Origin of the sequence: Verrucosispora sp. WMMD703, assembly GCF_049178935.1 — a bacterium.
Taxonomy (GTDB): Bacteria; Actinomycetota; Actinomycetes; order Mycobacteriales; family Micromonosporaceae; genus Micromonospora; species Micromonospora sediminimaris.
Genome location: NZ_JBMHMM010000004.1, coordinates 1,876,775 through 1,990,135, shown reverse-complemented (window position 1 = coordinate 1,990,135; position 113,361 = coordinate 1,876,775). Strand labels below are relative to the sequence as shown.

Below are 113,361 nucleotides of genomic sequence, written 5' to 3'. Positions count from 1 at the left end.
CCGCACCTCCCGTTGGTCAGAGCTGACTCCACAGCGCCGGCACGTTCGGCGGTTCCCAGCCGGCGATGGCGGTGTGCGCCTGCCGGCAGCGGTAGGTCCGGCCACCGTAGGTGACCTGGTCCCCGACGGAGTACGCCCGACCGGCTGTCCAGGTGCCGCCGGCCGGCGGGTTGGTGGTCGGGGCGACCGTCGGGGTGGGCGACGGGGCGGGCGGGTTGGTGGTGGGGCTGGGCGTCGGGTTGCCGCCGCCACCGCCGATCTGGAGGTCCACGCAGGAGTAGAAGGCGTTTGCGGTGTCGGAGATGTTCCACACCGCCAGCAGCTTCTGTCGGCCCTGGTAGCCGGCCAGGTTGACGGTGTGCGAGACGGTCGCGCCGGGCTGGCGTCCGCCGCCGGAGAAGACTGCGACCCGGGTGTTGCCGATGAAGTACTCCCAGTCGCGGGTGGCGTGCATGGCCGTGTTGACCCAGGTGAACGTCACAGTGGTGCCGACCGAGGTGGCCGGCCAGCCACGGTTGTCGTCGTTGAGGACGGCGAAGTGCGAGATGTTCGCGTGGCAGTTGCGTAGCCCCTTGGGGCCTTCGACGCTCTGTGGCTCCCACCTGATCTGCCCGCAGTCGGGCACCCGGTTCTGGGCGCAGAGTGCCTGGCGGCTTGGCGGCGACGAGACGTAGCCGTGGGCCTGAGCGGGGGTGGCGACGGCCAGGGTGGAGACCATGGCGCCCGTCGCGACGAGCGGAAGGGTGATTCTTCGGCGCATGGCGGCAGCTCCTTGTCGGCGTGATGCCTGGTGAGGTGCCACCAACATAATTTAAACCTTGTTAACAGTAAAGACCACTGTCGATAAAAGCAGAGCCGCCGGAGGTCATGCCGCAAGATGGGACAAAAGGTCTACTGATGGAGGTACGGGGCGTGGCTACCTGCGAGGTCTGCGGCAACGACTACTGGCTGGCGTTCGAGGTGCGTACGGTCAGCGGCGACGTACACACCTTCGACAGTTTCGAGTGCGCGATCCACCGGCTGGCGCCGATCTGCGAGCACTGCGGCATCAAGATCTCCGGCCACGGGGTCGAGGTCTCCGGCCGGTTCTTCTGCTGCGGTCACTGCGCTCGGGCGGTGGAGACGGAGCAGGGGGCCGAGATCCGCGACGCGGTGGGCGCGCGTCCCGCCTGACGGCCGTCGACCGATCATCCGCAGCGACCGAGCACCATGGGAAATCCCGCCCGAGAAACGAAGACGCCAAGGTAGACCTTGGACATTTTCCGTTCGCGAAGAACGGAAAATTTCCAAGATCCGTAATCCGGTTCCGCGCGCATGCCGGCAAACGCGTACGAAGCCAGGCGGCGCAACCTGCAGGGCAGGCTGAGCCAGGCCAGGGGCACCTCCACGCCGACGTCCGGTGACGACAGCACTAGCCTGGCGGGATGTCTGACACGCAGCTGCACAGTGCCAGTTTCGCCGAGTTGGACGCCCGCACCTTCCACGATCTGGTGCGGCTCCGCGTCGACGTCTTCGTGGTCGAGCAGGAGTGCGCATACCCGGAGATCGACGGGCGCGACGTCGAGCCCGGCACCCGGCATCTGTGGCTGGCACGCGACGGCGCTCCGGTGGCGTACCTGCGAATTCTGGCCGACCCCGGCGGGGTGGCCAGGATCGGGCGGGTGGTGGTGGCCCCTACGGCCCGGGGTGCCGGGCACGCGGGCCGGCTGATGACGGCGGCCCTCGCGGCGATCGGTGACCGGCCGTGCGTGTTGGACGCGCAGTCACATCTGGTCGACTTCTACACCCGGCACGGCTTCACGGTCAGCGGGCCGGAGTACGTCGAGGACGGCATCCCCCACACACCGATGCGCCGGAAGTGGTGAGCCACCCGAACCCGGTGGTGGAAGCGTTTCGACGACGCCTCGCACCCGGTGCTGGAAATCGCTTTCCTCATTGACGGGTGACGATCGATCGTGCCATCCTTCCGAGTCAGCGCACGAGGGCCACACTGACGGCACGGGAGAGGGCAACTCCCGAGCGTCCGGGCGATGTCGAGATCCGACGACTCCCCCTGGGGGCTCCATGTCCAATTCGCTCAGATCATCGCGGGCACTGTGGCTGCTGGCCGTCGCGGCCGTTGCCACGCTGCTGCTCTCCACGGCATTTGTGCAGTCCGCCTCCGCGCACGGCTCGGTGGCCAACCCCATCTCCCGCAACTACGGCTGCTGGCAACGCTGGGGTGGCGACTTCCAGAACCCGCGGATGGCCACCGAGGACCCGATGTGTTGGCAGGCCTGGCAGACCGACACCAACGCCATGTGGAACTGGAACGGCCTCTACCGCGAGGGCGTGGCCGGCAACCACCAGGCCGCCATCCCGGACGGCCAGCTCTGCTCCGGCGGGCGCACCGAGAACGGGCGCTACCGGGCGATGGACGTGCCGGGTGCCTGGCGGACCACCTCGGTCGGCAACAACTTCCGGCTGAAGTTCTACGACCAGGCCAGTCACGGCGCCGACTACATCCGGGTGTACGCCACCCGGCAGGGCTACGACGCGTTGAACACGCCGCTGGCCTGGTCGCACCTGGAACTGGTCGGTCAGATCGGCAACACGCCGGCCTCCCAGTGGCAGCAGGAGCCCGGTGGGGTCTCCATCGAGATCCCGGTCAACGCTCCGGGCCGCACCGGCCGGCACGTCATCTACACGATCTGGCAGGCCAGCCACTCCGACCAGTCGTACTACATCTGCAGCGACGTGCAGTTCGGTGGCGGCACCACCCCGCCGACCACGCCGCCGCCGACCACCCCACCGCCGACCACCCCACCGCCCACCACTGCCCCGCCGACCACGCCGCCGCCGACCACCAACCCGCCACCGGCGGGTGCCTGCTCGGCGACGTACCGGGTCACCTCGACCTGGTCCGGCGGCTTCCAGGGTGAGGTCCAGGTGACCGCCGGCAACGCGGCCATCCGCGGCTGGCGGGTGAGCTGGACCAACGGCAGCGGACAACAGGTCAACCAGGCCTGGAACGCCACCGTCACCTCCAGCGGCTCCACCGTCACCGCCACCAACGTCAGCTACAACGGCAACCTCGGCGCCGGCGCCAGCACCAGCTTCGGCTTCCTGGCCTCCGGCAGCAGCACGAACACACCGACGGTGACCTGCACGGCCACCGCCTGACCCCGGCCGGGGCCGCGCCACACTCCCTCTGGCGCGGCCCCGCCCGGCTCGGTGAGCGGCAGCCGGCACGTCAGGCAGCTGCACCCGGTAGCCCGGCGGGGTGCCGGCACCTGGCTGGTGGTGGTGCCGGAGGCCCGCTCCGGAGAGCGCTTCTCGCGTTGACGTACGCCGATACCCCGTGGCACGCTTCCCTCGGAGCCAACACCACAGGGGCAACGCAGATCGACCACGGGAGAGGCAACTCCCGAGTGTCCGGGCGCTTTCGCGAACTGACGATTCCCTTGGGGAGCTCCATGTCGAACGTACTCAGAACACCACGCGCTGCCTGGCTGCTGGCCGTCGCGGCCGTCGCCCTGTTGCTGCTCACCACCGCGCTGACAAACCCCGTCTCCGCGCACGGCGCCACGGTCAACCCGGGTTCCCGCGCCTACGGCTGCTGGGAACGCTGGGGCGGTGACCACATGAACCCGCGGATGGCCACCGAGGACCCGATGTGTTGGCAGGCCTGGCAGGCCAACCCGAGCGCCATGTGGAACTGGAACGGCCAACTCCGCGAGGGGGTCGGCGGCAACCACCAGGCGGCCGTGCCGAACGGCCAGCTCTGCTCGGGCGGGCGTGCCGAGGGCGGTCGCTACAACGCCCTCGACACCTTGGGTGCCTGGCGGACCACCCCGGTCCCCAACAGCTTCCAGTTGAAGTTCTTCGACCAGGCCAGCCACGGTGCCGACTACATCCGGGTGTACGCCACCCGGCAGGGTGTGGACACGCTCACCAAGCCACTGGCCTGGTCCGACCTGGAACTGGTCGGCCAGATCGGCAACACGCCGGCGTCGCAGTGGCAGCGGGAGGTCGACGGGGTGTCGATCCAGATTCCGGTGAACGCACCCGGCCGCACCGGCCGGCACATCATCTTCACCGTCTGGCAGGCCAGCCACTTCGACCAGTCGTACTACCACTGCAGCGACGTGCAGTTCGGTGGCGGCACCACCCCGCCGACCACCACGCCGCCCACGACCACGCCGCCGACCACCACGCCACCCACCACCACCCCGCCGACCACCAACCCACCGGTGACGGGTGCCTGCTCGGCGACGTACCGGGTCACCTCGACCTGGTCCGGCGGCTTCCAGGGTGAGGTGCAGGTGACCGCCGGCAACGCGGCCATCCGCGGCTGGCGGGTGAACTGGACCAACGGCAGCGGACAACAGGTCAACCAGGCCTGGAACGCCACCGTCACCTCCAGCGGCTCCACCGTCACCGCCACCAACGTCAGCTACAACGGCAACCTCGGCGCCGGCGCCAGCACCAGCTTCGGCTTCCTGGCCTCCGGCAGCAGCACGAACACACCGACGGTGACCTGCACGGCCACCGCCTGACCCCGGCCGGGGCCGCGCCACACTCCCTCTGGCGCGGCCCCGCCCGGCTCGGTGCACGAGCCGGGCGGACGGGCCGGCCCGCAAGCACCAGCCGGCGGGCGGGCTCAGGCCAGGGCGGAGACGATGTCGGCGATCGAGCGGCGGCGACCGGTGTAGAAGGGAACTTCCTCGCGTACGTGCAACCGGGCGCGAGAGGCACGCAGGTCACGCATCAGGTCGACGATCCGGTGCAGTTCGTCGGCCTCGAAGGCGAGCATCCACTCGTAGTCGCCGAGCGCGAAGGAGGCGACCGTGTTGGCCCGCACGTCGGGGTAGCCGCGGGCCATCTTGCCGTGCTCGGCCAGCAGTTCCCGCCGCTCGGCGTCGGGCAGCAGGTACCAGTCGTACGAGCGGACGAACGGGTAGACGCAGAGGTAGGCGCGGGCCTCCTCGCCGGCCAGGAACGCCGGGATGTGGCTCTTGTTGAACTCGGCCGGCCGGTGCAACGCCATCTGCGACCAGACCGGAGTCATCGCCCGACCCAGGGCGGTCCGCCGCAACCGCAGGTACGCGTCCTGGAGCGCGTCGCTTGACGATGAGTGCCACCAGACCATCAGGTCGGCGTCGGCCCGCAGCCCGGACACGTCGTAGGTGCCGCGTACCACCACGTCCTTGCCGGCCAGCTCCTCGATCAGCGACTCGACCTCGCCGGTGACGTTGTCGCGCAGCGACGGCAGTGGCGCGCTGGCCCGGAATACCGACCACATGGTGTAGCGGATGGTGGAGTTGAGTTCCTTCAGGCGGGCCGCGTTGCTCTGCTCGGTCATCTCCCCGATCCTTCCAGTGCCGTGATGATCTCCTCGGCCGCCGTCTCACCGGAGCGGACGCAGACCGGGATGCCGACCCCGTCGTAGCCGGCGCCGGCCAGCCGCAGCGTCGGATGCGTCGCCCGCAGGGTCGAGCGGGCGGCCACCACCCGGTCGAGATGACCGGGGGTGTACTGGGGCAGCGCGCCACCCCAGCGCTGCACGTGCCCGGCGACCGGGGCGGGCAGCGGCGTTCCCAGCACCGCCGACACCTCCCGGTGCACGGTGGCGGCGAGGTCCTCGTCGGTGCGCTGGAGCTGCTCCTCGTCGCCGTACCGGCCGACCGAGGCGCGCACCAGGGCCAGCCCGTCCGGCCGGCGCAGGTGCCCCCACTTGGTGGTGAAGAAGGTGGACGCCTTGACCAGCAGTCCTTCGGTGGCGGGCACCAGGAAGCCGGAGAGTTCCGGCAGCACCGGTTCGGGCAGCGCGAGGGTGACGAGCGCGACGCTGGCGTAGTCCAGCCCGCCGATCTCCTTCGCCGCTTCGGGGGCGACGTCGGCGAGCAGACGCGCCGCCGGCCGGGCCGGCACCGCCAGCACCACCGCGTCCACGTCGACGTGCTCGGGATCGCGGGTCGGGCCGACGGTCAGCCGCCAGCCGACGCCGGTCGGGGTGAGCTCACGCACCGCCGCGTGGCGGCGGATCGTCGCGCCGCTGGCCGTCACCGCCGCGTCGACCAGGCTGCTCAGCCCGCCGTCGAGGGTGCCGAAGACCGGCTCGCCGGGAGCACGGGGCGCGGCGGCCTGCGCCGCGCGTACGGCGGCGACAAGCGTGTGTTCCACCCGGGCGGCCCGGGCCAGCGCCGGCATGGTGGTGACCAGGGACAGGTCGTCGGCGCGGCCCGCGTACACCCCGCCGAGCATCGGGTCGACCAGCCGGTCGACCACCTCGTCACCGAACCTCGACCGGACCAGCGCGCCCACGGAGACGTCGGCCCCGGGGCCGAGCAGCGGCCCACCTCCGTCGCGGTCGGCCTCCGGAGTGGGCCGGGCCACCGCCGACACCTTGTCCAGATCACCGGGTACGCCGACAAGCGTGCCGCCGGGGATCGGGCGCAGTCCGCCGTCGACGGCCAGCGCCGCCTGCCCGACGGTGGGGTGGACGATCCGTCCCGCCAGGCCGAGCCGGCGGATCAGGGCGACGGCGGCGGACTCCCCGCCGGCCGGGTCACGCATCAGGAACGACTCGGCGCCGAACTCGACCGAGCCGCCGGCCAGCTCGCCGGTGCGCAGCTTGCCGCCGAGCGCGCCGGACTGCTCGTACACGGTGATGTCGACCTCGGCGGGGGCGCGGTCGCGTAACCGGACCGCGGCGGCCAGGCCGGCGATGCCGCCGCCGACCACCGCCACCCGCCGCCGCGTCGCCACGACGGTCAGCCCTGGTCGACCGGTCGGACGGACAGCTCGTGCACCAGGGCGACCACTCGGGTCAGCACCTCCGGGTCGGTCTCCGGCAGCACCCCGTGGCCGAGGTTGAACACGTGCCCCGGCGCGGCCCGGCCCTGCTCCAGGATCCGGCGCACCTCGGTCTCCACCACCGGCCACGGTGCCAACAGCAGGGTCGGATCGAGGTTGCCCTGCACGGCCCGCTCCGGTCCGATCCGGCGGGTCGCGACGTCCAGCGGGGTACGCCAGTCGACGCCGACCACGTCGGCGCCGGCCTCGCCCATCGCGCCGAGCAGTTCGGCGGTACCCACCCCGAAGTGGATCCGGGGTACCCCGGTGTCGGCGAGCCCGGACAGCACCTTCGTCGAGTGGGGCAGCACGAAGCGGCGGTAGTCGGCCTCGGAGAGCGCGCCGGCCCACGAGTCGAACAGCTGCACCGCCGACACGCCGGCCTCGATCTGCACCCGCAGGAACGCCAGGGTCACCTCGGCCAGCCGGCCGGCGAGGGTGTGCCACAGCTCGGGCTCGCCGTACATGAGCGCCTTGGTCTTGGCGTGGGTACGCGACGGGCCGCCCTCCACCAGGTAACTGGCAAGCGTGAACGGGGCACCGGCGAAGCCGATCAGCGGGGTGTCGCCCAACTCCTTGACCAGCAGCCGGACCGCCTCATCGACGTAGTCGACGTCATCGCGGCCGATCGGCCGGATCCGTTCGACGTCGGCGGCGGTACGCACCGGCTCGGCCACGACCGGCCCGGTGCCGGGCACGATGTCCAGGTCGACCCCGGCGGCGGCCACCGGCACCACGATGTCGCTGAACAGGATCGCCGCGTCCACCCCGTGCCGGCGTACCGGCTGAAGGGTGATCTCGGTGACCAGGTCCGGGCGGCGGCACGATTCCAGCATCGCCACGTTGGCCCGGATCTCGCGGTACTCCGGCAACGACCGGCCCGCCTGGCGCATGAACCAGACCGGGGTGTGCGGGACGGGCCGGCGGCGGCACGCCCGCACGAAGGGCGAATCGGCGGGCCCGCCGGGGCGGGGCTCATCGTCTCGGGCGGCGGTGCCCGTGGTGTCGGTGGTCATCGCGGCAATCGTGCCACGCGGCCGATCGCCGTCCCGCGCCCACCGCCACCTTTGTGACGTAGCGCGGTAACGGGCGGCGTGGTACGCGCCGGGTGATCGTCGGCGCGCCTCGCGGGCGGGAAACGGGCAGCGGAATAGGCTGCGGGCATGGGCCCCCCGATCGCGCTTCCCGACACGTTCGCTCGCGCGGTCGCGGGGCTCCGGTCGGCGACGCCCCGGCCGGAGATCCTGCTGGAAGAAGTGGGGGCGCCACAGCGGCTGGCCCCGTACTCCTTCGCGCTCTCGGCGTCGGTGCTGCGCGACGGTGACGAGGTGGCCAGCGGGCGGCTGATCCTGCTGCACGACCCGGCCGGGCACGAGGCGTGGCAGGGCACCCTGCGGCTGGTCACCTACGTGACCGCCGAGTTGGAGGTCGACCTGGCCGCCGATCCGCTGCTGCCCGGGGTGGGGTGGACCTGGCTCACCGACGCCCTCGACGCCCAGGACGCGGGGTACCGGGCCATCGGCGGCACGATCACGCAGACGATGTCGACCCGGTTCGGTGAGCTGGCCGGCCCACCCGCGGCCGGCGACGTGGAGATCCGCGCCTCCTGGACACCGACCGGCGGCGACCTCGCCGCGCACCTGGACGCCTGGTGCACCCTGCTCGCTTCCACCGCCGGCCTGCCGCCGCCCGGCGTCACCGCCCTGCCGGAGCGCCGCCCGGCCGCCACCGGCTGAGCCCGTCCGACTCCGGTGGCACCGCCACCGTTCCGATCCCGGTGCTCCCCGCCGCACTGTGCCCGGCCGCCACGGGCCCCGTCTTCCGGCCGCCACGGGCCCCGTCTCCCGGCGGCACGGCGTCGGCCGACACGCGGCGGGGCGGGTGGCGGCACTCGATCCACTCGCGCACTAGGGTTGTCAGGTGACCGACGAACCACCCCTGAGCCGTCGGGCCGCCGCAAGCCGTACGGGAAACGACACGCAGCACCCGCCATCGGCGAGGTCGGAGCCCTCGGACGCGGGGTCCGAGCCCACCGGCGGCCAGTCCGTGCCGCTGACCGCACCCCGCGAGGGCACCCCCGAGCCCGTCGCCGCCCCGGAGCAGCTCGCCGAGGTCGTGGCGCGGTTCGCCAGCGGTGCCGGGCCAGTGGCCCTGGACGCCGAACGTGCCTCCGGCTACCGGTACAGCCAACGCGCCTACCTCGTACAACTACGTCGCGCCGGTGCCGGCACCGTACTGATCGACCCACTGCCGCTGCCCGACCTCAGCGCCCTGGACGCCGTTATCGCCGAAACGGAGTGGGTGCTGCACGCGGCGAACCAGGATCTGCCCTGCCTGGCGGAGCTGGGGCTCCGTCCACGCCGGTTGTTCGACACCGAGTTGGCGGCGCGGCTGGCCGGCTTCGAGCGGGTGGGGCTCGCCGCGCTCACCGAGCAGCTACTCGGATTCAGCCTGGAGAAGCACCACTCCGCAGCGGACTGGTCGAGCCGGCCACTGCCCGAGTCCTGGCTGACCTATGCCGCCCTGGACGTCGAGCTGCTGACCGACCTGCGCGACGCACTCGACGCGGAGTTGGCCCGGCAGGGCAAATCCGAGTGGGCGGCGGAGGAGTTCGCCGCGCTCGTGCTGAACGGCAGCCGACCGCCCCGGGTCCGCGCCGAACCGTGGCGACGCACCTCCGGCATCCACCGGGTCCGGGGCGCGCGGGCACAGGCCCGGGTCCGCTCCCTGTGGTACGCCCGGGACCAGATCGCCGCCCGGCGGGACACGGCACCGGGCCGCGTACTGCCCGACTCGGCCATCGTCGCGGCGGCGGAGCTGGACCCGAGGGACGAGAAGACACTGCTCACCCTGCCCGGCTTCGGTGGTCGCTCGGTGCGGCGGTTGGCACGTACCTGGCTGGCGGCGCTCGACGACGCCCGGCAGTTGCCGGACGACGCCCTGCCGGTGACGCCGACGGTGGAGGGACCGCCCCCGCCGCATCGCTGGGCGGAACGGGATCCGGCTGCCGCCGCCCGGTTGAGCCGCTGCCGTGAGGTGGTGTTGCGGGTGGCCGGCGAGCACAACCTGCCCCCGGAGAACCTGATCTCGCCCGACACCATCCGTCGGGTCGCCTGGCAGCCGCCCGAGGAGATCACCGAAGCCACCGTCGCCGAGGCCCTGCGCGCCCACCACGCCCGCGAATGGCAGATCACCCTCCTCCTCCCCGACCTCGCCCAAGCCCTACCCCCCACCCCCTGACCCCCACCCCACCCGCGCCCACCCGCGCCCCCTGACCGCCCCCGCCCCCGCCCCGGTGATCAAGAAGTTTGGGTCGGCGACACGCCGGGCGGCTGACGCAAACTTCTTGATCACCGCAAGGTGCAGGGCGCGCGGGCGCGCGGCGCGTGGGCACGCGGCGCGCGGGCGGGAGCGGGGTGGGTGGGGTGTGGGGTGGGTTACAGGGGGAGGTGGCGCGGGGCTTATTACTGGCGAGTAGCATCGGGGAAACGCCAGTGCTGGCGACCTTCGTCCGGTCCGTCACGTCGGTTACCGCGCGGACGACCGGATCGTGGTCGAATAGGAGGCTCATCGTGCCCCGTGAAGTCCGGGATGTCGTCTTCGTCGACGGCGTCCGCACCCCCTTCGGCAAGGCGGGTGGCATGTACGCCAACACCCGCGCCGACGACCTGGTGATCCGCTGCATCCGCGAACTGCTGCGCCGTAACCCCCAACTGCCGCCGGAGCGGGTCGAGGAAGTCGCGATCGCCGCCACCACCCAGATCGGCGACCAGGGCCTGACCATCGGTCGCACCGCCGCGCTGCTGGCGGGGCTGCCCAAGACCGTGCCGGGTTTCGCCATCGACCGGATGTGTGCCGGGGCGATGACCGCCGTGACCACCGTCGCCGGCGGCATCGCCATGGGCGCCTACGACATCGCGATCGCCGGCGGTGTCGAGCACATGGGCCGCCACCCGATGGGTGAGGGCGTCGACCCGAACCCGCGCATCATCGCCGAGAAGCTGGTCGACCCGTCCGCGCTGGTGATGGGCGCCACCGCGGAGAACCTGCACGACCGGGTCCCGCACATCACCAAGCAGCGCACCGACGCCTTCGCCCTCGCCTCCCAGCAGAAGACCGCGAAGGCGTACGCCAACGGCAAGCTCCAGGACGACCTGGTGCCGGTGGCGATCCGCGACGAGGAGAACGGCTGGGGCCTGGCGACTGTGGACGAGGCGCCCCGGGACACCTCGATGGAGAAGCTCGCCACGCTCAAGACCCCGTTCCGTCCGCACGGCAAGGTCACCGCGGGCAACGCGGCCGGTCTCAACGACGGCGCCACCGCCAGCCTGCTCGCCGACGAGGCCACCGCCCGCGAGCTGGGCCTGCCGGTCGCGATGCGGCTGGTGTCGTACGGCTTCGTCGGCGTCGAGCCGGAGGTGATGGGTGTCGGCCCGATCCCGTCGACCGAGAAGGCGCTGCGCATCGCTGGCCTGACCATCGACGACATCGGCCTGTTCGAGCTGAACGAGGCGTTCGCCGTGCAGGTGCTGGCCTTCCTCGACCACTTCGGCATCGCCGACGACGACCCGCGGGTCAACCCGTGGGGCGGCGCGATCGCCATCGGTCACCCGCTGGCGTCCTCCGGCGTACGGCTGATGACTCAGCTCGCCCGGCAGTTCGCCGAGCACCCGGAGGTCCGCTACGGCATCACCGCCATGTGCATCGGCATCGGCATGGGCGGCACGGTCATCTGGGAGAACCCGCACTGGGAGGGAGACAAGTGAGCGCGCTCGCCGCACCGAACGAGGTCGTCACCAGGGCGCTGCTGCGGCAGGTGAACGTGCCGGGGCTGGACCGGCCGGCCGCCCTGATCACCCTCGACAACGGATTCGACCACACCAAGCCGAACACCTTCGGCCCCGGCGGCCTGACCAGCCTGGACGAGGCGATCAGCGCCGCGCTGGCGGCCGACCCGGCGTTCATCGCGGTCACCGGAAAGCCGTACATCTTTTGCGTCGGTGCGGACATCACCGGTCTGCCGCAGCTCGCGGACCGCGAGCAGGCGCTGGAGATCGGCCGACTGGGTCACCGGGTCTTCGCCCGGCTGAAGGACAGCTCCGTACCGACCTTCGCCTTCGTCAACGGCGCGGCGATGGGCGGCGGCCTTGAGCTGGCCCTGCACTGCCACTACCGGACCCTGTCCGGCGGCGCGACGGCCCTGGCGCTGCCGGAGGTCTCGCTCGGACTGATCCCGGGCTGGGGCGGTACCCAACTGCTGCCGAACCTGATCGGCATTCCCGCCGCCACTCAGGTGATCATCCAGAATCCGCTGATGCAGAACAAGATGCTCAAGCCGAAGCAGGCCGCCGAGCTGGGCATCGCGGACGTGCTGCTGGAGCCGGCAGACTTCCTGGAGCGGTCCCTGGAGTGGGCCGCGGGGGTCGTCCGGGGCGAGGTCAGCGTCACCCGGCCCGAGGTCGACAAGGACATGTGGGCCGGCGTGCTGTACTTCGCCCGGCAGACGCTGGACCAGCGGTTGCACGGCGCGGTCCCGGCCGCGTACAAGGCACTCGACCTGCTGGAGACGGCGAAGGACGCCGACTTCGCCGCCGGCACCGCCGCGGAGGACGAGGCCCTCGCCGACCTGGTCTTCTCCGAGGAACTGCGCAGCGGCCTGTACGCCTTCGACCTGGTGCAGCGGCGGGCCAAGCGGCCGGCCGGCGCGCCGGACAAGGGCCTGGCCCGTCCGGTGACCAAGGTCGGCATCGTCGGCGCCGGCCTGATGGCCAGTCAGTTGGCGCTGCTGTTCGCCCGCCGCCTCCAGGTGCCGGTCGTCCTGACGGACCTGGACCAGGCCCGGGTCGACAAGGGTGTGGGCTACGTGCACACCCAGATCGAGAAGGCGGTAAGCAAGGGCCGGATGGACAAGGGCACGGCCGCGAAGCTGTACGGCCTGGTGTCCGGCTCGGTCGACAAGTCCGTCTTCGCCGACGCCGACTTCGTCATCGAAGCGGTCTTCGAGGACCTGAACGTCAAGAAGCAGGTCTGGGCCGAACTGGAGAAGATCGTCAAGCCGGAGGCGGTGCTCGCCACAAACACCTCGTCGTTGTCGATCACTGAGATGGCCGCGGAGCTGGAGCACCCGGAGCGGGTGGTCGGCTTCCACTTCTTCAACCCGGTCGCGGTGCTGCCGCTGCTGGAGATCGTGCGGGGCGAGCGGACCGACGACGCCACCCTGGCCACCGCGTTCGCGGTCGGCAAGCAGCTGAAGAAGTCGAGTGTGCTGGTGAAGGACGCCCCGGCGTTCGTGGTGAACCGGCTGCTCACCCGTTTCCTGGGCACCGTGTTCGCCGCCGTCGACGCCGGCACCCCGCTGGAGGTGGCGAACCGGGCACTGGATCCGCTGGGTCTGCCGATGCGGCCCCTCGCGCTGCTCCAGCTGGTCGGGCCGGCCGTCGCGTACCACGTGGGCGGCACCCTGCACGCCGCGTTCCCGGACCGGTTCGGGGTGAGTGAGAACCTCAAGCGGATCGCCGACTCCGGTCAGCCGATCGTCGTCGACGACGAGATCAACACCGAGGTGGCGAAGCTGCTGGTGGTCGGCGACCAGCCACTCACCGAGGAGCAGGTACGCCAGAACGCGCTGGACGCGCTGGCGCAGGAGATCCGGCTGATGCTCGACGAGGGCGTCGTCGCCGAGGCGCAGGACATCGACCTGTGCATGATCCTTGGTGCCGGTTGGCCGTTCCACCTGGGTGGCGTCACGCCGTACCTGGACCGGACCGGCACCAGCGAGCGGGTCACCGGTAAGCGGTTCCTGCCACGCGGCGCGGCCAGCCTGGCCGGCTGAGCGGCGACGAACGACACCGGTCGCGGTGGTCACCCGACGAGGGTGGCCACCGCGAATCGCTTTTTCGTGGTGCTGCGGGTGCGGATGAACCACCTGGCTACGATGACCGGTCCACCCGAACCCAGGAGCTGACCGCATGTCCCACCCCTCGGATGAGCACCAGAACCCGCCGCCCGCCGGTCCGTACCCGCCCCCGGGTACGTACCCGAACCCGGTCCCGGGGGCGTACCCCCAGCCGGGCCAGACGTCGTACCCTCAGCCGGGCCAGGCGCCGTACCCATCGGCCGGCACTCAGCCGGCCCCGCCGCAGCAGCCCGGCGGCCAGCCGGCGACCGGAGCCTACCCCCCGCCCGCCTACCCACCACCCGGCCAGCCGTACCCAACCGGTTCAGGTTTCCCCGGCCCGGGGCCGGCCGGTCCGGGATTCGCTGCTCCGGGGCTCGCCGATGCAGGGCCGGTTGGTGCAGGGCCGGTCGGTCCGCCGAAGAAGAAGTTCCGGATCTGGATGATCGTGCTGATCGTCCTCGCGGTCCTGCTGGTGCTCTGCGGCGGTGGCGGCACTGCCGTCTGGTTCGCGGTCAAGGACGACGTCAGCGAGGCCGTGGACGCGACCCGGACCCGGATGGTGGCCCCGGCCACCCTGGCCGGGCGACCCAAGAACACGGACCCGGAGTTGCAGCAGGCGGCCGACGACATGGTTCGCGACATCCGCTCGACGGTGAGCAACGAGACCAGCGCGGTGGGCGCCTTCTACGGTGACCCGGCCGGCGAGGACCTCGTCATGATCGCAGGCGCGTCCGGCCTGATGTCCGACCCGAAGCAGGAACTCGACGCGGCGGTCCAAGGCCTCTCCGCCGACCTGGGCCTCAGCAACATGACCTCGGTCGATCCAGGTCCGCTCGGCGGTGAGGCCAGCTGCGGCGACGGCCTGACCGAGGACGTGCCGCTGGGCGTGTGCACCTGGGCCGACCGGGGCAGCGTGGGTCTGATCGTGATGTTCTTCTCGTCCCGTGCCGACGCCCAGGCCGAGTTCGTGACAATTCGCGGTCAGATCCAGCAGCGCGATTGATCACGACTGGGCGGCGGACACGAGCGCGTCATGAGGTGGCTGCGTCGTAGTCGTCGCGGTGCGCGAGAACCTCGCCCATGTGGGCCTGAGCCCAGTACCTGATCTCCCGTGTGGTGCGGTGGAGCGAGAGACCGAGGTCGGTCAGCTCGTAGGTGACGGTGACCGGGACGGTGGGCGTCACGGTACGGGTGAGCAGTCCGTCACGCTCCAGCGAACGCAGGGTCTGGGTCAGCATCTTCTGACTGACTCCGGCCAGCTGGCGGGCAAGCTCGGAGTAGCGCATCGCTCTCGGCGCACCCGGACCCTGCTGAGCCGCGTCACCGCCCAACGCGCACAGGATCAGCACGACCCACTTGTCCGAGATCCGGTCGAGCAACTGGCGGCTGGGGCAGGCTGCGAGGAACGCGTTGTATTCCGCTTTGGCCTGCGCCTGCCGCTGGGCTGCCCTCATCGTGGTCACTTACCGTCCCTCTCGCCGCTGGGGCGTTACGCACTTTGAAGTGCCTACTTCCCGATGGAAAGTGGCTCTCCAAGAATTATGCAGGCAAGCGAAACGCGCCCCCTCTCACCAGCGACGGAAGCGACACGATGAGCACTCCTCTTTCTCTTCCCGGCGGCACCTGGCCACTCGGCGATCGGACCGTCACCCGTTTCGGGTACGGAGCCATGCAACTCGCCGGCCCCTGGGTGATGGGGCCACCCGCCGACCGCGACGGCGCCCTGGCCGTGCTGCGCGAAGCCGTCGACCGGGGGATCACCCACATCGACACGAGCGACGCCTATGGGCCACACGTCACCAACGAGCTGATCCGCGAAGCACTGCACCCCTATCCCGAGTCGCTGCTCATCGCCACCAAGGTGGGGGCGACCCGCGACGCACAGGGCGGCTGGCCGACGGCCCGCCGACCCGAGGAGCTGCGCCGGCAGGTCCACGAGAACCTGCGCTCCCTCGGGGTCGACACCCTCGATCTGGTCAACATGCGGATGGGCGACGCGGAAGGTCCCCAGCCCGGCTCGATCACCGAGGCGTTCGAGACGCTCGCCGCGCTCCAGCAGGAGGGCCTGATCCGTCACCTCGGCGTCAGCAACGTCACCGCGGAGCAGGTCGCCGAGGCCCGGGCGGTCGCCCCAGTGGTGTGCGTGCAGAATCTGTACAACCTCGCCCACCGCCACGACGACGACCTCGTCGAGCAACTCGCCGCCGATGGCATCGCCTACGTGCCGTTCTTCCCGCTCGGTGGCTTCTCGCCGGTGCAGTCCGAGGCACTCTCGGCCGTCGCCGCCCGGCTGGGCTCGACACCGATGTCCGTCGCCCTCGCCTGGCTGTTGCAGCGCTCACCGAACATCCTGCTGATTCCCGGCACCTCGAAGGTGGCGCACCTGCGCGAGAACGTCGTCGGGGCGGGGCTCTCGCTGTCCGCCGAGGACGTCGCCGCGTTGGACGGCATCGGCCGCTGATCGGTAGGCAGGACTGACATCGGAGCGGCGGCACCCCGCCGCTCCGATGTCGCGGCGTCGCTCCGCTCAGCCGTCCGTCACAGAGCCCTCCGCCGCCTGCCGGGCTGCCGCTTTCTCGGCGGCGCTACGAAGTACGCAGAACTCGTTGCCCTCCGGATCGGCGAGCACCACCCAACCGGCGCCGGTCGGCCCGATGTGATCGGCGACGTGCCGGGCCCCGATGCCCAGCAGCCGCTCGACCTCCTCGTCCCGGGTCCGGTCGGTCGGTTCCAGGTCGAGGTGCAGCCGGTTCTTCACCGTCTTGCCCTCGGGTACCGCCAGGAAGAGCACCTCCGGACCACCCGGCGGCAGCAGCATGGCCTCCGGGTCGCCCGGGAAGTCGTCCGGCTGGCGGGGGCACTCGAAGACCTGGGCCCAGAAACCGGCCAGGGCGTACGTGTCGTGACAGTCGATTCCGATGTTGTGGATCCGTGCGCTCATGTCTCGTCCTCGTGGTCCAGCCACCGGCGTCGCAGCCCTGTCGGCTGCCGGCCGACTGACCGCCGCGACCGGCGAGCCTGCGAGAGGCACGACACGGCACGACGGGGTCGGAGGCGGCCCTGCGGGCACGGACGTCGGGGTAGTCAGAACTGGCGTGTCTGGTCCGCTGAGTTGCGGGACGACGATCCCGCTACCGGTGCCCCGCGAGGATGAGCGGTCAGCCGGCAAGGCGGGGCGCGGACAGCATCATGGTGAACATCGACGCACCCCCCTCCTTGATCGGGCTGACCCAGTGATCTTCGCACCGCCACGCCTCATGGAGCAACCCGCACCCCCGGACATTACCTTCCGTGTCTCTCCCGCCCACCCATGCGGTGCTGCTCCCACCCTTTGCTCTGCTTCAACCAACGCAACGATCACGAACTGTGTTCGGAGTCGGCTGATGGCTGAATCTCGGCACCGCATTACCGCTGCTCAGAGACGAGTGCGTGGGTTGAAGCAGAGCAAAGTGCGCGGAGTGGTAGTGCGGACCCTGGAGAGATGGTCACCCAGCGTAAGGAACACGGAGAGTCAGACCCGATGGGCTACGTTACGTCCATCTCCTGCACTCGTTGAGGCGCCGATGTCAGCGGGCGGCTTCCGCCGCCGGCAGGCTCACCGTCACCTCCAGGCCGCCACCGGGCTGCGCGACGGCGGTCACCGTGCCGCAGTGCGCGTCGCAGACCGCGCGCACGATGGACAGGCCGAGGCCCGACCCGCGTGCGCCGGTCCGTTCCCGGCCGCCCCGCCGGAAGGGCTCGAACAGCCCCGGCACATCGGCCGGGTCCACCTCGAAGCCGGTGTTGCCGACCACCAGCCAGGATCGCTGCCCGTCCGAGCCGGTACGCACCCAGAGCCGGCCATGCAGGTGGTTGTAGCGGACCGCGTTCTCGACGAGGTTGCCGGCCAGCCGGTCCAGCAGCCCGGGGTCACCCACCACCGGTGCCGGCTCCAGCGACGTCTGGACCGCCAGCTTGATCCGCTCCACCTCCCGGCGTACGGCGGAGAGGGCGTTGACGGTGCCGGCGGCCAGGTCGCACTCGCTGCGCCGGCCGAGCCGTTGACCGGTCTGCGCCTCGCTGCGGGCCAGCACCAGCAGCGCGTCGACCAGCCCGTTGGCGCGTTCGGAGGCGTCGCGGACCACTGTCGCCATCCGGCGGTACTCGGCCGTGTCCGCCTCGTCGTCGCTGAGCGTCACGTCGATCTCGGTACGCATCACCGCCAGCGGCGTACGCAGTTCGTGCGAGGCGTTGGCCACGAACCGCTTCTGCGCCTCGAACGCGGCGGCGATCCGGTCCAGCATGGCGTCGAACGTGTCAGCCAGCTCGGCCACCTCGTCGTCCGCCCCGGAGTAGCCGATCCGCTGGTCAAGCGTGGTTTCGCCGAGCCGGCGGGCGGTGGCGGTGACCTGGTGTAGCGGGCGCAGCGCACGCCCGGCGACCGCGTACGCCCCGACCACGCCGACCACGCCGATCGCCAGCAGCGCGGCCAGCCCCTTGGCCAGCAGTTCCCCGGAGGCCGCGTCGACGAGCCGCTGTTGCCATGCGGCGGCCTCCAGCGTGCTCCCGTCGGCAAGCACCACGGTGGTGCCGGGCAGCAGCTCGTCGGTGGGGCGCAACGCGTCCTGCACCAGCAGCCAGGCCAACAGCACCAGGATCGCGCCGGCACCGACCAGCAGCACGCCGTTGAGCAGGGTCAGCCGCAGCCGCAGCGTGGGACGTAGCCGCAGGGCGGGCCGCCGCAGCGCAGGCAGCCGGCGGCGCGCCGTGCCCGTCACTGCACCACCTCGGCCGTCCGGTAGCCGGCCCCGACCACGGTCTCGATCAACGGTGGATCACCAAGCTTGCGACGCAGCGTCATCACGGTGACCCGGACGATTGTGGTGAAGGGGTCGGTGTTGGCGTCCCAGACGCGTTCCAGCAGTTCCTCGCTGGAGACCACGGCACCCCGGGCCTTGAGCAGTTCGCAGAGCACACCGAATTCCTTGTTGGTCAGCTCCACCGGCACACCGCCCCGGGTGGCGGTACGGCGGGCCGGGTCGACCACCAGGTCGGCGATTTCCAGCACCGGCGGGGCCGCCGGGGTCGCCCGTCGGCCCAGCGCCTGCACCCGGGCGACCAGTTCGTCGAAGGCGAACGGCTTCGGCAGGTAGTCGTCGGCACCGAGTTGCAACCCCTCGACCCGGTCGGCGACCGTGCCGCTGGCGGTCAACATCAGCACCCGGGTCAGTTCGCCGGACGCGGCCAACTCCGCGCAGATCTGGTCGCCGTGCCGGCCGGGCAGGTCACGGTCGAGCACCACCACGTCGTACCGGGTCACGAAGGCCATCTCGTGGCCGCTGTCGCCGTCGTACGCGACATCCACCGCCATGCCCCGTTTGCGCAGCCCTCGCGCGATCGCGTCGGCGAGGTTGCGCTCGTCCTCGACCACCAGTACCCGCATGCCCGCCCCTTTTCCGCCCGCCGACCACCGACAACGTAACGCCGCCGACCAAGCCGCCCGTGACGGGTGCCGCCCTGACCGGAGTCAGTCGGGCAGTTGCCAGATGCCGTAGCCACCATCGAGCAGACGGCAGCCGACGAGGTCGTACCGGCTCTGGCAGTCACCGCCGGCACCGGGCAGCACATCGAGCCGGCGGGCCGGCGCCCCCGTGGGATCGAGCCGGGCCAGCACCAGCCCCACCTCGGCCACCGCACGCACCACGAGCACCTGCGGGGCGTACTCGTAGCGAGAGACCATGCTCCACGACCCGTGCTCGGCCAGCCTCTTACCGGTGCCCAGGGCGATCGTGACAATCTCGTTGGTGGTGTGGGCCACCGCGAGGACGTTGCGATCATCGGCCAGCACGATGTCGAGGATTTCCTTGCTGTCCCAGCGCAGCGCCCCGGTTGCTGGATCGAGGACCTGAAACCCGCCGCCGGCCAGCCCGGCGCAGAGCAGTGGCCCGCAGCCGGTGACGTAGGTCGCCGTCGGCACGGTCGCCTGCCAGCGCTGTGCCAGATCATCGACATCGAGCGCGGTGATGGTGCGGGAATTGCGCACCACCGTCACGAGATCGCCGGTCACCCACGCCTGCTGGTAGCTGCTCGAATGGTCGGCGGGCGGGGGAAGGCGGTGCCGTACCGCACCGGTCATCGGGTCGATCACCTGGACCTCGCCGTCGACCGTCGCCACCACGATGCTGTCGAGCGTTCCGTCTTCCCGCTGCCAGTGGTCGACACTGGCCGCCGACAAGGTCATGGACCACAGTTCGTGGGCGGTCGCCAGCTCGATCATCCGTAGTACGTTCGGCTCGCTGTCGCTGAAGGTGCGCAACAGCGCCCGGTCGGCCATCTCCATGATGGCGATCCCGGGCACCCGCCAATTCTCCGCGCCGGTGTGCGCGTCCAATCGCACCGTCTGGCTGCTGCCGGTGTCCTGGCGAGCCATGGCGACCAGCAGCCCGGCGTCGGCGACCGGCTGCACCCGGTAGACCCGGTTGCCCAGCGGCACGGGTACCCGCCACAACGGCGTCAACCGCTGCGGTGCGGCGGTGGGACGGTCGGGCCGTGGATAGGCGAGCAGTTCCTGGCTACCGTCGGTGACCCCGGGCGTCGGGGAGACCGTGAAGACCTGATCGGCTGCGATGAACAGGTCGCTGCCGAGGGCGGCGGGAACGATCGCGTGGATCCGCCCGGCCGGCGGTGTGCCGCCCGCCAAGGTCAGCAGCGCGATCAGTGCCACCACCACGACCGCCACCCGGCGGCCACCCGGCCCGGGGCGGCGGCGCTGTGCCGGCGGCGGATCGGTCAGCTCGGTCAGCTCACCGAGGTCGATCAACGTCACGCTCGTCCTCCCCTGACACACACCCTACGCGCGGCGGGCGGGCGGGGTTCCGCCTGTACGATGGCCCGTCGTGGCTGTGCCGGTGGTGAATCCCTCGCTGAAACCCGTCTCCGAGACCGTCGAGACGCGATCAACGACAACACGTACCCGGCGGCGGCCGACGCGCGTCGACGCGCTGGCCATCGGAGCCTACGTGCTGCTCGGCGTCGTCGTCTGCCTGAGCTACTGGGCCGACGTGAACAACCGGGTCTCCTCCCACCTGCCCACCGACCACAGCTGGTTCGAGTGGCTTTTCGCGCACGGCGCGTACTCGGTGCAGCACCTGGAGAATCCGCTCTTCACCGCCCGGCAGAACGCGCCGGACGGGGTGAACATGATGGCCAACACCTCGCTGCTCGGGGTGACCCTGCCGCTGGCGCCGCTGACCATGCTGCTCGGCCCCCAGGTGGTGTACGCGCTCTACCTGGGCGGGGCATTGGCCGCGACGGCGGGAACCTCGTACTGGATGCTGTCGCGGCACCTGGTGCGCTCCCGGGCGGCGGCCTTCGTCGGCGGCGCGTTCCTCGGTTTCGCCCCCGGCATCGTGCACCACGCCAACGGCCAGCCCAACTTCGTCTCCAACTTCCTGCTACCGCTGATCGTGGTGCGGGTGTTCCGGCTGGTCGAGCCGGGCCGCTGGCGGCGCAACGGGCTGGTGCTGGGGCTGCTGGTGGCGTACCAGATCTTCATCAACGAGGAGATGCTGCTGCTCACGGCGCTGGCCTGTTTGGTCGTCGTGATCGCGTACGCGGCGATGCGCCCCCGGGTGGCGTGGGCACGGGCCGGCACGTTCGCGGCCGGCCTGGGCCTCGGTGGTGCGGTGGCGCTGCTGCTGACCGCCTACCCGATCTGGTTCCAGTTCAACGGCCCGCAGTCCTACCGGGGACTTCAGGGCGGGGTGTTCCACAGCTGGGGCGAGGACATCGTCGCCTTCGTCACCTTTCCCCGCGACACCATCGCCGGTGACGAGGCGGTGGAGGCGACAATCGGCCTGACCGAACAGAACACCTGGTTCGGCTGGCCGCTGGTGCTGCTCTCGGTGGTGGCCCTGGCCCTGCTGGTCCGCCGCTCGCTGGTGGCCCGGATCCTGGCCGTACTGGTGGTGGTCTTCTCGGTTGCCGCGCTCGGCCCGGAGATCCGGTTCAACGGCGAGCTGACCGGCATCGCCGGCCCGTGGTCGTACATCCCGGCGGATCTGCCGCTCGTCGAGATGATGATGCCGACCCGGCTGACCCTGGTGACCACCGCCGCGCTCGGCGTACTGCTGGCACTGGCCTGGGACGCGGTGGCCGACAGCCACCGACCGACGGTGCCGGCGCCCCGCGCCCCGGAGGCCACGGCCACCGACCGGCGGCGACTGCGCTGGCAACACGTCGTCGGATACGCCGCGATCACCCTCGCCCTGCTGCCGCTGCTGCCCCGTCCGCTGCCGGCCGAGCCGGTCGATCCGCCGCCGACCTTCATCACCTCGGGCGCCTGGCGACCGTACGTGCCGGACGGCCGTACGCTGGTGCCGGTGCCCATCCCGAGCAACGTGCACGGGCTGTCCACGCTGCGCTGGAGCGCGCTGACCGGGCACGAGTTCCCGATCCCGGCCGGCTACTTCATCGGCCCGAACGAGAACGGCGAGGGCGTCTTCGGCGCCCCGAACCGGCCCACCAGCACCCTCATCTACCAGACCATGGACGCCGGTGAGCTACCCGAGATCAGCGACGAGAACCGCCGGCAGGCGGTGGAGGACCTGCGCTTCTGGCGGGCGTCGGTGGTGGTGCTGGGCAAGCATCCCCGCGAACCGGTGCTGCGGGAACTGCTGACCGCGCTGCTCGGGGATCCGCAGCGCGTCGACGACGTCTGGCTCTGGGACGTACGCGACCGGGTGTGACGTACCGTCATCCGACGTCGGGAGGCAACGGCTCGGAGACGTGGGCGGTGACGATCCGCCAGCCCTCCGGCAGGCGTACCCAGGTCTGGGTCTGTCGGCCGGTGGTGGCGGCGTCGCCGTACCCGAATCGGGTCGTGACGACCGCGAGGTCCGCGCCGAAGGCGGTGACCACCGTGTCGACGAGCCGACGACCGGGCGGCAGCGGTGGTTGCCCGGCCCGCCACTTGCGCTGCTCGTCGAGACCATACTGGTGGTCGGCGAGACCGAAACGCACAGTGGCCGCAGAGTCCCAGAAGTATCCGCAGATCCGGTCGACGTCGCCGGCCACGAGCGCCTGCTCGTAGCCGACGAAGGCCGCCGTCACCTCGCCGACCACGTCCGTCCGGTCGATCTCCATGCGGTGAGTCCTTTCTGGACGGACGCGGCGGGTTGCTTGGGTGTCGAGGAGTCGCCACCGTGCAGGCGGTCCAGTTCGGCCTCCTCCGGCTCGGGCACCCGGGGCGGGTACTTGCCGAGCGCGAAGATCGCGCAGATCACCGCCACGAAGAGGTAGCCGAGCGCCACCTGCCCGTTGGCGTTCCACTGGACCTCTTCGCCGTGGATCAAACCGATGAAGGCGAGCACCGCGCCCGAGGCGGCGAAGATCGCCGCCTGCACGAAGCGTTTGTCGATGATGAAGGCGACGATCGCGCCGAGCACCAGACCGGCGAGGATCGCGCCCTCGCCGAGGATGCGCAGGCCGTCGTAGACCACCCCGGCGCCGGCCAGCGCCTCGTCGCCGACCTCGGCGGCGGTGGTGCCGGCCGCCGCCAAAGCATTGTTCATCTGCCCGGTCGCCCACGCCGCGATGTTGGGGATCAGGGCCGCGACCACCGCCGCAGCATGTGCCCGGGGCGTCGCCTGGAACGCCTGGGCACCGATCAGCAACCCGATGTAGAGCAGGATCGGCACGATCGCCGCGGTCGGGAAGATCGCCCCGAGCAGGGAGAACATGCCGAGGAAGCAGAGCAGCGCGATGACGATCCCGGTCGCCATCGAGTAACCGGTACGCCCACCGGCGGCCTTCCAGCCCGGGTGGCCGACGTAGACCGCCGGTGGGAACGGCGAACCGAGGGCCGAGCCGATGACCGCGCCGGCACCGTCGGCGAGCAGCACACTGCGCAGGTTGTAGTTGTCCCCGGCGGTGGCCGCGCTCTCCACGTTCGTCATCGCCTCGGTGAAGTTGTAGACGCCCAGCGGGATCGCGGTCGCCAGCAGCGGCGCCATGTCGGAGAGCCCGCGCAGCAGCAGGTCGATCTGGAAAGTGGGGAAGGCGAACGCGATGTCCCGCGCCGCCGCCGTGACGTCCGGTACCGACATCGCCCCGCCGATCCAGCCGATCGCCGTACCGAGCAGCAGCGCGGCCAGCCCGATCGGGAAGTTGAACGGCAGCTTCACGTCGGTCAGCAGCCCGATCAACAGCAGCGCCAGCACCGGCAGCGCGATCCAGGCCAGCCGCCACATCTGGCCCGCCGGGTTCATCGAGATGAAGGTGATGGAGATGCCGGCGAGGGTGCCGAGCAGCGCCGCACGCGGCGTGTAGCGGCGGATGTACGGGCCGACGAACGCGCCGATCAGCACGATCACGCCGATGATGAAGGCCCAGGCCAGCCCCGCCTCCCAGGCGCGCACCGGGTCACCGGTGCTGAGGTAGATGGGCAGCATGATGACGAAGATGACGATGAACATGTGCGGCACGCTCGGCCCGTACGGCAGGGCTGTCACATCTGGGCGGCTCTCCCGCCGGGCCAGCCGTCGGGCCAGGTGCGTGTAGTAGATGTTGCCCGCGACCAGGGCGATACCGAGCGCCGGCAGGATCGTGCCGAACACCTCCCGCTCGGGCAGGTTCACCACGAAGAGGCAGAGCCCGGTCAGGGTGAGCACGTTGACCAGGACGTTGACGCCGAAACCGAAGAACGCGTTGGTGTCGCCGCGCACCCAGTACGGCAGCGGCACGACTGAGGGTCTGGTGGGGACCATGGCTGCTCCCGGTCAGGAGGAGGGTTGCAACACGGGGGTGGTGGGCAGCACGGCGAGCACGTCCGTCGAGTCGGCGACCCACCCGAAGATGCCGCCCTGGGCGGCGATCATGTCGAGCCCCACCCGGTGGAACTCCGGGAAGTACGACCCGACGCAGTCGGCGAGCACGAGGCACTCGTACCCGCGGTCGTTGGCCTCCCGGACCGTGGTGTGCACGCACACCTCGGTGGTCACCCCGGTTACCAGGAGACTGTGGATGTTCCGCTCGGCGAGCAGGGCGTCCAGGTCGGTGGCGTGGAAGGCGCCCTTGCCCGGCTTGTCGACGACCGGCTCGCCGGGCAACGGCGTCAACTCATCGACGATGTCGTGGCCGTACTCGCCCCGAACGAGGATCCGGCCCTTGGGACCGGGGTCGCCGATGCGCTTGCTCGGCAGGCCGCGGTTGAGCTTGGCCGGTGGGCAGTCGGAGAGGTCGGGCAGGTGCCCTTCCCGGGTGTGCACGACCGTCAGCCCGGCGGCGCGGGCACCGGCCAGCAGCGCCGTCAGGGGTGCGATGGTCCGCCGCAACTGGCCGACGTCGTTGCCGAGGCTCTCACCGAAACCGCCGGGCTCCAGGAAGTCGCGCTGCATGTCGATGACGAGCAGCGCGGTGGTCGCAGGGTCGAAGGTGTACGGGAAGGGCCGCGCCGCGGCAACTGTCAACATGGCTCACCTCACCTGGTCGTGGCGGCGATGACGGCGTCGGAGGTGGCGACGCAGCCGAAGACGCCGCCCTGCATGGTCACCATGTGCAGCGCGGCGTCGTGGTTGTCCTTGTCGGTGGCCCCGGTGCAGTCGGCGAGGATCAGGCACTCGTAGCCCCGGTCGTTCGCCTCGCGCATCGTGGTGTGCACGCAGACGTCGGTGGTGATGCCGGTGAGGATCAGGTGGGTGATGCCCCGGGTACGCAGCACCAGGTCGAGATTCGTGGCGTAGAAGGCACCCTTGCCGGGTTTGTCGACGATCACCTCGCCGGGTGCCGGGGCGACCTCGGGCACGATCTCCCAGCCGGGTTCGCCCTTGACCAGGATCCGCCCGCACGGGCCCGCCGCGCCGATCTCGGCACCGATCTGCGCGGACCGCCAGCGCTTGTTCGCCGGCAGGTCGGACAGGTCGGGGTCGTGGCCCTCGCGGGTGTGCACGACGAGCATGCCGAGCGACCGGGCGTGGTCCAGCAGTCGGGCGGTGGCCGGCAGGCCGGCCCGGGTGAGTCCGATGTCGTAGCCCATCGCGTCGACGTAGCCGCCCGGGCCGCAGAAGTCGGTCTGCCAGTCGATGCAGAGCAGCGCGGTACGCGCGGTGTCGGCCGTGCCGTCGTACGGCCACGGGTAGGGGTTCGCCGTTACCGGCCCGATCCTGCCCATCCTCTCCTCCTCCGTTGGTCAACTCCGGTGCGCTGCGGCCCGGCGGTAGGCCCGCCACCCACCTGCGGCGCTGATGTCCTCGGCCCGCGCATCGACGGCGTACGCCTCGCAGAGGAAGCCGAGCACGTCCCGCCCGTCGTGCAGCCGAACCCAGCCCAGCGACAGCGGCGCCGGCACCCCGACCAGCAGGTCGCCCACGACGGTCACCGGCAGTCGCCACAGCTCGACCTCGATCGGGTGTCCCTCCGGGTCGGTGTCGGCGACCCGGACCAGGCCGGGCAGCCCGTCACCGTCGGCCGTCTCCAGGCGGTAGAGCCGGTAGCGCGGCGCGGTGCGCGCGGCACCGGCGAGGGTGGCGCCCCGCTCGGTCAGCTCCGCGTTGCGGGACTCGCCGGCCAGGTGCCGGCCGACGACGGCGATGAGCGTCTGCGCCGGCCCGGTCACCGAGACGGTGGCGACAGCTTCGGGAGCGGCGCGGGTGGCGGCGGTGAAGGCGGCGGCGAGCTGGGCCAGGGTGGTGTCGCTGAACGCTGGGCCGAGCAGGGTCAGGCTCGCCGGCCGGCCCGCCGCGGTGAACCCGTTGGGCACGGTCACCGCCGCCAGGTCGAGCAGGTTGGCGAACTGGGTGTAGCGACCGAGCATCGTGTTGCGGCCGACCGGGTCCTCGGCGATCTCGTCGAGGGTGAAGGTCGTGCCCACGGTGGGCACCACCAGCACGTCGACCTCGTTCCACAGCTGGTCGACCCGGGTCCGCAACTCGCGCAACCGGTGCTGGCCCCGGAAGACGTCGACCGCGTCGTAGCGCCGGCCGGTCTCCAGCACGCTGCGGGTGACCGCCAGAACGGCCTCGGGATGTTCCCGCAGGAAGCCGTCCAGCCCGGCGAGCCGTTCGGCCACCCACGGTCCCTGGTAGAGCAGCTCTCCCGCCTCGAAGAGGCTCTGCAACGGCACCGACCCGACCTGGCCCACCAGACCCCGCAGCGCCTGCACGCCCGCAGCGAACCGGACCGCCTGTCCCGCGTCCCCGAAGAACTCCAGGTCTTCTGCCCGGGGTACGCCGAGGCGTAGCGTGCCCGGTATGCGGGCCATGACCCGCTCCGCCGGTAGCGGACGCCCCCACGGGTCGGCCGCCGAGATGCCGCGCGCGGTGTGCAGCACGTCCACCGCGTCCGCGACGTCGGCGGTGAAGACCGAGACGCAGTCGAGCGAACGGCAGGCCGGCACCACCCCGGCGGTGCTGAGCAGGCCCCGGGTGGGCTTGAGGCCGACGATCCCGTTCAGCGCCGCCGGCACCCGGCCGGAGCCGGCAGTGTCCGTACCCAGGGCGAAGCTGACCTGGCCGGCGGCGACCGCGACGGCCGACCCGGAGCTGGAACCGCCGGAGATCAGCCCACCGCCGAAGACGCTCTCGCAGCTGCCGTACGGGGACCGCGCCCCGGTCAGGCCGGTGGCGAACTGGTCGAGGTTGGTCTTCCCGACGAGCAGGGCACCGGCGTCGAGCAGCCGACGCACCACGGGCGCGTCCTCGCCGGCGGAGTACCCGAAGTCGGGGCAGCCAGCCGTGGTGATCATGCCGGCGACGTCGATGTTGTCCTTGACCGCGAATGGAATCCCGTACAGCGGCAGGGTCGCGGGGTCGGCGGTGGCGGTCAGCCGCTCGGCGCGGGCGAGAAGCGCCCGGGCCGGCACGGTGCTGATCCAGACCGGCCCACCGTCCGCTCCGGGCAGCCCGTCCAGGACCCGTTCCGCCAGTTCGGTGGGGGTCAGGTCGCCGTGGCGGTACGCCGACCGCAGCTCCGAGATCGATCCGATCCGCTCTGGCATACAGTCGATTGTCGACAGTTGTGTTTCGGCAAACCACGCGGTACGTAACGACGACATGACGGCCGCCCGGTGAAGTTACCCGAGATACGACCGCGCCCCGTGCTCGGACAGCACGGCGAGCACCAGCTCGGGGTCACCAGCCGCGACCGCCTCGAAGAGCCGCTCGTGCCGGTGGACGCCGTCGTGCGGCTGCGCCACCTCCGCCTCGCGGCGCAGGTTGATCGCCATGTAGAGCTGCAACTTCACCAGGATCGAGTCGTACACCGCGGATAGCTGCCGGTTGCCGGCCAGCGCCACCAGCGCGACGTGGAACGCCCGGTGCGACTCGGCGACCGCCAGCCGGTCACCGTTCCGGGTCGCCTCGCTCATCTGGTCCAGCGCCGCCCGCAGCCCGGCCAGATCGCTCTCCCGCGGCACCGGGATCGCCGACCGGACCGCGAATCGTTCCAGCACGTCGCGCAGTTCGTACAGCTCTCGCACGTCGCGATCCGACAGGGTGGCGACCCGGACTCCCCGGCGCGGGACGTGCTCGACCAACCCCCGCTGCGCCAGCAGCCGCAGCGCCTCACGCAGCGGCGCCCGGCTGATTCCGAGCCGCCGGGTCAGTTGCTCCTCCACCAACCGTTCACCGGGATCACTGCGGCCGCTGAGAATCTCCCGGGTCAGCCGGGAGACGGCGAGCTCCACCAGGCTGACACTCTCCAGCTCGCCCTCCGCCGGCGATGCGGCCACGTCACTCACCCCGACGAGTGTGCCACCTGCCGCCGCAGCCCCCGTCGGACGCGTCAACCCACCAGCGGCCGGACGTCCCAGACGAGTGCCCCGCCGATCTCCCGGGCCGGACCGAGCAGCGCCTCGACCGTCCGGCGCACCGGGTCGCCGTGGTGCAGTCCACCCTGCACCACCACGGCCGCCCGCCAGTGCCGCAGGTCGGCCACCGCCTGCCGGCGGTCGGTCTCGCTGATCGGCGGCACCTCGCCGGTGTCGGCCACCCGGCGCAACAGCAGCGAGGTGGGCCGGTCCGGAGCGCCCCAGCGGGCGGCCGGGTCGTCGGGGGAACGCGGACCGATGAAGAAGCCACCCGGGGCGGTGAAGGCCAACCCGGTCCGGGCGGACCAGAGCATCGCCGGGCTCTGACCCGCGTTGGTCACCGGCGGCACCGGCACCACCGTCCGCCCCGCCGGCACGTACGCCCGCCAGGTCCCCTCCGCCACGAACGCCGGGACCGGCCAGTTCGGCACGGCGCGGATCGGGGTCGGCGTCAACGGCAGCAGCGCGGCGGCCACCGCACCGGCCCAGAGCAGCCGCACCGGCACCGCGTCCGGTCCCGCACCAGCGGTGGCCGGCTGCCGCCGTACCCGGTCCACCGAGAGGGCCAGCAGGATGCCCAGCACCGGCACGCAGACCAACGCGAACCGGGCCGGCACCACATGGTCGAGCAGGGGCAGCTCGGCGATCAGCAGGTACGGGCCGGGCAACTCCGTCGACGATCCGTCGAGGCGTACCCGGGGGCCGAGGGAGAGCAGGGCGAACACCACCCCGCAGGCGGCGAGGGCCCGGACCAGCGGTCGACGCCACAACCACACCGTCACGACCAGGGCCAGCACCAGCAGACCCGGCCCGAAGAAGGAGTTCTCCTCGGTCGCGTTGGGGGCCAGCAGGGCGGGCAGACGGTGGTCGCCGAAGACGGTCTGCCGGGCCGTGGCGGTGAACGAGGCGGCGTCCAGCTGGAAGCCGTACGCGTGGAACGGCATCCCCCGGTAGTGGCCGGGGCCGAAGAACTGGAACCACAGCGGATAGGCGAGCAGGGCGGCCGCGACCACCGCACCGACCGCGATCCGGCCGGCCGTGACCGGGGCGAGCCGGCGTGCGGCGGCCCGGTCGGTCAGCGCGTAACCGATGACCAGGACACCGGCGGCGAGCGCCACCAGGAGCAGCACCTCCTCGCCGAGGAACGCCTGGTAGGTCACGACCAGACCGAGCAGCACACCGGGCCGCCACACCCGCGGCCAGGCGCCCGCCGGTGCCGCTGCCGTGTCGGCCGGCTCGGGCGCGAACACCAGTGCCAGGATCACCGGCACCAGGAACTGGGCGGCCATGTGCAGGTGCGATCCGGCCTGCGCGACCATGCCGGGGGCGAATCCGCAGACCAGCCCGCCGAGCGCGGCGGCCAGCCGGGACTCGACCAGACGGCGGCGCAGCAGCACGTACCAGGCGGTGGCCGTACCGGCCAGGCATCCGACCACCGCCACCGCGAACGCCACCTGCGAGCCGAACAGCAGGGTGACCGGCGCCAACGGGACGCCCAGGCCGAGCACCGAGGTGTTGGCCATCAGATTCACCCCGCCGGGCGCGTTCAGCGCGTCGCTCCACAGCGGATTGTCCAGGCCAGCCACCGCACGGGCGGCGTGGGCCAGCATCCACTCGAAGAGGATCTGGTCGCCGGCCTGGTGGAACAGCCGGTCCGGCCGGCCCCACTGCCGGCTGGTCAGCCAGGTGGCCAGCGCCAGGTAGCCCGCCACCACCGCCAGGTCAGGCGTACGCGGGCGGAGCCGCCAACGGCGACCGGTGGTGCGGGCCTGCACGTCCCGCTCGACGGTACCGAGCGACATCAGACCCGGGGGTCGGTGAGTGACCGTACGTCCCACACCCAGACGTCCAGTTCGAGCCGGGCCGGTCCGACCAGTTGCTCGACGGTCTGCCGCAGCGGCTCCGAGTGCGGCTGCCGGACCGGCAGCACGAGGATCGCCGCCCGCCAGTACCGCAACTCGTCCAGGGAACGACGCCGCTGGCGGTCGTCCAGTTGCGGCGTCCGGCCGGTGGTGGCGACCTCCTCCAGCAACTTTCCGATGCCGCTTGGCCGGCCTCCGAAGCGCCCCGGGTCGCCGGTGTTGCCGTTGCGTGGGGCGAGGAAGTAGCCCCCGGGGATCTTGAAGTCGAGGTTGGTGGCGGCGGCCCAGCGCATGCCGTGGGTGTTACCCATGCTCGGCACCGGGATCGGCACCAGGGTCTGCTCCGGCCCGACGTAGGCGCGCCACCGGTCGGAGGTGATGAAGTCCGGCACCGGCGGGCGGGAGGTCATCGGCAACGGCATGGGGGTGATCGGCAGCAACGCGAGCACCAGACCGGCGGCGGTGAGCGTACGCACGGTCCTCCGGTCCAGGGACAGGGTGCTGGTCCGCTCGATGGCCAGCGCCAGCAGGATCGCCACCACCACGCTGGTGATCATGCCGAACCGGGTCGGCACCACCGCGTCGAGCAGCGGCAGCCGGACCAGCCAGTTCCACGGCCCGACGACCAGTTCCCGGTCCCACCAGCTGATCCGCTCACCGAGGGAGAGGATGGTGTAGAAGCCGGCGGTCGCGGCGAGCGCCCGGACCAGCACCTCCCGCCGGAGCCAGAGCACGATGCCGACCGCGATCAGCGCCAGGCTCCACCCGAAGAAGGCGTTCTCCTCCGAGTAGTTCGGCGCGAGGTTGACGTTCGCCCGCTGGTTGCCGCCGATGGTGGGTGAACCGGGGGCGAAGTACGCGGCGATGTCGTTGCCGTAGTCACGGACGGCGTCGCTGAGCCCGTGATAGGCCATCGGGCCGGCGAACTGGATGTACAGCGGGTACGCCAACAGCGAGCCGGCGATCACCGTGCAGGTGGCCAGCGCCTTGACCAACGGCCGCCAGGCCGCCGACCAGATCCCGGGCTGCTGGACGACCACCGCGATCAGGAAGATCCCGCAACCCATAGCGGTGAAGAGCAGGATCTCCTCGTTGATGAACGCCTGCGCGGTGACCAGCAGGGCCAGCAGCGCGCCGTCCCGGTACGGCCGGGTCGATCGGGTGATCACCATGACCCGCCACACGATGAACGGCAGCAGGAACTGGCTGATGATATTCGGGTGCCAGCTGGCGTGCGACAACATCGCCGGTGAGAAGCCACAGAACCAGCCGCCCACCACCGCGGCGAGCGGGTTGCGCACCACGTGCCGGGACAGCACGAAGTACCAGGCCGATGCGGTCCCGGCGAGACCGAGCGTCACCAGCAGTACGAACGTCACCGCCGGCCCGAACAGCAGGGTCACCGGCACCATCGGGATACCCAGGGCGAGGATGGCCGTGTTGGCCATCAGGTTGACCCCGTCGGGGTAGTTGAACTGCTCGGTGAAGAAGGGGAACTCCCCGTGCAGCACCACCCGCACCGAGTGGGCGAGGAAGAACTGCACCTGCGCCGGGTCGCTGCTGTAGAGCGAGGCCACCCGACCGGCCGGGTCCATCCAGATCTGGCTGGTCACCCAGAGCGCGGTCAGCAGGAACCCGCCGAAGACCGCGAGGTCCCGTCGCCGGGGCGTCCACCGGAACCGGCGTCGGCGTTCCGGCGCGGCGTCGGCGGCATCGACGCCCCGCGTACCGTCGGCCGGCGCGGTCTCCGTCAACTGCCGGTCCGTCCCACCCCCGGTCTCGGGTGCCTCGGTGACCGGTGCCTCGGTGACCGGTGCCTCCGTCGCGGGTGCGGGGGCCTCGGTCGCGGGTGCCGCCCCGTCGATCGCTGCGGTCTCCGCCACGGCCGGCTCGGCGGCGGACGTGGTGCCCCCCGGCGCGGACCGCGCGCGGTCGTGCGCCTGATCACCGACGGTGACGACTTCGGAGGGAGAGTCGGCGACGTCGGCGGATCTCGGCAGCGCGGCAGCGCGGGTCTCGGCAGGCGTCACAGTCGGCGGAGTCTACCCGAGTGGGGAAAATGCCCCAAGTCAACGCGGTGTCCCCTGTGGCCGGTGTGGTCGCCGCGCGACGCAGCGTATGGCGACCCGAAGCGGCGGCGGGACGTCTCGTACTATTGCCCTCCGACACGACGACGCGATCCGATCGGGGGCGTGACAGGTGGCTCCAGCCCGTTGGCGCGGCTTGACCGCCACCGGCCTGTCCACCCTGCTGATCGCCGTCACCGCCTGCGGGCCGGTCGCCGAGCGTCAGGCACGGGACCTGCGGGTCGGTTACGACAGCATGGACGGTTCTCTGACGGTGTGGCCGCCGCGCGGCTCGCTCGCCGAGGACACCGCGGCGACCGCCGCCGTCACCGAGGCGGTACGCGACTGGCGTTCGCCCGTGGACGACCGGGTGCACGTACCCTCGTCCGGGATCCTCTTCTCCGGTGAGGTCGGCGGCCGACCACTGGCCCTGGTCGCCGCGTCGGTACCCGGTGAGGCCGCGTCCTGGCTGCTCCAGCTCACCGGGGACGGCGACCGGTACACGGTCGGTCACGCCACTGAGTACACCGACCCCGGCTACCTGGTCTACTCCGACGTGTTGCCGGTCCAGGCCGCCGACGGCCGGCGCTACCTGACCTCGGAACGGGTTCGGCGACTGGTCGGACCGAACGGTCGCATCCTGTCCGACCGCGACGGCCTGACCGACCCGGTAGAGGTGCCCCGGTGCCGCGCGGTGACGGTCACCGCCACCCTGCGCTCCACCGAGTCGCTGCCCCGGGGCCGGGCCACCGACCGGCTGCTCGACCTCGGCACCGGCATCACCGCCCCCCGCTACCCGCTGGTGCGCGACGAGAGCGGCTCCGGCCGGCGCGCCCTGACCGGCCTCGACACCTGCCTGCTGGCTGGCGAGGACGGCCCGTTCGGCAGCATCTTCCGGCGCGCCGGCGACCGGGACGTGCCGCAGTCGGTGCCGGCGTCCTGGCCGATGGCGAAACTCGCCGTACGTACGCTCGGCGAGCTGTCCCTCGACGGTGGCGAGCCGGCCGAGCTGGAGCAGCTCACCTGGGAGAGCGCCGAGGGCACGATGAGCGCGGTGGTCTACCGACCCGCCGACGATGGCCCGGTGGTGCTCTCCCCCGCCGACCGGACGAACCCGTTGCAGGTCTACGAACTGCCGATTCCGGATCAGCCGCTGGTCGTGCTGAGCTGGCGCGCCACCAAGGACACCACGCTGTCGGTGCCGCCGGACACGACCCGTCTGGTCGACCGCCCCGGGCTGGTGGTGGCCCCCCTGCCCGAGCGCCGCGAAACCTTCAGCCTCGCCGCCGACGAGAAGACCCACTACCGCTCCGCCGGCTCCCCCCGCCGCTGAACCCACCCCTCTACAGGTGTCGATCATGACGTTGTTGTCGCGCCACGCCGGACGCAGTGACAACAACTTCATGATCAATGCCGCGAGGCACCCGCGCGGGGTAGGGAGGCTTGGGGGGTGGGTGGGTTAGTTGGGGGAAGGGTTGGCGGTGAGGCGGGGTGGGTCGACCGGCTCGGTGTCGAGGCGGGAGATCCAGCCGGTGACGTCGCGGGCCACGCCCTGGGCGGTCAGGCCGAGGTCGGTCAGGAGCTGGTTGCGGGAACCGTGCGGGTACCACCCGGGCGGTACGCCCAGGTCCCGCAGCGGCACCCGGACATCGGCGTCACGCATGGCCTGGGCGAGCGCGTCGCCAACCCCGCCGGACCGTACCCCGTCCTCGACCGTGACCACCAGCCGGTGCTCGGTGGCCAGCTCGACCAGCTCCGCCGGGATCGGACGCACCCAGCGCGGGTCCACCACGGTGACTCCGTAGCCCTGCTCGGCGACCCGGGCGGCGACCTCCATGCCGAGCTGGCCGAAGGCGCCCACCGCGACCAGCAGCACGTCGGTACGCGCCGACTCCGCCAGCACATCGACCGGCCCGACCCGCCGCACGGCGGGCAGATCGGCGGCGACCGCGCCGGTCGGGAAGCGGACCACGGTGGGGCCGTCGTCGACGGCGACCGCCTCGCGCAGCTCCTCGCGCAGCGTGGCGGCATCCCGGGGCGCCGCGATCCGCAGGCCCGGCACCACCCCGAAGACCGACATGTCCCAGATGCCGTAGTGGCTCGGCCCGTCGGGGCCGGTGATCCCGGCCCGGTCCAGCACGAAGGTGACCGGCAGCCGGTGCATGGCCACGTCCAGCAGGACCTGGTCGAAGGCCCGGTTGAGGAAGGTCGCGTAGACCGCCACCACCGGGTGCAGCCCGCCGAGCGCCAGGCCCGCCGCCGAGGTGGCGGCGTGCTGCTCGGCGATGCCCACGTCGTAGGTGCGCTCCGGGTACTTGCGGGCCAGCTTCGCGATGCCGGTCGGCTCGGCCATCGCCGCGGTGATGCCCACCACGTCGGGCCGCTCGTCCGCGATCGCGACCAGCTCGTCGGCGAAGACGTGGGTCCACTTCACCGACGGTGCGGCGGTGGCCTTGCCGTCGGTGATGTCGAAGGCGCCGGGGCTGTGGAAGCAGTCCGCCTCGTCCTCCTCGGCGGGGCGGTAGCCGTAGCCCTTGCGGGTGACCGCGTGCACGATCACCGGGCCGCCGAAGTTCTTCGCCGCCCGCAGGGCCGTCTCGACGGCGGCCAGGTCATGCCCGTCGACCGGGCCGACGTACTTGATGCCGAGGTCCTCGAACATCGCCTGCGGCGCGACCGCGTCCTTGATGCCCTTCTTGACCGCGTGCAGCACCTCGTACATCGGCTTGCCGACCAGCGGGGTCGAGCCGAGGGCGTCCTTGACGGCGTCCAGGACCTTCTCGTAGCCGGGGTTGAGCCGCAGCGTCGACAGGTGGTGGGCGAGACCGCCGATCGTCGGCGCGTACGAGCGGCCGTTGTCGTTGACCACGATGACCAGCGGGTTGTCGGTGGCGGCGATGTTGTTCAGCGCCTCCCAGCACATGCCGCCGGTCAGGGCCCCGTCGCCCACCACGGCGACGACGCTTCGCGATTCGCCCCGCAGCGCGTACGCCTTGGCCAGCCCGTCGGCGTACGACAGGGCGGTCGAAGCGTGCGAGTTCTCGATGAGGTCGTGCTCGCTCTCGGCCTGGTTCGGGTAACCGGAGAGCCCGCCACGCTGGCGCAGCTGGTCGAACCCACCCTGCCGGCCGGTGACGATCTTGTGAACGTACGCCTGGTGGCCGGTGTCGAACAGCAGCCGGTCCCGGGGAGAGTCGAAGACCCGGTGCAGGGCCAGGGTGAGTTCCACCACGCCCAGGTTGGGCCCGATGTGCCCACCGGTACGCGACACCTTGGCGATCAGGAAGTCGCGGATCTCGGCGGCGAGGATGTCCAGTTCGGTGGCGGACATCCGCTTGACGTCCTGGGGACCGTGCACCGTGGCCAGCAGCCGGCCGTGGTTGGCCGTGTCCTCTTCAACACTCATGACCGCAGAGTCTATCGGCCCTCGCGCACCTTGCAGCGTGGGCGCAGCGACCACCGGTACTGAGCAACTGGTCAGGCCGGCACCAGCAGCCCGACCAGCTCCACGTGCCGGGTCATCGGAAACAGGTCGTACCCGCGCAACGCCGCCAGCCGCCAACCAAGCTCGGCGAAGACCCGCAGGTCCCGGGCGAACGCCGCCGGGTCACAGGCCACGTACGTCACCGCGCGCGGTCCGGCGGCCACCACGTCGCGTACCACCCGCGCGCCGGCCCCCGTCCGGGGCGGATCGAGCACCACCACGTCGACCGGACCGGTGATGCGGCGACGGGCCAGAGCGGTCTCCACCCGGGCCGCCACGACCTCGACGGCGGGCAGGTCGCGCAGGTTCTCCCGGGCTGCCGCGACGCCGTCACCAGCCGCCTCGACCAGGGTGACCCGCCCGGCCTGGCCCACCCGAGAAGCCAGCGCGGCAGCGAACAGGCCGGCGCCACCGTAGAGATCCCAGGCCCGCTCCCCCGGCCGGGGGTCGGTCAGCTCCAGCACCGCGTCGACCAGGGTGTCCGCAGCGGCGGGATGCACCTGCCAGAACGACGAGGCGGGCAGCACCCACTCCCGGCCGGCGGCCCGCTCCCGGATCCGTTCCGGTCCACTGACCCGGCGACTGGTCCCGGCCGCGACGGCGGTCACCGCCACGTCCCCGCCGGTGCTGGCGACGGTCTCCACCGACTCGGCGTCCGGCCAGCTCACCCCGGCGGCGGTGAGCACCGGCAGCTCCTGGATCGCCGGATGGGCGATCAGGCAGCGGTCGACCGGCACCACCTCGTGGGAGCGATGCTTGAGCAGCCCGGCACGACCCGCCGCGTCGACCGCGTAGCGGACCCGGGACCGCCAGCCGAGCGGACCACCCGGCAACGCCATCACCCGTAGGTCCAGCTCGTCACACCGGGCCTCGTCCAGTCCGCCGAGACGGATGAGCTGCTCGCGGACCGCCGCCGCCTTCCAGCGAAGTTGGGCGTCGGGGGCGACGTGTTGCAGGTCGCAGCCGCCGCAGCGGCCCGGTCGCGCGTACGGGCAGGGTGGGTCGACCCGCTCCGGTGCCGCCTCCAGGACGGTGACCGCGTCGGCCCGGACGAACCCCCGGTGCACCTCAGTCACCTCGGCCAGCACCCGCTCTCCCGGCAGTGCGTGCCGGACGAAGACCACCTGGCCGTCAACCCGGGCCACGCAGTGCCCTCCGGGGGCGACCGCCGCCACGGTCAGTTCGACCCGCTCGGCCTCCTCAAGCCCGCTCACTGGGCGTCCCCGTCCGACGATTCGCGCTCGACCGACGGGGGCAGGGTGGCACCGCGCGCCACCCGGGGACCACGGACCGGCCCACGGCCGAGCGTGGCGTCCATCCGGTCCAGGTCCTTGCCGGCGGTCGAGGCGAGTTGCCACGGCACGCTTGTCACCATCACCCCGGGCTCGAACAGCAGCCGGCCCTTGAGCCGCAGCGCGCTCTGGTTGTGCAACAGGTTCTCCCACCAGCGACCCACGACGTACTCGGGGATGAAGACCGTGACCACGTCGCGCGGCGACTCCCGGCGTACCCCGGCCACGTAGTTCAGAATCGGGCGGGTGATCTCCCGGTACGGCGAGTCGATCACGGTCAGCGGGATCGGCACTCCCCGCCGGTCCCAGTCGGCCTGCAACTGGCGGGTGTCTTGGTCGTCGACGTTGACGGTCACCGCGGTCAGGGTGTCCGGCCGGGTGGCCTGCGCGTACGCCACCGCCCGCAGGGTGGGCTGGTGCAACTTGCTGACCAGCACGATCGCGTGATTGCGGGCCGGCAGCACCGGCCGTCCGTCGTCGTCCGGGGCCAACTCGACTGCCACCCGGTTGTAGTGCCGGCGGATGGCCAGCATCAGCACGTAGATCAGGCCCATCGCGACGATGGCGATCCAGGCCCCGAGCAGGAACTTGGTGATCAATACGATCACCAGCACCGCGGCGGTCATCGTCATGCCGAAGGTGTTGATCGCCCGGGACCGGAGCATCCGGCTGCGCACCTGCGGGTCCCGCTCGTTGCGCAGCAGCCGGTTCCAGTGCCGGATCATTCCGGCCTGGGAGAGGGTGAACGAGACGAAGACGCCCACGATGTAGAGCTGGATGAGCTTGGTCACCTCGGCCTGGAAACCGATGATCAACAGGATCGCGAAGCCGGCCAGAAAGAGGATCCCGTTGGAGAAGGCGAGCCGGTCGCCCCGGGTGTGCAGTTGCCGGGGCAGGTAACGGTCCTGGGCGAGGATCGAGCCGAGTACCGGGAAACCGGTGAAGGCAGTGTTGGCGGCCACGAACAGGATCGTGGCGGTCACCCCGACGACCAGGAAAAGCAGCACCGAACCCGGCCCGAAGATCGTCTCACCGAGTTGCGCGGTGACCGTCTTCTGCACGTACCCCTCGGGGCCGGAGACGATCTGCAGGGCGGGGTTCTCGACGAACTGCAGCCCGGTGAGCCGGGCCAGCCAGACGATGCCGACAAGCATGGTCACCGCGACCAGACCCAGCATCAGCAGCGTGGTGGCGGCGTTGCGGCTCTTCGGCGCCTTGAACGCCGGCACGCCGTTGGAGATCGCTTCCACGCCGGTAAGCGCGGCGCAGCCGGAGGAGAAGCTGCGCAGCAGCAGGAACGCCATCGCCCAGCCGGTGGTGTCGTGCCACTCGGCGGCGATGACCAGGTCGGCGCTGGGGGCGCGCAGGTCCTCACCGAGTACCACGATCCGGACCAGTCCGGTGAGGATCATGCCGACAATAACGATCATGAAACCGTACGTGGGGATGGCGAACGCGCTGCCCGCCTCCTTGATTCCGCGCAGGTTGACCGCGGTCAACAGCACCACGGCGGTGACCGCGATGAGCACCTTGTGGGTCGCGACGAAGGGGATCACCGAGCCGAGGTTGGCCACCCCGGAGGAGACCGACACCGCCACGGTGAGCACGTAGTCGACAAGCAGCGCGCTGGCCACCCCCACGCCGGCACGCGGGCCGAGGTTCACGGTGGCCACCTCGTAATCGCCGCCGCCCGACGGGTAGGCGTGCACGTTCTGCCGGTAGCTGGCCACCACGGTCAGCATGACCACGACCACGCCGAGGGCGACCCACGGTGAGAACACGAACGCCGAGGCGCCCGCGACGGAGAGCATCAGCAGGATCTCGTCCGGCGCGTACGCCACGCTCGACAGCGCGTCCGAGGCGAAGACGGGCAGGGCGATGCGCTTCGGCAGGAGGGTGTGCTTGAGCCGGTCGGACCGGAACGGCCGGCCGACGAGCAGCCGCTTCAGCAGGGAGGTGGATCGGGCCACAACGGCCAAGCGTACGACCACCGACAACGGGCACGTGGGGTGGCCGGGTACCGGCGTATCCGGGGCGGGAGTACCGTCGGTCCCCGTCCGCGGCCCCGACGTGGCAGGCTCGCAGGCGACGAGGCGCAGCGGTACGCATCGTGGGAGGCAGCGTGCATGTCGTGATCATGGGTTGTGGCCGGGTCGGCTCGACCCTGGCTCACAACCTGGAGGCCCGGGGGCACTCGGTCGCGGTCATCGACCAGGACGCGGACGCCTTCCGCCGGCTGCGGCCCGACTTCGCCGGCGTCACGGTCACCGGGGCCGGCTTCGACGGCGACGTGCTGCGCCAGGCCGGCATCGAGCGGGCCGACGCCTTCGCCGCCGTCTCCAGCGGCGACAACTCCAACATCATCTCGGCCAGGCTGGCCCGCGAGACCTTCGGCGTGGTGCGGGTCGCTGCCCGCATCTACGATCAGCGCCGCGCACAGGTCTACGAACGGCTGGGCATCCCCACCGTGGCCACCGTCCGGTGGACGGCCGACCGGATGCTGCGACACCTGCTGCCCGAGGGCAACGTGGAGATCTTCCGCGATCCCACAAGCACCGTCTCGATCGTCGAGGTGCCGGTGCACAAGGACTGGATCGGCCGCCCGGTGCGGGCCCTGGAGCAGGCGAGCGGCGCCCGCGTGGCGTACCTGATCCGCTTCGGCATCGGCACGCTGCCTACCGCGTCCAGTGTCGTGCAGGAGGGCGACCAGGTCTTCATGCTGGTCACCGACGACATGGTGGCGGCGGTCACATCCGTGGCGGCGGCGCCGGAAGGGGGTCAGTGATCATGCGGGTCGCCATCGCCGGTGCCGGCAACGTGGGCCGCTCCATCGCCCAGGAGCTGATCGAGAACGGCCACCAGGTGATGCTCATCGAGCGGCAGCCTCGAATGCTGCGGCCGGCCCGGGTGCCGGACGCGGAGTGGGTGCTGGCCGACGCCTGCGAGCTGACCAGCCTGGAGGAGGCCGAGCTGGCCGGCTGCGACGTGGTGGTCGCGGCCACCGGCGACGACAAGGTCAACCTCGTGGTCTCGCTGCTGGCCAAGACCGAGTTCGCGGTGCCCCGGGTGGTCGCCCGGGTCAACCGGGCCGAGAACGAGTGGCTGTTCACCGAGCAGTGGGGCGTGGACGTGGCGGTCAGCAAGCCGCGGGTGATGGCCGCGCTGGTCGAGGAGGCGGTCACCGTGGGCGACCTGGTCCGCCTGATGACGTTCCGGCAGGGCGAGGCCAACCTGGTCGAGATCACCTTGCCGCCGACCGCGCCCTACGTCGGGCACCCGCTGCGCGAGGTGCCACTGCCCCGGGACTCCGCGCTGGTGGCGATCCTGCGCGGCAAGCGCGTCCTGGTGCCCAGCCCCGACGACCCGCTCGAGGCCGGCGACGAGCTGGTCTTCGTCTGCACCGCCGAGGTGGAGGACGCCGTACGGGCGGTGGTGCTCGGCCCGGACAGCGTCGAACGCACCCGCGAATCACGCTGACCACCGCGCCGGGCCGGGCATCGGCACCCCCGACCGCCGGGGCAGGCTCAGCTCGGCAGCGGCTCCGTCCGGTGCTCGCGGGTTACCCGCCGCACCGTCCAGACCGTGATCAGCAACAGCAGCACGTACGGCGGATAGCCCAGGGCCAACCGCGCCACCCCGAGGGCGGTCTCCATGTCGGCGGCGGCGGCCTCGTCGCCGAGCTGGTCGAACCGGCGGGCCGCCAGGTAGATGCCGGCCTGCACGCCGACCTTGGCCAGCCAGACCACTCCCCACAGCACGGTCAGCCGGGTGAAGGTGCGGACCAGCAGGGGATCGTCACGCCACTGCGAGCTGCCCTTGGCCACCAGCACCGACCAGATCCAGCCGACCAGCGGCTGGCGGATCACCGCCGACAGCAGCAGGGCCAGGCCGTAGCCGATGCCGTAGAGGATCCCCGGCAGGTAGAAGTCGCGCGCGTCGCCGGTACGCCAGGCGATGGCGGCGCCGATCCCGATGCCGAACAGTCCGTTCACCGCGTGCCGCACCGGTCGGCGCTGGGCCAGCCGCAGCCCGCCGATCAGCACCGCCACCGCCACCGAGGCGATCACGGCCGGCCGCAGGTCGGTGACGATGTTGGCGATCACGAAGACCACCACCGGGATGCTGGACTCGGCCAGCCCTCGCCAGCCGCCCAACTGGTCGGCCATCTGCTCGGCGACGGTGGGCAGCCGCTCCTCGTCCGCCGGCCCGGTCTCCGGCTGGGTCGCCGGGTGCTGTCCGGTCGTCATCGCCCGCTGTCCATCCGCAACGCCCGCAGGTTCACTTTGACGGCTCCAGCTCGTAGTACGGGTTGTAGATCACCTTGCGGTCGTCGCGCACCGCGACCCGCCCTCGGGCCGTCAGGTGCCGCCCCGGCTCGATGCCGACGATGTGCCGCCGCCCGAGCCAGACCAGGGTCACGACGTCACTGCCGTCGTAGAGATCCGCCTCCAACGCCGGCAGGTTGGTGCGAGGGGTGTAGACGACGGTACGCAGCCGGCCGCTTACCGAAACCACCTGCCCCCGCCCGCACTGCAACACCGGCACCGCGCCGCACCGGGCACTCTCCCGCTGCAACTGCTGCGCCTCGATCTCGGCCTCGCTCGCGGTCAGCCGTCGCAACATCCGCCGCAGCGAACCCCGACCCTCGTCGGTGGTCATGAGTTCCGCGTCACCCTCTCCACGCCGACCGGCTGGCACCGGAAGCCACCGCCGCCGGACAGCTGCCGCAACGGCACCCGCCAGCGTACGCCCGACCGGACCCTTCCGGCGCACCGGAAGCGCTCGCCCGCCGTGCCGGGCACGCTCGACGGGGCCCGGGTCCGCTGACGGTCGATCAGCGGTTGCCGGGCGCGGACGCCGCGTCGGTCTGTCGGGCTACCGGATCAGCCGCCGTGGCCTGCTCGCCCGCCTCGCGTGGCAACCGCAGCGGCAGCGGCTCGCGTACCGGCTTGGCCTCCACCCCCCGGTCGACGACCAGGCCGTCCAGACAGACGGCCAGCGGACCGGCCGCAGCCGGATCGGTGGCCGCGGCGCCCTGGTAGACCGCACGGACCATCCAGCGAGGTCCGTCGATGCCGACGAACCGCAGATCGGTCGGGCCGTCCTCGGTGCGTACCCGGGCGTGCAACTCCGTGCCGTACTCGCCGGTGGCCTCCTGCGCGGCGGCGCCGTCGCCGAGCAGCGACTGGCGGATCTCCTCGCGCACCTCGTCCCAGATCCCCTCGGAGCGGGGGGCGGCGAAGACACCGAGTTGCAGGGCGCTCTGGCCGTGCACCAGCACGACCTGCTGGACCACCCCCTGCTGGTCGGCCTGCACCCGCACCTCCACCTCGGGCACCGCCGGGATCTGCAGGCTGCCCAGGTCGAGCCGCTGCACCCCGTCCGGGGCCTCGGTGACGTCGTACGGCCCGCGCGCCGGCTCCACCGAGGTCGGCGGAACGTCCTCGGCGGTCTCGGGCACGTTGAGGGCCCGCTCGTCAAGGGCGTGCCGTCCTGCGGCCCGCTTTCGGGAGAAGATCACTGCGTCCAACCTCCGCTGTTCGCACTCACGGTGCCATCGTTTCCGTTCGCGCCGTCCATGGCCGGCGGCGGTACCAGCCCGGCGTGCCCGCCGGTGGAGCCGTGCCCACCGGTCCCGCGTCCGGACGCGGGCAGCTCGGCCACCGGCTGGAAGATCGCCCGTTCCACCCGCTGCACAACCAGCTGCGCGATCCGGTCGCCCCGGGAGATCTTCACCGACGCGGCCCGATCATGGTTGATCAGGTTGACCAGGATCTCGCCCCGGTAGCCGGCGTCGACCGTACCGGGCGCGTTGAGCACCGTCACGCCGAGTCGGGCGGCGAGCCCCGATCGGGGATGGACCAGGCCCACGTACCCCTCGGGCAGCGCGATCGCCACGCCGGTCGGCACCAACGCCCGACCGCCGGGGGGCAGCTCCACGTCGGCGGCCGCCACCAGGTCGGCACCGGCATCACCGGGATGGGCGTACGCCGGCATCGGCAGCTCGGGATCGAGCCGCCGGACCGGCACGGGCACCACGTCGGTCACGATGTCCCTCTTTCGTCCGTTCCGCTGGGGGTGACCCTGTCATCCTGCCCGGTACCCGTGGCCCGCCGCGCCGTACCCTGGCACGAGTGAGCCAGTCACCGTCGCCTTCGTCAGTCTCGGCGCCCCCGGCGTACGCCGAGCGTCTGCGGTTGCCCTGGTGGTTGTGGTTCGCCGGGATCGCGGCCGCCGGCCTGCTCGCAGTGGAGGTGTGGATGGGCGCGGGCGGTGCGCGCGCCTGGCTGCCCTTCGCGCTGCTGCTGCCGGCCGCCGTCGCCGGGCTGGCGTGGCTGGGCCGGATCCGGGTCGCGGTGGCCGACGGAGAGCTGCGGGTCGACGACGCCCGGCTGCCCGTCCGATTCGTCGCCGACGCCATCGCGCTGGATGCCGAGGGGCGGCGTGAGGTGCTCGGTGTCGGTGCCGATCCGCTGGCGTTCGTCGTCCAGCGCCCGTGGATCCCCGGTGCCGTCCAGGTGGTCCTGAACGATCCGGCCGACCCCACACCGTTCTGGGTGGTCAGTTCGCGGCACCCGGTCGAGCTGGCCGAAGCCCTGCTGGCCGCGCGGGACGCGGCACGCTGATCCGACCCGCCACCGGTCGAGCGCCGGTGCGGCTCTGACCGACGGCGCTCCCGCCGACCGATCCCCGGGTCGACGGTCAGGACGAGCCGGGCAGGGCTGGCGGCGCGGGCGGCTCGCCGGGCAGGCCACGGTGCTGCCGGCGCAGGTCGGCGCGGAGCTGGTCGGCCAACGTCCGGGTGGCCCGCCGGTTCAGGTAGCTCGCCACCGCGGCTCCGGTCAGGAAGGGGCCCAGCGTGGTGAGGTTGCGGCCGAACCGCTTGAGCATGGTGTCCCGTAGTTCGTTCCGGGCGGCCGTGCCGAGCACGGCACCCACGCCGACGCCGGGCATCATCGGGTTGACGCCGCGCTGGCTGGCCCAGGCCTGCACCAACGCGATGGTCCGTTCGGTGCCGCCGGCCGGCAGCGGTACGCCGTAGACCTCGTGCAGCTCGCCGGTCAACTTCAGTTCCACCGCCACCACCGCGACCGTCTCGGCGGCGAGCAGTACCGGGGCGGACAGCAGGGTCGGGGTCACCGTCCACTGCACCGCCGAGGCCCCGCCGCCGGCAGCGCCGACCCCTGCGGTCGCCCGGGACGCGTTGCGGACCAGTCGGTCGGCCAGTTCCTCGTCGGTCAGCCCGGGAAAGTGCCGACGCAGGGTGGCCAGATCCCGGATCGGCACGTGCGGGGCGATCTCCGCGACCGTGTCCACCATCCAGCGCAGCGCGGCCCTCGGCTTGAACAGGTCGCCGATTCCCCGGGCCCGGGCCTGCCCGACCAGGCGGGTGAGCAGTTGACGCCGTTTCGCCGGCTCGATCTCGTCGGCGGTCAGTGCCGCCACGGTCTTCCCCAGCTCGTCCGGATCCTCGGCACGCTCGGTGTGCTCGCTCATGATCGCACCACGGCGCCGAGCCGGCCGATTCGCTCGCTCATGGCTATCGAGTCAACCAGGTTGTGCGGCGTGGCGCTCGCCGAGCCGGGCGGCGGCGACTCCACTCGGGAGTCGCCGCCATGGTCGTGGTCGTCGCCCTGTGGTCAGACGCACTCTCGGCAGATCAGCTCTCCGTTGCGTTCCACCGCCAGTTGGCTGCGGTGGTGCACCAGGAAGCAACGGGCGCAGCGGAACTCGTCCTGCTGCATCGGTAGCACCTTGACCGTCAGTTCCTCGTCGGCAAGGTCGGCGCCGGGCAACTCGAAGCTCTCAGCCACTTCGGCCTCGTCGACGTCCACGGCGCCCGACTGTGAGTCGACGCGCCGGGCCTTGAGCTCTTCCAGGCTGTCCTCGCCGAGATCGACCTCGTCGCGGCGCGGGGCGTCGTAGTCGGTGGCCATCGGTTTCACTCTCCCATTTCGATGTTGTCGCTTCCGGTTGTAACGCCGGACGACGCTGTTTCGGTTCCGCTGGCCGGCCACCGCTTGTGTCGGCCACCTGACCCGACGACCGCTCGGACCAGACCGCCAGAGGATCTCCCGGCGAGCGCGGAACCCTACCCCCCCTTTGGGCGAGGCATGTATACCGCCCTCGTGGCTGAGATGTACGCCCCTGCACGGGAAGTTGTTCCCAATGTGACTCAGGCGACACGAAGATAGGGGTAGTACTACCCCGTTCTCCGGTGGCGCGCCGGCATGTCGGACTGTTTCCACGCGACGGTCGGACACCCGTTAACCTCAGCGGCGTACCCGACGGCCGACGGAACGGCCCGATCGCCGGCCGTTGCCACCCACCGATGCCCGGGAGTGCCCTGATGAGCTTTGCGCGAGTGCGAGCACTCGTTGTCGTCGGCATGCTGGCGGTGCTCGCCCTGCTCTTCGTGGTCGTGGCGCTGGTCAAGGACACCCAGAGTAACGCCGGCGCCGGCGAGGGCTGTCCGGACGACTGGCCACGCGCCGACGTCACCCTGCGCGATCACAAGGATGTCAAGATCAACGTGCTCAACGGCACGGATCGCCCCGGGCTGGCCGCCGACGTCGGAAACGACTTCCGCAACCGCGACTTCCAGGTGCAGAAGGAAGCGACCCAGAAGAAGAAGATCGACGACGTGGCGGTCCTGCGTTACGGCCCGAAGGGGGTCGGCTCGGCGCACCTGCTGCGGGCGTACTTCCTCGGCGACGCCGAGCTGGAATACAACGCCAAGCGCGAGGACGACATCGTCGACGTGGTGCTGGGCGGCAACTTCCAGCAGCTGGCCACCACCACGGAGGTCAATCAGTCGCTGGGCGACCTCGGCGCCCCGGTCGCACCGCCCGGTTCCTGCCCGATCGTAGTCGACAACTGACCGTCGGCCCGCTGTCGGCCGACGGCTCACCGGTGCGGTCCCGAACCAGCTGCTGACGGACGGCGTCCAGCCTCGCGCGTCCCGCTCCCGGTCGCCGAGCGGGCGCCAGGCCGCCTCAGGGACCGCCGGAGGCGTCCAACGCGGCCAGGTGCTCGTGCAACGCGTCGAACAGGGTCGGCGGCGCGGCAATGACCATCTCCGGCCCGGGAGCCAGCCCCTTGAGCCCGCCGACCCGCAGGCCGGCCTCGGTGGCCACCAGCGCGCCGGCGGCTTGGTCCCAGGCCGCCAGGCCCTTCTCGTAGAAGGCGTCGGCCCGCCCCTCGGCGACCAGGCAGAGATCGACGGCAGCGGCGCCGAGGCGGCGGATGTCGCGTACGTGCGGGATGAGTTCGGCCAGCACCCGGGCCTGGTGGACCCGGCGCGCGGCGTCGTAGCCGAAGCCGGTGACGACCAGCGCCTGACCGAGATCGGTCTCGGTGGAGCAGTGCAACCGCCGGCCCTCGCGCCAGGCTCCCCCGCCGACGGTCGCCGTCCACTCCTCGCCGGTGTGGACGTTCCGCACCACCCCCGCCACCACCTCGCCGTCCAGCTCAGCGGCGATCGACACGCCGCAGTGCGTCAAGCCGTACAGGTAGTTGACGGTCCCGTCGATCGGGTCGACGATCCACCGCACCCGGGGGCGGGGGCCGTCGCCATTCACCGCGGCGCCGTACTCCTCGCCCAGCACCGCGTCGTCCGGCCGCAGCCGGCGCAGCTCGTCGGTGATCTGTCGCTCCACGGCCCGGTCGGCAGCGGTCACCACGTCGGTGACGGTGCTCTTGGTCGCCGCCACCGAGACGCCCTCGGTACGCATCCGGTACGCGGTGGCCGCCGCGCCCCGGGCCACCTCGATCGCGATCTCCAGCAGCTGCGGTGGCGGTGGCGCCGAGCGCTCCATGTCCGTCCCCTTCCCGCACGGCCAGGTATTCGGCTTCCGCGCAGGTATCATCCTTACAAAGTCCAAAAGCGCACCGAATCGGCGGTCCCGGCCGCCGATCAGCCGTGCGGCGCAGGATGATCGCCGCAGACGGCGTTACAATTCACCCCTGCCCACGCGCCACGGGCCGCCCGACAACCGGCCGGCCCGGGACACGGGGGTTCCTCAACCACATCGCCCGGCGCGGTGCCCCACGCTGCGTCGGACGATCCCGGCCGTGCTCGCTCTTCGCCTCCGGAAGGTCATTCGTGACAGAACCCCGCCAGACCGGCGCCGACGTTCGCTCGCTCACCGACACCTTGATCGCCCACGCGCAGAGCGCTGGCGGCCAGCTCACGTCGGCCCAGCTCGCGCGCACCGTCGAGTCCGCCGAGGTGACTCCGGCCCAGGCCAAGAAGATCCTGCGGGCGCTCTCCGAGGCCGGGGTGACCGTCGTGGTCGACGGCTCGGCCAGCACCCGCCGACGGGTCGCCGCCGCCCGGTCCGCCACCCCCGCGTCCCGGGCCACCACCGCCAAGACCACCAAGAAGGCGGCCGCGCCCGCCCCGAAGCAGGCGCCCGCGGCCGAGGAGGCACCGGCACCGGCGCCACGGAAGGCGACCTCGCGCAAGGCCGCCGGCACCACCGCGGGAGTGGCCGCCAAGGCCGCCGCGCCGGCCAAGAAGTCCACCCGGGCCACCAAGGCCACCGTGGCCGCTGCGGCGGGCGCGGCGAAGCCGGCCAAGGGTGCCGAGGGCGAGGCCGCCGAGGGCGAGGTCAATCCCGAGGAACTCGCCGCCGAGATCGAGGACGTCGTGGTCGAGGAGCCGGCGGAGCTGGCCCAGGCCGCCGCGACCGACGCGGCGAACTCCGCCACCGACAACGACTTCGAGTGGGACGACGAGGAGTCCGAGGCGCTCAAGCAGGCGCGTCGGGACGCCGAGCTGACCGCTTCGGCGGACTCGGTCCGGGCGTACCTCAAGCAGATCGGTAAGGTTCCGCTGCTCAACGCCGAGCAGGAGGTGGAGCTGGCCAAGCGGATCGAGGCCGGGCTCTACGCCGCGGAACGTCTGCGGGCCGCCGACGAGGGCGAGGAGAAGCTCGTCCGGGACATGCAGCGCGACCTGCTGTGGATCTCCCGGGACGGCGAGCGGGCCAAGAACCACCTCCTGGAGGCGAACCTCCGCCTGGTCGTCTCGCTGGCCAAGCGGTACACGGGCCGGGGCATGGCCTTCCTCGACCTCATCCAGGAAGGCAACCTCGGCCTCATCCGCGCCGTCGAGAAGTTCGACTACACCAAGGGCTACAAGTTCTCCACCTACGCCACCTGGTGGATCCGACAGGCCATCACCCGCGCCATGGCCGACCAGGCCCGCACCATCCGCATCCCCGTCCACATGGTCGAGGTGATCAACAAGCTGGGTCGGATCCAGCGCGAGCTGCTCCAGGATCTCGGCCGTGAGCCCACTCCGGAGGAGTTGGCCAAGGAGATGGATATCACACCGGAGAAGGTGCTGGAGATCCAGCAGTACGCCCGGGAGCCCATCTCGCTCGACCAGACCATCGGCGACGAGGGCGACAGCCAGCTCGGTGACTTCATCGAGGACTCGGAGGCGGTGGTCGCCGTCGACGCGGTCTCGTTCTCCCTGCTTCAGGACCAACTCCAGCAGGTGCTGCAGACGTTGTCCGAGCGTGAGGCGGGTGTGGTACGTCTGCGGTTCGGGCTCACCGACGGCCAGCCGCGTACCCTGGACGAGATCGGCCAGGTCTACGGAGTGACCCGCGAGCGGATCCGGCAGATCGAGTCCAAGACGATGTCCAAGCTTCGGCATCCCTCCCGTTCCCAGGTGCTCCGCGACTACCTCGACTGATCAGCATCCGTCAACCGATCGTGCCGTTTTGATCACCTGGCGTACAACGTCGGATGGTGATCAGGTGGTTGCACGAATGTGATCGTTGACGTGGCACCCTGGGTGCACGGCACACTGTCCGTGCCAGGTGTGACCTCGGTCCCCCGCGGGCACACAGGGAAGGCGAGGCCCGACAAGGGTGTTGCACGATAGGTGACCAAGACCGAAGAGAGTGTTCATCGGTGACGACCAGAGGAGGAAGGCGATGACCCCGACCCTCACGCCGCCGCCCGAGACGGTGAGCCCCCCGGCCGCCGATGAACGGTGCGACCGCTGCAATGCCGCCGGCAAGCTCCGGATCACCCTGGCGGGTGGCAGTGAGCTGGTGTTCTGTGGGCACCACGCCAACAAGTACGCCGAGGATCTCGTCAAGATCACCGTACGGTACGCGACGGACCCGGAGTTCACCTGGCGCGGCGCTGACCTGATGGCCAACTGAGGGCTCAGCAAACCCGACATAAAGCCGGCCGGAGACATCCCCAGGATGTCTCCGGCCGGCTTCACCCATACCCGGACCCCACCCACCCCACCCCCACCCCACCCGACCACCCGCGTCGATCAAGAAGTTTGCGTCACGAAAACCGCGTGGCGGCGACCAAAACTTCTTGATCAACGCGCCAGTGGCATGGGTGGGCTGTTAGAGGGTTTGGACGGTGGCTATGCGTTCTTCTAGTTGCTCGATGGTGGCCTGGGCGCTCGGGGGACCGCCGCAGATGCGGCGCAGCTCAGCGTGGATCTTTCCGTGTGGCTGGCCGGTGCGGTGGTGCTGGGCGGCGACTAGGGCGTTGAGCTGGCGGCGTAGCGCCACCCGGCGCTGAGCGGCGCTCATCGGTGCCGGCGGAGCGGACGCCGGCGCTGCGGATTCCGTCCGCCGCTCGGTCGCCCGACGTCGCTGGGCGGCGAGCTGATCGGCCTGCCGCTTGGCGAGCAACGACGCCACCTGTTCCGAGGTGAGCAGCCCGGGCAGGCCCAGGTACTCCTCCTCCTCGGGGGTGCCGGCCTGGGCCGCCGTACCGAACGAGGCACCGTCGAAGATCACCTGGTCCAGCTCGGCGGTGGCGGACAGCGCGGCGAAACGCTTCTCCAGTTCGCCGCTGGCCTGCTCGTCGCGCTGGGCCCGGTCCAGCAACTCGTCGTCGAAGCCCTCGCGGTCCTTGGGCTTGCCGAGCACGTGGTCGCGCTCGGCCTCCATCTCGCTGGCCAGCCCGAGCAGGTGCGGCACGCTGGGCAGGAAGACCGACGCGGTCTCCCCCGGGCGCCGGGCCCGGACGAAACGCCCGATCGCCTGCGCGAAGTACAGCGGGGTGCTGGCACTTGTCGCGTACACACCAACGGCCAGCCGGGGGATGTCGACGCCTTCGGAGACCATTCGTACCGCAACCAGCCACCGTTGCTCGGACGCCGCGAACGTCGCGATCCGGGCCGAGGCACCCGCGTCGTCGGAGAGTACGACGGCCGCCCGCTCCCCCGTGACCTGCTCGATGAGTTTGGCGTACGAGCGGGCCGCCTGTTGGTCACTGGCGATGACGAGGCCGCCCGCGTCGGGCATGCCCGCCTCCCGCAGCACGGTCAGCCGGGCATCCGCCGCCCGCAGCACCTGCGGCATCCAGTCGCCGGCCGGGTCCAGGGCGGTACGCCACGCCTGGGCGATGAGATCCTGCGTCATCGGCTCGCCCAGGCGAGCCGCCAGTTCCTCCCCGGCGTTGGTCCGCCACCGGGTCTCCCCCGAGTACGCCAGGAACAGCACCGGCCGCACCACGCCGTCACGCAGCGCGTCGCTGTAGCCGTAGACCGAGTCGGCCCGGGAGCGCAACAGGCCGTCGCCGCCCCGTTCGTAGCTGACGAACGGGATCGGGTTGTCGTCGGACCGGAAGGGCGTACCGGTCAGCATCAGCCGGCGCACCGCGGGCTCGAAGGCCGCCTTCACCCCGTCACCCCAGGTGCGTGAGTCACCGGCGTGGTGGATCTCGTCGAGGATGACCAGGGTCCGTCGGGTCATGGTGCGCCGCCGGTGCACGTGTGGTGCCATCCCGACCTGTGCGTAGGTCACCACGGCACCGTGGAAGTCCGCCGAGGAGTGCAGGTCGGCGTTGCGGAACGCGGCGTCGAGTTGGATGCCCACCCGGGCCGCCGCCTCGGCCCACTGCGTCTTCAGGTGCTCGGTCGGCGCGACCACGGTGACCGCCTCGACGCTGCCGTCGGCGAGCAGTTCGGCGGCGATCCGCAGGGCGAATGTGGTCTTTCCGGCCCCCGGGGTGGCGACCGCGGTGAAGTCTTCAGCCCGACGGCGCAGGTACTCCACCAGAGCCTTGCGCTGCCAGGAGCGCAGGGGCGGGAACGTCTCAAGCGCCGGCGTCCGGACTGCCACGCGTTCGCTCCTCTCCGGCCACGGGATGTCCCGGCCGCAGGCCGGCGGACCCGGGCCGAGGGGCACGGCGGTCGCCCCACGAAAATGCCTCCGCGCAGCCGAGCCGCGAAGGCCGACTCAGCATAACCAGCGGCCGCCGGGCCGCCCACGCGACGCCACACCCGTCACCCGGGTGCCGTTCGCCACTGCGGGCTCAGCCCGGCGGCGGCCCCGGCAGGCCGGTGCGCGGCGGTCGCACCGTCGCCACCGGCGCCGACCAGCGCCGACGCAGGGCCACCAGGCGTACGCCGAAGACCAGCACCACGGCGGCGGTGAGCGGGATCGGCCCGGTGTGGCCGAGGCCGTACAGGAGCACCACCACGATCGAACCGACGAGCGACGCGACGGCGTAGATCTCCCGCCGCAGTACCACCGGGATCTCGCCGGTGAGCAGGTCGCGGACGAGTCCGCCACCGATCGCGGTGATCATGCCGATCAGGCAGGCGCCGACCGCCGGGACCTGGGCGTCGAGGGCCTTGAGGGTGCCGGCGACGGTGAACAGGCCGAGCCCGGCCGCATCCAGCACCAGGACGGTGGTGCGCAGCCGGGCGAACTGCGGATGCAGCCAGAAGATCGCCGCGGCGGTCACGGCGGCGGTGCCCGCGTAGCGCCAGTCGGCGAAGGCCAGCGGCGGGACCTCGTCGATGACCAGGTCCCGTACGATCCCGCCGCCGAGGGCGGCGACGAAGCCGACAAAGACCACGCCGAAGAGGTCGAGCCGTTTGGCCACCGCCGCGGAGGCTCCCGAGGCGGCGAAGACCGCGACCCCGGCCAGGTCAGCCAGGAGAAGGGCGGTGGAGGTGGTCACCGCCGAAGGTTACGCGGGCCGCCGGGCGGGCCGAGGGGGTCACTCGCGGTACGAGTCGTAGATCTCCTTGCACTTCGGGCAGACCGGCGAACCCGGTTTCGGCGTCTTCGTCACCGGGAACGTCTCCCCGCACAGCGCCACGACGAAGGTGCCCATGACGGCACTTTCGGCGATCTTTTCCTTCCGGACGTAGTGGAACATCTCCGGACCGGTGTCGGCGTCCTTCAGCTCGGGACGCTCGAGGATCTGTGTACTCACGTCTGCACCTCCAACCGACAAGTTTGGCAGGTCACCCTCACCCGGTCCACCTGAGGTGACCCGGGTGGCGGGCGTACGGTGAGCGATTGTGACCGACTTTCATCTTCGCTACGGCACCGAAGTGGCCCGGGCGCTGCGCGAGCAGGGGCCCGTGGTCGCTCTGGAGAGCACCATCGTCTCGCACGGCCTGCCCCGGCCGGACAATCTCCGGGTGGCCCGGCAGATCGAACAGGCCGTTCGGGACGCCGGTGCGGTGCCGGCCACCATCGGCATGGTCGCCGGTGAACTCGTGGTGGGGCTCGACGACGCCGAGCTGACCCGGCTGGCCACTGCCGACGGGGTGACCAAACTCTCCGTACGCGATCTCGCAGTGGCCGCCGCCACCGGCGCGGACGGTGCGACCACCGTGGCGGCGACCAGCGCCGTAGCGGCCGCGGCAGGCATCGGCGTGTTCGCCACCGGCGGGTTGGGCGGGGTGCACCGCGAGGCGGCGCAGACCTTCGACGAGTCCGCCGACCTGGTCACCCTGGCCCGTACGCCGATCGCGGTGGTCTGTGCCGGGGTGAAGTCGATCCTCGACGTCGGCGCCACCCTGGAACGGCTGGAGACCCTCGGGGTGGCTGTGGTGGGCTACCGGACCCGCCGGTTCCCGGGCTTCTTCATCACCGACGGCGGCTTCGACCTGGACTGGTCGGTCGAATCCCCCGAACTGGTCGCCGATGTGCTGGCCGCCCGCGAGCAGCACCGCGCACACCACGGTGGGCTGATCGTCGCCAACCCGCTGCCCACCGATGAGCAACTCGACCCGGACCTGCACGACCGTACGCTCACCGAGGGTCTCGCCCTGTTGGAGCGCGACGGGGTCACCGGCAAGGCCGTCACGCCGTACCTGCTGGCCCATTTCCACTCCGCGACGCAGGGTGCCAGCCTGGCGGTCAACGTCCGGATCATCCTGCGCAACGCCGACCTGGCCGCCCGGATCGCGGTCGCCGCCGCCCAGCGCCGGGCCGACCCCTCGGCGTGACCGGGGTGACCGAAAACGGCAGCGGGGTGGGCCGAGCCGAGACCGGCCGCGTCCTGGTCGTCGGTGACGTGGTCACGGACGTGGTGGCGGTGCTCGCCGGACCGTTGGCACCCGGATCCGACACCCCGGCGGCGATCAGGTCCACCGGAGGTGGGCAGGCGGCCAACACCGCGTCCTGGCTGGCGGCCGAGGAAGTAGCGGTGACCCTGGTGGGTGCGGTCGGTGACGATGACGCCGGCCGCGACCGGGTGACGGAGTTGATCAGCGCCGGGGTCGACTGCGCGGTACAGCGGATCGTCGGGGCCGCCACCGGCACGGTGATCGTGCTGGCGGCCGGCGACGAGCGCACCATGGTCACCGAGCGTGGGGCGAACGTACTGCTGCGTCCCGACCACGTGGACGCGGCGTTGGACGGTGCGCCGGACGCCACGCACCTGCACCTGTCCGGGTACACCCTGCTGGACCCGGACTCCCGACCGGCTGGCCTGCGGGCGCTGGCCGGCGCGCGCGAACGCGGCCTCACCACGAGTGTCGACGCGGCCTCCGCGGCACCGCTGCGGGCCGTCGGGAAGTCGGCCTTCCTGGGCTGGGTACGCGAGGTCGACCTGTTGCTGGTGAACGTCGACGAGGCCACCGTGCTGGCCGGAAGGCTGGAACCGGCGGCACAGGCCAGGGCTCTTGTCGCCGTGGCCCGCCGGGTGGTGGTCAAGCGCGGCGGTGCCGGTGCGGTCTGGGTCGACCGCGACGACGCGATCGTCACCTCGTCGGCGCACCGGGTGGCGGTGCGGGACGTGACCGGGGCGGGTGACGCCTTCGCGGCGGGCCTGCTGAGCGCCTGGCTGGCCGGGGCGAGGCCCGATGCCGCGCTGGCCCGGGCCGCCGATCTCGGTGCCGCGGCGGTGGCGCAGGTCGGTGCCCGACCGGCTCGTTGAGCGCGGGGCGGGTCAGGGCTCGGCGTCGATGATCTTGTATGGCCGCTCCTCGGCGGCGAGGCTCATCGGGGGCGGTGCCGCCTCGGTGGCCGAACGGGCCGAGAAGCGGTTGGCGAGGCGGTGGCGCTCCTTGGGCGGCCGGTCGTTGGCCAGCAGCACCGCAAGCCACGGGATGAGCACCATGCCCAGCGCGACCAGGGGCAGCCAGAGCCAGAGCAGTGGTGCCCCCACGCCGACCAGGATCGCGCCGACGATCACGCAGGCGACGCGGACACCCATCATCACGACGTAACGCCGCTGCCGGCTGGTCAGTTGATCATCCTGGCTGCGGGAGGCGTCGGTGATGAGAATCGGCTGGTAAGCCTGACGCTTCACCCGTGGTACCTCCTCCGGAGGGGTCGCACTCCATCTTGTCACTCTGACCGGGTGAGCGACGAGGTTCGTCACCCCCGAATTTCGTGTTACGCCCGTGGTACGCTCGCCACGTGGGCAGCAGGTTCAGCTTCACCGACGAGGCGCTGGCCAATCTGCGGGTCTACGACGTCACGCCGGGGGAAGTCTGGGAGGCGCTGCACAGCGGCCGGCGGGTGATCCGCCACCTCGGCGACGACGTGATGGTGGTCTACGCCCCCACCGCCCGCGGACGCCGGGTGGCGGTGCTGCTGGCCGAGACCGACGGCGCCGACAACGACTGGGACGTCCTCTCCGCCCGCGAGTTGAGCGACGTCGAGGCCAAACGCTACGACGAGGCCGTGCGGAATTCTCCGGAGACGAGGAGGCGGTGACGATGGACCGTCACGACGCGATCAAGCAGTTCCACGGCGGCGGCGACCGGATCGCCGATCTGATCGACGAGAGCCAGGCGGTGGGGCTGCCCGCCCCCGACACCGAGACCCCGATGATCAGCCGGTCGGTCCGGCTGCCACTGGAGACGTACGAACGGGTCCGAGCCGCCGCCGACGCCCGGGGCATCGGCGTGACGACGCTGATGCGGCAGTGGATCGAGGCGGGCCTGGCCGACCTGGACGACTCGCCGACCGTCTCGCTGGCCGACGTCCGGCGGGCCATCGCCTCCCTGGCCCATCCGAGCGCCGCCTGACGGAATCCGCAACCACCCCGGGCGCCCCGCGCCGAGCCCACCCGGCGGTCCGTGGGGCGCGGGTCAGGTCGGGAAGTTGGCCTCGCCCGGATCCGGGCGGTCCAGCGGGGAGGCTGACGGCTCCATCGGCTGGTCACGAGCCCGCAACCCGTCCACGACGGCCACCACGGCCAGCCCACCGGCGACCACGGACAGCGCCAGCATCGGCGTGCCGAGCAGGAGCAGTGGGGCGGACCCGACCAGCACGAGCATCATCAGCACCCGTCGGCGGGAGACCCGGGCGAAGATCTCGTACTCGAAACGGGTCCGACCCAGCAGAAACAGGACCGGCCCTCCGACGACGAAGATCAGCCAGGCCGGCTCGACCCGGTCGAACGGCTTCACGATGACCAACTCGTAACCCACTCCGGTGAGCAGCACGCCGAGCACCATGACCAGGTGCGTGGTCGAGGCGGAGGCACCGAGCCGACCGGGCGACCGGGCCATCCGCAGCGCCTCGACGAGCAGGTGCCCGGCCCGGTGGAAGTAGATCCGCCAGAGCAGCGCGGTGGTGAGGAAGGCGACCGTGAAGGCCGCCGCCGCCAACCAGCCGAATCCCTCGCCGCTGTAGGTGATCCCGATGACCAGGATCGTCTCGCCCAACGCGATGAGAAAGATCTGCTGGTAGCGCTCCGCCATGTGCTCGCCGGCGATCCGCCAGGCCGAGACCGGCGCCCGGCCGAGCCCGGGCACCGGCCAACCCAGCAGGTATCCGGCCAGGTCGATGGTGATGGCCAGCGCCCACAGCCCGAACCGCAGGTCGGTGGGGCCGAGCGCACCGGCCAGCCAGAACACCCCCGCCACCGCCGCCCAGGCGGCCAGTCGCCACGGCACGGTACGGCGCGGATGCCGCCCCAGCACGGCGGCGATCAGCAACGGGCGGCCGATCACCGTCACCAGGTAGGCCACGACGAACGCCAGCGCCCGCTCCTCGAACCCCCGGGGCAGGGTGACGGCCATCACCAGGCCGCCGAACATCGTCGCGACCACGACGAACTGGATCGTCAGGGCGTCCGGGTCGTACCGGCTGGTGACCCAGGTGATCAATGTCCAGACGTGCCACAGGGCGAGAAACAGGATCAGGGTCTCCAGGAAACCCAGCACGGTCAGCCCGTGCTCGACCTCGTCGATGTAGCGAACCGAGACCCGGGTCAGGGCGAAGACGAAGGCCAGGTCGAGAAAGAGTTCCAGGAAGGTGGCCCGCGACGCTCCGTTACCACCACGCAGCAGCGCGCCGCCCCGCTGCGCCATCGACCGCCCCCTGCCATCGTCGGAGGCAGCCCGGTCAGTCAGTCCGCCCGCGCGCCCGCCTTCGCCGCCGCCTTCACCTGCTGTTTGTACTCCCGAACGAGGCGCAGTGACTCGGCATCGGTCACATCGGCGACGGACCGATGGGCCTCCGGATCGCCGTAGTGGCCGGCCGCCTCCCGCCAGCCCGGTGGCTGCACCCCGAACCGCTTACCGAGCAGCGCGAGGAAGATCTGAGCCTTCTGCCGGCCGAATCCGGGCAGGGCGGTGAGTCGCCCAAGCAGCTCACGACCGTCGGCCGGACCCATCCAGAGCCGGGCGGCATCGCCGTCGTAGCGCTCGACCAACACCCGGCACACCTCCTGCACGCGGGCCGCCATCGCCTTGGGAAAGCGGTGCAGCGCGGGTGGCTGGGCGAAGATGGCCACCAGGGCCTCCGGATCGAAGTCGGCCAGCTCCCGGGCGTCCAGGTCGTGTCCGAGCCGCTGGGCCAGCACGTACGGCGAAGAGAATGCCTTCTCCATCGAGACCTGCTGGTCGAGCACCATGCCGACGAGTAGGGCCAGCGGGTCGCGGGCCAGCAGCTGGTTCGCCTCCGGGTCGATGGGCAGTACGAGCGTCATACCCTCATCCTGCCCGTACGCGAGGCCGCGACGTGCACTGACACCCAGCTCGACCCGAACCGGGTCCGGGCCGGCGCTGGCGGTGACCGCGGCCAGCGCGGCGAACCGGCCAGCGCACCGAGGACGCGACTCGGCCCGGCGGGTCGGTTCGCACCGTCCGCCGGGCCGGTCGATCAGCCGAGGATCAGTTCACCACGAACAGCAGACGGTTCGGGGAACCGCTGCCCGGGCTGGAAACCACGCCGGTGGTGGCGTTGTTGACCAGGTAGCTCTTGACCTGGGCCGGCGAGTAGGACGGGTTGGCGCCGAGCACGAGAGCGGCGGCACCGGCCACGTGCGGCGAGGCCATCGAGGTACCGCTGATGGTGTTGGTCGCGGTGTTGCTGGTGTGCCAGGCCGACGGGATGCTCGACCCCGGCGCGAAGATGTGCACGCACGAGCCGTAGTTGGAGAAGGAGGACCGGGAGTCGCTGCTGGTGGTCGAGCCGACGGTGATCGCGGTCGAGGTCCGGGCCGGCGAGTAGTTGCAGGCGTTGGCGCTGGAGTTGCCCGCCGCGACGGCGTAGCTGACGCCGGAGGCGATCGAGTTGCGCACCGCGTTGTCGATGGAGGTGCTCGCACCGCCGCCCAGGCTCATGTTCGCCACGGCCGGCTTCACGGCGTTGGCGGTCACCCAGTTCACCCCGTTGACCACGCTGGTGGTGGTGCCGCCGCCGGAGCAGTTGAGCACCTTCACCGCGATCAGGCGGACGCCCTTGGCCACGCCGTACGTCGACCCGCCGACCGTGCCGGCGACGTGGGTGCCGTGACCGTTGCAGTCGGTGTTGTTGCTGTCCACGGTGTTGGTGCCCCAGGTGGCCCGGCCACCGAACTGGCTGTGGCTCGTCCGGATGCCGGTGTCGATGATGTACGCCCGCACGTTCGAGGCGGTGTTCGGGTAGGTGAAGGTGCCGCTCAGCGGCCGGTTCCGCTGGTCGATGCGGTCCAGGCCCCAGGTCGGGTTGGTCTGGGTCGCCTGGATGGTCACCACCTGGTCCTGCTCCACGTAGGCCACCGCCGGGTTGGCGGCGAGGCGGGCCGCCTGGGTGGCGGTCATCTTGGCCGCGAAGCCGGTGAGCGCGGCGCTGTAGGTGTCGGAGACGCTGCCCCCGTACCGCCTGACCAGGGCGCTGGCCCGGTCCGGAACGGCGGACCGAGCCGTCGACGAACCGGCGGCGCCAACCGAGTCGGTGCGCAGGACGACCAGGTAGCTGCCACTGACCGCGTTCGACGCGCCGGCGCCACGGATCTCGCCGGTGGGTGCGGCGACCGCCGCGGTGGTGCCGGCCGCCGAGACGGCCGCCGCGGTGGCGACGACGGCGAGCGCCCGGATGAGCTGCCGTCGCGCGGTGGACCCTGAGGACATCGTGCCTCCCTTACCTGGGCGGCCGACCGGGCTTCTGGCCGGGCGGTCCGCACCCTGGACTGAGTTGGAGGAATGCTAGCCTTAGATCGACGGATATAACAGAGATGTGCATCGATTGATTTGCAATGTCACGGGCGGTGGTCTCCGGACCCGACCTCACCAGGCAGGATGACGGTGTGGACGGACACGACATGCTGCTCTCCCCCGCCGGCGTCGAAGCGCTGCGGGCCGCGTTGACCCGGGCTTCCTTCACCGCCAACGGCATCGCCACACGGCTCGGCCCGCAGGCGACCGGCGGCGTCGCCCGCAACGACTTCCGGGCCGCGCTGCGCGCCACCGCCGACCGTGATCCCCTCGCCACCCTGATCCGGGTGTTCATCTGCGAGCAGACCGAGCCCGAAGCCGCGGTCGCCGCCGCGCTGGCGCCGCTGCCGCTCGCCGACGCGCTCGACGCGGGACTTGTCGAACGGCACGGCGACGGGCTGCGGATGGGCATGGACCTGGAGCCGTACGGCGACGACTGGTGGGTTCTCGCGGACGTGCCGGCCAGCGCCCGCCCCGGCCGCCCGCTGCACGCCGAACACGTGCTCGGGATCGGCGGGGCGACGCAGACGATGATCGGCGCAGCCGTACGGCGACCGGTGGACAGCGCGCTGGACCTGGGTACCGGCTCGGGCGTGCAGGCGTTGCACCTGGGCACCCACGCCCGGCGGGTCACCGCCACCGACGTGTCCCGGCGGGCGCTGCGCTTCGCCGCCACCACCGCCGCCCTCAACGGCCAGGACTGGGAGTTGCTGCATGGCGACCTGGTCGCCCCGGTCGCCGGCCGGCAGTTCGACCTCGTGGTGAGCAACCCGCCCTTCGTGGTCGGGCCGGGCACCACCACCCACGTCTACCGCGACTCCGGTCGGGTCGGCGACGCGATCGGCGCCGAGCTGGCTGCCGCCGCCCCGGGCCTGCTCACCGAGGGTGGCACCATGCAGTACCTCGCCAACTGGGTGCACGTGGCCGGCGAGGACTGGGGTGAACGGGTCGCCGGCTGGTTCGCCGGCACCGGCCTGGACGCCTGGGTCATCCAGCGCGAGGTCGCCGACCCGATGGCGTACGTCAACCTGTGGCTTACCGATGTCGGGGAGGCCACCGACCCGCAACGGATGGCGGACTGGCTCGACTGGTTCGACGCGCACAAGGTGGAAGCGATCGGCTTCGGCATCGTCTCGCTGCGCCGCAGCGACCGTGACGACCCGGTGCTGCGGGTGGAGGATCTGCGCCAGCGGGTGCAACCACCGATGGGTGATCGGATCGCCGACTGGTTCGACCGGCAGGACTGGCTGCGCGTACGCGACACCGAGGGCCTGTTGGCCGCCCGCTACCGCGCCGCCGACGGGCTTCAGCTGCGTCAGGAGGCGACGATGGGCTCCGAGGGCTGGGCGGTGGACCGACAGGTCCTCGCCCTACCGAACGGGCTGCGGTGGACCGAGGAGATCGACCCGCTGGTGCTGGCCCTGGTGGGCGGGGCCGACGGGCGGATGCCGCTGCGTGACCAGCTCGCACTGCTCGCCGTCGCGCACGACGTGGCCGTCGACGAACTGGCCGAGGCGGCCGGGCCGATCGTGGCGCACCTGGTGGAGCGGGGCTTCATCGCGCCGGTGCAGCCGTGATGCGGCCGGTGCCGGCACGGTCGGTAAGCGCTCCCGCGCTGGTGGTCGACTGATGCGGGCAGTGGTGCAGACGGTCGGCCGGGCCAGCGTGACCGTCGATGGCGAGGTGGTCGGCGCGATCGACGACGGGCTGCTGGTGCTGCTCGGGGTGACCCACACCGACACCCCGGAGACCGCCCGGACGATGGCTCGCAAGGTGCACGAGTTACGCATCCTGGATGACGAGCGGTCGGCGGCGGATGCAGCCGCGCCGATCCTCGTGGTGAGCCAGTTCACCCTCTACGGCGACGCGCGCAAGGGCCGTCGGCCGACCTGGACTGCGGCCGCCCCGGCCGAGGTGGCGGAACCGCTCGTCGATGAGACGGTGCGGGCGCTGCGCCAGCGCGGCGCAACGGTCGAGACCGGCCGCTTCCGCGCGCACATGCTGGTGGAGAGCGTCAACGTCGGTCCACGCACCATCCTTCTGGATCTGTAACGCAACCAGTGGTTGCACATGTCGACCGCGGGCCCTAGAGTCAGACGCAACCACAGGTTGCATGTCTGGAGGAACTCATGGAGTACGGCAGCATCGAGCGGGAGATCCACATCGACGCCACACCAGAGGTGGTCTACGAGGTCGTCACGGCGCCCGAACATCTCCGGCAGTGGTGGCCGGACGACGCCGATCTCGATCCGGTCCCCGGCGCCACCGGGACCATCTCCTTCGGTGAGCCGCCCAACACCGAGGTCATGCCGCTGACCGTGGTGGCGGCCGACCCGCCGCGGCGCTTCTCGTTCCGATGGGTGTACGACGATATCGCCGTCGCGACGCCGACCAACTCGCTCCTGGTGACCTTCGACCTCGTCCCGTCGGGCAGGGGTACGCTGCTGCGTCTCACCGAGACCGGGTTCCGGGAGCGGGGCTGGGAGGCCGCCGTGCTCGAAGAGCACTACCGCGACCACGTCACCGGCTGGGACCACTTCCTGCCCCGCCTCGTCGACTACGTGGCCCGGCTGGTGTCGGCTCGATGAGTGTCGGTGTCGACGACGACCTCTGGTCCGCCGTCGGGGACCCGACCCGGCGGCGGATGCTCGACCTGCTACTGGCTGACGGCGGCGGTACGGCGACCACGCTGAGCGAGCAGCTGCCGGTCACCCGGCAGGCGGTCGCCAAACACCTCGGCGTACTCGGCCGGGTCGGACTCGTCCACGGCACGCCTGCCGGCCGGGAGCGCCGCTACGAGGTCGACGAGGCACAACTCGCCCGCGCTGTCGCGCAACTGTCGGCGGTCGGCGCGACCTGGGACGCACGGCTGCGACGGATCAAGCGGATCGCCGAGGCGATCCAGCGCGACCAGCAGAGCTGAACCACACCTGACGAATCGCCGCCATGCCCGTGGCGGCGCGATTCACCCTGCCCGTACTCGGGCCGCCCATCAAGGAGAAGAGGTACCAGAATGCTGGACATCCTGCACCGGGTCGGCGTCACGTCGGATCCCGAGGACGTGTACGCGGCCCTGACCACCGTCGACGGGCTCGCTAACTGGTGGACGACGGACACGGACGGCGACGGTGAGGTCGGCGGTGTGCTCCGGTTCCGGTTCATCCCGGGCGGCTTCGACATGAAGGTCCTGGAGAGCCGGCCCGCCGAGCTGGTGCTCTGGGAGGTCGTCGACGGCCCCGAGGAGTGGATCGGCACCCGGGTCCGCTTCGGGCTGAAGCGGGAGGACGACTTCACGATCGTGTTGTTCCGCCACGAGGGTTGGCGGGAGCCGGTGGAGTTCATGTACCACTGCAGCACCAAGTGGGCGATCTACCTGATGAGTCTCAAGCAACTGGTCGAGACCGGTAAGGGCGAGCCCGCGCCGCACGACGTGCAGATCAGCAACTGGCACTGAGGTACGGCGCGGGATCGCGGAGTTCAGCCGAAGAGGCCGCGGCGTTGCAGCGACTGACGCAGCCAGCCGTCGAGCTGGGCGGCATAGTCGGTGTTGGCCGCCGAGGCGTGCTCGACGGCGAAGCGACCGAAGACGTCGCGGCCCTCGGTGAACAACCCACCCCGCTTGTCCAGCTCCAACACCACCTGCACGTGCCGGGGGTCGGTGACGAACGTGACCTCCAGCTGCTTCATCGCGCCCGCGTACTGCGGCGGCGGGTAGAACTCGATCTCCTGGTAGAACGGCAACGTCTGGTGGACACCGTAGATGTGCCCGCGCTCCACGTCCGCTCGCGCGAACCGGAAACCGAGCCGCAGCAGCGCATCCAGCAGGCGCTCCTGGGCCGGCAACGGGTGCACCGCCACCGCGTCCAGGTCGCCCTTGTCGACGGCGCGCGCCACCTCCAGTTCGGTACGCAGACCCATCGTCATCCCGTGCAGGTGCTGCCCGTACAGCTCGGTGAGCGGGGTCTCCCACGGCACCTCGAACCGGAACGGGATGTCGTAGCGCTGCCCCGCTTCCAGCCGGAACGGGCCGGTGACCTGCTGCCGCTGGAACTCCTGGTTGGTGGCGTACTCATTGTCGCCGCTCTCCACCTCCACCCGGGTCAGCAGCCCCAGGGCCACGTAGGACACGTCGACTCCATGGTCACCGCCGGTGACCGCGATGCTGCCCTCCAGGTGGCCGCCCGGCCGGCAGTTCGGATTCGACAGCACCGTCTCCACCGACGGACCACCGACTCCCATCGCCTGCATGAGCCGTTTGAACACCACGATTGCCTCCGTCGCTCGATCGCCCGGCACCCGGGCAGGTAGGCCGGCCCGACAGCCGACCGCTGGCACGGTAACCGGCGCCAACAAGCCGAGCCGGCCGAACCGCCGGGCCACCGCGTCGCCGAGTGCCGACTCAACGACCGTCGGGCAACCCGGGCGATTTCCCGACGGTCGCTCACAGACTGTCGGTTCCCCGATCGCCTCACTCCCGTTTTACGCCCCGACGGCCAAGCTGTTTGTCACCGGCGCATCAGGCCGGCGGACACGGCACGGACGTGGACACGGGGAGACTGAGATGGCTCAGCAGATGACGGAGCACCGCACGCACGCCGGCACCGAGGCGGAGCACGGCGTGGACACCCTGACCGACCTGGACGCCACCGACGAGCGCGGCGTCTCCACCGACCTGGTCCGGGCATATCTCAACGGAATTGGTCGGACCAAGCTACTCACCGCCGTGCAGGAGGTGGACCTGGCGAAGCGGATCGAGGCCGGCCTGTTCGCCGAGGAGAAGCTCAGCACCTGCGTACCGGTCTCGGAGGAACTGCGCGCCGATCTGGAACTGGTCGCGCGGCAGGGCCGGGCCGCCAAGAACCACCTGCTGGAGGCGAACCTGCGCCTGGTGGTGAGCATCGCCAAGCGGTACACCGGTCGGGGCATGGCCTTCCTCGACCTCATCCAGGAAGGCAACCTCGGCCTCATCCGCGCCGTCGAGAAGTTCGACTACACCAAGGGCTACAAGTTCTCCACCTACGCCACCTGGTGGATCCGACAGGCCATCACCCGCGCCATGGCCGACCAGGCCCGCACCATCCGCATCCCCGTCCACATGGTCGAGCAGGTGAACCGGATGGTCCGCGCCCGGCGTGAGCTGACGGTGTCGCTGGGTCGGGAGCCCACGGTCGCCGAGGTGGCCCGCGCGCTCGACGTGCCGGAGTTCCAGGTGATCGAGCTGATCTCGTACGACCGGGAGCCGGTGAGTCTGGACCAGGCTGTCGGCGAGGACGGTGAGAGCGCCCTCGGTGACTTCGTCGCCGCCGTCGATCCGGCCGCGGGGCCCGGCGACGCCGCCGCCGCTGGCGAACTGCGCAACGAGGTGAGCATCGTGCTGGCCACGCTCTCGCAGCGGGAGCAGGCCGTGATCCGGTTGCGGTTCGGCCTCGACGACGGTCGGCAACGCACCCTGGACGAGGTGGGCCGGGAGTTCGGCCTCTCCCGGGAACGGATCCGGCAGATCGAGAAGGTGACCCTGCTCAAGCTGCGTGCCCCGGAGCGGGCGCAGCGGTTGGAGGCGTACGCCTGCTGAGCTGAGCGTTCGACCATCGGCCCCGGCGGTTCGCCGGGGCCGATGCGTGCGCGCCCCCTTGACGTGCGGACGCCAAGCCGATAGAAACCTTTTGGTTATCAAACCGGAAGGTTATATGAAGTGCTCACTGACTTGGACGCCACCTTCGCCGCTCTCGCCGACCCCACCCGGCGCGCCATACTCGCCCGGCTGGCGGCCGGCGAGGCAACCGTCACCGAACTCGCCGCACCCTTCGCGATGAGTCAACCGGCCGTCTCCAAACACCTGCGCGTGCTGGAACGTGCCGGACTGGTCAGCCGGGGACGAGACGCCCAACGACGTCCATGCCGCCTCGAAGCCGCGCCGCTGCGTGCGGCCACCGCCTGGCTCGCCGCCTACCGCGAGCACTGGGCCGAGCGTTACCAGCGCCTCGACACCCTGCTCGACGAGCTGCGCTCGGTCGAGGAAGGGCAACCCGGCACCGCAACGCCGGACGGTGGTGCGGCATCGTGATCGACGACCATCTGGTGGTCGACACGCCGGGCGATCGGGAGATCGTGCTGAGCCGGGTCTTCGAAGCACCGGCGCGGCTCGTGTTCGCCGCCTTCACCCGTCCTGACCTGATCGTCCGTTGGTACGGCGCACGCGGCTGGCAGCTGGTCGGCTGCGAGGTCGACCTGCGGGTCGGCGGGCGCTGGCGGTTCGAGTCGCAGGGCCCGGACGGGCAGCGGATGGTCCAACGCGGGGTCTATCGGGAGATCACCGCTCCGCACCGGCTCGTCTGCACCGAACGCTTCGACGACCAGTCGTACCCCGGCGACACCCTGGTCAGCCACACGTTCACCGAGCTCGCCGGGCGGACCACCGTCACCACCACGCTGCGCTACGCCACCCCCGAGGGACGCGACGTCGCCCTGCGGTACCCGATGGTCCGTGGGATCACCGAAAGCTTCACCCGCCTCGCCGGACTGCTGGCGACGAGAACAGGAGGACAGCAATGAACTGGACGCTGGAAGTCGTGGTCGTACCGGTCTCCGACGTGGACCGGGCCAAGGCCTTCTACGCCGACCAACTCGGTTTCGCCGTCGACCACGACACCGTGATCGGCGACGACGTACGCATCGTGCAGTTGACCCCACCCGGGTCGGGCTGCTCGATCGTCATCGGCAAGGGCGCCGTGCCGCAGATGCCACCGGGATCACTGAAGGGCCTGCAACTCGTCGTACCGGACCTCGCCAAGGCCCGCGCCGAACTACTCGAACGCGGCGTCGAGGTGAGCGAGATCCAGGTGCTCGGCGAGAATCCGCGTCCGGTGCCGGAGCCATTGGACAATGTCGGCTTCGTCTTCTTCACCGACCCCGACGGCAACGCCTGGGCGGTGCAGCAGATCTCCAGCCGAGCCTGACCGGCCGCCCACTCACAATCGACGGGGACCGGTGTCGGGGCGCGGCACGGCGGCGGAGCCGATCCGGACGTTCGCGTGCAGCACCGACAGACCATCGGGCCGGGCCAGCACCGGGTTCAACGTCAGCGCCCGGACCCGGGGCTGGTCGTCGGCGAGGCGACCGACCCGCAACAGCAGATCGGCCAGGGCGGCGCGATCGACCGGCGCGGCTCCCCGATGGCCACGAAGCAACGGTGCCGCCCGGGGCGCGTCGACCAGCTCGGCCGCGTCCCGGTCGGTCAACGGCACGGCTCGCCACGCCCGATCACCGAGCAGGTCCGTGGCGACCCCACCCAGCCCGAATCCAACCACCGGCCCGAACGCCGGATCCTCGACCAACTCCACGACACAGGCCACGCCGGGCGGCACCATCGGCTGCACCAGGACGTCCGAACCGAAGGCCGCCGACAGCTCCGCACAGGCGCGGCGCACGGTGGCGGCGTCCGGCAGGTCGAGGCGGACCGCACCGAGGTCGAGGCGGTGCCGCAATCCCGGGGCTGCGGCCTTGAGCGCCACCGGGAAGCCGAGCCGGGTGGCCACCTCGACCGCCTCGTCGACCGACGAGACCGGCACCGACTCGACCACGTCGATGCCGTACGCGGCCAACAACGCCGCCACGTCGGTGTCGTCAGCCCGCAGCGCCGCCTGCGCCGCCGCCGGGTCGACGCCGGGCAGTTCCGGCAGGGTTCCGGTCGGCCGACGCAGCCATTGCGCGTACGCGGTGACCCGGGCCAGCGCCCGGACCGCCTCCTCCACGCTCGGGTAGGAGGGCATCCCGGCCGGGGCACGGCCGACCAGGAAGGTGGCCACCGCCGGCTTGCCACCGGAGAGCGCCGCCGGCAGGGCAGCGGTGAAATCGGCCTCGGTGCCGGTGAACTGGCCGGGCAGCGGCGGGGCGAAGAGCGCCACCAGCGCGTCGACCGCATCGTCGGCGGCGGCTCCGGCCAACGCCTCGGCGAACTCGGCCGCGCTGGCCCTCGGACCGACATCCCGCGGGTAGCCGTCGGCGACGGTGAGCCCCTGGGTTGCGCAGGCGGTGGCCGCGAGACCGGTCAGCGCCGAGGAGTTACCGACCACGCCGACCCGGTCACCGGCCGGCAGCGGCTGGTTGGCCAGCAGCACCCCGATGTCGAGCAGCTCACCGACGGTGTCCACCCGGATCACCCCGGACTGGGCGAACAGCGCGCTGACCGCCGTGGCGTCCGGGCCGGCGACGTCACCGACACCCGGCGGGCGGGCCGGCGAGGCCAAGGCCACCACCGGCTTGTCCCGGCCGATACGCCGGGCCAGCCTGGCGAACTTGCGCGGGTTACCGAAGGTCTCCAGGTACAGCATGATCACGTCGGTGCCGGGGTCGTCCTGCCAGTACTGCAACAGGTCGTTACCGGAGACATCGGCCCGGTTCCCGGCCGAGACGAAGCTGGACAGACCGAGCCCCCGCCGGTCCGCCTCCGCCAGCAGCGCCACACCGAACGCACCGGACTGGCTGAAGATGCCGACCCGGCCCGGCACCGGCAGGCGCGGGGCGAGGGTGGCGTTGAGGCGTACGCCCGGGTCGGTGTTGGCCACCCCCAGACAGTTCGGGCCGATCACCCGCATGCCCGCGGCGTGGGCCGCGCGGACCAGGGCACGCTGCGCGGCGGCGCCCTCGACGCCAGCCTCGGCGAAGCCGGCAGAGATCACGACCAGGCCGTGCGCCCCGGCCGCCGCGGCGTCGGCGACCACCGACGCGGCGGCCTCCGGGGGCACCGCCACCACCGCCAGGTCGACCGGTAGCCCGGCGTCGGCCGCCGACGGGTACGCGGGCAGCCCGGCCACCCGCGCGGCGCTCGGGTGCACCGGCACCACCGACCCGGTGAACCCGCCGTCGCGCAGGTGCCCGAGCACCGCGGCCCCCACACCCTGACCGGTGGCACTGGCACCGTAGACGGCAACGCCACGTGGGGCGAGCAGCCGGGCGACGGACCGCGCCTCGGTGCGATGCTCCCGCCCGCGCTGCACCTCCAGGGTCGTTTCGGTGGGCGCGATCGGAAAACTGAGGTGCACCACCCCGTCGGCGAACTGGCGCTGGATCTGGTACCCGAAGTCGGCGAAGACCCGCAGCATCTGCCCGTTGGCCGGGAGCACCTCGGCCACGAAGTTGACGATCCCGGCCCGGCGGGCGGCGTCGGCGAGATGCTCCATCAGCACCGATCCGATGCCCCGCCCCTGGTAGGCGTCCTCGACCACGAAGGCCACCTCGGCGTCGGGCGAGGCCGGGCCGAGCCGTTCGTAGCGGCCCACGGCGACGATCCGGTCGCCGGCCAGGACCACGAACGCCTCCCGATCACGGTGGTCGACGTTGACGAAGCGGCGCAGATCCCGCTCCGGGATCCGCGGGTACGGCGAGAAGTAGCGCAGGTAGCGGGTGCGTTCGGAGAACCGGGAGTGCATCGCCACGATCTCGGGCGCGTCGGACGGCGCGATCGGTCGCAACTGGACCGTGCTGCCGTCGCTGAGCAGCACGTCCACGGTGTGTTCGGCTGTGGTCACCTCGGACGGCCCTCCCCGGCCGGCTCAGTCAGTCACGCGGATCGTGCGGGTCGAGGCCGAGCAGCGGGAAGACCGCCTTCCGGGTCGCCGCGATCGCCCGGTCCACCGGGCTCGGCTCCCCGGTGGGCTGCCACGGCTCGTAGCCCGGGTCGACGTCGTCGGTCATCCGCAGCGGTACGTCGAGGCCGGGCCGGCGGGCCGTGGCCAGTTCCCGCCAGGCCGGCGGGGTCAGCGTTGCCGGATCCAACGGCGCGCCGGTGGCCACCGCCAGCAGATGCGTCCAGGCCCGGGGCACCACCTCGACCAGGGCGTACCCGCCACCGCCGGTGGCCACCCAGCGTCCGTCGCACAACTCGTCGGCGAGCGCCCGCAACGCCAGGTAGGTGGCGCGCTGCCCGTCGACGGACAGGTGCAGGTCGGCCAGGGGGTCGACGCGATGGGCGTCCGCCCCGCACTGGGTGAACAGAAGTTGTGGGCGGAACGCCCGGAGGACCGACGGCACGACCGCGTGGAAGGCACGCTGCCAACCGGCGTCCTGAACCCCGGGCGGCAACGGGATGTTGACTGCGGTGCCGGCGGCGTTCGGGCCACCGGTCTCGTCGGGGAAGCCGGTGCCGGGGAAGAGGGCGAGCGGAGTCTCGTGCAGGCTGACCGTCAGCACCCGGGGGTCGTCCCAGAAGATCTGCTGCACCCCGTCGCCGTGGTGCACGTCGATGTCGACGTACGCGATGCGCTCGGCCCCCAGGTCGAGCAGCCGGGCGATGGCCACCGCCGGGTCGTTGTAGACACAGAACCCGGCGGCGCGGGCCGGCATCGCGTGGTGCAGGCCACCGGCGACGTTGACCGCCCGGCGGGCCGTACCCCGCCACACCGCCTCGGCCGCGATCACGCTCGCCCCGGCGACAAGCGCGCTGGACTCGTGCATCCCGTCGAAGACGGGATTGTCCGAAGTGCCCAGACCGAACCCGGCGAAGAGCGGGTCGCGCGGCGCGATCCGGACCGCGTCGAGGTAGCGCGGGTCGTGCACCCGGGTGAGCAGGTCGTCGTCGGCGGGCACCGGCGGCACCAGCCGCACCCCGGCCCGTTCCAGGATGCCCAGTTCCCGAGCGAGGGCGATGGTCAACTCCACCCGCACCGGATCGAGTGGGTGGTCACCGAGGTCGTAGGCGAGCAGCGACTCGTCCCACACCACCACCGTGTCGTCGGACATCTGCCCATGGTCGCACGAGGGCCGGTCGGCGGTCCGGCAGCCGGGCCGCCAACCGGTCACACGTTGCCCTCGGTCCGCGCCCGCCGGTCGCCGACGCGGTCGGTCAGGCGTCGCACCGGTCAGGCGGCGGTTCGGTGGCCACCGGTCGGTCCGGGTCGGCGACCCAGTTGCTCCACGAGCCGACGTAGAGCGCGGCGTCCGGGCGGCCGGCCAGATGCAACGCGAACACGGCCTGGGCCGCGGTCACCCCGGATCCGCAGTACGCCCCGACCGGCGCCTCGGCGGCCACGCCGGCAGCGACGAAACGGTCCCGCAGCGCCTCGGCAGCCGGGAAGCGTCCCTCGGCGACATACTCGAGGGCGGGCAGGTTCACCGCGCCGGGGATGTGGCCGGCGACCGGATCGATGGGCTCGTGCTCGCCCCGGTAGCGGGGCGCGGCCCGCACGTCGATCAGGACACCGTCGCCGGCCGCCAGACGAGCGGCTGCCGCGGCGTCCAGCACCGGCAGGGCTCCCGGGCGGACGGTCACGTCACCCGGCCGCGGAGCGGGTTGGTCGGTGCTCACCGGCAGGCCGGCCGCCGTCCAGGCCGGGTAGCCGCCGTGCAGCAGCCGGACCGGTCGATGCCCCGCCCAGCGCAGCGTCCACCAGGCTCGGGCCGCCGACATGCCGTCGCCACCGTCGTACACCACCACGGGATGACCGGTCCGCACGCCGGCCGCCCGCAACGCCGCCTCCAGCGCGACCGGTTCGGGCAGCGGATGCCGCCCGGCCGGGCCGGGAGCGCCGCACAACGCGGTGTCCAGGTCGACGAAGACGGCACCCGGCAGGTGTCCCGCCAGGTAGTCGTCCCGTCCGGGTGCCCCGGCCAGACGCCAGCGGACATCGAGCAGGGTCGGCGGGTCGGTTCCTTCGAGTTCGGCGGCGAGCCGCTCGGCCTCGACCAGAAGATCCTCAGTAGCGGACATGACCCACAGTCAACACCATGAGTGACATTCCCTACGGTTCGGCGACAGACGTCCGGGGCGCGGGAGGGTACCATCAAGGCTGGAGGGCCGCTGAAACCATGAAGTCTCACGACCTGGTCGATACGACCGAAATGTACTTGCGTACGATCCTCGAACTCGAGGAGGAGGGCGTGCCTCCGTTGCGCGCCCGGATCGCCGAACGCCTGCGCCAGAGCGGCCCCACGGTCAGTCAGACCGTCGCCCGGATGGAACGCGACGGCCTGCTCACCGTCGAAGGTGACCGGCACCTCAGCCTCACCGAGCAGGGACGCAGCGCCGCCGTCTCGGTGATGCGCAAACACCGGCTCGCCGAGCTGCTGCTGGTCAACGTGATCGGGATGCCCTACGAGGAGGCCCACGAAGAGGCCTGCCGCTGGGAGCACGTGATGAGCGACGCGGTCGAGAAGCGGGTCTACGACCTGCTCAACCGGCCGACCCGGTCGCCGTACGGCAACCCGATCCCGGGTCTGGACGAGTTGGGCTCGCCGGGCCAGGCCGAGCCCGAACCGATCGACGGCGAGCGAAACCTGGCCTTCCCCGGCCTGACCGGCACTGTCGTCGTACGCCGAATCTGCGAGAGCGTACAGACCGACGCCGAGGTGCTCCGTCAACTGCACGCGGCCGGCGTCGACCCGGGTGCCACGGTGACGGTCGCGCAGGAGCGCGATTCCGTGTCGATCGACCGCTCCGGCGAGAGCGTCCGGTTGCCCCGGGAGATCGCCTCCCGGGTCTTCGTCGCCGCCGCCTGACCCGAAGCCGGTCTCTCAGCTCACGTACGGGCAGTGGCGACAGCCCCGGCCGCAGCAGGTGCCGCGCCGGGCCAGGAATCCGGCCGTGAGGACGAACAGGCCGGTGTCCGGGTCGAGGTAGCCGGCGTCGCCCGCGGCCAGGGCTTCAGCGTGCACGGTGAGGATGTGCTGCCGGCCGGGGTGATCGGGCGGCAACCGCGAAGGATGCGGCTCGGTCAGTGGCCGTGCCGCCAGGGGCCGTCGTTCTCCGCTCATCACCGGCAGTCTAGGTTTTCCCGAAGTCGATGAAGGAGACCTCATGGCCCAGTACGCAGTCGTGATCTACTCGCCGGCACCGGCCGATCCGATGGACCTCACCCCCGACTACGTCGCCCTGCTGGAGCGGTATCCCGCGCAGGTGGCCGAGCTGGGCGGGCAGATCGTGACGGGCTACGCCCTGCAACCGAGCACCACCGCCACCGCGGTACGCGGCGACCTCGTCACCGACGGCCCCTTCATCGAGGCCAAGGAGGTCGTCGCCGGGTTCTTCGTCCTGGAGGCGCCCGACCTGGACACCGCTGTGCAGATCGCCAAGTTGAACCCGGCCACCATTCACGGCGGGGTGGAGGTTCGGCCGCTGTTCGAGCCGCCCGCCGAGTGAGCGACGGCGAGCGGACCGTCGTGCCGGCCACGGCAGCCGAGGTCGAACGGGCCGTCGCGGACGCGCACCGCCGCGAGTGGACCTTCGTGCTCGCCGCCACGGCGCGCGTCGCCGGTGACTTCGACCTCGCCGAGGAGAGCGTCCAGGAGGCGTACGTGGCCGCGCTCGGCGCATGGGCCCGGGACGGCGTACCGGAGCGGCCCGGTGCCTGGCTCACCGCGACAGCGCGCCGGAAGGCAGTCGACGTACTACGCCGACGGCAGGTGCTCCGCGCGAAACTGCCGCTGCTTGTGGAGCCGGACGAGGCCGAACCGGACGTCCCGGACGAGGTGGCCGTGCCGGACGACCGGCTGCGCCTCGTCTTCACCTGCTGCCACCCGGCGCTCGCCCGGGAGGCGCAGGTCGCGCTCACCCTGCGCCTGGTCTGCGGCGTGAGCACCGCCGACATCGCCAGCGTCTTCCTGGTCCCCGAACCGACCATGGCGGCGCGCGTCACCCGCGCCAAGAAGAAGATCGCCGCCGCCCGGATCCCCTACCGGGTCCCCGAGGCCACCGAACTACCCGAACGGCTCGACCCGGTGCTCGCCGTCGTACACCTGCTCTACACCACCGGACACACCGCGCCCACCGGCGACGAGCTGCTCCGCGCCGACCTGGCCGACCGCGCGCTGCACCTGGCCCGGACGCTGGCGGCCCTGCTACCCGACGAGCCGGAGGTACGCGGGCTGCTCGCGCTGCTGCTGCTCACCGACGCACGCCGGGCCACCCGTACCGACGCCGAGGGCCGGCTGCTGCGGCTGGAGGATCAGGACCGTTCCGGTTGGGACCGGGACGCCATCGCTGAGGGGCGTCGCCTGGTGCTCGACACGTTCCGCACCGGACGCACCGGCCGGTACGCGCTGCAAGCCGCCATCGCCTCGCTGCACGCCCTCGCGCCCAGCTACGAGACGACCGACTGGGCACAGATCGTCAAGCTCTACGACATGCTGCTGGACCGCTGGCCCTCGCCGGTGGTGTCGTTGAACCGGGCGGTGGCGATGTCGATGGTGGACGGACCGGCCGTGGCGCTCACCGAGGTCGACGCTCTCGCCCAGGACCCGCGGCTGGCCGGCTATCACTACCTGCCGGCGATCCGGGCCGACCTGCTGCGCCGGCTCGGCCGCGACGCCGAGGCGGCGCAGGCGTACCGGATCGCCCTGGATCTGGTCGACAACGATGCCGAACGCGACTTCCTCAGCACCCGTCTCGGCGAGGTCACCGCCCCCACAGATACTGGGCACGGCTAGCCGAACCAGGTGATCTCCTGCCCGTGTCCGCGCGTCCAGGCCAGCGGCTGCCCGTCGAGCGCGAGCACGTTGAGGTGCGCGTCGCTCGGTGGCTGTGGCAGTGCGGCGTACGGCAGCACGCTCGGCCCCTCGTTGGCGATCCAGTGGCCGGGCAGCCGGCGTACCTCCTCGGCGAAGGCCGACCGGCGCGGCGTCGGCACCAGATAGAGCACGCTTGTGTGGAAGACCACCAGGGTGGCATCGGCCGGTGCCTGCGCGGCCAGCGCCCGCAGATCGTCGACCAGGTCACCACGAACCAGCAGCGGCGGGTCGGCGGCTGCGATGGCCGCCGCCGACCGCAGCCGGTTCCGGCGATGCTCGTGCTCCGGCCAGATCAGGGCGTCGAGCCAGGTCAGATCGGCCGGATCGGTCACGTCGAGCGGATTCAGGTCCAGGCCGGCTCGCCACACCACCTCCGGCCGATGGTCCGGCGGCGTCAGGTTGGTGGCCACGCAGTCGAGCACCGGCTCCTCCGTGCCGATCAGGTGGCCACCGGGCGAGCTGCCGGCGTAGCGGTACGCGTACCGGTCGGGGTAAAGGCAGAGACCGGCGGAGGCACCGACCTCCAGCAAGGCAAGCGGCTGCGGGAGCGCCGCGAGCAACGGCAGCAGTACGGCGCAGCGACCGGCCTCGTTGGTTTGCGTGACCCGGGTGCGGACCTCCGCCTCCACCGTCGACCAGTTGGCCACCAGGTAGTCATGGAACGCGGCCGGTTCGTCGACCGGCCCGCCGAGCAGGCGTACCACGCTGAACAGCAGGTTCGGCTGCTGCTTGGCCTCCGGCAGGGTGCCGAGCAGGCTGAGCAGTTCCTCGTCGCGGGACACCGCGTGGGCCAGCCGCTCGTACGAGGGAGAAACCCCGCGCGCCTCGCGCTCGGCGAACCAGACGTAGCGCTGAGCGATCCTCATGTGGTCGATCATCCCAACAACACGGTCACTGTGAACGGTGACCTCCATCGCCGCCGCTCGCCACGAATCTTGGTGCGAAACCGCCCTCCGAGGGGCGGTTTCGCACCAAGATCCCATGGTTGTCGCTCGATACGGTCGCGGGATGGACTGCCATGTGTGCCGCAGCGAGGAGCGATTCGACACACTGCCGCCCCGGGAACGCGTCGACGCAGACGAGCAGTGGCGGGTGGTGCACGCGTTCGACAGCCGGCTACCCGGCTGGCTGGTGCTCGTACCCCGCCGGCACGTCACGTCGATTGCCGAATTGACCGACACCGAGGCGGCGAGCCTCGGCACCTGGCAGGTCCGGCTCTCCCGGGCGCTGACCGCCGTCACCGGCTGTGTGAAGACCTACGTCATGCAGTACGCCGAACAAGCCGGCTTCGCGCACGTGCAGCCAATCTTGGTACGAAAGTGCCCCTGGAACGGCGGCTTCGGTCCAAGATCGCAAGAGACGAACGAGCCCCGGGCGATCCACCGCCCGGGGCTCGTTGCGTGCTTGGGTCAGCTGCAGCCGCTTGTGGAGCCGCAGCCCTCGCAGACGTAGCAGCTACCGGCCGGGCGCATCTTCGTACCGCAGGTGAAGCAGAGCGGCGCGTCGGCGGCCTTGCCGATCACGGCCTCCAGCAGCTCGGTGCTGGAACCGACCGGCGGTGCCGGCTTGACCGCGGCGACGTCGGCGAGTTCCTGGGCTGGCTGGGCGACCGTTCCGGCCTTCGGCTCCTCCGGCTTGGCCTCCACCGGGGCGGAGGCGGCCATCGCGGTCAGGTCCGCGCCGTTCGCCTCGGCCTCGGCCTCGGCGGCGAGCTGGGCGGCCCGCTCCTTGGCGGTGAAGATGCCCAGTTCGGCGCGGCGCTCGTAGGGCAGAAAGTCCAACGCCAGGCGACGGAAGATGTAGTCCATCACCGAGGCGGCCATCCGCACGTCCGGGTCGTCGGTCATACCGGCCGGCTCGAAACGCATGTTCGTGAACTTGCTGACGAACGTCTCCAGCGGCACGCCGTACTGCAGGCCGATGGAGATGGCCACCGAGAAGGCGTCCATCACCCCGGCCAGGGTGGAGCCCTGCTTCGACATCTTGAGGAAGACCTCGCCGAGGCCGTCGTCCGGGTACGACGAGGCGGTGAGGTAGCCCTCGGCCCCGCCCACGGAGAAGGAGATGGTCTCCGACGGGCGCTTCTTCGGCAGCCGCTTGCGCACCGGGCGGTACTCGACGACCTTCTCCACCACCGGCTCGACAGTGGTGGAGGTCGCCTCCGGCTCGGCGGCCTTCTTCTTCGCCGCCGACAGCGGCTGGCCGACCTTGCAGTTGTCCCGGTAGATCGCCAGCGCCTTGAGGCCGAGCTTCCAGCCCTCGAAGTAGATTTTTTCGACGTCCTCGACGGTGGCCTGCTCCGGCATGTTGACCGTCTTGGAGATGGCGCCGGAGATGAACGGCTGAACCGCCGCCATCATCCGCACGTGGCCCATCGGCGCGATGGAGCGCTCGCCCATCGCGCAGTCGAAGACCGGGTAGTGCTCCGGCTTGAGGCCGGGGGCGTCCACCACGTGGCCCTGGTCGGCGATGTGCTCGACGATCGCCTCGACCTGCTCCTCCGGGTACCCGAGCGAGCGCAGGGCACGCGGCACGGTCTGGTTGACGATCTGCATCGAGCCGCCGCCGACCAGCTTCTTGAACTTGACAAGCGCCAGGTCCGGCTCCACTCCGGTGGTGTCGCAGTCCATCATCAGGCCGATGGTGCCGGTCGGCGCGAGCACGCTGGCCTGGGAGTTGCGCCAGCCGTTCTTGTCACCGATCTTGTTGCCGAGCGTCCACTGCCTGGTGGCCTCGCGGACCAGTGCGGTGGCCACCGTGCCGGACGGCTTGATCTCGTCGTTGGCCGCGGCGTGCTTGCGCATCACCCGCTTGTGCGGCTCCGCGTTGCGGGCGTAGCCGTCGTACGCGCCGACGATGCCGGCCAGTTCGGCCGAGCGGCGGTACGCCGTGCCGGTCATCAGCGACGTGATCGCAGCGGAGAGCGAACGCCCCTGGTCCGAGTCGTACGGCAGGCCGGAGGCCATCAGCAGGGCGCCCAGGTTGGCGTAGCCGATGCCGAGCTGCCGGTACGCCCGGGTGGTCTCGCCGATCTTCTGGGTCGGGAAGTCGGCGAAGCAGATTGAGATGTCCATCGCGGTGATGACCAGCTCGACCGACCTGACGAACTTCTCCACCTCGAAGCCGCCGTCGGCGCGGAGGAACTTCATGAGGTTCAGCGAGGCCAGGTTGCACGAGGAGTTGTCCAGGTGCAGGTACTCCGAGCACGGGTTCGACGCGGTGATCCGGCCGGTCTCCGGGCAGGTGTGCCAGTCGTTGATGGTGTCGTCGTACTGGAGGCCCGGGTCGGCGCACTCCCAGGCGGCCTGGGAGATGGTGCGGAACAGGTTCTTGGCGTCGATGGTGTCGATCACCGCGCCGTCGAGCCGGCCGCGCAGGTCGAAGGTGCCGCTGTTCTCCACCGCCGACATGAACTCGTCGGAGACCCGGACCGAGTTGTTGGCGTTCTGGTACTGCACGCTGACGATGTCGGAGCCGCCGAGGTCCATGTCGAACCCGGCGTCACGCAGCGCCCGGATCTTGTCTTCCTCGCGCGCCTTGGTGACCACGAACTCCTCGATGTCGGGGTGGTCGACGTCAAGGATGACCATCTTGGCCGCGCGTCGGGTGGCGCCACCGGACTTGATGGTGCCGGCGCTGGCGTCGGCGCCGCGCATGAAGCTGACCGGACCGGAGGCGGTGCCGCCGGAGGAGAGCAGCTCCCGGGAGGAGCGGATCCGGGACAGGTTGACCCCGGAACCGGAGCCACCCTTGAAGATAAGCCCTTCCTCTTTGTACCAATCGAGGATGGAATCCATAGAATCATCCACAGATAGGATGAAACAGGCTGATACCTGCTGGGGTGAGGGGGTGCCGACGTTGAACCAGACCGGGGAGTTGAAGCTGAACACCTGGTGCAGCAGCATCCAGGTCAGCTCGTGCGCGAAGACCTCGGCGTCGGCCGGGGAGGCGAAGTAGCCGTACTCCTCACCTGCGGTGCGGTAGGTGGTCACCACCCGGTCGATCAACTGCTTGAGCGACCACTCGCGTTCCGGGGTCCCCACCGCGCCCCGGAAGTACTTGGTGGTCACGATGTTGGCGGCGTTGACGCTCCAACTCTCCGGGTACTCCACGCCCCGCTGCTCGAAGTTGATCGAGCCGTCCCGCCAGTTCGTCATCACGACATCGCGGCGCTCCCAGGTGACCTCGTCGTACGGGTGCACCCCGGGGGTCGTCCAGACCCGCTCGACCTTGAGCCCCGCGCCTGCCTTGCTTCGTGACCTGCTTGTTGTCACACCGTCCCCCGGCATCTCATCCGCCCCCTCGTCCGCACGGGTCCGCCGCGCGATCCGACTGTCACTGCTACTGCTGAAAAATCACTGCGCGCTGGCCGGCTCGGCGCCGGCAGCCTCTCGGGCACGCGCGGCGGCCCGTAGCGTCTCGATCTCCCGCTCGAAGTCGGCGAGCGAGTCGAACGACCGGTAGACGCTGGCGAACCGCAGGTAGGCGACCTCGTCCAGGTCCCGCAGCGGGCCCAGGATGGCCAGCCCCACGTCGTGGCTGGGGATCTCGGCTGCCCCCTTGGCCCGGACGGTCTCCTCGACCCGCTGCGCCAGCAGCGCGATCGAGTCCTCGTCGACCGGCCGGCCCTGACACGCCTTGCGCACCCCGCCGATGATCTTCGTCCGGCTGAACGGCTCGGTCACGCCGCTGCGCTTGACCACGGCGAGCACCGCCTCCTCGACGGTGGTGAACCGCTTGCCGCACTCGGGGCAGGATCGCCGCCGCCGGATCAGCTGGCCGTCGTCGGCCTCGCGCGAGTCGACCACCCGGGAGTCGGCGTGCCGGCAGTACGGACACCGCATCGCCCGACCTCCTCGATCGACCACGGGCCCGACCGCCCCGCCCTCCGGGCACGCCTCGGTAAGCCGGAGCCATCCCCGCAGGATGGTCGCCGGCTCGGCGGTACGGGAGTGCGGTCGGTAGTCGAACCCAACCTGTAGGCAACTTACGCCCATGTGACTACTACATCTAGGGGTCGACCGTATGCCGCCGACGATCCGGGGTCAAGTTGGTCGGCGTGTCCGGCGCGTCACCCGAAACCCCACCCGCACCACCCGCTCTCCGCAACCGGAGAACCCAACGCGGACTGGGCCACGCCGGTTACCGCCAGCCCTTCGCGAGCATCGACAATTCACACCCACTCGAACACCCGTACTATTTATCAGTACGGAGCCACGGCCGTGCTGATTTTCCGCATCGACACGCAGTGGAAGGTCGTACAGATGTTTGAAAAAGACCGATCTCACCTATACGGTCATGAACAACCGGAGGTGACCATGGTCGACCCACCGGTCATTAGATCACCGTGCGCACCACGAGCCGCCGAGGCACTCAGCGCCGACCAGGGAGGACGGACGTGACCGAGGACCGGGCCAACCGGCCACAGAGCCCGCAGCAGAGCGTCGAGGCGGGCCCCCCGGCCGCCCGACGCCGGAGTGTCGCCCGTGCCCGCTCCGGCCAGCCGGCCGTGCGTCCGGTGACGCCGGTGGTCAGCAGCTTTCCCGACCCGGCGACGGTCGACCTGACCGCCCGGCAGCGACGCATCCTGGATTTCATCCGCACCTGGGTGGAGCGTCACGGCTACCCGCCGAGCGTGCGCGAGATCGGTGAGGCGGTCGGGCTGGTCTCCCCGTCCAGCGTCGCCTACCAGCTCAAGGAGCTGGAGAAGAAGGGTTTCCTCCGCCGCGACCCCAACCGGCCCCGGGCGGTCGACGTCCGCTCCCCGAACGACGTCGACGACGAGCTGACCCGCTCCCAGCGGCCCACCCCGGCCTATGTTCCGATGCTCGGCCGCATCGCCGCCGGTGGGCCGATCCTCGCCGAGCAGTCGATGGAGGACGTATTCCCGCTGCCGCGCGAGCTGGTCGGCGAAGGTGAGGTCTTCATGCTCCAGGTCAAGGGCGACTCGATGCTCGACGCGGCGATCTGCGACGGCGACTGGGTGGTCGTCCGCCAGCAGCCGACCGCGGACTCCGGCGAGATCGTCGCCGCCATGCTGGACGGCGAGGCGACGGTGAAGACCTACCGCCGACGTGACGGTCACGTCTGGCTGATGCCGCAAAATCCGGCCTTCGACCCGATCCCCGGCGACGACGCCACCATCATGGGCCGGGTGGTCGCGGTGCTACGCCGCATCTGACTCGACGATCCACGACCGGTACCGGCCCGATGCCGGTACCGGTCAGGTCAGTACCGGTCGCCCCGGTAGCCGTAGTTGCCGCCGCGCACCTGCCCGTACGGCCCGTTGTCGTCCTCCCGGTAGCGCCCGGAGCGTCGTCCCCGGTAGTCCGGCTCAGCCGGGCCACCACGCCGGGGTGGTTCCGCGCGCCCTCCCCCGCCGGGCTGTCCGCCGCCGCGTGCGCCACCGCCTCCGTAGACACCGCCGCCGGGGCGTCCGCCACCGCCGGACGCTCGACCGCCTCCCGGCCTCCCGCCGTAGACCGGAGCACCTTCACCGCCGGGCCGGCCGCCGCCGTAGACGCCTCCGCCGCCCTGCCCCGGCCGAGCACCGTTGCCGGCGGCCGGTCGGCCACCGCCGCCGTAGACGCCGCCCGGGCGCGCGCCACCGCCGGGCCGCTCGCCAGCCGGCGAGCCCCCGTAGACGCCACCGGCCGCTGCCCCGCCGTACACTCCGCCACGGCCCCGGTCCTGGGCGGGGCCGAAACCGTCGCCCTTACGCTTCGCGGCGTCGTCGTCGCCGTCGCGGTTCCTGCCGGCCGGCGCCGGGCGCTTGCGGGCGCGCAGGATTCCGAAGATGCCCGCGCCGACCAGCAGGGCTCCGAGCACGCCGACCGCGGCGATCAGGTACATGATGTCGGTCGGGGTCAGCCCGTCGAGGAACGACTGCCCGGACTTCTGCGCCGCGTCGGGATCATCCGCCAGGGCCTTCGGCCCCTCTTTGGACGGGGTGTAGCTGAGGATGTTGACGGGGTCGTCCTCCTCCAGGTGGCCGGCGTCGGAGACGGTCAGGAAGGTCTTCCCGTCGGTCGAGTAGGCGATCGCCTCGCCGAAGGGGTCGGCGAGGGCGGTGACCCGGGGGGTGGCCGTGGTGAGGGCGGCGACAATGTCGCCGTTGGAGACGTCGTACTCGAAGGCGTCGGCGTAGGTGCGCAGGACCACCCGCGAGCCGTCCAGGGAGCGGGCCGCGCCGGTGATCGCGACTCGTCCGAAGGTGCTCAGCGGATTCTCGGTGTCCGTCCTCGGCAGTTCGATGTCGCCGAGCTTCTTCATCGGGACGGGCTGGGTGTCACCGGTCTTGAGCGGCCCATCCGGGGTGAAGATCTCGGCCTTGCCGGCGGTGACCTTGGTGATGATCAGGGGCAGCTTGTCGTCGCCGATCAGCAGCGCCTCGGCATCGCGCGGCTTGCCGTCCGGGTACGACAGCCGATGCAGCTTCGGTTGGCTGCCACCGCCGATCGGCATGCTCCAGACCGCCACCCGCTCACGGCGCTCGCGGCTTGTCACGTTGTCGCCGGTGTCGGCGATCCACAGCGTCTTGCCGTCCGGTGAGACGGCGAGATCCTCGGTGTCGAAAGGACCTGCGCCGGAGTAGGGGACCTCGCGAACGACCTGGCAGTCCTTGTTGAGATAGAAGACCTGCTTGCGGTCGTTCTGCTCGGTGCTGTCGTTGATGACGACGTAGCCGTTCTTCGTCGCCACCAGGCCGGACAGCTCACGCAGCCGGGAGTCGGTGACCGAGCACTGCTTCTTGCCCGCCGCCGTGACCGGCGGCCCCACCACGGCGGCCGGGGGGGCCGCCAGCACGGGAGATGCTGCCTTGGCGGGTGTCGGGCCGGGCGCGGCGAGCGCGGCACCGGCGACCGCCACGGTGGCCCCGACCAGGCCGAGGGCAACCGTGACGGAGGAAACAGTGCGGAGCATGAAAGAAGTGTCGCATGCCGCAGGTTTCCGTCGGGTGACGCGGCAGTGCGGCCACCACCGACAATTACCGCGTGATACCGGCCGCCTGCGCCGTGTCGGCGTACGGCACCAACTCGGCCGCGAGTGCCTCGTTGACCCGTACGTGCAGCATCGTCCCTTCGGGCAGGTGGGCGGTGCTGAGCACCTCGCCCTGCCGGTGCAGCCGGGCCACCAGGTCACCCCGGTCGTACGGCAGCACCACGCGCATCTCGACCGCCGGGCGGGGCAGCCGCCGCTCGATCGCCTCGCGCAGTCCGTCGATGCCGCGACCGCGATGCGCGGAGACGAAGACCGCCTCGGGCCAGAGCCGCTTGAGTCGGAGCAGGGTCTCCTCGTCGGCCGCGTCGATCTTGTTGACCACCAGCAGCTCGGGCAACCGATCGGCACCGACCTCGCCGAGCACCTCGCGGACGGCCCGGACCTGCTCCTCCGGGTCGGGGTGGGCACCGTCGACCACGTGCACCACCAGATCCGCCTCGGCGACCTCCTCCAGCGTCGACCGGAACGCCTCGACGATCTGGTGCGGCAGGTGCCGGACGAAGCCCACGGTGTCGCTCAGGGTGTAGACCCGTCCGTCGGACGTGGTGGACCGGCGGGTGGTCGGATCGAGCGTGGCGAACAGGGCGTCCTCCACCAGCACGCCCGCCCCGGTCAGGCGATTCAGCAGGCTGGACTTTCCGGCGTTGGTGTAGCCGGCGATCGCCACCGCGGGCACCGCGTTGCGGGTGCGGCGGGCGCGCTTGGTCTCGCGTACCGTCCGCATGGCCTTGATCTCCCGGCGGAGCCGGGCGATGCGGTGGCGGATGCGCCGTCGGTCGGTCTCCAGCTTGGTCTCACCGGGGCCGCGGACGCCGACGCCGCCGCCGGCACCGCCGCCCCGGCCCGACCCACCGGTCTGCCGGGACAACGTCTCACCCCAGCCACGCAGCCGAGGCAGGAGGTATTCCAGTTGGGCCAGCTCGACCTGCGCCCGGCCTTCCTTGCTCTTGGCGTGCTGAGCGAAGATGTCGAGGATCAGCGCGGTGCGGTCGACCACCTTGACCTTGGTGCGCTGCTCCAGGTTACGCAGTTGGGACGGGGACAGCTCACCGTCGCAGATCACCGTGTCGGCGCCGGCGGAGAGCACCACCGAACCGAGGTCGTCGACCTTGCCGCGACCGATGTAGGTCGCCGGGTCGGGACGGTTGCGTCGCTGGATGAGCCCTTCGAGCACCTGCGAGCCGGCGGTCTCCGCCAGCGCGGCCAGTTCGGTGAGGGAGTTCTCCGCGTCGGCCTGGGTGCCCTCGGTCCAGACGCCGACCAGAACCACCCGCTCCAGCCGGAGCTGTCGGTACTCGACCTCGGTGACGTCGGTCAGCTCGGTGGAGAGACCGGGGACCCGTCGTAGCGCCTGCCGTTCGGAAAGCTCGTACTCGCCGGTGGTGGCGTCGAGCTCGTCGTCGGGGATGGAAACGTAGGTCTCCTGGTCTCGCAAGCGATCTCTCCTGTCCGTTCTGTGCACGTACCGAGTAATCCTGACATGTGTCAACGCCCGCTGCACCTGGTATATGCCCGCCCGCCGATCGGCGAGAGCGGGGGCGGCTGCCGGCTGCCCGGGGCGGGCGAGTAGAAATGCGGACGAGCCGTTCAGCGCCGACGGAGGGACCTGCGTGGCCACGACCCGACTGCCCAGTGCCGGATTCTCGATCACGATCCGGATCGCCGTGCCCGCCGACGCCTCCTCGATCGGCCGGCTCACCACGTCGGTGGGTGAGGCCGGGGCGATCGTCACCGCGCTGGACGTGGTCGACTCCGATCCGACGAACGTGATCGTCGACCTGACCTGCGACACCGCCGACGCCGGTCACGCCGACCAGGTGGTCGACGCGCTGAGCGCGCTCGACGGCGTGGACGTGCGCAAGGTTTCCGACCGTACCTTCCTGCTGCACCTCGGCGGCAAGATCGAGGTGAGTCCGAAGGTCGCCCTGCGGAACCGGGACGAGCTGTCGCGCGCGTACACCCCCGGGGTGGCCCGGGTCTGCCAGGCGATCGCCGACAACCCGGCGGACGCCCGGCGGCTGACCATCAAGCGCAACACGGTGGCGGTGGTCAGCGACGGCTCGGCCGTGCTGGGGCTGGGCAACCTCGGTCCCGCCGCCTCGCTGCCGGTGATGGAGGGCAAGGCGGCGCTGTTCAAGCGCTTCGGCGGGGTGGACGCCTGGCCGGTGGTGCTCGACACGCAGGACACCGACGAGATCGTCGCCATCGTCAAGGCCATCGCGCCCGCGTACGGCGGGATCAACCTGGAGGACATCGCCGCGCCGCGGTGCTTCGAGATCGAGGCCCGGTTGCGCGAGGCGCTGGACATCCCGGTCTTCCACGACGATCAGCACGGCACCGCCATCTGCGTGCTGGCCGCGCTGACCAACGCGCTGCGCGTGGTGGGCAAGCAGCTCGCGGACGTACGGGTGGTCGTCTCCGGCGCGGGCGCCGCCGGCACTGCGATCATGAAGCTGCTGCTGCGCCAGGGTGTCGGCGACATCATCGCGTACGACCGGCAGGGCGCCCTGCACCGTGGGCAGACCGATCTCAACCCGGCCTGGCGGTGGCTGGCCGAGAACACCAACCGGGACGGCTACTCGGGTGACCTGCCCGGTGCGCTCGCCGGCGCCGACGTCTTCATCGGGGTGAGTGCCCCGAACCTGCTCACCGGCGACGACATCGCCACCATGGCGAAGGACGCGATCGTGTTCGCGCTGGCAAACCCGGACCCGGAGGTCGACCCCCGGGAGGCGCGCAAGCACGCCGCGGTCGTCGCCACCGGCCGCTCCGACCAGCCGAACCAGATCAACAACGTGCTCGCCTTCCCCGGCGTCTTCCGCGGCATGCTCGACGCGCACGCCGAGGAGTTCACCGAGGAGATGGCGATCGCCGCCGCCCGGGCCATCGCGGACGTGGTGGGCGAGGAAAAGATCAATCCCACGGTCATCGTGCCCAGCGTCTTCGACTCCCGGGTCGCTCCGGCGGTCGCCGCCGCCGTACGCGCCGCCGCCCAGAACCCCACAGTCACCCCACCGCCCGCCGCCGACCCCGGCCCGGCCGACCTGCCCGAGATCGCCGCCTCCGCCTCCGCCACCCCCTGACGGACCTCGGACCCCAACCGCCCAGGTTGATCACGAGGTCGACGGCAGCTGAAGAGATCGCCGCCAACCTCATGATCAACGCTAAGTCAGGGGTGGGAGGGTGAGTTCGCCGGTGGCGACGAGGAGGGCGGGACCGGAGAGCCAGCAGGAGTCGGGGGTGACGGTCACCGTGAGGCGGCCGCCGGGGACGTCCACGGCGACAGTCCCGGTCTCCTGGTCGGCGTCGCGCAGGGCCACCGCGGCGACCGCGCAGGCACCGGTGCCGCAGGAGAGCGTCTCGGCGGAGCCACGCTCGTGGACGCGCATCAGCACGTGTGCGTCGACGCCGGAGACCGGCGCGCCGGCGGTGGTGAACTCGACGTTCACCCCGGCGGGGAAGACCGCCGGGTCGATGTCGGGGGCGCGGGTCAGGTCCAGCCCGGCCAGGTCCAGTCCGGCGGGTACCGAGCAGACCAGGTGGGGATTGCCGACGTCCACCGCCGTGCCGGGCAGGGTCAGCCCGCCCAGGGCGGCGGCGGAGGCACCGTACAGCCGGGGTCGTTGCATCTCGACGGCGATGGCGTCGCCCTCGACCCGTGCCCGCACCACGCCGGCCCGGGTGGCCACCGGCAGTGCCTCGCCGGACGGCACGACCAGCCCGTTCGCCAGCAGGTACCGGACGAAGACCCGGGCACCGTTGCCGCACATCTCGGCGAAGGAGCCGTCGGAGTTCCAGTAGTCCATGAACCACTCGGCCTCGCCGGCCAGGGCGGCGCCGTCGGTGTGCTTCGCGGCGCGGACCACCCGCAGCACGCCGTCCCCGCCGAGACCACGCCGCCGATCGCAGATCGCCGCCACCAGTTCGGGCGTCAGGTCGAGCGCGCCGTCCGGGTCAGGCAGGATCACGAAGTCGTTGCCGGTGCCGTGCCCCTTGGTGAACTCCACGCTCCCATCATTGCGCAGCCGCACCGAGGATCCGCATCGCGGCCCCGATCAGCCCCGGGTCGGCCGAGTCGAGCCAGTGCACCCGAGGATCGCGCCGGAACCAGGAGCGCTGGCGGCGGACGAAGCGGCGGGTGGCCCGGACCGTCTCGTCGTACGCCTCGGTCTCGGTCAGCTCCCCACCCAGGAAACGCAGCACCTGCTGGTAGCCGAGCGCCCGGCTCGCGGTACGTCCGTGCGGCAGGCCGCGCTCGACCAGTCTCCGGGTCTCCGCGACCAGCCCGTCCGCCCACATCCGGTCGACCCGCATCGCGATCCGCTCGTCGAGCAGGGCGGTGTCCAGGTCCACGCCGATCTGCACCGCCGGGTAGTAGGGCGTCGGCTCCGGCAGCGCCGCGGTGAACGGCCCCCCGGTCAGCTCGATCACCTCCAGCGCGCGCACGATGCGCCGGCCGTTGCCGGGCAGGATGCCGGCCGCCGCGACCGGGTCGGCGTCGCGCAGTCGCGCGTGCAGGGGGGCCGGCCCTAGCGCGGCCAACTCGCCTTCCAGGCGTTGTCGCACTGCCGGATCGGTGCCGGGGAACTCGAACTGTTCCAGCACCGCCCGCACGTACAGCCCGGACCCACCGACCAGCAGCGGCACCCGGCCCCGGGCGAGGACGTCGTCGACCGCCGCCCGGGCGAGCCGCTGGTACTCCGCCACGCTGGCCGGCTCGGTGACCTCCCAGATGTCGAGCAGGTGATGTGGTACGCCGTCACGCTCGGCGACCGTGAGCTTGGCCGTGCCGATGTCCATGCCTCGGTAGAGCTGCATCGAGTCGGCGTTGACCACCTCACCGTCGAGCGCGTGCGCCAGCGCGATGCTCAGCGCCGACTTGCCGGCCGCCGTCGGCCCGACGACCGCGACCACGGTGCCCGGGGCGGTCACGGCCGCTCCCAGTTCGCCACGAGGTAGCCCACCCCGTAGGGCGCGGCGTGGTAGCGCAACTCGCCACGCCAGCGACCACCCGCTGCTCGCGCGGCACCGGCGAGCACCTGCCAGGGCGCCCGTCCCGCGACCTTGAGCTGCGTCGACAGGGCGGGGTCCAGGCCGAGCAGGGCGTCGCCGTCCGCGTCGGCCAGGGCTCGCGCGACCGTCTCGTCGTACGCCTCGGCGCGCGGATCGGCGTAGCCGGGCGCCTTCTCACCCCGGCAGGCCGAACCGTCCCCCATCACCAACAGCGCCCACGGCTGGTCCGGGCCGAGCCGGGCACCGAGTTCGGCGCAGGTCTCGACCGGGTCGGTGGCCCCGACCGTCGTCATCCGCCAACTCATGCCCCGGATCCTGGCCGGCGGTCGCCGGCCGAGCAGCCAGGCGCCGACCAGCAGGCTGAGCGGGAGATGGTCGCTGCCCACCAATCCGTCGGGGTGGTCGCCGAGGCGTACCTCAAGCGGCACCCCCCACGGCGCGAAGCTGCCCCGGAACGGAGAGTCGAGGTCGGCTCCGCGGTCGCCGGCCCCGATCACCAGGACGGTCCGCGCTTCCGAGTCGAGCAGCCGGGCGACGGCGGCGTCACAGGCGGCGCGCAGGTCGTCCAGCTCGGACGCGGCGGCACCGGCGATCTCGGGGATGAGCAGCGGCGGGTGGGGACAGACGGCGGCGGCGACCAGTGGCACCAGGCAACCGTAGCGGTCCGCTCCGGCAGCGTGGCCGCGTGCCGCCGGGAAGGACGACCGCGCCGCACGTACGCCGTACGGTCGAAAGCGGCACGCCGGTCGGATGGCCCAGACCGGCCCTAGGACACCGTATGGTCACGGTCGGCGATAGGCGCTCGACGCGGACCGGGGCGCACCTGTGACAATGCCCGGAGAAACTTGGCTGCGCCGTGGCGGCGCCCGGGAGACTGCTCCCTGGTGCCGGGAGAACGAGGATGGGCACATGAGCGACTGGACTGCCTTCGGACGGGTGGACGCGGACGGCACCGTTTACGTCAAGACCGCCGAAGGCGAGCGGGTGGTCGGATCCTGGCAGGCGGGAGCACCGGAGGAAGGGCTGGCACACTTCGCACGCCGCTTCGCCGACCTGGTGACCGAGGTGGACCTGACCGAGGCACGGCTCAACTCCGGTGCGGCGGACGCCAACCATTCGCTCGCCACCATCCGACGGATCCGTGCTTCCCTCCCCGAGGCTCACGTAGTCGGCGACATCGACGCCCTGGCGACCCGGCTCGACAAGCTCGCCACCGTGGCCGAGGAGAAGGCCGGTGAGGCCCGGGCGGCGAAGGAGGCCGCCCGCGTCGAGGCCCTCGCCCGCAAGACCGCCCTGGTGGAGGAGGCCGAGAAGCTGGCTGCCGAGTCGACCGGTTGGAAGACTGCCGGTGACCGGCTCAAGGAGATCCTCGACGAGTGGAAGACCATTCGAGGGGTCGACAAGAAGACCGATGGCGAGTTGTGGAAGCGGTTCGCGGCCGCGCGGGACGGCTTCACCCGCCGCCGGGGTGCCCACTTCGCCTCCCTCGACGCGCAGCGCAAGCAGGCGCAGACGGTCAAGGAGGAGCTGGTCGCCGAGGCCGAGAAGGTCGCCGAATCAACCGACTGGGCGGCGACGGCCAACCACCTCAAGAACCTGATGACGCAGTGGAAGGCCGCGCCGCGCGCGTCGAAGGAGGCCGAGCAGCGGCTCTGGGAGCGGTTCCGGGCCGCCCAGGACTCCTTCTTCAGCCGGCGTAGCGAGGTCTTCTCCGCCCGGGACAACGAGCAGCGCGCCAACCTGGAGCGCAAGCAGGCACTGCTCGCCGAGGCCGAGGCGCTCGACATCGACGGCGACCCGAAGGGCGCCCAGGCGAAGCTGCGGGAGATCCAGGCGCAATGGCACGAGGCCGGTCGGGTGCCGCGCGAGGCGGCCGCCGGGCTGGAGCGCCGGCTGCGCGCGGTCGACGAGAAGGTCCGCGAGGTGATGGACTCGGCCTGGCGGCGCACCAGCCGGGAGGACAATCCGCTGCTGGCCCAGATGCGCTCGCAGGTCGCGGAGGCAGAGGAGCGGCTGGCGCGGGCGCAGGCCGCAGGTGACTCCCGGCGGATCAAGGAGGCCGAGCAGGCGCTCGCCTCGAAGCGCCAGTTCCTCCAGTTGGCCGAGCAGGCCGGCTGAGCCGTACGTCCGATGCCCTCGGCTCTCCCACGCGGGAGCCGGGGGCATCGTCCTTTTCGCAGGTCGCCGCGATGTTAGCGTACGACATTTACATCGACGTCGATCTGTGATTACCTGGGAAAGCGCTTGCCCTCCCCAGGGCTAGGGCGCGGGAGCCATTCCGACCAGTTCATCCCACGGCAGGGCGCATCCTGCGACCGCCACGGCATCGCTGCCGCCGGGCACGGCAGCCTCCACCGCCGGGGCGTACCCCCTGCCGACCGCACCGGGTGACGCATCCGGGCGTCCGCCACGGCCCACGCCACCCCCTCAACCGCCGTGGCCGCCCACGTCACGGACCGGTCCGGGCCGGCCGTGATCGCCGGTTCGGCCGGTGCGCGACGCGTCATCCGATCCGTCCCATTTATCGAGGATGAGGAGAACAAACCGTGCTTGCAGACGTCAAGCCTCGCCTGACGCGACGGTTGGCGGTGCTGGCCGCGACGGCCGTCGCGCTGCCCGCCGCCGCCGTCGCGGTGACCGTCGCTCCGGCCGCCGCCGCGACCGTCGACACCGGCGCCTACTACGTGTTCGTCAACCGCCACAGCGGCAAGGCCATGGATCTGTGGAACTGGTCCACCGCCGACGGTGGTGAGATCCGGCAGTTCAGCCGTCTCGACGGCAACAACCAGCAGTTCCAGTTCGTCGACGTGGGCAGCGGCTACTACCAGCTGCGCAACCGGCACTCCGGCAAGGTCGTCGCCATCCCGAACTCGAACGACGGGGTGCAGGTCACCCAGGTCACGGCGAGCAGCGACACCAAGCAGCACTGGCGGCTCGCGGACTCCGCCAACGGCGACGTGCGGTTCGTCAACCGGCACAGCAACAAGGTCCTCGACCTGTGGGGATGGTCCACGGCCGACGGGGCGATGATCTCCCAGTACGCCGATCTGGACGGCGCCAACCAGCGGTGGCAGCTGGTGCGCCTCAGCGGCGGCACCAATCCCACTCCCCCGCCCAACCCGGGCCCGCAGACCGGGCTGGTCGGCTGGGCCACCCAGAACGGCGGCACCACCGGCGGCGGCAATGCCGGTACCACCACCGTCACCAACGCCTCGGCGTTGACCAGCGCGCTCAACTCCAGCAGCGCGGCGGTGATCCGGGTCTCCGGCACCATCAACTGCTCGGGGATGCTGCGGGTCCGCTCCAACAAGACGATCCTCGGCAACTCAGGCGCCACGATCGCCGGCTGCGGCTTCAACATCAACGGCGACCGTAACGTCATCATCCGGAACCTGACCTTCCGGAACTGGGACGATGACGCGATCAACGTCCAGGAGTCGGCCACAAACATCTGGATCGACCACAACACCTTCACCGCCGGCTACGACGGCGCGGTCGACATCAAGCGCGGCTCCGACTTCATCACCGTGTCCTGGAACCGGGTCTACGGCCATGACAAGTCGATGCTGCTCGGGCACAGCGACGACAACGCCAGCCAGGACGTCGGCCATCTGCGGGTGTCGTACCACCACAACTGGTTCGACGGCAGCAACCAGCGCCACCCGCGGGTCCGCTTCGGCAACCCGGTGCACGTCTACAACAACTACTACAGCAACGTGCGCGGCTACGGCGTGGCGTCCACGATGAACGCCGGCGTGCTTGTCGAGGGCAACTACTTCGAGAACACCCCCGACCCGTACCACCTGGGCGAGGGCAGCTCCGGCCCGGGCTCCCTGGTGGCCCGCAACAACCACTTCGTCAACTCGGGCAGCGGCCAGACCGGCGGCAGCGTCGCCGGCATCCCGTACTCGTACACCCTGGACACCCCGAGCAACGTCAAGTCGATCGTGACGGGCGGCGCAGGCGCCGGTCGGATCTCGGTCTGACCGTAGGGGTCAGGGCCTGTGTCGAAGTCCTCGGTCGAGGCGGAGTCCAGGCGGCGTCCAGCCGGGCGTCGCGCGAGGCCCGCCGCCGGCCGGCCCCGGACTTCGACACAGGCCGCCCAGAGCTGCGTGACCTGGCCGCAGCCGGGCTCCGCCGGGGTATGTGTGGTGGCTCCTTTGCTCTGCTTCACTCCGCGCAATGGTTTCGCTCGCTCACCGTTGCGCGGGTTGAAGCAGAGCAAAGGACGCAAGGTGGTGGGTGGTGGCCCGGCCGGGCACGCCGCCGGACAGCAGCACTCTCCGGGAGGCCGTGGCGGGTTCGACCACGACAGCTACCAGCGGATCCAGCAGGATGGCCGCCTGCGTGCGGACGCTTGAGCTCGGAGACAGGCCGACCTGGCTCAGGGCGAGACGGCGCAGCCGGTCGTCGGCGCGGGCGCCGCGGCCGGCGCGCCGATCGTGGGCAGCCCCAACAGCACCCCGGGGGTACGCGGCGAACGCCCCGCCTCGGCCGCGTCACCGGCCCTGGTCCGGCGGTGCGACAGCGGCGCACCGTCGGCGTTGAGGTGGTGCGGCGCGGCGTAGGTGATCGTGGTGTGCACGATGTCGCCCGGCCGGATCGACTCGGCGTCCCCCGGCTCGCCGGCACCACCGGTGGCGAAGTGCACCAGGCGGCCGTCGCGGGCACGCCCCGACATCCGGCCGGTGCGCTCGTCCTTGCGGCCCTCACCGACGGCGACCAGCACCTCGACGGTCTCGCCGACGAGCTTCTTGTTCTCCGCCCAGGTGATCTCCTCGACGCAGGCGATCAGCCGCTCGTACCGCTCCTGCACGACCTGCTTGGGCAACTGGCCGTCCATGCTCGCGGCCGGCGTGCCGGGGCGCTTGGAGTACTGGAAGGTGAACGCGGAGGAGAACCGCGCCTCACGGACCACCTCCAGGGTGCGCTCGAAGTCCGTCTCGGTTTCGCCGGGGAAGCCGACGATGATGTCCGTGGTGATCGCCGCGTCGGGCATCGCCGCCCGGACCTTCTCGATGATCCCCAGGTACTTCTCCGACCGGTACGACCGGCGCATCGCGCGCAGCACGTCGTCGGACCCGGACTGCAACGGCATGTGCAGCGAGGGGCAGACGTTCGGCGTCTCGGCCATCGCCGCGATCACGTCGTCGGTGAAGTCCTTCGGGTGCGGGCTGGTGAACCGCACCCGCTCCAGCCCGTCGATCTCGCCGCAGGCGCGCAGCAGCTTGCCGAAGGCGTACCTGTCGCCGAACTCGACGCCGTATGAGTTGACGTTCTGCCCGAGCAGGGTCACCTCCAGCACGCCCTCGTCGACGAGTGCGCGTACCTCGCTGAGGATGTCGCCGGGGCGGCGGTCCTTCTCCCGGCCACGCAGCGACGGCACGATGCAGAAGGTGCAGGTGTTGTTGCAGCCCACCGAGATCGACACCCAGCCGGCGTACGTCGACTCGCGGCGGGTCGGCAGCGTCGACGGGAAGACGTCGAGGGATTCGAGGATCTCCACCTCGGCGGCGGCGTTGTGCCGGGCGCGCTCCAGCAGCACCGGCAGCGAGCCAATGTTGTGGGTGCCGAAGACCACGTCCACCCAGGGTGCCCGGCGGACGATGTCGCCCCGGTCCTTCTGGGCCAGGCAGCCACCGACGGCAATCTGCATCCCCGGGTGCCGGTTCTTGACCGGGCGCAGGTGACCGAGGTTGCCGTACAGTCGGTTGTCCGCGTTCTCGCGGACCGCGCAGGTGTTGAACACCACCACGTCGGGGGTGTCCTCGGCCTCGCCCGCGCGGACGTACCCCGCCTGCTCAAGCAGGCCGGAGATGCGCTCGGAGTCGTGCACGTTCATCTGGCAGCCGTAGGTGCGCACCTGGTAGGTGCGCGGGCCGCCCGCCGCTGCGGTAGTCATGACGTGCACAGCGTAGCCGGGCTTGAGTTGTCGGACGCAAACGAGGAGAAGCCGTTCGCCGCCGCCACCCGCGCCCTGCTCGACGAGTCGATGGTGCGCGGCGGCAGCCGACCCGCCGCGCCGGCCGGCAACTGAGGCTCAGGCGGCGGCGAGGGCGGGGTTGACCGAGTCGGGCGCCCAGCGGGAGCGGTGGCAGCGCGACCAGCCCCGGCAGCGCGGGTCCGCCTCGGTGCACAGCCGGCGGTCGCTGAGCACTTCGCCGTCGTCGGTCTCCCGCACGTCGAAGTGCACCGGGCGGATGCTGCCGTCCGGGGCCACCAGCAGGTGCCGGGTGTCGTCGAGCGTGTCGTCCCGCAGCAGGCAGTTGCGGCCGAGCAGCCGGGCCAGCGCCGCGATGCTGGGCAGCTCGGGCAACTCGTCAGGTACGCCGTAGCAGTCCACGATCGTGGCGAACTCCCCCGGCGCCTGCCAGACGTCGCAGACCACCGCGTACGTCGGCAGCCGCAGCGGATCCGCCACCGCCAGTGGCATCACCACCCGACCGAGCGCGTCGGCCAGCGCCGGGTAGACCTCCACCGGTCGTACCTGGTCAATTCTCCAGTTCCACAGCTCGGTCATGCCGTCTCCTCGCTGTGCTCGTCCCCACCGGCCTCCGGATCGGGCCATACGACGATGGTGGGGGGCATTTGCCCCCAGCCGGGGGCAAGTTACCGGTCTGTGACCATTCTGGCCCAAATTTCCCGGAGCATCATCGCTCCAGGTAGCGGGAAGATGACAGTTTATCGGGTATCGTGCGCGTTCCACGCAACGGCACGCGTACCGAAACCTGCGTTCAGCGCAGGACGACCCGGTATTCCCCGGGGGGCAGCAGCTCACCGATCACCGGAGCGCCCGGTATCTCCCCGGCGATCAGCAGCCCGCCGGAGGTCTGCGCGTCGGCCAGCAGCAGCCGGTCCTCCTCGGTCGCCGCGCCGAAGTCCGTCCACGGGGTCACCCACTCCAGGTTGCGGCGGGAACCACCGCTGACGTACCCGTCCCGGACCGCCTCGCGGGCACCATCCAGGTACGGCATCCGGGCGGTGTCGATCGCCACCGTCAGCCGGCTCGCCCGGGCCAGCTTCGAGGCGTGCCCGATCAGACCGAATCCGGTCACGTCGGTGCCGCAGCGCACGCCCGCCGCCACCGCCGCCCGCGCGGCGTCCCGGTTCAGCGTGGTCATCGCCGCCACCGCCGCCGGGAAACTCTCGCCGGTGCTCTTGTGGCGGGTGTTGAGCACGCCGACGCCGAGCGGTTTGGTAAGCGACAGCGGCAGACCGGCCCGCCCGGCGTCCAGGGTGATCAGCTCGTCCGGCCGGACCAGCCCGGTGACGGCCAGGCCGTACTTCGGGCCGTCGTCGTCGACGCTGTGCCCGCCGGCAAGATGACATCCGGCTGCGCGGGCCACGTCCAGGCCGCCGCGCAGCACCTCCCGGGCCAGGTCCAGCGGCAGCACCTCGCGCGGCCAGCAGAGCAGGTTGAGCGCGACAAGCGGAGTGCCGCCCATCGCGTACACGTCGGACAGGGCGTTGGTGGCGGCGATCCGACCCCAGTCGTACGCGTCGTCGACCACCGGGGTGAAGAAATCCGCGGTGGTCACCAGGCCGGTGCGCTCATCCAGCCGGACCACTGCGGCGTCGTCGCCGTGGTCGAGCCCGACCAGCAGCTCGGCGGTGCCGGCGGCGGGCCCGAGATCGGCGACCATCGCCTCCAACTCGCCCGGCGGGATCTTGCAGGCACAGCCGCCGCCACGGGCGTACCGGGTCAACCGCACGGGCTCGGTCATCTCCTCATGATCTCCGTCACCCGGGCGGGACGCCAGCCGGGCGGGTCAGATTCGGACGCCGGAGTCGGATCATCCAGGGTGTTACCGCTCCGTGACCATCTGAGTTGTGTTCCGCCACTTCACCCCGCCTACAGTGGCCGCTACCGGGGGTCGACCGACTCCCGACAGCGACGAGGAGGACAGACGACGTGGCGACGGGCGAACCGCTCATCGTGCTGGACTCGGTCAACAAATGGTTCGGGCCGTTGCACGTACTGGACGACGTCTCGCTGTCGGTGGGGCGGGGCGAGGTGGTCGTGGTGATTGGCCCGTCCGGCTCCGGCAAGTCGACCCTGTGCCGCACCATCAACCGGCTGGAGCCGATCAACTCCGGCACCATCACCTTCGACGGGCAGGCGCTGCCGGCCGAGGGCAAGGCCCTGGCCAAGCTGCGCAGCGAGGTCGGCATGGTGTTCCAGTCGTTCAACCTCTTCGCGCACAAGACGATCCTGGAGAACGTCACCCTCGGCCCGATCAAGGTCCGCAAGGAGAAGCCGGCGGCGGCCCGCGAGCGGGGTCTCGCCCTGCTCGACCGGGTCGGCATCGCCAACCAGGCCGACAAGTACCCGGCCCAGCTCTCCGGCGGCCAGCAGCAGCGCGCCGCGATCGCCCGCGCGCTGGCCATGCAGCCCAAGGCGATGCTCTTCGACGAGCCCACCAGCGCGTTGGACCCGGAGATGGTCGGCGAGGTGTTGGACGTGATGACCTCGCTGGCCCGCGACGGCATGACCATGGTCGTGGTCACCCACGAGATGGGCTTCGCCCGCCACGCGGCGAACCGGGTCATCTTCATGGCCGACGGCAAGCTCGTCGAGGATGCCGCTCCGACGGAGTTCTTCGCGAATCCGCGCAGCGAGCGCGCCAAGGACTTCCTCTCCAAGATCCTCACCCACTAGGCGTCCGGTAGTGGGGCGGGCCGTGACCCGGCCGGCTCCAGTCGAAGAAGGAGATCAGGTATGCGAATGAAGCGGATGGCGGCGGTTGCCGCCGTTGCCGGCCTCGCGGTCGCGATGACCGCCTGCGGCGGGGACAGCGACGAGGGCGGCTCCGGCACGGGCGCCGGTGGCATCGTCGGCAAGGCCGAGAGCCAGAACAAGCTGGTCATCGGCGTCAAGGCCGACCAGCCGGGCCTCGGTCTGCAGACCGGCAGCCAGTACGAGGGCTTTGACATCGAGATCGCGAAGATCATCGCGAAGGGCCTCGGCGTCGAGGAGAGCGGCATCGAGTGGAAGACCACCGTGTCGGCCAACCGGGAGCCCTTCATCGAGCAGGGCACCGTCGACCTCGTGGTCGCCACCTACACCATCAACGACGAGCGCAAGCAGAAGGTCAACTTCGCCGGACCGTACTACATCGCCGGCCAGGATCTGCTCGTCAAGGCGGACTCCACCCTCACCGGCCCGGACCAGCTGGCGGGTAAGACGGTCTGCTCGGTAACCGGCTCGACGCCGGCCAAGCGGATCACCGAGAACTACCCGGACGCCAAGCTGCAGCAGTTCGACGCGTACTCGAAGTGCCTGCCGCTGTTGGAGAACGGCCAGGTCGACGCGGTCACCACCGACGACATCATCCTCGCCGGCTACGCCGCGCAGGACCAGTACGCCGGCAAGTTCAAGGTGGTCGGCAGCACCTTCTCCGACGAGCCCTACGGCATCGGCCTGAAGAAGGACGACACCGACGGCTGCGAGAAGGTCAACGAGATCCTCAAGGCCGCCGCCGAGGATGGCAGCTACAAGGCTGCCTGGGACGCCACCCTGGGCAAGAGCGGCACCCCCGCGCCCGAGCTGGACACCACCAAGCTGACCCACTGCGGCGCTGTCTGACCGGTACCGGAGCCGGCACCCCTTGCGGGTGCCGGCTCCGGCCTGTCACCGGCCGCCGCCACGTGCCCCGGGAGCCGAAGCATGGACGTATTCACCGATCCGGAGAACCTCGACGCATTCGTGTCGGGCTTCGTCTGGATCCTCAAGCTGACCGGCGCGTCCGCGGTCTGCGCGCTGGTCATCGGCGTGCTGCTGGCCGCGATGCGGGTCTCCCCCGTACCCGTGCTGCGCGGCTTCGGCGCTGCCTGGGTCAACATCTTCCGCAACACTCCGCTGACGCTGGTCATCTTCTTCTGCTACTTCGGGCTGTACGCCACCCTCGGGCTGAGCCTGTCTCAGGAGCTCGACGTCAACATCTACTGGCTCGGTGTGATCGGCCTGTCGACCTACACCGCCGCCTTCGTCTGCGAGGCGGTGCGCTCGGGCATCAACACCGTGCCGACCGGCCAGGCCGAGGCGGCCCGGGCGATCGGGCTGTCGTTCGCGCAGACGCTGCGGATCGTGGTGCTGCCGCAGGCCGCCCGCTCGGTGATCGCGCCCTTCGGCAGCATCCTGATCGCGCTCTGCAAGAACGCCACGATCGTCGGCACAATCGGGCTCGTCGAGGCCTCCAGCGTCATGAAGGACCTGCTCAACAGCTACGGTAACGCCGTCATTCTGATCTTCCTGGTCTTCGCCGGCACGTTCGCCGCACTGCTCATCCCCACCGGCTACTTCTTCGGCTGGCTGGCCAACCGACTGGCGGTGAAGCGCTGATGAGCACCAGCAACGTCCTCTACGACCACCCGGGGCCCCGGGCCAAGGTACGCAACGCGGTGCTGAGTGTCGTCTTCGGCGTCGCGCTGCTCGCCCTGCTCTACTGGATCTACACGAAGTTCGATCAGGCGAACCAGTGGGAACCCCGGCTGTGGGAGCCGTTCACCCGGTCGGCCACCTGGACCCAGTTCATCCTGCCGGGCCTGTGGGCGACCCTGAAGGCGGCCGGGGTCGGCATGGTGCTGTCGCTCGCCTTCGGCGTCGTCTTCGCCTTCGGCCGGCTCTCCGACCGCTGGTGGATCAGCGTGCCGGCCGGCATGGTGGTGGAGTTCTTCCGCGCCGTCCCGCTGCTGCTGATGATCTTCTTCATCTTCTACGGCGTACCGTTCCTCATCAAGGGTCCGGTGACCGCCTTCTGGGCCGTGGTGATCGGCCTAACCCTCTACAACGGGTCGGTGCTGGCCGAGGCGTTCCGGGCCGGCATCCGGGCCGTGCCCGGCGGGCAGTCCGAGGCGGCGTACGCGATCGGCATGCGCAAGAACCAGGTGATGCGGATGATCCTGCTGCCCCAGGCAGCCCGCGCCATGCTGCCGATCATCGTCAGCCAGCTGGTGGTGCTGCTCAAGGACACCGCGCTCGGCTACATCGTGGCCTACCCGGAGCTGCTCCAGCGCGGCGTCAACGATCTCTCCGCCAACTACGGCAACATCATCGCCTGCGCGATCGTCGCTGCCGTCATCTACATCGTGATCAACTCACTGCTCACCTGGTTCGCCGGCTGGCTCGACCGACGCACCGGTGTCCGAGCCTTCCGGGTACCGAAGCAGACCGCACCGGCCGGAGCGGCGGACTCCACCCCCGAGGGCGGCGCCACCGTCTCCGAGCCACAGGGGTGAGCGGATACCGCTTCGGTGCGGGACGGTCGGGACCGGTCGGCGCGCACCCCTAGCAACATAGGAAGGGCCTCTGCTCGGCGAGCAGGGGCCCTTCCTTATGCCTCAGCGGGCGATCTCGGTGACCCGGGACTCGCGGACCACCGTCACCCGGATCTGCCCCGGATAGGTCAACTCCTCCTCGACCTGCTTGGCCACGTCCCGGGCCAGCACCGCAGCGCCGATGTCGTCGACGTCGTCGGGCTTGACCATCACCCGGATCTCCCGGCCCGCCTGCATCGCGAAGACCTTCTCCACGCCGACCTTGCCGGCGGCGATCTCCTCGATGCGTTCCAGCCGCTTGACGTACGCCTCCAGGCTCTCCCGCCGCGCCCCCGGCCGCCCACCCGAGCAGGCGTCGGACGCCTGGGTCAGCACCGCCTCCACGGTCTGCGGCGGCACCTCGTTGTGGTGCGCCTCGATGGCGTGCACCACGTCCTCGCTCTCGCCGTACTTACGGGCCACGTCCGCACCGATGAGCGCGTGACTGCCCTCCACCTCGTGGGTGAGCGCCTTGCCGATGTCGTGCAGGAAAGCCGACCGCTTGATCAACGGCACGTCCAAGCGCAGCTCGGCCGCCATGATCCCGGCGATGTGCGCGGTCTCCACCAGGTGCTTGAGCACGTTCTGCCCGTACGACGTGCGGTAGCGCAACCGACCCAGCAGGGTGGCCAGCTCCGGGTGGATCTCGGTGATGCCGACCTGCACCAGGGCGTCCTCGGCGGCCCGGTGGCAGAGCTGGTCCACCTCCTGCCGGGCCAGCTCGTGCACCTCCTCGATGCGGTGCGGGTGGATCCGGCCGTCCAGCACCAGCTTCTCCAGCGTCAACCGGCCGACCTCCCGGCGCACCGGGTCGAAGCAGGACAGCAGCACCGCCTCGGGAGTGTCGTCAATGATCAGGTTGACCCCGGTGACCGACTCGAAGGCCCGGATGTTGCGGCCTTCCCGGCCGATGATCCGCCCCTTCATCTCGTCGCCCGGCAGGTGCAGCACACTTACCACGCTCTCGGCGGTCTGCTCACTGGCCACCCGCTGGATGGCGTCGACCACGATGTGCCGGGCCCGCTGCTCGGCCGTCGACCTGGCGTCGGACTCGATGTCCCGGACCAACAGCGCGGCCTCCCGCTTCGCCTGGCCCTCGATCGCCTCGACCAACTCGGCCCGCGCGGCGTCGGCGGTCAACCCGGCGACCCGCTCCAGCTCCCGTCGCCGCTGGTTCTCCACCTCGGCCAGCTCGGACTCCCGCTCGGCCAGCGCCGCCTCACGGGCCGCCAGCGCGGCGTTGGCCGCAGTGAGCTGCCGTTCCCGTTCCGCGAGCCGCTCCACCTCCTCGGTGTGCAGCCGCTCCCGCTCGTCCATCCGGGTCGCCCGCCGCTCCACCTCGGCGGCCTGCTCCCGGGTGGTCGCGGCCAGCACCGCCACCTCCCGCTCACCGCTGCGCCGGGCCGCCGTGCGCAACTGCTCGGCGTCCGCCTCGGCCTGCTTGTGCGCCCGTTCCAGCACCGTGTCCGCCTCGGCGCGGGCGTCGTCGAGCACCCGACGTGCCTCCGCCCGGGCGGCCTTCGCCTCGGCCTTGGCCGCCGCCGCCTCGGCGCGGGCCGCCGCCGCCGCGGACTTCGCCACGTCGATGGTGCTGTTCGCCTCGTCGGCGGCCGTGCGCAGCGCGGCCAGCGACTGCTCCTGCCGGTCCTTCTCCGCGACGTACGCCGGATCCTCCGCCGCCGGACGCGACATGAAACCCCGCATCAGGCGCACGCCGAACAGCACCGCACCGAGCACCACGAGGGTCAGCACCAGCACGGCGGTCAGGATCACGACGTCGAAGGCGCTCATCGAACGGCTCCGTCCGGCCGGTCGCCAACGCCGAGGGCGACAGCAGGTGGGCCGGAACTCTGCTCACCGTCATCGCTGGCCCCGGACTCCGCCGCACCGGGAGCGGCCGCCCCCGCGCTCATGCCGGCGCTCCGTTCCGAGACGTGCCCCTGGCGGGCAACGCCGAACGAAGCCTCAAGATCGGCCCGCTCCGCTCGCTCATACCGAGACTCCGGTGAACCTGTGCCGCCTCGCCATGGCGCGCCTCCCCTGAACCGTCGCGCCGCAACAGCCTGCCGGGTGGGCACGCTCCTGCGACTCTGGACGCCCGACCGGAGCGCATGGCCGTGGGTTGGCTTCCTCCGCCGACGTCCCTGACGGCCGTCGGCGGGCCGGGTGCACTGTCACGTGAGCCCGGACCGGCCCGTCCGGAGCTGACGTACGCGGCCGATGGTGCCGGCCAAAGTGATGCTGTTCTGTTACGGGATCTATGTTGTGCGCTTAGCCTGCGCTTGGTCGGGCAATGTGAGCCTTTATGGCGAGGCTAGGTCTCAACCGGGCTCCGGTCAAGAACGGATGATCAAACCACCCGGACGGAGAGAAGTTAAATAGTCACCCTCCGCCTATGAACACTCGGACGCCAGCGGGCAAAAAAGACGAACAACCAACGTCGGGTTGACTCATCCGGGCTGGTCACGTCGCGAAGGTGGTCGTCGCAGCCGCGCTACACGCATCGCCCGCGCTCCCGGGACGGGCCAGGCCGGGATCACAGTTGATGGACGGCATGAGAGCGCGAATGCGCGGTCAGCGGTCGATCTCACCCTCGGCGTCGGCGAGGGCGTCGGCGTCGATCTGCTCGGCGAACTCGGCCGCCTCGGCGCTTTGCGCGGCGATCGCCTCCTTCACCGCCCGGATCGCGACACCGGCCGGGTAGCCCTTGCGGGCCAGCATGCCGACCAGCCGCCGGAACACCGCGTCCGGCTCGCCCCGGGCGGTCCGCAGCTTCCGTTCCACCAGGGCACGGGCGGTCTCCGCCTCGGTGGTCTCGTCCAACTCGTCCAACGCCTCGCTGGCCGTGTCGCCGTCCACGCCGCGTTGGCGCAGCTCGTTGGCGAGTGCCCGGCGAGCCAGCCCCCGGCCGGCATGCCGGCTGCTCACCCAGGCGCGGGCGAACGCGGCGTCGTCGATGATGCCGACCTCGTCGTACCGGTCGAGGACCTGTTCGGCGGTCTCCTCGGAGATGCCCCGCCGCGCCAACACGGTGGCCAACTCGGCACGGGTACGCGGACGCACCGCGAGCTGCCGCAGGCAGATCTCCCGGGCCACCTCGGCCTCGGCACGAGGCGTGGATGCCGCATCCTCGCGTGCCGAACCGCCGGCCCGTCGGGCGGAACCGGCCCTGCCCCGGGAGGTATCCCATGCCGACGCGTCCGGAGAATCGACCGACGCCAAGTCACCCGGGTCGGCGGGGTTCCCGGCGGCGCGGCGGCCTCGGCGGGGTCGTGGTGTGGCGTCACCCGCTCGGGGCGGGCTGGCATCCCAGCCCCGCCCCGAGCGGGCACGTCGTCCTGCCACGGATCGTCGATCAGAAGTCGACCGGCGGCAGCTCCGGGCCACCGGCGGCGTCGCCCGCGCCGACCCCGACGCCGAGCTTCTCCAGGATCTTCTTCTCGATCTCGGCGGCCACGTCCGGGTTCTCCCGGAGGAACTCGCGGGCCTTCTCCTTGCCCTGGCCCAACTGGTCGCCCTCGTAGGTGTACCAGGCGCCGGACTTGCGAATGATCGACTGCTCGACGCCGACGTCGATCAGCGAGCCCTCACGGGAGATGCCCTTGCCGTACATGATGTCGAACTCGGCCTGCTTGAACGGGGCGGCGCAGTTGTGTACGACGATGTCGTCAGCGACCAGCGTGTGCAGCTCATCGACCTCGACATCAAAGGTCCTCGTACGCCGCGCGGGCAGGATCTCCTTGACGGTCGAATAGCGCACCTGCTCGGCCAGCAGTTCGCGCAAAAAAGCGTCGTCAAGCGCGTCCGCCAGCAGTTGCAACCGATCCCGCCGGATCTGGTGCAGCCCTAGAACCTGCTTCATGCCACCACGCGAATTGCCGGCCGTCGCGCCGATCAGTTGAGCAGCGAGCACAGCCGTGACGCCCTTACCCGCCAGGTGTGCCAGCACCGACTCGGTGACCGCAGGCGACAGGTAGCCGGCCTGCGAGCCCCGCCGACGCCCTTCCTGGCTGTTGAGCGCCTCGCGAAGGATGACCCCGCGCGGTCCCCACAGCGGAACCGCTTCGGCGAACGCCTCCACGTTGTCGCTGCCGGCCACCCGGACCTCGTAGCACAACCGCTTTGCCTGGATGCGACGCCCCTTGATAAGGCTGGGGCGCTGACCCGTCGGGTCGTAGCGACGAACCGAACTCGTGATGCCGTATCGCAGCAACAACCAGTGGAGTTGGTGGGCCAACTGCTCCGAGGTAGTCGTGTAGCCGACCCGAATGGCACCGGTCTGCTCGATGCTCACCCAGCCGTCGCTTTCGAGTAGACCGAAAAGCAGGTTGCCTGCCACCTCGCGGGAAAGACCCGGATCGAAAAACTCGGCGGGGATGGTCTTCTCCCAGGCCAGCTTGCCGTAGATCCCCGCTTGTCGGCACAACGCCAGCAACTCGTTGCGCTCACCCTGACGGTGGGAGAACGAGATGGCCAACTTGCCGTCATGCTCGTGTGTGTCGCAGCCGAGCCCTGCGGCGATGCGCGCCGCGTCGGCCTTCAGCGACTCCTGGATGTTGATGAACTGCAGCGGGGTCTTCCCACCGACATATCCGTCACCAATCAGGTAGCCGAGCATTCGTGCCTGCTCGGGCGAGTAGGGCTCATGCTCGCCGAAACCCAGGAACTGTCGAGGCTGCGCAACCCGGTCTCCGGCACCCAACTCGCCGGCCACCTTCCAGCCCCGATCGGTCAAGACCTTGTGATCGGGGGTGGCCCAGACCGTGGCACCGCCACGCAGACGTACCCCGATGACATCCTGTTCTCCCTGGTCGAACCAGGAGACGACAGGGCGGGCGTGCAGCATGCCGTCCTTCGCCGCTGCCACCACGGAGACAGGCATCCGCCCGTCGACGATGTCCTCGATCCGGTTGGCGCGGCCGGTGACCGGGTCGAACACCATGGTGCCCTCGGCGAGGCACTTGTTCTTCACGACCTTGACCCGGGTGCGGTTACCGACCACGTCGGTGCCGTCCTTCAGGCTCTCGATGCGCCGCACGTCGAGCCGGACCGAGGCGTAGAACTTCAGCGCCCGACCACCCGTCGTCGTCTCGGGTGATCCAAACATGACGCCGATCTTCTCGCGGAGCTGGTTGATGAAGATCGCGGTGGTGCCGGTGTTGTTGAGCACGCCGGTGATCTTCCGCAGCGCCTGGCTCATCAGCCGGGCCTGGAGACCGACGTGGCTGTCGCCCATCTCGCCCTCGATCTCGGCGCGCGGCACCAGCGCGGCCACCGAGTCGATCACGATGATGTCGATCGCGCCGGAGCGGACCAGCATGTCCGCGATCTCCAGCGCCTGCTCGCCGGTGTCCGGCTGGGAGACCAGCAGGGCGTCGGTGTCGACACCGAGGGCCCTGGCGTACTCCGGGTCGAGCGCGTGCTCGGCGTCGATGAAGGCGGCGATGCCGCCGGCCCGCTGGGCGTTGGCCACCGCGTGCAGGGCGACCGTGGTCTTACCGCTGCTCTCCGGGCCGTAGACCTCGACGACCCGGCCACGGGGCAGACCGCCCACGCCGAGCGCCACGTCGAGCGCGATGGAACCGGTCGGAATGACCGAGGTCTGGATGACCGGTCGCTCCCCCAGCCGCATCACCGAGCCCTTGCCGAACTGCTTGTCGATCTGAGCGAGAGCAAGGTCGAGCGCCTTCTCCCGGTCAGGACCTGCCGCCATCGTTGCCACCCCTGCCTTCGCCGGCGTCTTTCCTGAGCTTCGCGTCACGCGGGACACGCTAGGCGCTGGGTCCGACAGAAAACCAGCCGACTGGCCGTGGCCTGTGGACGAGCACCCCGCTGTGGACAATAGCCGAACAGGTGTACGACTCGGCAAGAGACACGCGGAAGTAACGAATCGGCTGCTCAGCGTAGCCGGGCGGGTACCCGGTCCGGATAGGCCGCGACCACGGCGCGCCACACCAAGTGCGTCTCCACGCCGGCCTTGAGGGCCTGCTCGATGGTCCGTCCGCCGAGTTCCGACAACACCTGGTCGCTGGCGATGCTGGCCGCGTACGCCGGACCGAACGCCTCGGCCAGGCGCGCCCAGAAGTCGGTCAGCCGCACGTGATCAGTCCTTCCTGTCCGGTGCACTCGTCGGCACCGGACGCAACGCTAGCGCCAGCAGGGGTGCCACCGCGACCGCGGCGAGCAGGGTCAGCACCGGATAGCCCGCCAGTTGCATGACAAACCCGCTCAGTGCTCCGGCTGACGCTCCGGCCAGCCCCATGAGCAGGTCGGACAGGCCCTGGGCGCTGGGCCGTACCTCGTCCGGTACCGACTCCGACAGCAGGGTCGAACCGGCCACCATGGTCGCCGACCAGCCGAGCCCGAGCAGGATGAGCCCGACGGTGAGCCGGGGCGTGTGGTGCCCGGCGGTGCCGGCGACCGCGCAGGCGGCCAGCAGCGTCGCGATCCCGCCGAGGATGACCGGGCGGCGACCGAACCGGTCGGCGAGCCAGCCGACCACCGGCGCCAGCGCGTACATGCCGGCGATGTGCAGACTCAGCACCAGCCCGACCACCGGCAGCACCTCGTCGACGGCGTAGTACTCCCGCAGGTGCACCGGGGTCATCGCCATCACCGCCACCATCACCAGGTGCCCCACGGCCACGGCGGACACGCCGAGCCGGGCGGCCGGTCGGGCGCGTACCACCGACCAGGCGGCGCGCATGCCCACGCCGCGCCGGGCCGACGGTGCCGGCACCGGGATCGGGCCGGCCGGGGCGAGCGCGGACGCCGCCTGGGCCGGCTCGGCCGGGACCGGCGGCGGACCAGACGGGGGCGGTTCGGACGCGCCGGCCCGGGCCGCCGCGAGCCGGCGCGCGGTGAGCAGCGGGTCGGGCCGCAACCACAGCAGCAGTACGCCGGCGGCGAGCACGAACGCGACGGCGCTGAACGCGAACGGGCCGGACAGCGTCGGCAGCCCCCAGCCGCTTGTGGTGCGGTCGGCGAGCGCGGCGAAGTTCGGGGCGGCCACCGCGCCGATGGTGGTGGCCCAGACGATCAGCGACAGTTGCCGGGCGCGCCGATCCGGTTCGGCGAGATCGACCGCGGCGTAGCGGGCCTGAAGGTTGGCGGCGGAGCCGCCGCCGAAGAGGAGCATGCCGAGGAAGAGCAGCGGGACCGACCGGGTTGCCGCGGCGAGCACGACAAGCGCCCCGCCCAGCGCCCCGACCACGTACGCGACGGCCAGGCCGGGGCGGCGGCCGTACCCGGTGATGATCCGGGTGACCGGCACGGCGAGCAGTGCGGCGCCGACCACGGCGGCGCTCTGCGCCAGGCCGGCCACGGCGGTGCCGGCGATCTCGGCGGCGAGCAGGGCGCCGACGGAGATGCCGATGGTCACCCCGATGCCGCCGACGATCTGGGTGGTGAAGAGCAGCCGCAGGGTGCGCCGCTGGATGGGCGCGACGTCTGGGTGCGCCGTCGGCGTGGTGGTCAGGTCAGTGGCCAACGGGAGGCTCCTTGGGTAAGGGGTGACCATCCTTTCGCACCCGACCGACAGCCGGCAGCCCGGTTCTCGTCACAGCCCCAGACCGCGCCCGATGATCTCCTTCATGATCTCCGTGGTGCCGCCGTAGATGGTCTGCACCCGGCTGTCCAGCCAGGCCCGCGCCACCGGGTACTCCGCCATGAAGCCGTAGCCGCCGTGCAGCTGCACGCACCGGTCGGCGACCCGGTTCTGCAACTCCGTGGTCCACCACTTGGCCTTGGCCGCATCGGTCACCGACAGCCGGCCGGCGTTGAACTCGGCCACGCAGTGGTTGACGAAGGTCCGCGCGATGGTGACCTCGGTGTCCAGCTCGGCGAGGAGGAACCGGTTGTGCTGGAACTTCCCGATCGGTCGGCCGAACGCCTCCCGGGTGCGCGCGTAGTCGAGAGTGAGGGCGAGCAGCCGTTCCGCGGCGGCGACCGCGGCGACGGCGATGCTGAGCCGTTCCCGGGGCAGGTTGGCCATCAGGTGGTAGAAGCCGTGGTTCTCGGTGCCGATGAGGTTGGCGGCCGGCACCCGACAGTCGTCGAAGAAGAGTTCGGCGGTGTCGTTGGCCTTCAATCCGACCTTGGCCAGTCGGCGGCCCCGGGTGAAGCCGGCGGTTCCGGTTTCCACCGCGATCAGGCTCACGCCGTGGGCACCCTCGTCGGCGGTACGGGCCACCACGATCACCAGGTCGGCCAGTTCACCGTTGGTGATGAACGTCTTCTGCCCGTTGAGCACGAGGCTGTCGCCGTCGCGGACGGCGGTGGTGCGGACGCCGGCCAGGTCGGAGCCGGCGCCGGGTTCGCTCATCGCGATGGCGGTGACGAGGTCGCCGGAGCAGAACCGGGGCAGCCAGCGCTGGCGCTGCTCCTCGGTGGTCAGCTCGGTGAGGTACGGCGCGACCACGTCGTTGTGCAGGCCGAAGCCGAGCCCGGAGCAGCCCGAGTTGACGATCTCCTCGACCAGGACGGCGTTGTACCGGAAGTCCCGCTGTCCGCCGCCGCCGTAGTCGGGGTGGACGTCCATGCCGAGCAGTCCGGCGGCACCGGCCTTCCGCCACACCTCGCGGTCGACGATGCCGTCGGCCTCCCAGCGGTCGTGGTGCGGTACGGCCTCGCGGTCGAGGAACCGCCGGCACAGGTCCCGGAACTCGTCGTGGTCAGCCTCGTAGAGGTGCTGCTGCATGGCGGCAAGTGTGGCACCGTCCGCGACGCCGTCGCATGGTCGGTGCCGGCGCTGCGGTTGGGGGCGAGCGCGGCTGGTGTCAGCCGGCGAGGGCGCGAGCCGCGACGGTCAGGTCGGCGACCAGCCCGTCGTAGGCGACGTCCTGGTTGTCGGCCCGGAGCACGGCGGAGGGGTGGATGGTGGCCAGGAGTTTGGCCGGGGGCGCGTCGGCGGTCCCTCCGGCGCTGTCCACCGGTACCCGTTGGAAGTCCTCCGGGTGTTGGGCGGCGGCCGGCCAGGGCAGCAGTTCGCCGCGCTGGCGGGTGACCCGGAACGTCGGGCCGAGCAGGGCTTTCGCGGCGGTCGCCCCGAGTACCACGATCACCTCTGGGGTCAGCTGGGCGAACTCGGCGACCAGCCAGGGTCGGCAGGCGGTGATGTGTACCCGGTCCGGGGTCTGGTGGATCCGCCGCTTACCGCGTAGTTCGAAGCGGAAGTGCTTGACGGCATTGGTGAGGTAGATGTGGGCCGGGTCCAGCTTGGCGTCGTCGACCGCCTTGCGCAGCAGCCGGCCGGCAGGGCCGACGAAGGGCAGCCCCTTCTGGTCCTCCATGTCGCCGGGCTGCTCGCCGACGAAGACCACCCGGGCGGTGGCGTCGCCCCGGCCGAAGACGGTCTGTGAGGCGTCCCGGTACAGCTCGCAGCCCCGGCAGCCGGTGGCGGCGGCCCGCAGCTCGTCGAGGGTGTCGGCCTGCGGCGGGATGAACCGCTGGGCCCCGGGCGCAGTATCGGTGTCGGCCATGGCGACTGTTCTACCCGCTGTGACGCGCCCCACGCGAGCGGGAGCGCCCACCCAGGCAGCAACATCGGGGATGTTGCCGCCTCGAACCCGCCTCACGCTGCAACATCGGGGATGTTGCAGCGTGGGCGTGGGCGTGGGCGGTCGGGGTGGTGGGGGGACGGGGGCGGTCAGGCGGTGAAGCTCGGGGAGGGGGTGGGGTGGGCTGCGCGGGTGACCGCGTCGGCGAGCGCGGGGAGCTCCGCCTCGTTCAGGCCGCTGACGGTGATGCGCAGCCCCGGCGGGCCGGCGATCCGGTAGAGCGCGCCCGGCGCGACCGCCCAGCCGGCGTCACGCAGGGCGGTCAGCGCGCTGGTCTCGTCGTCCACCGGTACCCAGACGTTGATGCCGGTGCGGCCGTGGGCGGGCAGGCCACGGGCGGCGAGGGCGGCGATCAGGGCGTGGCGCCGTCGTTCGTAGCTCTCTGCGGCCCGGTCGACCAGGGCGGTCACCTCTGGATCCTTCCAGAGCGAGAGCACGAGCCGTTGCAGCACGGTGGAGACCCAGCCGGTGCCGACCCGGGATCGGCCGGCCACCCGCGCCACGGTGGTCTCGTCTCCGGCCAGCACGGCCAGGCGCAGGTCCGGGCCGAAGGGCTTGCTGACCGAGCGGAGGAAGGCCCAGTGGGTGGTCGCTCCGGCGAGCGGGTGCAGCGGTACGCGGGCCAGCTCGGCGGCGTGATCGTCCTCGATCAACAGCAGGTCGGCCCGACCGGCGAGCAGGGTGCGCAGGGCGCTGGCCCGGTCGGCGGAGACCGCCGCGCCGGTGGGGTTCTGGGCCCGGCTGGTCACGATGAGCGCTCGCGCTCCGGCGGCGAGGGCGGCGGCGACTCCGGCGACGATCGGCCCGTCGTCGTCGATGGGCATTCCGATCGGCCGTAGCCCGAGCGCGGCGAGCAGGTCGAGCAGGCCGGTCCAGCCGGGATCCTCCACGGCCACCGCGTCGCCGTGGCGCAGGTGCGCGCCGAGGAGGCGTTCGATGCCGTCCAACGCGCCGCCGGTGAGGGTCAGCCCGGGGGCCGGCACCCCGTCGGCGGTCAGCCGCGCCCCGGCCACCTCGGTCATCTCGGGCAGTACGCCGAGGTCGGGATAGCCCACCGGGTCGCCGACGGTGTCGGCGAGGGCGGCCAGGTGCCGACGCAGCGGCGGTAGCAGCCGCTGGTCGGGTTCGCCTCGGGACAGGTCGCGCAGCCCGGGGGCGGGCGGTGGGCGCAGCGCGGCTCGGCGGGCGGCGACCGGTGGTCGGGGACGCACCCGGGTGCCGTGCCGGCCGGCGGTGACGACGAGGCCACGGCGACGCAGTTCAGCGTAGGCACGGGAGACGGTGGCCGGGCTGACGGCCAGATCGGCGGCGAGCGTGCGCACCGGTGGCAGCAGGTCGCCGGGGGCGAGGGCGGCGTTGCGGATGCCGGACTCGATGCTGGCTGAAATGTCGGCGGCCGTCGCACCGGTCACCTGATAGCGTACTGACACAAACACAGTATTGTACTAGAACAAAGGTGGAAGCATGTACTCGCCAACCACCCGCACCACCGCCAGTCGTTCCCGGGACCGGATGAGCTACGACCGCACCGCCACCCACGCCGTACTCGACGAGGCGTACCACTGCGTGCTCGGGTTTACTGTGGACGGTGAGCCCCGCGTGCTGCCCACCCTGCACGTACGCATCGGCGACACGCTCTACCTGCACGGCTCCACCGGCAGCCGGCCACTGCTCGCCGCCCGCGCCGACGGCCTGCCGGTCTGCGTCGCGGTCACCCTCCTCGACGGACTGGTCTACGGCCGGTCCCAGTTCCACCACAGCGCCAACTACCGGTCGGTGGTCGCGCACGGCACCGCCCACCTGGTCACCGACCCGGGCGAGCAGTCCGACGTGCTGACCGCCCTGGTGGAGAAGGTCGGCACCGGCCGCGCGGCGGACAGTCGTCCGCCGAACCGACGGGAGCTGGCCGAGACCGCCGTGCTGGCGCTGCCGCTGGCGGAGGTGTCGCTACGCAGCCGCACCGGCGGGGTACGCGACGACCCGGCCGATCTCGACCTGGCGCACTGGGCCGGCGTGGTGCCGCTGCGGCTGACCACCGGCCTGCCGGAGCCGGACGCCGGGGTCACCGCACCGCTACCGGCCTACCTGCGTCCGCACCGCTCGCCCTGGCACGAACCGGCGGTGCTGGGCGGCGCACACGTGCTGCTGGAGCCGCTCGATGAGGCCCACACCGACGAGTTGTACGCCGCCACCGCCGATGCCGACGTCTGGCGGCACCTCAGCCGGCCGCTACCGAGCGGGCCGGAGCAGCTGCGCGAGGTGATCGTCGCGGCCCTGGCCGAGCAGCACCGGCAGGAACGGGTCGCCTGGGCGCAGCGCTGCGCGGTCACCGGCGCGGTCGTCGGCACCACCTCGTACTACGAGATCGACCCGGAGCGCCGGTCGGTTGCGATCGGGCACACCATGCTCGGCCGGCCGTGGTGGCGCACCGGGCTCAACACCGAGGCGAAGCTGCTGCTGCTCACCCGCGCCTTCGACGAGCTGGGTGCGGTACGGGTGGTCTGGCACACCGACATCCGCAACGAGCGTTCGCAGCGCGCCATCGAGCGGCTCGGCGCGACCCGGGAGGGGGTGCTGAGGATGCACCGGTTGCGGCCCGACGGCTCGTGGCGGGACACCGTGCAGTATTCGATGACCGTTGACGAGTGGGCAAAAGCACAGGTCAGCCTGCGGGAAAGGCTTCGTGCCCGGCCCACGTCCGCCCGATGATGTCGGACGTGCTGGGAATCACCGACATCTGGACGTACGTGCTGGGCACCGTGGCCATCGTGCTGCTGCCCGGCCCCAACTCGCTGTTCGTCCTCTCCACCGCCGCGCGGCGCGGCGTCGGCGTCGGCTACCGGGCGGCGAGCGGCGTCTGGGTCGGTGACGCGATCCTCATGTTCCTCTCCGCCGCCGGAGTGGCCTCGCTGCTCAAGGCGTACCCGCCGGTCTTCCTCGTGATCAAGTACGCGGGCGCCGCGTACCTGGGCTATGTGGGGTTGACCATGCTGCGCGGGGCGTGGCGGCGCTGGCGGGACCGCAACGACCCGGACACCCCGCGGTTGATCGACGCCGCGGCGCCGGCGGCGACGCGCAGCCCGTTCCGCAAGGCGCTGGTGATCAGCCTGCTCAACCCGAAGGCGATCCTGTTCTTCGTCTCGTTCTTCATCCAGTTCGTCGACCCGACGTATCCCTGGCCCGCGCTGTCGTTCTTGCTGCTCGGTCTGATCGCCCAGGTGACCAGCGCGCTCTACCTGACCGCGCTGATCTTCGCGGGCACGTTCCTGGCTGCCCAGTTCAGCCGGCGCCGCCGGCTGGCGGCCGGCGCGACAAGCGCCGTGGGTGCCCTCTTCCTCGGCTTCGGCCTCAAGCTCGCCCAGGGCTGACGAGACGCACGGGGGCGCTCCCGGCAGCTGGGCCGTTGCGGTGCCGCCGTGGACGCATCAGGTGCCGCCGCGAACGGCGTCAGGCGGCGGGCACAGCGTCAGGTGCCGCCGCCTCCGCCGCCACCACCGCCCTCGCCGCCACCGACACCGGCGCCGCCCGCGTCGCCACCGGACGGCGGTCCGGGTGGCAGCGGCCGGTCCGGTGGGCGGCTGACGTGGGCCGACTCGGAGACCGGGGCCGACCAGTCGGCGTGCGCCGCAGCGGCGGCATGCCGGTTGATGGCCTCGCGCAGCCAGCCGTCCACGGTACTGACCCAGTCCCGCTGGTCCGCGCCAACGTGCCAGATCCGGAACCGACTGATGCTGGTGTGGGTGATCCCGGCCAACGCCAGCCGCCGGTCAAACCAGAGGATCACCTCCAGCCCGGCGGAGTTGGCCACGAAGATCACCTCCAGTTCGGTGATCGGCCCGGCGTAGAGCGGACCGACCCAGAAGCCCCACCGTTGGTGCAGCGGCAGGGCCTGCTCCACGCCGGGCAGCCGGCCGTCGAGCAGGCCGGACTGGCGGACGCTGAAGCCGAGCGTGTCCAGGGCGGCCAGGATGTGCTGCTGGGTCGGCAGCGGGTGAACGAAGACCGGCACCATCGCGCCCTGGTCCAAAGTGGCCTCGATCGCCACCTCGGTACGCAGTCCCATCCGCAGGCTGAGCAACGGCACCCCGCCGTACGTGGTCACCGGTGCCTCCCACGGGATCGGGAACTCGAACGGGATCGACCGGGCCCGCCCGGCCCGCAGCACCAGGGCACCGGCCACCTGAGCGTGGTGAAACTGCACCAGCCGGCGGGGAGCTTCCGGGTCGTCCGGCTCGACCGTGCTGACCAGGCCGAGCCGGACGTGCAGGACCGGTACGTCGACGGAACCGGCGATGAGGTTCACCCGCCCCGGCAGGCGCAGGCCGGGGCGGGTGCTCGGGTTGGCCAGCGCGGTCTGCACCGTCAGGCCGGTTCCGCCCGATTCCGGTGACACCCCCGTCAGCCGCACCCGTGGCTCCTATCTGAGCCGGCGTACCGCGCGCGGGATCGGATCGGTCTCGTCGTCGAACTCCCCGATGACCTCCTCCAGCAGATCCTCAAGAGCGACGAAGCCGACCGGCCGGGTGGGACCACCACCGTTGCGGACCAGGGCGAGTTGCGACTGGCGGGCCCGCATCACGGCCACCGCCTCGGTCACCGTGGCGGTGTCGGGAAGCGTGATGGCGTCGTTCATCAGGTCGGCGGCGGTGGCGTCGGGTCGGCCGGCGGTGGCCCGCACCGCCTCCCGTACGTGCACCAGACCGCAGACGTCACCGGCGGCGTCCAGCACCGCCAGCCGTGACCGGCCGCTGTCCCGACTGACCTGCTCGATACGGCCCGCCGGATCGTCCCGCCGCACGGTCACCATCCGGTCGAACGGCTCCATCACCTGGGCCACCGTCGTGCCCTGCAACTCCAGCATGCTGGTGAGCAGTTCGTGCTGGGCGGCGCCGAGCAGCCCGTGTTCACGGGACTGTTCCAGCAGCATCCGCAGCTCGTCGGGGCCGTGCACCTGGGCCAACTGGTCCTGCGGGTTGACCTTCACCAGCCGCAGCATGGCGTTGGCCACCGCGTTGAGCACCGACAGCACCGGACGGGCCACCCGGGCGAAGGCCCGGAACGGCAGGGCCAGCAGCAACGCGGACCGTTCCGGGTGGGTGATCGCCCAGGACTTCGGTGCCATCTCACCGACCACCAGGTGCAGGAAGGTGACCAGGCTCAGCGCGAAGATCAGCGCGATCACGTGGCTGGCGCCGTACGGCAGACCGACGGCGTGCAGCAGCGGACTGAGCAGCCGCTCGATCGCCGGCTCGGCCAGGGCACCGAGGCCCAGCGTGCACAGGGTGATGCCGAGCTGTGCGCCGGCCAGCATCAGGGACAGCTCGCGTACGCCGTCGAGGGCGGCCCGGGCGGCCCGGCCACCACTTGCCGCCGCCTGTTCCAGGCGGTACCGCTTGCTCGCCACCAGGGCGAACTCGGCGGCGACGAAGAAACCGTTGAGCGCCAGCAGGACCACCGAGATGATCAGCGCGAACCCGGTGCTCATGCCGTCACCTCCGCGTGCCCGTCGATCACCTGGAGACGGACCGAGTCGGCCACGTGCCGGTCCACCTCCAGCACCTCGACCAGGGCGCGTGGCGGCACCTGCCCGTTGTCGCCGTCGGCCGGCAGGCTGATCTCCAGCCGGTCACCGACCTCGGGCACCCGGCCCAGCTCCCGCATGACCAGCCCGGAGAGCGTGTCGTACTCGGGCCCTTCGGGCAGGGCGATGCCGGTGCTGTCGGCGACCTCGTCGATACGCCAGCGGGCGGGTACCACCCACGAGCCGTCATCCTGCCGCGCCGGGGCCCGCTCCGGCGGGTCGTCCTCGTCGCGGATCGGGCCGACCAGTTCCTCGGCGATGTCCTCCAACGTGATGACGCCCGCGAAACCGCCGTACTCGTCGACCACGCAGGCGAGCTGGCGGTGCCCGGAGCGGAGCCGGTCCAGCACGGTGGGCAGCGGCAGCGTCTCGGGCACCAGCAGCGGCGGTACGGCCACCGCGCTGACCGGGGTGGTGGCGCGCTCGGCCGCGGGCACCTGGAGCACGTCGGCGATGCCGATCACGCCGACCAGGTCGTCGACGCCCTCCGTGCCGCGCAC

107 protein-coding genes (1 of these 107 running past the window's edge) are annotated in these 113,361 nt (G+C 71.3%); 46 read left to right on the top strand and 61 right to left on the bottom strand.

Annotated features, from left to right (window positions below; genetic code table 11):
* Window positions 1-16: 16 nt before the first annotated feature.
* Window positions 17-760, bottom strand: a complete 744-nt coding sequence (locus ACN26Z_RS09760; RefSeq protein ID WP_421460739.1) for a lytic polysaccharide monooxygenase — start codon at window positions 758-760, stop codon at window positions 17-19.
* 152 nt (window positions 761-912) lie between these two features.
* On the opposite strand from ACN26Z_RS09760, the gene ACN26Z_RS09755 reads away from it, so the two are divergent.
* The 4 genes from ACN26Z_RS09755 (at window position 913) to ACN26Z_RS09740 (ending at window position 4,538) form a co-directional block, all read left to right on the top strand.
* Window positions 913-1,173 carry a Prokaryotic metallothionein gene (locus ACN26Z_RS09755; protein ID WP_281566631.1) on the top strand — a complete coding sequence of 87 codons (261 nt, stop codon included), beginning with the start codon at window positions 913-915 and terminating at the stop codon, window positions 1,171-1,173.
* A gap of 251 nt (window positions 1,174-1,424) precedes the next feature.
* Window positions 1,425-1,865: a GNAT family N-acetyltransferase gene (locus ACN26Z_RS09750; protein WP_421460738.1), complete on the top strand. Its 441-nt coding sequence runs from the start codon at window positions 1,425-1,427 to the stop codon at window positions 1,863-1,865.
* A 199-nt stretch (window positions 1,866-2,064) separates the two neighbouring features.
* Window positions 2,065-3,162 (top strand): lytic polysaccharide monooxygenase auxiliary activity family 9 protein, encoded by a 1,098-nt coding sequence (locus tag ACN26Z_RS09745; RefSeq protein ID WP_421460736.1) that lies wholly within the window; start codon window positions 2,065-2,067, stop codon window positions 3,160-3,162.
* Window positions 3,163-3,455: 293 nt separating this feature from the next.
* Complete coding sequence (locus ACN26Z_RS09740) at window positions 3,456-4,538, top strand: lytic polysaccharide monooxygenase auxiliary activity family 9 protein (protein ID WP_421460735.1); 1,083 nt, start codon at window positions 3,456-3,458, stop codon at window positions 4,536-4,538.
* 104 nt (window positions 4,539-4,642) lie between these two features.
* Here ACN26Z_RS09740 and hemQ read toward each other — a convergent pair whose 3' ends face one another.
* The 3 genes from hemQ to hemE are packed head-to-tail and all read right to left on the bottom strand — an operon-like array spanning window position 4,643 to window position 7,853.
* Window positions 4,643-5,344: a hydrogen peroxide-dependent heme synthase gene (gene hemQ / locus ACN26Z_RS09735; protein ID WP_421460732.1), complete on the bottom strand. Its 702-nt coding sequence runs from the start codon at window positions 5,342-5,344 to the stop codon at window positions 4,643-4,645.
* Entirely contained in the window at window positions 5,341-6,750 is a 1,410-nt protein-coding gene (hemG, locus tag ACN26Z_RS09730; RefSeq protein WP_421460731.1) for a protoporphyrinogen oxidase, read from the bottom strand. The genes hemQ and hemG overlap by 4 nt, the downstream gene beginning before the upstream one ends.
* Window positions 6,751-6,755: 5 nt before the next feature.
* Entirely contained in the window at window positions 6,756-7,853 is a 1,098-nt protein-coding gene (gene hemE / locus ACN26Z_RS09725) for a uroporphyrinogen decarboxylase (RefSeq protein WP_421460730.1), read from the bottom strand.
* 147 nt (window positions 7,854-8,000) lie between these two features.
* On the opposite strand from hemE, the gene ACN26Z_RS09720 reads away from it, so the two are divergent.
* The 5 genes from ACN26Z_RS09720 to ACN26Z_RS09700 all read left to right on the top strand — a co-directional run bounded on the left by ACN26Z_RS09720 (window position 8,001) and on the right by ACN26Z_RS09700 (window position 14,738).
* Entirely contained in the window at window positions 8,001-8,573 is a 573-nt protein-coding gene (locus tag ACN26Z_RS09720; protein ID WP_093410397.1) for a DUF3000 domain-containing protein, read from the top strand.
* A gap of 184 nt (window positions 8,574-8,757) precedes the next feature.
* Entirely contained in the window at window positions 8,758-10,077 is a 1,320-nt protein-coding gene (locus ACN26Z_RS09715; RefSeq protein WP_282239554.1) for a ribonuclease D, read from the top strand.
* Window positions 10,078-10,409: 332 nt separating this feature from the next.
* A complete protein-coding gene (locus tag ACN26Z_RS09710) occupies window positions 10,410-11,603 on the top strand; it encodes a thiolase family protein (protein ID WP_093410393.1) in 1,194 nt (397 codons plus the stop codon).
* Window positions 11,600-13,669, top strand: coding sequence for a 3-hydroxyacyl-CoA dehydrogenase NAD-binding domain-containing protein (locus ACN26Z_RS09705; RefSeq protein ID WP_421460728.1), 2,070 nt, complete (start codon window positions 11,600-11,602; stop codon window positions 13,667-13,669). The genes ACN26Z_RS09710 and ACN26Z_RS09705 overlap by 4 nt, the downstream gene beginning before the upstream one ends.
* Before the next feature lie 505 nt (window positions 13,670-14,174).
* The gene (locus ACN26Z_RS09700; RefSeq protein ID WP_282239556.1) at window positions 14,175-14,738 is read left to right on the top strand and encodes a hypothetical protein; all 564 of its coding nucleotides are present in this window, start codon (window positions 14,175-14,177) and stop codon (window positions 14,736-14,738) included.
* A gap of 28 nt (window positions 14,739-14,766) precedes the next feature.
* Here ACN26Z_RS09700 and ACN26Z_RS09695 read toward each other — a convergent pair whose 3' ends face one another.
* Window positions 14,767-15,198, bottom strand: a complete 432-nt coding sequence (locus ACN26Z_RS09695; protein WP_421460726.1) for a winged helix-turn-helix transcriptional regulator — start codon at window positions 15,196-15,198, stop codon at window positions 14,767-14,769.
* Between the two features lie 128 nt (window positions 15,199-15,326).
* Between ACN26Z_RS09695 and ACN26Z_RS09690 the strand changes: the two genes are divergently transcribed.
* Window positions 15,327-16,196: an aldo/keto reductase family oxidoreductase gene (locus ACN26Z_RS09690; RefSeq protein ID WP_421460725.1), complete on the top strand. Its 870-nt coding sequence runs from the start codon at window positions 15,327-15,329 to the stop codon at window positions 16,194-16,196.
* A 66-nt stretch (window positions 16,197-16,262) separates the two neighbouring features.
* Here ACN26Z_RS09690 and ACN26Z_RS09685 read toward each other — a convergent pair whose 3' ends face one another.
* From ACN26Z_RS09685 to ACN26Z_RS09670, 4 genes are all read right to left on the bottom strand, one after another.
* A complete protein-coding gene (locus ACN26Z_RS09685) occupies window positions 16,263-16,676 on the bottom strand; it encodes a VOC family protein (protein WP_093410385.1) in 414 nt (137 codons plus the stop codon).
* Window positions 16,677-17,301: 625 nt separating this feature from the next.
* Complete coding sequence (locus ACN26Z_RS09680; RefSeq protein WP_421460724.1) at window positions 17,302-18,492, bottom strand: sensor histidine kinase; 1,191 nt, start codon at window positions 18,490-18,492, stop codon at window positions 17,302-17,304.
* Window positions 18,489-19,157, bottom strand: coding sequence for a response regulator transcription factor (locus ACN26Z_RS09675; protein ID WP_093410381.1), 669 nt, complete (start codon window positions 19,155-19,157; stop codon window positions 18,489-18,491). Before ACN26Z_RS09675 ends, ACN26Z_RS09680 begins: the two co-directional genes overlap by 4 nt.
* Window positions 19,158-19,241: 84 nt before the next feature.
* Window positions 19,242-20,540 (bottom strand): PQQ-binding-like beta-propeller repeat protein, encoded by a 1,299-nt coding sequence (locus ACN26Z_RS09670; RefSeq protein ID WP_093410379.1) that lies wholly within the window; start codon window positions 20,538-20,540, stop codon window positions 19,242-19,244.
* Window positions 20,541-20,616: 76 nt separating this feature from the next.
* Here ACN26Z_RS09670 and ACN26Z_RS09665 point away from each other — a divergent pair, with 76 nt between their 5' ends.
* The gene (locus tag ACN26Z_RS09665; RefSeq protein WP_421464597.1) at window positions 20,617-22,461 is read left to right on the top strand and encodes a hypothetical protein; all 1,845 of its coding nucleotides are present in this window, start codon (window positions 20,617-20,619) and stop codon (window positions 22,459-22,461) included.
* 7 nt (window positions 22,462-22,468) lie between these two features.
* Here ACN26Z_RS09665 and ACN26Z_RS09660 read toward each other — a convergent pair whose 3' ends face one another.
* The 8 genes from ACN26Z_RS09660 to ACN26Z_RS09625 form a co-directional block, all read right to left on the bottom strand.
* Entirely contained in the window at window positions 22,469-22,858 is a 390-nt protein-coding gene (locus ACN26Z_RS09660) for an AtzH-like domain-containing protein (RefSeq protein ID WP_093410375.1), read from the bottom strand.
* The gene (locus ACN26Z_RS09655) at window positions 22,822-24,480 is read right to left on the bottom strand and encodes a regulator (RefSeq protein WP_232511444.1); all 1,659 of its coding nucleotides are present in this window, start codon (window positions 24,478-24,480) and stop codon (window positions 22,822-22,824) included. The genes ACN26Z_RS09660 and ACN26Z_RS09655 overlap by 37 nt, the downstream gene beginning before the upstream one ends.
* Window positions 24,481-24,492: 12 nt before the next feature.
* Window positions 24,493-25,185, bottom strand: coding sequence for a cysteine hydrolase family protein (locus ACN26Z_RS09650; RefSeq protein WP_421460722.1), 693 nt, complete (start codon window positions 25,183-25,185; stop codon window positions 24,493-24,495).
* An 8-nt stretch (window positions 25,186-25,193) separates the two neighbouring features.
* Window positions 25,194-25,883 (bottom strand): cysteine hydrolase family protein, encoded by a 690-nt coding sequence (locus ACN26Z_RS09645; protein WP_421460721.1) that lies wholly within the window; start codon window positions 25,881-25,883, stop codon window positions 25,194-25,196.
* A gap of 18 nt (window positions 25,884-25,901) precedes the next feature.
* The gene (atzF, locus tag ACN26Z_RS09640) at window positions 25,902-27,707 is read right to left on the bottom strand and encodes an allophanate hydrolase (RefSeq protein ID WP_421460720.1); all 1,806 of its coding nucleotides are present in this window, start codon (window positions 27,705-27,707) and stop codon (window positions 25,902-25,904) included.
* 75 nt (window positions 27,708-27,782) lie between these two features.
* Entirely contained in the window at window positions 27,783-28,448 is a 666-nt protein-coding gene (locus ACN26Z_RS09635) for a GntR family transcriptional regulator (RefSeq protein ID WP_282239566.1), read from the bottom strand.
* A gap of 44 nt (window positions 28,449-28,492) precedes the next feature.
* Window positions 28,493-30,319, bottom strand: coding sequence for a hypothetical protein (locus tag ACN26Z_RS09630; RefSeq protein ID WP_421460719.1), 1,827 nt, complete (start codon window positions 30,317-30,319; stop codon window positions 28,493-28,495).
* A complete protein-coding gene (locus ACN26Z_RS09625; RefSeq protein ID WP_421464595.1) occupies window positions 30,319-32,133 on the bottom strand; it encodes a hypothetical protein in 1,815 nt (604 codons plus the stop codon). The genes ACN26Z_RS09630 and ACN26Z_RS09625 overlap by 1 nt, the downstream gene beginning before the upstream one ends.
* A gap of 445 nt (window positions 32,134-32,578) precedes the next feature.
* Here ACN26Z_RS09625 and ACN26Z_RS09620 point away from each other — a divergent pair, with 445 nt between their 5' ends.
* Window positions 32,579-33,778, top strand: a complete 1,200-nt coding sequence (locus ACN26Z_RS09620; RefSeq protein WP_282239568.1) for a hypothetical protein — start codon at window positions 32,579-32,581, stop codon at window positions 33,776-33,778.
* Window positions 33,779-33,904: 126 nt separating this feature from the next.
* Here the strand turns inward: ACN26Z_RS09620 and dxs are convergent, their stop codons facing one another.
* From dxs to ACN26Z_RS09605, 3 genes are all read right to left on the bottom strand, one after another.
* Window positions 33,905-35,851 carry a 1-deoxy-D-xylulose-5-phosphate synthase gene (gene dxs / locus ACN26Z_RS09615; RefSeq protein ID WP_282239569.1) on the bottom strand — a complete coding sequence of 649 codons (1,947 nt, stop codon included), beginning with the start codon at window positions 35,849-35,851 and terminating at the stop codon, window positions 33,905-33,907.
* A 71-nt stretch (window positions 35,852-35,922) separates the two neighbouring features.
* Window positions 35,923-37,143: a class I SAM-dependent RNA methyltransferase gene (locus ACN26Z_RS09610; protein WP_421460717.1), complete on the bottom strand. Its 1,221-nt coding sequence runs from the start codon at window positions 37,141-37,143 to the stop codon at window positions 35,923-35,925.
* Window positions 37,140-39,191 (bottom strand): APC family permease, encoded by a 2,052-nt coding sequence (locus ACN26Z_RS09605; protein WP_421460715.1) that lies wholly within the window; start codon window positions 39,189-39,191, stop codon window positions 37,140-37,142. The genes ACN26Z_RS09610 and ACN26Z_RS09605 overlap by 4 nt, the downstream gene beginning before the upstream one ends.
* Before the next feature lie 152 nt (window positions 39,192-39,343).
* Between ACN26Z_RS09605 and ACN26Z_RS09600 the strand changes: the two genes are divergently transcribed.
* Window positions 39,344-40,006, top strand: coding sequence for a potassium channel family protein (locus ACN26Z_RS09600; RefSeq protein ID WP_282239572.1), 663 nt, complete (start codon window positions 39,344-39,346; stop codon window positions 40,004-40,006).
* Window positions 40,003-40,698 (top strand): potassium channel family protein, encoded by a 696-nt coding sequence (locus tag ACN26Z_RS09595; RefSeq protein ID WP_093410353.1) that lies wholly within the window; start codon window positions 40,003-40,005, stop codon window positions 40,696-40,698. Before ACN26Z_RS09600 ends, ACN26Z_RS09595 begins: the two co-directional genes overlap by 4 nt.
* Before the next feature lie 47 nt (window positions 40,699-40,745).
* On the opposite strand, the gene ACN26Z_RS09590 is transcribed toward ACN26Z_RS09595, so the two are convergent.
* The 4 genes from ACN26Z_RS09590 to dut all read right to left on the bottom strand — a co-directional run bounded on the left by ACN26Z_RS09590 (window position 40,746) and on the right by dut (window position 43,269).
* Entirely contained in the window at window positions 40,746-41,468 is a 723-nt protein-coding gene (locus tag ACN26Z_RS09590; protein WP_093410351.1) for a DUF3159 domain-containing protein, read from the bottom strand.
* A 31-nt stretch (window positions 41,469-41,499) separates the two neighbouring features.
* Window positions 41,500-41,880 carry an OB-fold nucleic acid binding domain-containing protein gene (locus tag ACN26Z_RS09585; protein WP_093410348.1) on the bottom strand — a complete coding sequence of 127 codons (381 nt, stop codon included), beginning with the start codon at window positions 41,878-41,880 and terminating at the stop codon, window positions 41,500-41,502.
* A 175-nt stretch (window positions 41,881-42,055) separates the two neighbouring features.
* Window positions 42,056-42,742, bottom strand: a complete 687-nt coding sequence (locus tag ACN26Z_RS09580; protein ID WP_282239573.1) for a DUF3710 domain-containing protein — start codon at window positions 42,740-42,742, stop codon at window positions 42,056-42,058.
* The gene (dut, locus tag ACN26Z_RS09575; protein ID WP_093410344.1) at window positions 42,739-43,269 is read right to left on the bottom strand and encodes a dUTP diphosphatase; all 531 of its coding nucleotides are present in this window, start codon (window positions 43,267-43,269) and stop codon (window positions 42,739-42,741) included. Before dut ends, ACN26Z_RS09580 begins: the two co-directional genes overlap by 4 nt.
* Before the next feature lie 77 nt (window positions 43,270-43,346).
* Between dut and ACN26Z_RS09570 the strand changes: the two genes are divergently transcribed.
* Complete coding sequence (locus ACN26Z_RS09570) at window positions 43,347-43,847, top strand: DUF3093 domain-containing protein (RefSeq protein ID WP_421464593.1); 501 nt, start codon at window positions 43,347-43,349, stop codon at window positions 43,845-43,847.
* 76 nt (window positions 43,848-43,923) lie between these two features.
* Here the strand turns inward: ACN26Z_RS09570 and ACN26Z_RS09565 are convergent, their stop codons facing one another.
* Both ACN26Z_RS09565 and ACN26Z_RS09560 read right to left on the bottom strand, forming a co-directional pair.
* The gene (locus tag ACN26Z_RS09565) at window positions 43,924-44,718 is read right to left on the bottom strand and encodes a hypothetical protein (protein WP_421460714.1); all 795 of its coding nucleotides are present in this window, start codon (window positions 44,716-44,718) and stop codon (window positions 43,924-43,926) included.
* 143 nt (window positions 44,719-44,861) lie between these two features.
* Window positions 44,862-45,158, bottom strand: coding sequence for a DUF4193 domain-containing protein (locus tag ACN26Z_RS09560; RefSeq protein WP_007075406.1), 297 nt, complete (start codon window positions 45,156-45,158; stop codon window positions 44,862-44,864).
* A 428-nt stretch (window positions 45,159-45,586) separates the two neighbouring features.
* On the opposite strand from ACN26Z_RS09560, the gene ACN26Z_RS09555 reads away from it, so the two are divergent.
* Entirely contained in the window at window positions 45,587-46,102 is a 516-nt protein-coding gene (locus ACN26Z_RS09555) for a LytR C-terminal domain-containing protein (RefSeq protein ID WP_170863611.1), read from the top strand.
* Between the two features lie 115 nt (window positions 46,103-46,217).
* On the opposite strand, the gene ACN26Z_RS09550 is transcribed toward ACN26Z_RS09555, so the two are convergent.
* Window positions 46,218-47,039, bottom strand: a complete 822-nt coding sequence (locus ACN26Z_RS09550) for an inositol monophosphatase family protein (protein ID WP_093410333.1) — start codon at window positions 47,037-47,039, stop codon at window positions 46,218-46,220.
* A 287-nt stretch (window positions 47,040-47,326) separates the two neighbouring features.
* Between ACN26Z_RS09550 and ACN26Z_RS09545 the strand changes: the two genes are divergently transcribed.
* Complete coding sequence (locus ACN26Z_RS09545; RefSeq protein WP_210937347.1) at window positions 47,327-48,928, top strand: RNA polymerase sigma factor; 1,602 nt, start codon at window positions 47,327-47,329, stop codon at window positions 48,926-48,928.
* A gap of 244 nt (window positions 48,929-49,172) precedes the next feature.
* The gene (locus tag ACN26Z_RS09540) at window positions 49,173-49,406 is read left to right on the top strand and encodes a DUF7455 domain-containing protein (RefSeq protein WP_093410327.1); all 234 of its coding nucleotides are present in this window, start codon (window positions 49,173-49,175) and stop codon (window positions 49,404-49,406) included.
* 198 nt (window positions 49,407-49,604) lie between these two features.
* Here the strand turns inward: ACN26Z_RS09540 and ACN26Z_RS09535 are convergent, their stop codons facing one another.
* The 3 genes from ACN26Z_RS09535 to ACN26Z_RS09525 all read right to left on the bottom strand — a co-directional run bounded on the left by ACN26Z_RS09535 (window position 49,605) and on the right by ACN26Z_RS09525 (window position 52,440).
* Window positions 49,605-51,335 (bottom strand): DEAD/DEAH box helicase, encoded by a 1,731-nt coding sequence (locus tag ACN26Z_RS09535; RefSeq protein WP_421460711.1) that lies wholly within the window; start codon window positions 51,333-51,335, stop codon window positions 49,605-49,607.
* A 193-nt stretch (window positions 51,336-51,528) separates the two neighbouring features.
* Entirely contained in the window at window positions 51,529-52,182 is a 654-nt protein-coding gene (locus ACN26Z_RS09530; protein WP_093410322.1) for a trimeric intracellular cation channel family protein, read from the bottom strand.
* A 39-nt stretch (window positions 52,183-52,221) separates the two neighbouring features.
* Window positions 52,222-52,440 carry a DUF3039 domain-containing protein gene (locus ACN26Z_RS09525; protein WP_093410319.1) on the bottom strand — a complete coding sequence of 73 codons (219 nt, stop codon included), beginning with the start codon at window positions 52,438-52,440 and terminating at the stop codon, window positions 52,222-52,224.
* Window positions 52,441-52,528: 88 nt separating this feature from the next.
* On the opposite strand from ACN26Z_RS09525, the gene ACN26Z_RS09520 reads away from it, so the two are divergent.
* Window positions 52,529-53,464, top strand: coding sequence for a pseudouridine-5'-phosphate glycosidase (locus ACN26Z_RS09520; protein ID WP_396886943.1), 936 nt, complete (start codon window positions 52,529-52,531; stop codon window positions 53,462-53,464).
* 5 nt (window positions 53,465-53,469) lie between these two features.
* Window positions 53,470-54,396 carry a carbohydrate kinase family protein gene (locus ACN26Z_RS09515; protein WP_396886944.1) on the top strand — a complete coding sequence of 309 codons (927 nt, stop codon included), beginning with the start codon at window positions 53,470-53,472 and terminating at the stop codon, window positions 54,394-54,396.
* 12 nt (window positions 54,397-54,408) lie between these two features.
* On the opposite strand, the gene ACN26Z_RS09510 is transcribed toward ACN26Z_RS09515, so the two are convergent.
* On the bottom strand, window positions 54,409-54,771 hold the full coding sequence (locus ACN26Z_RS09510) for a DUF3099 domain-containing protein (protein ID WP_421460710.1): 363 nt from the start codon (window positions 54,769-54,771) through the stop codon (window positions 54,409-54,411).
* A gap of 110 nt (window positions 54,772-54,881) precedes the next feature.
* Between ACN26Z_RS09510 and ACN26Z_RS09505 the strand changes: the two genes are divergently transcribed.
* Both ACN26Z_RS09505 and ACN26Z_RS09500 read left to right on the top strand, forming a co-directional pair.
* Window positions 54,882-55,181: a hypothetical protein gene (locus tag ACN26Z_RS09505; protein ID WP_232511440.1), complete on the top strand. Its 300-nt coding sequence runs from the start codon at window positions 54,882-54,884 to the stop codon at window positions 55,179-55,181.
* A gap of 2 nt (window positions 55,182-55,183) precedes the next feature.
* Window positions 55,184-55,495 carry a hypothetical protein gene (locus ACN26Z_RS09500; protein ID WP_396887066.1) on the top strand — a complete coding sequence of 104 codons (312 nt, stop codon included), beginning with the start codon at window positions 55,184-55,186 and terminating at the stop codon, window positions 55,493-55,495.
* Between the two features lie 63 nt (window positions 55,496-55,558).
* On the opposite strand, the gene ACN26Z_RS09495 is transcribed toward ACN26Z_RS09500, so the two are convergent.
* The 3 genes from ACN26Z_RS09495 to ACN26Z_RS09485 all read right to left on the bottom strand — a co-directional run bounded on the left by ACN26Z_RS09495 (window position 55,559) and on the right by ACN26Z_RS09485 (window position 58,810).
* Complete coding sequence (locus ACN26Z_RS09495) at window positions 55,559-56,785, bottom strand: low temperature requirement protein A (RefSeq protein ID WP_396886946.1); 1,227 nt, start codon at window positions 56,783-56,785, stop codon at window positions 55,559-55,561.
* Between the two features lie 38 nt (window positions 56,786-56,823).
* A complete protein-coding gene (locus ACN26Z_RS09490) occupies window positions 56,824-57,405 on the bottom strand; it encodes an HhH-GPD-type base excision DNA repair protein (protein ID WP_396886947.1) in 582 nt (193 codons plus the stop codon).
* A gap of 184 nt (window positions 57,406-57,589) precedes the next feature.
* Window positions 57,590-58,810, bottom strand: a complete 1,221-nt coding sequence (locus tag ACN26Z_RS09485) for a S8 family peptidase (protein WP_421460708.1) — start codon at window positions 58,808-58,810, stop codon at window positions 57,590-57,592.
* A gap of 176 nt (window positions 58,811-58,986) precedes the next feature.
* On the opposite strand from ACN26Z_RS09485, the gene ACN26Z_RS09480 reads away from it, so the two are divergent.
* The 5 genes from ACN26Z_RS09480 to ACN26Z_RS09460 all read left to right on the top strand — a co-directional run bounded on the left by ACN26Z_RS09480 (window position 58,987) and on the right by ACN26Z_RS09460 (window position 62,348).
* Window positions 58,987-60,471: a DUF7059 domain-containing protein gene (locus ACN26Z_RS09480; protein WP_421460707.1), complete on the top strand. Its 1,485-nt coding sequence runs from the start codon at window positions 58,987-58,989 to the stop codon at window positions 60,469-60,471.
* 52 nt (window positions 60,472-60,523) lie between these two features.
* On the top strand, window positions 60,524-60,946 hold the full coding sequence (dtd, locus tag ACN26Z_RS09475) for a D-aminoacyl-tRNA deacylase (protein WP_093410298.1): 423 nt from the start codon (window positions 60,524-60,526) through the stop codon (window positions 60,944-60,946).
* Window positions 60,947-61,023: 77 nt separating this feature from the next.
* Window positions 61,024-61,482, top strand: coding sequence for an SRPBCC family protein (locus tag ACN26Z_RS09470; RefSeq protein WP_421460706.1), 459 nt, complete (start codon window positions 61,024-61,026; stop codon window positions 61,480-61,482).
* Window positions 61,479-61,817, top strand: a complete 339-nt coding sequence (locus tag ACN26Z_RS09465) for an ArsR/SmtB family transcription factor (protein ID WP_093410293.1) — start codon at window positions 61,479-61,481, stop codon at window positions 61,815-61,817. Before ACN26Z_RS09470 ends, ACN26Z_RS09465 begins: the two co-directional genes overlap by 4 nt.
* Before the next feature lie 90 nt (window positions 61,818-61,907).
* Complete coding sequence (locus tag ACN26Z_RS09460) at window positions 61,908-62,348, top strand: SRPBCC family protein (RefSeq protein WP_421460705.1); 441 nt, start codon at window positions 61,908-61,910, stop codon at window positions 62,346-62,348.
* Window positions 62,349-62,371: 23 nt separating this feature from the next.
* Here the strand turns inward: ACN26Z_RS09460 and ACN26Z_RS09455 are convergent, their stop codons facing one another.
* Window positions 62,372-63,160 carry a sporulation protein gene (locus tag ACN26Z_RS09455; RefSeq protein WP_282239585.1) on the bottom strand — a complete coding sequence of 263 codons (789 nt, stop codon included), beginning with the start codon at window positions 63,158-63,160 and terminating at the stop codon, window positions 62,372-62,374.
* A 295-nt stretch (window positions 63,161-63,455) separates the two neighbouring features.
* Between ACN26Z_RS09455 and sigB the strand changes: the two genes are divergently transcribed.
* The 4 genes from sigB to ACN26Z_RS09435 all read left to right on the top strand — a co-directional run bounded on the left by sigB (window position 63,456) and on the right by ACN26Z_RS09435 (window position 65,850).
* Complete coding sequence (gene sigB / locus ACN26Z_RS09450; RefSeq protein WP_232511438.1) at window positions 63,456-64,466, top strand: RNA polymerase sigma factor SigB; 1,011 nt, start codon at window positions 63,456-63,458, stop codon at window positions 64,464-64,466.
* Window positions 64,467-64,586: 120 nt separating this feature from the next.
* On the top strand, window positions 64,587-64,958 hold the full coding sequence (locus tag ACN26Z_RS09445) for an ArsR/SmtB family transcription factor (RefSeq protein WP_396886952.1): 372 nt from the start codon (window positions 64,587-64,589) through the stop codon (window positions 64,956-64,958).
* Window positions 64,955-65,446, top strand: coding sequence for an SRPBCC family protein (locus ACN26Z_RS09440; protein ID WP_421460704.1), 492 nt, complete (start codon window positions 64,955-64,957; stop codon window positions 65,444-65,446). Before ACN26Z_RS09445 ends, ACN26Z_RS09440 begins: the two co-directional genes overlap by 4 nt.
* Window positions 65,443-65,850: a VOC family protein gene (locus tag ACN26Z_RS09435; RefSeq protein WP_093410284.1), complete on the top strand. Its 408-nt coding sequence runs from the start codon at window positions 65,443-65,445 to the stop codon at window positions 65,848-65,850. The genes ACN26Z_RS09440 and ACN26Z_RS09435 overlap by 4 nt, the downstream gene beginning before the upstream one ends.
* Before the next feature lie 12 nt (window positions 65,851-65,862).
* On the opposite strand, the gene ACN26Z_RS09430 is transcribed toward ACN26Z_RS09435, so the two are convergent.
* The 3 genes from ACN26Z_RS09430 to ACN26Z_RS09420 form a co-directional block, all read right to left on the bottom strand.
* The gene (locus ACN26Z_RS09430) at window positions 65,863-68,421 is read right to left on the bottom strand and encodes a GNAT family N-acetyltransferase (RefSeq protein WP_396886954.1); all 2,559 of its coding nucleotides are present in this window, start codon (window positions 68,419-68,421) and stop codon (window positions 65,863-65,865) included.
* A gap of 28 nt (window positions 68,422-68,449) precedes the next feature.
* Window positions 68,450-69,631 (bottom strand): acetoin utilization protein AcuC, encoded by a 1,182-nt coding sequence (locus ACN26Z_RS09425; protein ID WP_093410279.1) that lies wholly within the window; start codon window positions 69,629-69,631, stop codon window positions 68,450-68,452.
* A 103-nt stretch (window positions 69,632-69,734) separates the two neighbouring features.
* Window positions 69,735-70,598 carry a sulfurtransferase gene (locus ACN26Z_RS09420; RefSeq protein WP_421460703.1) on the bottom strand — a complete coding sequence of 288 codons (864 nt, stop codon included), beginning with the start codon at window positions 70,596-70,598 and terminating at the stop codon, window positions 69,735-69,737.
* 98 nt (window positions 70,599-70,696) lie between these two features.
* Between ACN26Z_RS09420 and ACN26Z_RS09415 the strand changes: the two genes are divergently transcribed.
* Entirely contained in the window at window positions 70,697-71,386 is a 690-nt protein-coding gene (locus ACN26Z_RS09415) for a metal-dependent transcriptional regulator (RefSeq protein WP_093410274.1), read from the top strand.
* A gap of 15 nt (window positions 71,387-71,401) precedes the next feature.
* On the opposite strand, the gene ACN26Z_RS09410 is transcribed toward ACN26Z_RS09415, so the two are convergent.
* Window positions 71,402-71,641 (bottom strand): DUF5522 domain-containing protein, encoded by a 240-nt coding sequence (locus tag ACN26Z_RS09410; RefSeq protein WP_421460702.1) that lies wholly within the window; start codon window positions 71,639-71,641, stop codon window positions 71,402-71,404.
* A gap of 43 nt (window positions 71,642-71,684) precedes the next feature.
* Between ACN26Z_RS09410 and ACN26Z_RS09405 the strand changes: the two genes are divergently transcribed.
* Both ACN26Z_RS09405 and ACN26Z_RS09400 read left to right on the top strand, forming a co-directional pair.
* Entirely contained in the window at window positions 71,685-72,026 is a 342-nt protein-coding gene (locus ACN26Z_RS09405) for a YciI family protein (RefSeq protein ID WP_282239592.1), read from the top strand.
* 86 nt (window positions 72,027-72,112) lie between these two features.
* On the top strand, window positions 72,113-73,312 hold the full coding sequence (locus ACN26Z_RS09400; RefSeq protein WP_421464591.1) for an RNA polymerase sigma factor: 1,200 nt from the start codon (window positions 72,113-72,115) through the stop codon (window positions 73,310-73,312).
* On the opposite strand, the gene ACN26Z_RS09395 is transcribed toward ACN26Z_RS09400, so the two are convergent.
* Window positions 73,309-74,259 carry a DUF2332 domain-containing protein gene (locus ACN26Z_RS09395; protein WP_421460700.1) on the bottom strand — a complete coding sequence of 317 codons (951 nt, stop codon included), beginning with the start codon at window positions 74,257-74,259 and terminating at the stop codon, window positions 73,309-73,311. The genes ACN26Z_RS09400 and ACN26Z_RS09395 overlap by 4 nt on opposite strands.
* Window positions 74,260-74,401: 142 nt before the next feature.
* Here ACN26Z_RS09395 and ACN26Z_RS09390 point away from each other — a divergent pair, with 142 nt between their 5' ends.
* A complete protein-coding gene (locus ACN26Z_RS09390; RefSeq protein ID WP_421460699.1) occupies window positions 74,402-74,845 on the top strand; it encodes an HIT family protein in 444 nt (147 codons plus the stop codon).
* Here the strand turns inward: ACN26Z_RS09390 and ACN26Z_RS09385 are convergent.
* Both ACN26Z_RS09385 and nrdR read right to left on the bottom strand, forming a co-directional pair.
* Window positions 74,803-77,682 carry a vitamin B12-dependent ribonucleotide reductase gene (locus ACN26Z_RS09385; protein ID WP_421460698.1) on the bottom strand — a complete coding sequence of 960 codons (2,880 nt, stop codon included), beginning with the start codon at window positions 77,680-77,682 and terminating at the stop codon, window positions 74,803-74,805. The genes ACN26Z_RS09390 and ACN26Z_RS09385 overlap by 43 nt on opposite strands.
* A gap of 66 nt (window positions 77,683-77,748) precedes the next feature.
* Window positions 77,749-78,237, bottom strand: coding sequence for a transcriptional regulator NrdR (gene nrdR / locus ACN26Z_RS09380; protein WP_093410262.1), 489 nt, complete (start codon window positions 78,235-78,237; stop codon window positions 77,749-77,751).
* Window positions 78,238-78,791: 554 nt separating this feature from the next.
* On the opposite strand from nrdR, the gene lexA reads away from it, so the two are divergent.
* The gene (gene lexA / locus ACN26Z_RS09375; RefSeq protein ID WP_093410259.1) at window positions 78,792-79,574 is read left to right on the top strand and encodes a transcriptional repressor LexA; all 783 of its coding nucleotides are present in this window, start codon (window positions 78,792-78,794) and stop codon (window positions 79,572-79,574) included.
* Between the two features lie 47 nt (window positions 79,575-79,621).
* On the opposite strand, the gene ACN26Z_RS09370 is transcribed toward lexA, so the two are convergent.
* Together ACN26Z_RS09370 and hflX are read right to left on the bottom strand one after the other, a co-directional pair.
* On the bottom strand, window positions 79,622-81,316 hold the full coding sequence (locus ACN26Z_RS09370; RefSeq protein ID WP_396886960.1) for a hypothetical protein: 1,695 nt from the start codon (window positions 81,314-81,316) through the stop codon (window positions 79,622-79,624).
* Between the two features lie 64 nt (window positions 81,317-81,380).
* Window positions 81,381-82,829 carry a GTPase HflX gene (gene hflX, locus ACN26Z_RS09365; protein ID WP_093410254.1) on the bottom strand — a complete coding sequence of 483 codons (1,449 nt, stop codon included), beginning with the start codon at window positions 82,827-82,829 and terminating at the stop codon, window positions 81,381-81,383.
* 175 nt (window positions 82,830-83,004) lie between these two features.
* On the opposite strand from hflX, the gene ACN26Z_RS09360 reads away from it, so the two are divergent.
* The gene (locus tag ACN26Z_RS09360; protein WP_093410252.1) at window positions 83,005-84,477 is read left to right on the top strand and encodes an NAD-dependent malic enzyme; all 1,473 of its coding nucleotides are present in this window, start codon (window positions 83,005-83,007) and stop codon (window positions 84,475-84,477) included.
* A gap of 81 nt (window positions 84,478-84,558) precedes the next feature.
* Here the strand turns inward: ACN26Z_RS09360 and dapF are convergent, their stop codons facing one another.
* Genes dapF through ACN26Z_RS09345 form a run of 3 tightly spaced genes read right to left on the bottom strand, consistent with a single transcriptional unit; the run spans window position 84,559 to window position 87,054 of the window.
* On the bottom strand, window positions 84,559-85,401 hold the full coding sequence (dapF, locus tag ACN26Z_RS09355) for a diaminopimelate epimerase (RefSeq protein WP_093410250.1): 843 nt from the start codon (window positions 85,399-85,401) through the stop codon (window positions 84,559-84,561).
* A 7-nt stretch (window positions 85,402-85,408) separates the two neighbouring features.
* Complete coding sequence (gene miaA, locus ACN26Z_RS09350; RefSeq protein ID WP_373870704.1) at window positions 85,409-86,338, bottom strand: tRNA (adenosine(37)-N6)-dimethylallyltransferase MiaA; 930 nt, start codon at window positions 86,336-86,338, stop codon at window positions 85,409-85,411.
* A complete protein-coding gene (locus tag ACN26Z_RS09345) occupies window positions 86,323-87,054 on the bottom strand; it encodes a class III extradiol dioxygenase subunit B-like domain-containing protein (RefSeq protein WP_093410244.1) in 732 nt (243 codons plus the stop codon). Before ACN26Z_RS09345 ends, miaA begins: the two co-directional genes overlap by 16 nt.
* A 262-nt stretch (window positions 87,055-87,316) precedes the next feature.
* Here ACN26Z_RS09345 and ACN26Z_RS09340 point away from each other — a divergent pair, with 262 nt between their 5' ends.
* The 3 genes from ACN26Z_RS09340 (at window position 87,317) to ACN26Z_RS09330 (ending at window position 90,768) form a co-directional block, all read left to right on the top strand.
* On the top strand, window positions 87,317-88,525 hold the full coding sequence (locus ACN26Z_RS09340) for a DUF349 domain-containing protein (RefSeq protein WP_093410241.1): 1,209 nt from the start codon (window positions 87,317-87,319) through the stop codon (window positions 88,523-88,525).
* Window positions 88,526-88,953: 428 nt separating this feature from the next.
* A complete protein-coding gene (locus tag ACN26Z_RS09335; protein WP_093410238.1) occupies window positions 88,954-90,393 on the top strand; it encodes an RICIN domain-containing protein in 1,440 nt (479 codons plus the stop codon).
* Window positions 90,394-90,618: 225 nt separating this feature from the next.
* The gene (locus ACN26Z_RS09330; RefSeq protein ID WP_421460696.1) at window positions 90,619-90,768 is read left to right on the top strand and encodes a hypothetical protein; all 150 of its coding nucleotides are present in this window, start codon (window positions 90,619-90,621) and stop codon (window positions 90,766-90,768) included.
* 23 nt (window positions 90,769-90,791) lie between these two features.
* Here the strand turns inward: ACN26Z_RS09330 and miaB are convergent, their stop codons facing one another.
* From miaB to selD, 3 genes are all read right to left on the bottom strand, one after another.
* Complete coding sequence (gene miaB / locus ACN26Z_RS09325; RefSeq protein WP_421460695.1) at window positions 90,792-92,309, bottom strand: tRNA (N6-isopentenyl adenosine(37)-C2)-methylthiotransferase MiaB; 1,518 nt, start codon at window positions 92,307-92,309, stop codon at window positions 90,792-90,794.
* A 138-nt stretch (window positions 92,310-92,447) separates the two neighbouring features.
* Window positions 92,448-92,927: a hypothetical protein gene (locus tag ACN26Z_RS09320; RefSeq protein WP_093410236.1), complete on the bottom strand. Its 480-nt coding sequence runs from the start codon at window positions 92,925-92,927 to the stop codon at window positions 92,448-92,450.
* Window positions 92,928-93,141: 214 nt separating this feature from the next.
* On the bottom strand, window positions 93,142-94,131 hold the full coding sequence (gene selD, locus ACN26Z_RS09315; protein ID WP_421460694.1) for a selenide, water dikinase SelD: 990 nt from the start codon (window positions 94,129-94,131) through the stop codon (window positions 93,142-93,144).
* 188 nt (window positions 94,132-94,319) lie between these two features.
* Here selD and ACN26Z_RS09310 point away from each other — a divergent pair, with 188 nt between their 5' ends.
* The 4 genes from ACN26Z_RS09310 (at window position 94,320) to ACN26Z_RS09295 (ending at window position 97,645) form a co-directional block, all read left to right on the top strand.
* Window positions 94,320-95,066 (top strand): amino acid ABC transporter ATP-binding protein, encoded by a 747-nt coding sequence (locus ACN26Z_RS09310; protein ID WP_093410231.1) that lies wholly within the window; start codon window positions 94,320-94,322, stop codon window positions 95,064-95,066.
* A 60-nt stretch (window positions 95,067-95,126) separates the two neighbouring features.
* Entirely contained in the window at window positions 95,127-95,993 is an 867-nt protein-coding gene (locus tag ACN26Z_RS09305; RefSeq protein ID WP_093410229.1) for a glutamate ABC transporter substrate-binding protein, read from the top strand.
* 81 nt (window positions 95,994-96,074) lie between these two features.
* Window positions 96,075-96,749: an amino acid ABC transporter permease gene (locus ACN26Z_RS09300; RefSeq protein ID WP_282239608.1), complete on the top strand. Its 675-nt coding sequence runs from the start codon at window positions 96,075-96,077 to the stop codon at window positions 96,747-96,749.
* Window positions 96,749-97,645, top strand: coding sequence for an amino acid ABC transporter permease (locus tag ACN26Z_RS09295; RefSeq protein ID WP_282239609.1), 897 nt, complete (start codon window positions 96,749-96,751; stop codon window positions 97,643-97,645). Before ACN26Z_RS09300 ends, ACN26Z_RS09295 begins: the two co-directional genes overlap by 1 nt.
* A 102-nt stretch (window positions 97,646-97,747) precedes the next feature.
* Here ACN26Z_RS09295 and rny read toward each other — a convergent pair whose 3' ends face one another.
* From rny to ACN26Z_RS09255, 8 genes are all read right to left on the bottom strand, one after another.
* Window positions 97,748-99,514, bottom strand: coding sequence for a ribonuclease Y (gene rny, locus ACN26Z_RS09290; RefSeq protein ID WP_421460692.1), 1,767 nt, complete (start codon window positions 99,512-99,514; stop codon window positions 97,748-97,750).
* A gap of 783 nt (window positions 99,515-100,297) precedes the next feature.
* The gene (locus ACN26Z_RS09285) at window positions 100,298-101,068 is read right to left on the bottom strand and encodes a regulatory protein RecX (protein ID WP_421460691.1); all 771 of its coding nucleotides are present in this window, start codon (window positions 101,066-101,068) and stop codon (window positions 100,298-100,300) included.
* 10 nt (window positions 101,069-101,078) lie between these two features.
* Window positions 101,079-103,436: an intein-containing recombinase RecA gene (recA, locus tag ACN26Z_RS09280; RefSeq protein ID WP_421460690.1), complete on the bottom strand. Its 2,358-nt coding sequence runs from the start codon at window positions 103,434-103,436 to the stop codon at window positions 101,079-101,081.
* Window positions 103,437-103,621: 185 nt separating this feature from the next.
* Complete coding sequence (locus ACN26Z_RS09275; RefSeq protein WP_421460688.1) at window positions 103,622-103,822, bottom strand: DUF3046 domain-containing protein; 201 nt, start codon at window positions 103,820-103,822, stop codon at window positions 103,622-103,624.
* A gap of 4 nt (window positions 103,823-103,826) precedes the next feature.
* Window positions 103,827-105,242 carry an MFS transporter gene (locus ACN26Z_RS09270; protein WP_421460685.1) on the bottom strand — a complete coding sequence of 472 codons (1,416 nt, stop codon included), beginning with the start codon at window positions 105,240-105,242 and terminating at the stop codon, window positions 103,827-103,829.
* Window positions 105,243-105,281: 39 nt separating this feature from the next.
* Complete coding sequence (locus ACN26Z_RS09265; protein ID WP_282239613.1) at window positions 105,282-106,421, bottom strand: acyl-CoA dehydrogenase family protein; 1,140 nt, start codon at window positions 106,419-106,421, stop codon at window positions 105,282-105,284.
* Window positions 106,422-106,500: 79 nt separating this feature from the next.
* Window positions 106,501-107,202, bottom strand: coding sequence for a UdgX family uracil-DNA binding protein (locus ACN26Z_RS09260; RefSeq protein WP_282239614.1), 702 nt, complete (start codon window positions 107,200-107,202; stop codon window positions 106,501-106,503).
* Window positions 107,203-107,369: 167 nt separating this feature from the next.
* Window positions 107,370-108,710, bottom strand: coding sequence for an aminotransferase class I/II-fold pyridoxal phosphate-dependent enzyme (locus ACN26Z_RS09255; RefSeq protein ID WP_421460684.1), 1,341 nt, complete (start codon window positions 108,708-108,710; stop codon window positions 107,370-107,372).
* A 34-nt stretch (window positions 108,711-108,744) separates the two neighbouring features.
* Between ACN26Z_RS09255 and ACN26Z_RS09250 the strand changes: the two genes are divergently transcribed.
* Together ACN26Z_RS09250 and leuE are read left to right on the top strand one after the other, a co-directional pair.
* Complete coding sequence (locus ACN26Z_RS09250; protein WP_421460682.1) at window positions 108,745-109,989, top strand: bifunctional pyridoxamine 5'-phosphate oxidase family protein/GNAT family N-acetyltransferase; 1,245 nt, start codon at window positions 108,745-108,747, stop codon at window positions 109,987-109,989.
* Window positions 109,986-110,648, top strand: a complete 663-nt coding sequence (gene leuE / locus ACN26Z_RS09245) for a leucine efflux protein LeuE (protein WP_093410198.1) — start codon at window positions 109,986-109,988, stop codon at window positions 110,646-110,648. The genes ACN26Z_RS09250 and leuE overlap by 4 nt, the downstream gene beginning before the upstream one ends.
* 98 nt (window positions 110,649-110,746) lie before the next feature.
* On the opposite strand, the gene ACN26Z_RS09240 is transcribed toward leuE, so the two are convergent.
* The 3 genes in view from ACN26Z_RS09240 to ACN26Z_RS09230 are tightly spaced (at most 9 nt apart) and all read right to left on the bottom strand, a layout consistent with a single transcriptional unit that may run on beyond the window.
* The gene (locus ACN26Z_RS09240; RefSeq protein WP_421460680.1) at window positions 110,747-111,688 is read right to left on the bottom strand and encodes a sporulation protein; all 942 of its coding nucleotides are present in this window, start codon (window positions 111,686-111,688) and stop codon (window positions 110,747-110,749) included.
* Between the two features lie 9 nt (window positions 111,689-111,697).
* Window positions 111,698-112,765 carry a hemolysin family protein gene (locus tag ACN26Z_RS09235; RefSeq protein ID WP_282239618.1) on the bottom strand — a complete coding sequence of 356 codons (1,068 nt, stop codon included), beginning with the start codon at window positions 112,763-112,765 and terminating at the stop codon, window positions 111,698-111,700.
* Window positions 112,762-113,361, bottom strand: partial view of a hemolysin family protein gene (locus ACN26Z_RS09230; RefSeq protein ID WP_282239619.1) — the final stretch only. Its footprint extends 753 nt past the window's final position; only the last 600 of its 1,353 coding nucleotides appear in the window; its start codon lies beyond the right edge, outside the window — the gene reads right to left on this strand; its stop codon occupies window positions 112,762-112,764. The genes ACN26Z_RS09235 and ACN26Z_RS09230 overlap by 4 nt, the downstream gene beginning before the upstream one ends.

Excerpts from the sequence above, each read along its gene's own strand:
- ACN26Z_RS09760 (WP_421460739.1), bottom strand. The coding sequence starts at position 760 with ATGCGCCGAAGAATCACCCTTCCGCTCGTCGCGACGGGCGCCATGGTC.
- ACN26Z_RS09750 (WP_421460738.1), top strand. The coding sequence starts at position 1,425 with ATGTCTGACACGCAGCTGCACAGTGCCAGTTTCGCCGAGTTGGACGCC.
- ACN26Z_RS09745 (WP_421460736.1), top strand. The coding sequence starts at position 2,065 with ATGTCCAATTCGCTCAGATCATCGCGGGCACTGTGGCTGCTGGCCGTC.
- ACN26Z_RS09740 (WP_421460735.1), top strand. The coding sequence starts at position 3,456 with ATGTCGAACGTACTCAGAACACCACGCGCTGCCTGGCTGCTGGCCGTC.
- hemQ (WP_421460732.1), bottom strand. The coding sequence starts at position 5,344 with ATGACCGAGCAGAGCAACGCGGCCCGCCTGAAGGAACTCAACTCCACC.
- hemE (WP_421460730.1), bottom strand. The coding sequence starts at position 7,853 with ATGACCACCGACACCACGGGCACCGCCGCCCGAGACGATGAGCCCCGC.
- ACN26Z_RS09720 (WP_093410397.1), top strand. The coding sequence starts at position 8,001 with ATGGGCCCCCCGATCGCGCTTCCCGACACGTTCGCTCGCGCGGTCGCG.
- ACN26Z_RS09700 (WP_282239556.1), top strand. The coding sequence starts at position 14,175 with ATGATCGTGCTGATCGTCCTCGCGGTCCTGCTGGTGCTCTGCGGCGGT.
- ACN26Z_RS09690 (WP_421460725.1), top strand. The coding sequence starts at position 15,327 with ATGAGCACTCCTCTTTCTCTTCCCGGCGGCACCTGGCCACTCGGCGAT.
- ACN26Z_RS09685 (WP_093410385.1), bottom strand. The coding sequence starts at position 16,676 with ATGAGCGCACGGATCCACAACATCGGAATCGACTGTCACGACACGTAC.
- ACN26Z_RS09675 (WP_093410381.1), bottom strand. The coding sequence starts at position 19,157 with ATGCGGGTACTGGTGGTCGAGGACGAGCGCAACCTCGCCGACGCGATC.
- ACN26Z_RS09660 (WP_093410375.1), bottom strand. The coding sequence starts at position 22,858 with ATGGAGATCGACCGGACGGACGTGGTCGGCGAGGTGACGGCGGCCTTC.
- ACN26Z_RS09655 (WP_232511444.1), bottom strand. The coding sequence starts at position 24,480 with ATGGTCCCCACCAGACCCTCAGTCGTGCCGCTGCCGTACTGGGTGCGC.
- ACN26Z_RS09650 (WP_421460722.1), bottom strand. The coding sequence starts at position 25,185 with ATGTTGACAGTTGCCGCGGCGCGGCCCTTCCCGTACACCTTCGACCCT.
- ACN26Z_RS09645 (WP_421460721.1), bottom strand. The coding sequence starts at position 25,883 with ATGGGCAGGATCGGGCCGGTAACGGCGAACCCCTACCCGTGGCCGTAC.
- atzF (WP_421460720.1), bottom strand. The coding sequence starts at position 27,707 with ATGCCAGAGCGGATCGGATCGATCTCGGAGCTGCGGTCGGCGTACCGC.
- ACN26Z_RS09630 (WP_421460719.1), bottom strand. The coding sequence starts at position 30,319 with ATGTCGCTCGGTACCGTCGAGCGGGACGTGCAGGCCCGCACCACCGGT.
- dxs (WP_282239569.1), bottom strand. The coding sequence starts at position 35,851 with ATGAGTGTTGAAGAGGACACGGCCAACCACGGCCGGCTGCTGGCCACG.
- ACN26Z_RS09590 (WP_093410351.1), bottom strand. The coding sequence starts at position 41,468 with ATGACGACCGGACAGCACCCGGCGACCCAGCCGGAGACCGGGCCGGCG.
- ACN26Z_RS09585 (WP_093410348.1), bottom strand. The coding sequence starts at position 41,880 with ATGACCACCGACGAGGGTCGGGGTTCGCTGCGGCGGATGTTGCGACGG.
- ACN26Z_RS09565 (WP_421460714.1), bottom strand. The coding sequence starts at position 44,718 with ATGAGCGAGCACACCGAGCGTGCCGAGGATCCGGACGAGCTGGGGAAG.
- ACN26Z_RS09560 (WP_007075406.1), bottom strand. The coding sequence starts at position 45,158 with ATGGCCACCGACTACGACGCCCCGCGCCGCGACGAGGTCGATCTCGGC.
- ACN26Z_RS09550 (WP_093410333.1), bottom strand. The coding sequence starts at position 47,039 with ATGGAGCGCTCGGCGCCACCGCCACCGCAGCTGCTGGAGATCGCGATC.
- ACN26Z_RS09540 (WP_093410327.1), top strand. The coding sequence starts at position 49,173 with ATGACCCCGACCCTCACGCCGCCGCCCGAGACGGTGAGCCCCCCGGCC.
- ACN26Z_RS09500 (WP_396887066.1), top strand. The coding sequence starts at position 55,184 with ATGGACCGTCACGACGCGATCAAGCAGTTCCACGGCGGCGGCGACCGG.
- ACN26Z_RS09495 (WP_396886946.1), bottom strand. The coding sequence starts at position 56,785 with ATGGCGCAGCGGGGCGGCGCGCTGCTGCGTGGTGGTAACGGAGCGTCG.
- ACN26Z_RS09490 (WP_396886947.1), bottom strand. The coding sequence starts at position 57,405 with ATGACGCTCGTACTGCCCATCGACCCGGAGGCGAACCAGCTGCTGGCC.
- ACN26Z_RS09485 (WP_421460708.1), bottom strand. The coding sequence starts at position 58,810 with ATGTCCTCAGGGTCCACCGCGCGACGGCAGCTCATCCGGGCGCTCGCC.
- dtd (WP_093410298.1), top strand. The coding sequence starts at position 60,524 with ATGCGGGCAGTGGTGCAGACGGTCGGCCGGGCCAGCGTGACCGTCGAT.
- ACN26Z_RS09470 (WP_421460706.1), top strand. The coding sequence starts at position 61,024 with ATGGAGTACGGCAGCATCGAGCGGGAGATCCACATCGACGCCACACCA.
- ACN26Z_RS09465 (WP_093410293.1), top strand. The coding sequence starts at position 61,479 with ATGAGTGTCGGTGTCGACGACGACCTCTGGTCCGCCGTCGGGGACCCG.
- ACN26Z_RS09460 (WP_421460705.1), top strand. The coding sequence starts at position 61,908 with ATGCTGGACATCCTGCACCGGGTCGGCGTCACGTCGGATCCCGAGGAC.
- sigB (WP_232511438.1), top strand. The coding sequence starts at position 63,456 with ATGGCTCAGCAGATGACGGAGCACCGCACGCACGCCGGCACCGAGGCG.
- ACN26Z_RS09435 (WP_093410284.1), top strand. The coding sequence starts at position 65,443 with ATGAACTGGACGCTGGAAGTCGTGGTCGTACCGGTCTCCGACGTGGAC.
- ACN26Z_RS09425 (WP_093410279.1), bottom strand. The coding sequence starts at position 69,631 with ATGTCCGACGACACGGTGGTGGTGTGGGACGAGTCGCTGCTCGCCTAC.
- ACN26Z_RS09420 (WP_421460703.1), bottom strand. The coding sequence starts at position 70,598 with ATGTCCGCTACTGAGGATCTTCTGGTCGAGGCCGAGCGGCTCGCCGCC.
- ACN26Z_RS09415 (WP_093410274.1), top strand. The coding sequence starts at position 70,697 with ATGAAGTCTCACGACCTGGTCGATACGACCGAAATGTACTTGCGTACG.
- ACN26Z_RS09410 (WP_421460702.1), bottom strand. The coding sequence starts at position 71,641 with ATGAGCGGAGAACGACGGCCCCTGGCGGCACGGCCACTGACCGAGCCG.
- ACN26Z_RS09405 (WP_282239592.1), top strand. The coding sequence starts at position 71,685 with ATGGCCCAGTACGCAGTCGTGATCTACTCGCCGGCACCGGCCGATCCG.
- ACN26Z_RS09395 (WP_421460700.1), bottom strand. The coding sequence starts at position 74,259 with ATGAGGATCGCTCAGCGCTACGTCTGGTTCGCCGAGCGCGAGGCGCGC.
- ACN26Z_RS09390 (WP_421460699.1), top strand. The coding sequence starts at position 74,402 with ATGGACTGCCATGTGTGCCGCAGCGAGGAGCGATTCGACACACTGCCG.
- ACN26Z_RS09385 (WP_421460698.1), bottom strand. The coding sequence starts at position 77,682 with ATGCCGGGGGACGGTGTGACAACAAGCAGGTCACGAAGCAAGGCAGGC.
- nrdR (WP_093410262.1), bottom strand. The coding sequence starts at position 78,237 with ATGCGGTGTCCGTACTGCCGGCACGCCGACTCCCGGGTGGTCGACTCG.
- ACN26Z_RS09370 (WP_396886960.1), bottom strand. The coding sequence starts at position 81,316 with ATGCTCCGCACTGTTTCCTCCGTCACGGTTGCCCTCGGCCTGGTCGGG.
- ACN26Z_RS09340 (WP_093410241.1), top strand. The coding sequence starts at position 87,317 with ATGAGCGACTGGACTGCCTTCGGACGGGTGGACGCGGACGGCACCGTT.
- miaB (WP_421460695.1), bottom strand. The coding sequence starts at position 92,309 with ATGACTACCGCAGCGGCGGGCGGCCCGCGCACCTACCAGGTGCGCACC.
- ACN26Z_RS09320 (WP_093410236.1), bottom strand. The coding sequence starts at position 92,927 with ATGACCGAGCTGTGGAACTGGAGAATTGACCAGGTACGACCGGTGGAG.
- selD (WP_421460694.1), bottom strand. The coding sequence starts at position 94,131 with ATGACCGAGCCCGTGCGGTTGACCCGGTACGCCCGTGGCGGCGGCTGT.
- ACN26Z_RS09305 (WP_093410229.1), top strand. The coding sequence starts at position 95,127 with ATGCGAATGAAGCGGATGGCGGCGGTTGCCGCCGTTGCCGGCCTCGCG.
- ACN26Z_RS09300 (WP_282239608.1), top strand. The coding sequence starts at position 96,075 with ATGGACGTATTCACCGATCCGGAGAACCTCGACGCATTCGTGTCGGGC.
- ACN26Z_RS09295 (WP_282239609.1), top strand. The coding sequence starts at position 96,749 with ATGAGCACCAGCAACGTCCTCTACGACCACCCGGGGCCCCGGGCCAAG.
- rny (WP_421460692.1), bottom strand. The coding sequence starts at position 99,514 with ATGAGCGCCTTCGACGTCGTGATCCTGACCGCCGTGCTGGTGCTGACC.
- recA (WP_421460690.1), bottom strand. The coding sequence starts at position 103,436 with ATGGCGGCAGGTCCTGACCGGGAGAAGGCGCTCGACCTTGCTCTCGCT.
- ACN26Z_RS09270 (WP_421460685.1), bottom strand. The coding sequence starts at position 105,242 with ATGGTCACCCCTTACCCAAGGAGCCTCCCGTTGGCCACTGACCTGACC.
- ACN26Z_RS09265 (WP_282239613.1), bottom strand. The coding sequence starts at position 106,421 with ATGCAGCAGCACCTCTACGAGGCTGACCACGACGAGTTCCGGGACCTG.
- ACN26Z_RS09260 (WP_282239614.1), bottom strand. The coding sequence starts at position 107,202 with ATGGCCGACACCGATACTGCGCCCGGGGCCCAGCGGTTCATCCCGCCG.
- ACN26Z_RS09250 (WP_421460682.1), top strand. The coding sequence starts at position 108,745 with ATGTACTCGCCAACCACCCGCACCACCGCCAGTCGTTCCCGGGACCGG.
- leuE (WP_093410198.1), top strand. The coding sequence starts at position 109,986 with ATGATGTCGGACGTGCTGGGAATCACCGACATCTGGACGTACGTGCTG.
- ACN26Z_RS09235 (WP_282239618.1), bottom strand. The coding sequence starts at position 112,765 with ATGAGCACCGGGTTCGCGCTGATCATCTCGGTGGTCCTGCTGGCGCTC.